This is a genomic window from Desulfuribacillus stibiiarsenatis, from assembly GCF_001742305.1.
In the GTDB taxonomy this organism is placed as follows: Bacteria; Bacillota; Bacilli; order Desulfuribacillales; family Desulfuribacillaceae; genus Desulfuribacillus_A; species Desulfuribacillus_A stibiiarsenatis.
The window spans coordinates 57,672-173,014 of the sequence record NZ_MJAT01000033.1; the positions used below are offsets into that span (position 1 = coordinate 57,672).

Here is a 115,343-nt window from a genome sequence, read left to right on the forward strand (position 1 = left end):
AATGCTCGCAAAAGTGCTCCTTCAAAAGCTCTAGTAGGTCTACCTTCGCCTTTTCAAATCGGGTACCCTTACTACTTTCTAATAACAATACCAAACGATTCGAGAATAACACCTCAACTCCATTAAGCATTTCCATCAATAACGGTCGAAGTTCAAGCGGATTAGCGAAATTCTCCATTGATTGGTTGAAATGATGCATTTGATCGTGATGCTGAAGGAAATATACAAATTGTTGATACTCTTCCGCTACTAATGCTTCAAATAGCTTTTCTTTGTTCTCAAAATAATTGTAAAAGTTGCCTAACGTAGTCCCCGCCATTTTTACAATTTTTCGTAACGATGCATTTTGATAACCATGTACAAAAAACTCTTGTTCCGCTGCATTCATGATAGCGGCCTTTACTTCGTCTTTTTTTACTTGCAATTAAAATCACCTGCTTTTTTTAGTTCAACTATAGAGTAAATTAAATACCTATCAAAGTCAATACGACTTTGATAGGTATTATGGTTACTATTATAACTAACTGATTAAGATATGAACTGCATCTCGCAGAAACGCTGCACACCCGGACTGTTTTTCATCATAGTATGCTGTGAACCGCTCGTCATCTACATACATTTGGGCAACGCCAGCGTGGGCTTCCTTACTGTACTGCCCCCAGGCTAGTGATATCCATCGTTTATGCATCTCTGCAATCTCTTGCCCTTTTTCACTTCCTGGCTCAATCCCTGATTGTACCGCTTCAACAAGTTGTTCGTTAATCTGTGTTCCTAGGGAGGACATTTCATCATACTGTTCTTTACTCAAATTCTTAAAATGTTGATTCGACTGATTTACACGATCCTCTCCATATTTTTCTCTAATTTCCTTCCCATATTTTTGCTCATTATCATCTATCAGCTTTTGCTTAAAGCCTTCAAACTTCTCTTGATCTGACATTTCAGTTCCGCCTTTCTTTGCTTGAATCGTTTTTGATACATTTTCAATTAACGTATCTAATTGTTTTCTTTTCTCTAGGAGTTTCTGATGGTGTTCTAGCAGTGCACTCATCTCATCAAAGGAATCAGCTGTGATAATCGCTTTTATATCTTCTAAACCGATACCCATTTCGCGGTAAAAGAGGATTTGTTGTAATCGATTAATTTCACTATGACCGTATATGCGGTAGCCAGATGAATTGATTCTTGCCGGCTTAAGAATTTCAATTTCATCATAATACCTAAGGGTTCTGCTACTAATCCCTGCTAATTGAGCTAACCTCTGCACTGTATATTCCATTTCCATCACCTCCTTATTTCCAAGAATACACCTTTACGCAACGTCAATGTCAATACCTTTTCAGAAAAGAAAAAAACATCTCAAAAGATGCACATTCGTTCCATCACCTGAAATGTTCTATTGGTTTTAAAGGAATCTTCTTTTATTCAACGAAACTTCGTTTGTTTTAATGAAACTTCATTTCTTTTCTTATGAATAATGTTTTCCTTCCTAATGAACCTTTGTTTGATGCGGTTTCAGGATTACCTTCACACAATCATCTTCTCTTCTACCGAAAATCCGATACCCATCCATAGCATCATCCAACGTCATAACATGAGTAATTATGTCGTCTGCACGCAATTTACCCTCAATCACATATTGCATGAGTTCATCTAAGTAGCTTTGCACGAGTGCTTGTCCTCCCTTAATTGTAATTCCTTTGGCAAAGATATCTCCGATTGGAAAGCTATTCATTTTTGCCCCATACACACCAGCTAAACCCAACGTTCCTCCATGTCGAATCGCTTCTACTTCCCAATTGATGGCAGATACAGATGCAACAGCAGGTTGGTCCTCTGGACGCAAGCCTGGCAATGGAGGGACACCCATGCGCTTCATTAAAATTGTTGCAGAGATTAAAGGATTTGTCGGCTCAGCTTCAAGACCTACTGCATCAATCACAACATCCGCCCCACGGCCCTTTGTCATTTCTTGAATCATTTCTCCTGGGTCGTTCTCCAGGAAATTAATCCCTTCTACCCCAGGGTTTATTTTCTTCGCATATTCTAATCGATACGGCAATTGATCGACTGCGATTACACGCTTAGCCCCTTTGAAAATTGCACAACGTTGTACCATTAACCCCACTGGTCCGCATCCAAACACTGCTACCGTATCACCCGGCTTCACACCACAAACATCAACAATCCAGTATGCTGTTGGCACCACGTCTGTCAATAATATTGCCTGTTCGTCTGTCAATTCATCAGGTACTCGAATCGGGCTCACATCTGCATAAGGTACCCTTACATACTCTGCTTGACCACCAGCAAATCCCCCATAGCTTTCTCCGTGGCCATAAGCAGCACCCATTTCTCCCTTATCGTTCGATCGAATACAGTGTGGCCATAAGCCTGCCTTACACATGTCACATTCACCACAGGAAATTGGAAATGGGACAAGTACCCTATCTCCTCTTTTCCACTTCTTCACGTCTTTTCCGACTTCTTCTACGATTCCCATAAACTCATGTCCAATGATTGTACCTTTTGGAACATGCGCAGTTAGACCATGGACAATATGTAAATCAGACCCACAGATACAAGTAGAGGTTACCTTCACTATTATTTCCCTCGGGTCCGTTAACTCTGGATCAGGTACTTCTGCTAACGTAATTTCATACGGTTTTTCATAAACGACAGCTTTCATCACAATCCCCCTCAATAGTAGATTATTCTAACATCTAAACACAAGTTTTCTTTATATCAACGGCGTGCATAACCGTCTGAATACAAGTCTTTCTTAGTATCTAGCTTTAGAGGATTGTTATTTATGTTTAGTCACAAAAATAAACAGTAAATTATTGGCAATTTGAGATTATAAAAAAACTTATTTTCAGATTGTACTAGAAAAAATTACAATTCCTAATTTTGCGCTTAAATTTAATGCTTGTTTATGGGTTCACAACATTAACTGGGTTGCCTTTTATGAAAGCATCTACGTTAGCTACCGCAATATCCATTAATCGGCTTCGAGCCTCGATTGGCGCCCATGCAATATGAGGTGTGATGATGCAATTTTTCGCTGTCAATAATGGATTGTCTGTTTGAATTGGTTCGACAGAAACAACATCAACGGCAGCCGCTCCCACCTTGCCAGAATTCAAAGCATCTGCTAAATCTTGTTCTTCGACAAGTGGGCCACGGGCAGTGTTAATAATCATGACACGATCTTTCATCTTAGCTATCGACTCTTTGTTAATCATGCCTTGATTTTGTTCTGTAAGAGGGCAATGCAAGCTTATTACGTCTGATTTCGCATAGAGCTCGTCTAAATCAACAAAGCGCAAGTTGTCACTCTCTAGTTCTTTCTTAGGCGTTCGATTATACGCAAGGATATTCATGCCAAACGCTTGAGCCATTTTCGCAGTTGTTTGCCCTATTCTACCGAAACCAACAATCCCTAATGTCTTCCCCTCAAGCTCAATTAATGGATAATCCCAAAAGCAAAAATCCTTACTATTCGCCCACCTGCCTGCTTTTACGGCATCACTATGATGTCCGACATGATGGCACATCTCTAGTAACAGCGCGATTGTCATCTGGGCGACAGACGCGTTGCCATAGCTTGGCACATTTGCGACAACAATGCCTAAGTCCTTGGCAGCTTGTATGTTCACCACATTATAGCCAGTGGCAAGTACTCCTATGTATTTTACTTTTGGCAGCATTTCTAATGTTTCTTTTGTTAAAGGAGTTTTATTCGTAAAAATAATCTCTGCATCCGCTGCCCTTTCGACAATTTCCTCTTGCGAATTGACGGGCGTGCGGTCATAAACCGTTAAATCCCCAAAGTTCTGAAGTCCATCCCAAGACAAATCACCTGGATTTAATGTATACCCATCTAAAACAACTAACTTCATAATTCTCAACCCCCATATGTATTTCTTACTTGTTCTTTGATTGTTTAATTGCTTTTTCATTCTTATTTCTTCTTTTTCCTTCTTAACCTGTTTATTGCTTTATTCATACTTTTATATTACTTGTTTTTACATACTTGTGTTTCTATCATTTCTTCTTATATAACTTCCATATCACTTATCGTTTTCCTTCAAATTACGTATTATTGTAATCGGTCGGTTACTTCTTTATTACCAGACAATCTCCCGTTGGTAGATAAATAATATCAGCGAAGAAACCTCTTGAAATCGATAACGCAATATCCTTGAGTTCAGTTTCATCATTTGCTAGTAAGCAAAGTGGCGCTCCACTTAAATGACGGTTTTTATCTGTCGTGATATACGCGATAATACCTTTGATTTGCCCTGCATCACTTCCCATAACGAACCTCCCCTGGTGTTTTTCCGAGTAATTCTGGGGTCTTTTTTACTGTTTCTAAGATTGGCGTCAATAGAATCGTTTCTTTGAATAGATTGAAATTCTGAATGATTGGTATTAACGCTATGACCACTTTGCCTTCCCCTGGGTTTTGGAAGCTATATCTTCTTTGCCCTAATCTCCTTGTCGTTTCGAACAAGATTGCTTGACGTTGTCCAGGATTCTCTAACGGAATCCGAAAATGTTCCTTCTTGGGATGGATCACAGCAGCTACACCTTCCCCAGCCATCCATTGCTGTGCTTCCTCTTCCCCAAGTACATTGGTAATAAAAATATTATCTACATACATTTCCGAGCCTTTGATTTCAATTTTCCCTTCCGTAACTGTTGCAATATCTTGAATCTTTAAACGTTTCGTAAAATACTTAAGCAAAAAGTAGACAATCAATCCAATCATCGATCCTGCTATCACTTTTATTTGCGGTGTCACATCTGCATAGCTTTCAAGCATTTGAATCGTAAATGCTGTTGTAAAAGCTACCAATAAGGCAACATAATTCCGCGACTCAAAAATCTTCGCAATTCCATCAATGTACGCATCTCCACGTTTCGTATACTCATGCCCCTCCAAATCTAGCAAGCTTTTTCTTTCAATTTTTCGAACCTCGCGAAACTGTTGAATGGCAAGAGCCAAGAAGGTAACGGCTGTGAAGTTTTTAGTCATTAACGTTGGAATTATAAAAGCCCCAAGAGCAGCAGCAACAACACCTGTAACAACATGTATCAAATATCCGTTTGGATAATTCGGATACTGACGATAGTCCATCTTAATCGATAAGACTCTAGCTAGTGTTCCGATTATGGTTGCGGTAACAATTAGTAGTAAGAATTCAGGTGATATGATATCTTTCCCGTTTTCCATGTCATTTCAACCCCCTTACAATTTTAAGAAACAGCACAAAATCTCAACCCGCCTTATTAGTTTCTAATAGATTTTGTTGTTTTGTATTTTGTTATACCAAGGAATCTCCGTAATATGGAATTTTTGCGGAATTGTTTGCCAATACTATAAGAATTAAAAGGAACAAATGAGGTGTTAACCATGGTCCTTCGAGACGAGGAAACTTCCGAAAAAACAATTCAAAAAAGCATCTTCCGGAAAGAAGCGCAACAGAAGGTAACTGGTGTAGCTAAATATACAGATGATTTGCCTACCACAGGGATGCTCCACGTCCATTTAGTGACTAGCCCGTACGCACATGCAAAAATTGTATCGATCGACACAAGCAAGGCTGCACGATCACCCGGCGTTCGTGCAATTGTACTGGGACAGGCATACCCCCTAACTGGGGAAGAAATTCAAGATCGGCCTATCATTGCTTTTGATAGAGTTCGGTATCACGGCGAGCCAGTTGCTGCTATAGTAGCAGACCGCATAGTCAATGCGAAGAAAGCCGCAGTATTGATTGAAGTATCTTATGAACTTCTATCTGTTGTGAATTCACCGCGGGATGGGCTGAAAGGGGATGCCCCACTTATACATCCACAGCTAGATTTATATCAAAAGATTCAACACGTATATCCAGAGCCTTACACGAACATTGCCAATCGTTCGAAGATTCGCAAAGGGGACATGCAGAAAGGGTGGAAAGAGAGCGATGTCGTTATAGAATCGAGATACACATTCTCCCCATCCGATCACATGGCAATTGAAACACGGTGCGTAACTGCTGAGATTCGGCCAGATGGTGTTGTTATGTTGAATTCAGCAACACAAGCGCCCTATATGATAAAAAAACTCATGAGCCAATATTTAAAAATCGATTCTGGAAAAATCATTGTCAATACTCCTTTTGTTGGCGGAGGCTACGGAGGTAAGGTAGCTGTTCAACTTGAATTAATTGCTTATCTAGCTTCAAAAGCAGTTGGCGGTCGACCAGTCAAGCTATGGAATTCCCGTGAGCAAGATATGATTACATCTCCTGTACATATTGGTTTGGATGCAAAAATCAAGTTAGGTGCTACTAGAGAAGGTAAAGTCACTGCTGCAGAAATCGAATATCTTTTTGATGGCGGCGCCTATTCCGACAAAGGAGCAACGATTTCCCGCGCTGCCGCTGTTACAGCTACTGGGCCGTATAACATTGAGAACATCGCTTGCGATTCCCTTTGTATCTATACCAACCACCCTTACGCTACCGCATTTCGTGGGTTTAGCCATTCCGAGTTACTTTGCGCCTTTGAAAGCGCTATGGACCAACTAGCGAAAAAACTGTCACTCGACCCGATTGAACTACGCTCAAGAAATTTAATTTTACCTGGTCACTCGACGCCTACGCAAATGGTGCTAAATAAAAGTACGATTGGAGATCTTCCCGCTTGTGTGGACAAACTAAAGGAACTCATGGCATGGAATGAAGGTCAGCTTGTACAAGTAAACGATCGAAAAGTACGTGCTAAGGGGATTAGCTTAATCTGGAAAACTTCTACGATTGATTCTGACGCAAGTTCTGGCGTGACGCTACTATTTAATCTCGATGGAAGTATCGAGTTAATGTCAGGTCTTGTTGAAATCGGGACTGGAACAAAGACAATTCTTGCACAGATACTCGCAGAAAAACTTAAGATGGACGTCTCACTGATTCATGTGAAAATGGAAGTGGATACACAAGTCATGCCAGAGCATTGGAAGACAGTTGCCAGTAGAGGAACGTTAATGGCAGGAAGGGCTGTTTTAAAAGCTGCCGACGATGTGATCTATCAATTAAAGGATATTGGATCTCGAGTACTGATATGCTCCCCTGACGATTTAGAAGTCGGTGACGGAAAGGTCTACGTACGAGATGAACCAGCAACTTTCGTGTTAGTAAAAGATATATGCCACGGCTACAAGTATCCCAATGGTTTTTCCATTGGAGGGCAAGTTATCGGACGAGGCACGTATATGCTTCGACATTTAACACATCTGGAGCGTGAAACAGGTGCGGGGAAACCAGGTCCAGAATATGCAGTCGGCGCACAAGGGGTAGAAATTGAATTCGACATTAGAGACTACACCTACAAAGTATTAAAAGCTTATTCTGTAGTGGATGCAGGAAAAGTGCTGAATCACGATTCCGCTCGTGGGCAAATTACTGGTGGAATGAGCATGGGCCTGAGCTTTGCTAGTAGTGAGTCTTTCGTTATTAATGATGATGGTCTAATTCTGAACAATCGATTGCGCACTTATGTACCATTTCATTATGGCGATCATCCTGAATATATCGTCCATTTCATCGAACGTGCACATATTGATGGTCCTTATGGTGCCCGCGGTCTTGGTGAACATGGTTTAATAGGCATGCCAGCCGCTCTTGCTAATGCAATCTCAACAGTGACCGGCGTCGAGATGGAACGTCTACCACTCACTCCTGAAACGATTTGGGATACTCTAAAGGCGGTGAAGCAATAATGATATCCTTTGACTTTGAATATTACAAACCTACTTCTACGGATGAAGCTGTAAGCCTGTATCATTCATTAGATGACCTGGGCAAACAACCAATGTACTTCTCCGGAGGAACAGAACTGATTACTTATGGAAGAGTAAACAACATCACTACTGGTGCTGTCATTGACCTTAAGGGCATCCCTGAGTGCCTAGAATTAAAGGCAAGCGGAAACCGTGTAATCATTGGCGCTGCCATTTCACTCACTAAGATTCGCGAGGCACGAGTATTCCCTTTTCTCAGTAAAGCAATTGTAGAAATTGCGGATCACACAGCTAGAAACAAGATAACCCTGGGAGGCAACATCTGTGCAAACATCATTTACAGAGAAACTGTCCTGCCATTACTACTTACAGATAGCCAAGTGGTGATTGCCACGAATAACGGTCTGCTAACGAAACCAATAACACAACTGTTTCAACAAACTCTTCAGCTTCAAAAGGGCGAATTTCTTGTGCAAGTCCAAACGGATCATAGTAATATTGACTTGCGATTTTTGAGTGTAAAAAGACGCCGACAATGGGATGTTGGGTATCCTCTCATAACTACTGCTGCCCTTTGGAATGATGGGAAAATCAAAACAGCCTTCAGTGGTTTATGCGAATATCCTTTTGTAAGCGAAGAAATGAATCAAGCACTAAACGATGATTTATTGCCTGCTACGATTCGAGTCGAACAAGCCATTGAACGTATTCCCGCCCCTGTTCTTGATGACGTCAATGGTTCTGCAGCATACAGGAAATTCGTTTTGAAGAACATTCTTTTAGATGTCTTAGAGTCTAAAAATCCTGTAGATTAAGAATCAAAAATATAGATCCAAATCAAAAAGTCTAGTGGATTAATAAGCAAAAAGCGCTTTTGAAAATTATTAGAAAGAAGGTTTTAGTTTCTATGACTTCTATCAAAACAGAAATTACCCTATCAATCAACGGTGAAGAACATACAGTATACATTCGCTATGCGGACACCCTGCTAACTGTGCTGCGGGAACACCTTGGACTAACTGGTACAAAACCTGGTTGCTTAAACGGTGACTGTGGTGCGTGCACTGTAGATGTTGACGGTGAATCCATGAAGTCCTGCATCATGCTTGCCATTGATGCTGTTGGTAAGAAAATTACTACTATTGAGGGACTTAGAGATACACCCATCCAAAAGGAGTTTATCGAGAATTTCGCATTTCAATGTGGGTATTGTACTTCAGGTTTTATCGTCAATAGTAATACTCTCATTCAAAAGTACCCTGATGCTGATGATTCTCTCATCAAAGATGTCTTAGAATCTAATATCTGCCGATGCACCGGTTACGAAGAGATAGAACGAGCTGTTAAAACAGTATTCCGAAACAGTCGTTGATTTTACTTAGTTGCCGATAGGAAAAGGCTTGCATTATGTGCGTCTTATCGTTGAGTTTATTGTGGTAACTACTCTTTCGATATGTTGGGAGGTACTCCTCCTTTTTCCACGCCTAGAAAACCGCATAGGACAAAGGAAAAAAGTTATGAAATTGATTTAGTTATTTTACAATCAAGCCTCTTAATTGAAAAGAATCTCTATAAAAAAATATAGCAACCAATATATACTAATAAAAACACTTATAATATGTTCTCTCGAAGAATTATCATATTTCCACTCAGCATATTAATACCCTTGTAAACAGTTTCATTATTTTAACTGTCTTCATGCTGCAAACGAACTTTTTCAGTGCCCTCCTACTTAAGCTTTTTGCCGTATTCCTAGCATAAAATGTCGGGAATTTAGGTTATATGCCGCAACGTATGTTCGAGCATTCCTAAGGGCCAACAATCCATCCCCCCCCTAAAGAGGATGTGGGATGAATTGTCGAATTAGGTTAAAACTCTAAAATAAAATCGTGATAAAATCACCAAAGTTAATTTTTTCTTTAGATTCTATCATGAAAATGTTTTTACCCTCTGCTATACTGTCAATTGAAAAAATTTCCATAGGACAATCTTCTATCTTTCTATCTGTAATACCTAAGTAAATACTTGAGGAATGTATCCTACCCGACCTCGAGTATATTTCAAACCCCTCAAAAACTACTCCATTTTGGATGTTTTCATCATCGTTATAATAATAACCATATTTATGAAAAAAACCTTCAACAAAAGTCATATTATTAGGGTCAACTGTATATTTACTTTCTACAGATGGTATATGCGCTAAATTAAAAGGAGCTATAGCTTTACCTTTAACCTTAGAAAAGTTTACAAAAGATTCATCAAGGTATGCAATATATCTTTCATCTTTAGTAGAATCCAAATTACTAAATACACTGAATATTATTTCGTCACTACCTATTATATTTACTAATATTTTCTCATAAAACACATTTATTACAACACATATTAGAATGTATACTATTATTGCAGTTACAATTATCTTTCTTTTTTTCCCCTTTAACATTCAAATACTCCCTTTTACAATAATCAGGACATCCATCGTAAATCTTTAAGAGCATTACAGCAGATAATGGATCTGAGTTTGCAGAACTATCTTCACTAGAAACAGCAAGCACAATTGGTGCAATACACTGCCACGAAAGATACTAGGGTCCTTAACTCTTAATGAAGCCTTTGAAGCAAATCTAAGAGAGCTAGAAATCCAATGCTGTCTGTAAACATAAAGATTTATTCCCTCGCTGGTAAGTAGGTGCCTGCTATGCAGATACTCACAAAAGGGTGAAGATTATGCCATGCAGCACCCTTATATGTTCATGTAATTTTTATAAGAATTGAACCAAACTGTACTTCTCCCCAATTTATGGATAAATATAGTTTCGATACAAAATAAACACATCCTCCTTACTTTCTCAAAAATAGAAGTTTCTCGCATGAAACTATGTGTTTTTTGAATGAAAAGCATTTGTTACTCAAAATAAGTTGCCAAAAATACACAAAAGAAAATGGCCTCCCGCAAAAGAGACCATTTTTAAAAGATTGTATTTTTTATTTTCACGTTACTTCGCTTTTGCACATCGATCCACTAAATATAGTATCGATTGGTAGCTGATGTCACTATGGTGGGACAACCCAATTTCACATGTTCTACTGTTGGAGTATCCCGACTTACAACGCCCCTCAAGCGAGTCGCTCAATGTAGCTAAGGCTGAAGCATTGAGTTCTGGAGTGGTGAAACCCTTATCTCCTGAGAAGCCACAGCATTTAATACCTTCTGGGAATATTGTATCTTTCGCACACGCAGAAGTTACAGCAACAAACTTATCTCTTAAGCCCATCTTAATGGAGCTACATGTGACATGGACAGCCACCGTTTCATTGACTGGTTCAATGTCTAAGTGCTCCAACAGATAGTCATGAATGAACTCTACTGGTTCATATAGCTTTAAGTGGTCACCCATGACACGCTGCATTCTATAGGTACACGGACTCGTATCACATAAGATAGGGATTTTCCCATTATTCGACACTGCTAATAATTCCTTCTCTAACTCTGCGCTCATTCGATCAGCTTCTTCGAAGTATCCTTTACTTTCATAAGGAGTACCACAGCATAACTCATTACGATTTTTCGGAATAATTACCTCATATCCTGCTTTACGTAAGATGGATAGTGTAACCTCAGGAATCGATCTTTGATCTATATCACTTTTCGCAGGCCCCATTGTTCTACTTATACAAGATGGGAAATACACGACTTTACGATTACTTGCTTTATTGCTATGTTTACTTAACGTCGAGTCTAAGCTAGTTGCCTTTTTCGGCATCCATGGACTCCATAGCGGGATTCGATCTCCTGAAATAGTTCTTGTTAGACTTGTGATACTTCTCATTGCCTTCTTACCAATTATCGAATGGACTCCATTGACTGCCGCAAGCCCCATACCAATCATGGAAGTGATTCCAGCGAAATGGTTAGCCGTTAATTCTGATGTCTTATTTCCAATGCGTCCTACCGTGTAGGAACGTAGTACCTTAGTATGCTCCCCGGTGTTTATTGCAACTGGGCAAGTTGTTGAACACATGCCGTCAACAGCACAAGTTTGGTTCCCCATATACGTATAATCGGATTGCAGTCGTTCTAGTAATTGTTTATCTACGGTCGGAAGGTCCTCTGCATGTGCCTTTAGGCTAGAAATCGCTCTTCGAATTACAATCCTATGACGTGGCGTAGTGGTAATGTTGCGTGATGGACAGTTAATCTCGCAGAAACCACACTCAATACATTTATCTATGATGTCGTGTGTTGGTGGCAGAGATTTTAAATCCTCGAGATGGGCGTTCGGATTGTCATTAATAATAACCCCTGGGTTAATGATCGATAGTGGATCAAATGCTTTCTTCAATCGTACCATCATATCATAGGCTTTCTTACCCCATTCCTTCTCAACAAATGGTGCCATATTACGCCCTGTACCATGTTCCGCTTTCAGCGACCCTCCGAAACGGTCTGCAACTAAATCACAAACCTCTTGCATGAAACGGTCATATCGTTCCACCTCTGAGTCATTACTGAAGTCTTGGGTGAATACGAAGTGTACGTTGCCATCCAGCGCATGTCCAAATATAATGGCTTCATCGTACCCATGCTTATCGAACAGATCCTGTAATGCAAGAATAGCTTCTGCCATATGTTCCATAGGAAAGGCTACGTCCTCGATAATAACGGTAGTTCCTATTTTTCGAACCGCCCCAACGGCTGGAAATAGACCTTTGCGTATATTCCATAACTTCATATATTCTTGCTTAATCTCGGTAAATGCAATCGGGAAAACCGTAGGAATCCCTTCTAACGCTTGCTTTACATCCTGAATACGACTGTGCAAGCTCTTCTGATCTTCTCCTGATACCTCAATTAACAAGGCGCTAGCATCCTTGTCTAACTCCTTTAAGTATGGTGGCATACCTTCAATATTCTCCACTGAACGCAAGGAGCGACGGTCCATCAATTCGGCGGCCGATACGAATTCCCGGTCTAACTTCATAACGCCACGACATGCTTGTTCGGTGTTAGGGAAGATGACTAAAGCAGAGGCACGGTTTTCATATTCTTTCACTGTTTTGTAGGAAATCTCAGCAATGAAACCTAATGTTCCTTCCGAGCCAATCATCAGATGTTTAATGATTTCAATGGCATCGAAATAATCGACAAACGCGTTAATGCTATATCCCGTTGTGTTCTTAATCTTGAATTTATGTATGATTTGTTCTTTTAAGGCACTATCTTTGAGAATCTCATCTCGAATCGCTTCAATTTCTTTCACTAGATTGGCATGTTTGACTTTAAACTCATTTATAGATTCTTGATCTGAAGTGTCTAATAGTGTTCCATCCCAAAAGATGATTTTCATATCGACGACTGTTTTATAGCTATTGTCGGCAGTACCACAGCACATACCACTTGCATTATTCGCAGCAATACCACCAATCATAGCATGGTTAATCGATGCTGGATCAGGACCTATTTTTCTCTTATACTTCAAAAGTTTGCGATTCGCTTCCGCCCCAATGACCCCAGGCTCTAACTTAATAAGCTCGCCGTTTTCTTGAACAGAACAATTCGTCCAATTGCCGAACAAATAAATCAGAATTGAATCGGATATTGCTTGACCTGATAAACTTGTACCTGCTGCTTTAAATGTAACGGGTACTTTAAGCCTTGCTGCTACCTCCATTAATTTCGTGATTTCTTTAATTGTTCTAGCTTTAATTACTAGCTTAGGAACTAAACGATAAAATCCGCCATCCGTTCCGTATGCGATTCTTCGAAGTGGGTCAGCAATTACCCGATCATCGGGGATAATCGATGATATTTCATGATAATACTGTCTATACACTGGTGGTAATGCTTGAATATCTTCTTGCCTGAGTGCTAATTTATTCATATAATCGCCCCTCATATTATAAATTTAAGCCTCTATACAATAATCATATGATTTTTTTATTCCTTTACATTAAAGATTTGCAAGAATCTATACATTTATCCACTTTTGCTTAACTTTTTCAATAATTGCTTCTACTGTTATTCCGAATTCCTTATATAATTCTTGATATGGTGCAGAGGTGCCAAATCGATTGATACCAATGGTAGTATCTTGACTATTCGTATAGCGTTCCCAACCAATTGTAGTTCCTGCTTCAATCGAGACTTTTATAGCGACATCTGCTGGAAGCACAAGCTCCTGATATTCTGGACCCTGCTGATCAAATAGCTCCCAGCTAGGCATACTTACGACCCTTGCGTCTATATTCATAGAAGCTAAACGACTAGCTGCCTCTAAGGCAATATGGACTTCTGAGCCTGTTCCAATCAGAATCGCATCAGGCTTATCTTTCTTCTCTTTACGTAAAATGTAAGCGCCAAGTTTCAAGTGACTTGCCGAGGTAGATTCACTCTGATCAAGTATCGGTACATTTTGTCTTGTGAGTGAAAATGCCACTGGTCCCTGCGCTTCACCAATAGCATAACGCCATGCTTCTAGCGTTTCATTCGCATCTGCTGGTCGTATTACCGTCAAACCAGGAATCGCTCGTAAAGATAACAAGTGCTCTATTGGTTGGTGGGTTGGTCCATCTTCCCCTAAACCAATGCTATCATGTGTAAATACGTAAATTACCTTTAACCCCATCAACGCTGCTAAACGAATCGATGGTTTCATATAGTCGCTGAACACAAGGAATGTTGCACCATACGGTAGAGTTCCACCGTGTAGAGCCATCCCATTGAGGATTGCCCCCATTCCATGCTCTCGGACACCAAAACGCAGATTCCTTCCGCTATATAGGTTTGAAGAAAAGTCCGCTGCACCTTCAATCTCAGTTTTTGTCGATGGGGCTAAATCCGCTGAACCGCCGATTAAATTCGGAATATATTTAGCAATCTTATTGAGCACTTGACCTGATGCGTTACGCGTAGCCATCCCTTTCTCGTTCCCTTGGAAGTAGGAGAGCTCACAACCCCATTGCTCCAGTAATTTCCCCTGCTGCAAACGTAACCATTGTTCGCTTAGTTCAGGATACTCTTGCGCATAACGGGTGAACTGTTGCTGCCAAAATTGTTCATGCTTCTGGCCGTTTGCGATGCACGCACGGAAATGATTGAGAATATCCTCGGGAACAGAAAAGCTATCGTCTTGCTCCCATTGTAGATATTCCTTGGTCTTCTGAAGTTCCTTCTCTCCTAGTGGCTCACCATGGGCTGATGCAGAATTTTGTTTATTTGGGCTACCGTAGCCAATTTGCGTTCGAGTAATAATGATAGTCGGTTGATCTGTATTGTTCCTTGCTATTTCAAGTGCTTCCTCAACCATCCCGATGTCGTTGCCATCTTCCACGTTCAGCACCTGCCAACCATATCCCTCAAAACGTTTACTTGTATCCTCGGTGAAGGCTAGAGCCGTTGACCCTTCAATCGATATTCGATTGTCATCATAAAGGCATATCAGTTTTCCTAGTTTCCAATGACCTGCCAATGAAGCAGCTTCGTGGGATATACCCTCCATCAGATCTCCGTCACTCGCTATCACATAGGTGTAATGATCAACAATGGGGTGCCCCGGCCGATTAAAAAGTTCTCCTAAATGCGCCTCCGCCAATGCCATCCCTACAGCATTGGCAAAACCCTGTCCTAATGGCCCTGTTGTGGTTTCCACACCTGAGGTGTGAAGGTATTCAGGGTGCCCAGGCGTCTTACTTCCGAGTTGTCTGAATTGCCTAAGATCATCTAATTCCAATTCATAGCCTGTTAAATACAATAAACTGTAAAGTAGCATCGACCCATGCCCTGCCGATAGTACAAACCGATCCCGATTCGACCATTTCGGGTGTTTCGGATTATGTTTCATAAATTTCGTCCATAGCACATATGCTGGAGCTGCCATTCCCATTGGCATTCCCGGATGCCCCGACTTAGCTTTCTCTACAGCTTCTGCTGAGAGTATACGAATTGCGTTAATACACCTCTGTTCCAACATTACAACCATCCTCCCTTTCTCTTTGTCTGCATGTCCTATGATTTTATGCCCTTTGAATCTATGTTCTCTGAATCATTTTCTTGCAAATCCCCGTGTATCTATTCTGATATACTTTTATTATAAGGGACTTACAATACCATTACGAATTTATAGCAGTAATTATGCAAAAAAAAAGCACTCCTTTCGGAGCGCTTACACCATAATTTTGCATATATCGTTCGTAAATTCTACTGGATCGTTTACTTGTAATCCTTCAATTAGCAATGCTTGATTGTATAGTAGATTCGTGTATAAACTTAACTTGTCTTTATCTTGGGCGAATGCATTTTTCAGTGATTGGAATACCTGATGGTTGGCATTAATTTCTAACACTTTATCTGCTTTTACGTTCTGGCTGTTAGGCATGGACTTGAGAATCTTCTCCATCTCCACAGTCAATTCACCTTCTGTTGCTATACATACAGGGTGACTCTTTAAGCGTTTCGATGCACGTACATCCTTCACCTTATCCGCTAATATTTCCTTCATAAACGAAAACAGTTCCTTATTTTCTTCTTGAACCGTATCTGTGTTGTTGTCCTTATCCTCAGCTTCAATCCCTAAATCGCCACTGGATACAGATTTGAATTCCTTTTCCTTATAATTCGTCAGAATACGAATCGCGAATTCATCAATGTCATCTGTAAAGTAAAGGATTTCAAAGCCTTTCTCTGTTAACAACTCGATTTGCGGTAACTTCTCAATGCGTTCAATACTTTCGCCAGACGCGTAGTAAATAAATTTCTGATCTTCTGGCATTCTGGACACATATTCATCAAGGGTGACTAATTTCTTTTCTTTCGAAGAGTAGAACATGATTAAGTCTTGTAAGTCTTCTTTGTTGCTACCGTAATCACTATATACTCCGTATTTCAGCTGTCTTCCAAACGAGTCATAGAATAGATCGTATTGTTCTCTTTCATCCTTCAATAAGCTTAGAAGCTGACTCTTAATCTTATTCTTAATATTTTTCGCAATAAGCTTCAGTTGACGATCATGCTGTAGCATTTCTCTTGAGATGTTAAGCGAAAGGTCTTCTGAGTCTACCATTCCCTTAACAAAGCTAAAGTAGTCAGGTAACAAGTCCGCGCATTTACTCATAATTAACACGCCATTTGAGTAAAGCTCTAATCCCTTTTCATACTCTTTCGTATAATAATCAAATGGGATGCTCTCCGGGATAAATAAAATCGCATTATATCGAACAGCGCCATCAACGCTGATATGCACGTGTTTGATAGGCTTGTCAAAGCCGTAACGTTTCTCTGTATAGAAGTTCTCGTAATCCTCTGGTGTCAACTCATTCTTGTTCTTTCTCCAAATTGGCACCATGCTATTGACCACTTGTTCTTCTGTGTAATCCTCATATTCATTTTCTTGATCCGCCTTAGGTCTTCTTCCCGTAATATCCATTTTGATTGGATAGCGAATGAAGTCAGAATACTTCTTAATAATTGCTTTTAATCGATATTGGTCTAAGTACTCATCATATTTCTCATCTTCTGTATTCTCTTTGATTTTTAAAATTATATCTGTACCGATTGACTCCTTATCGGACGCCTCCATCGTATATCCGTCAGCACCCTTAGATTCCCACTTGTAAGCTTGCTCACTCCCAAGTGCTTTACTGATTACCGTTACTACATCAGCAACCATGAATGCGGAATAAAAGCCAACACCAAACTGACCTATGATATCATAGCCATCTTTAATTTCATTGTCTTTCTTGAACGCTAAGGAGCCACTCTTCGCAATGACACCAAGATTCTCCTCAAGCTCTTCCTTCGTCATACCAATCCCAGAATCAGAAATAGTTAACGTTCTTTGATCCTTATCAGCTGTGATTCTTATGTAGTAACTATCCTTGCTGAATGTTAAAGAATCATCCGTCAATGCTTTATAATAGATTTTATCAATTGCATCACTTGCATTTGAGATTAACTCTCTTAAGAAAATTTCTCTATGAGTATAAATCGAGTGAATCATCATATCTAATAGTCGTTTTGATTCAGCTTTAAATTGTTTTTTGGCCACGAATAATTTCCCCTTTGCTTAGATCTGTTGATTTCGTTAGTTATGCACAGCTTATTAGCACTCTCTTCAAGCGAGTGCTAATCTATATTTTTATATACCATATATTGTTTTTTCTTGTCAACATTTTATCTTGTTTCATGTGTTTATCTTGTTTCAACCTACTAATCATTATCTTGGTCTTGTTTCAATAGTTCGATAATTTTATAATCACATCGATTTCCTTTACAGGTGCCTGAACCAGCTTTCGTAGAGTGTTTCACCTTTTCAAGAGAATCTGCCCCTTCTTTGATTGTCTTTTTTATGGTTGCTCTTGTAATCCCATTACAAAGGCATGTTTTTGTAAGTTTATCTTTTATTTCCTGACTTAACTCGTCCAACTTTCTTCCTCCATTTGCTTTACTAAGCTACTTTTGTTACATATATTCTATTATAGTCTTAACCCTATGATAAAAAAAGAAAACCTGATCCTAATATAGATCAGATTTTTCTAAGCGTAATATTTCATCTAATTTCATAATCGAGAATATCTCGAGTAAATGTTGACTTTGAATATTGACAATATGAATCTGCCCATTTTGGCATTCTAGTCTTTTGTGGTATGAGAGTATCATTCCTATGGATGTACAATCAATATATTTCACATGACGGAAATCTAGGGAAATATGGTTGCATCCATTGTCAATAAGCTCTTCCAATTTCTGTTTCAGTTTCATATGGTTGTGCAGATGAACTCTATACTCTAGTATTTGTATCGATGCTTCCTTATGCTTCATAACTACAGTATACATATTTACTGCCTCCATACATTTTTACTTATTCTTAGCAGAATTGATTATATTTCTGGTATTTTTTGCAGATCTCATTGAACTTTTCTTCTACTGCAAGGAAAGCATCGACCACCTTAGGGTCAAAATGCGTACCTGAGTCGCCCTTTATGAGCTCAATCGCTTTCTCATGTGCAATTGGATGCTTATATGGTCGCGTAGATGTGATGGCATCATACGCATCTGCTAAAGCAAATATTCTAGCTGCTAAAGGAATCTCTTCGCCTACTAACCCTTGTGGATATCCTTTACCGTCATATCGCTCATGATGACTCAAGACAATCTCAAGCCCTAATAGATAGAATCCCCGTGTTAATTGCTGTCCATGGACGACTTTACTTAGTGTTTGGGCTCCAATAATTGTATGCTCTTTCATTTCCTCGTATTCTTCATCTGTAAGTTTTCCTGGTTTCAGCAATATGCTGTCGCGAATCCCTACTTTGCCGATATCGTGTAGCGGACCTACTTTATATAACAACGTTATAAACTCATCATCTAATCCCATCTGTTCCGCTAGTAATACGGAGTACTCTCTTGTTCTATCTAAATGTTTCCCTGTTGCAGGATCTCTTTGTTCTGCCAAGTTTGCCAACGCAAAAATCGTGTGATCTTTCACTTCAAAGTACGTCTCACCAACAATTGCTATCGTTTCATGGTGGAGCATATCCACAGCACCTATATAGTCAATTAATTGATCTTTTGGCACGTTATCCATTAGAATTTTCGCATAGCTCTCCTCAAAGAAATGAAATACACGAATAAAGGTCTTAAAATCAATGTCATTATAGGCTACTTTCATTGCTACTTCCGCATTTCCTTCGTAATACGCATCTAAATTACTTAAACTAAGATGAGTAATGAAATCTTTAATGAGACGTTCAAAACCTTCTAAAAAATACACCTTCTCATCTTCGTTTGGTAAAATATTTTCTCTCTCTATAATTGCTAACCAATTCTTTAGAATTGTTTCTTGATGTTTTTTAAATAACAGGGCAACATCTTGAATCATTGCAATGTGCTTCTGTTTCATAGAGAAGTCACGCCCTTCCAGTTAATATAGAGTCTCTGTCTTTACTTATGGAACGGTATTCTTTAAAATGGCTTTTCATATTTCTAACGAATATCTCCCAAATTTCGGGGTCATACAGATACTGCCCCTCTAATGAAAGTTCTTTTAAGAATTTGTACTTCTGATATTCTGTTAAAAACGTTTGACCATGGCTTTTGTTATGATAAAAATCTGCAATAGCAAGTATTTTAGCAAACAAGTGAATCTCCGAGCCTTTTAGACCAAAAGGGAAGCCGCTTCCATCATAAAGTTCATGATGAAACAGCACAGCAAGTAGTACACTGCAATCAAACTCGTTTTTACCCGCTAGTACTTCAAACCCTTTTTTCGCGTGATCACTATCACTATGAGACATGATACCAATGTCATGGAGTAATCCCGCACAAGCTAAATGATATATATCTGTCTGTGATAGCTTCAGCCAATTTCCGATGGTTGCACAGAGTATTCCGACATGAGTAGACTTTGTATCGATTAATTCAAAAATGTTCGAAGACTTCTGTAGATGATATATAATTTCTATAGCTTTATGACGTATTTCCATAGTATTCATAAGGCACTCCCTAGAATCAATGACATTCTTTTCACCAATACTGTGAAAATTATAGCATCGGACTCCGCGAATTACTATTTACTAAAGTTAATAAAAATTGAAATGTTACAAAAATGAGCAATTTGTACTGAGTCTAAATAACCTCCTCTTCCTTGGCCTTTACAATTGCTTGAGTTCGATTTTTAAGATTTAACTTTTGGAAAATTGTATTATTGTAGACCTTGATGGTCCCCTCTTTTAATTGCAATTTATCAGCAATTTCTTTATTCGTATAGCCTTTCTCAATCCATTTAAGAATCCTAAATTCTTGCTCAGTTAAGGAATCAATTTCTCCTGAAGCCTTTTGAGTAGGTATGTTCACTTTGGCTTGTGTTCTTCGCAATAGCGCATTAATCTTAGCAATTAATACGTTCGGATCAAACGGTTTCGTCATATAATCGTCCCCACCGATCTCTAGTCCAGAAATAATCGTTTCTGTTTCTTGTAAACAGCTTAAAAAAATCACTGGTATCGCATATTTCTCTCGGATAGTTTTGCAAATATCGAGTCCCGTCATATCAGGTATCATGATATCTAATATAATCACATCAGGTCGATAGCGTTCGACAGCTTGAATCCCTGTTTTCCCACTATCTGCACAAAGTACCTCATACTCATTTTCTATCAAATACAATTCAATCAGTGCTCTAATCTTATACTCATCATCTATTACTAAGACCTTTCCCTTACTCATGATATACCCTCCAGATACTCAACCTGAACGAATTGAAATGGCAACATAAAATAAAAACGACTCCCCTCTCCTAGAACACTTTCTACTCCAATGGTACCCCCGTGATTTTCGATGATCTCTTTCACAATTGCTAACCCAAGACCTGCACCTCGAATCTCTGAATCCTCCTGTGTTTGGACTTTATAAAAGCGATTAAATATATATGGAAGATCTTTCTCGGGTATGCCTGGACCGTTATCAATTACACCGAGTTTCAGATAGTGATTCTCATCGATTGTAACGATGGAAGTTTCAATTGAAATGATTCCACCGGCTTGCGTGTATTTTTTTGCGTTAATCACCAGATTCATAAACACTTGTTCAATTCTTTTAGGGTCAATATTCCCCATAACTTCCGATAAACCATCTTGTCTTGTAACATTCTCATGATAATGAAATACAAGTCCCTTTTTTTCTACAATTGGTTTCTGTTTATCATATAATTGCCTGAAAAATGTTAGCATCTCAATCCTTTGATAGCTAAATTTGACATGCCCAGATTCTAGCTTCGATAACTCTTGCAAATCTTTAATAATATGCGCCATCAATTGAGTATCACTGTATATGGAACGCAAATACTTTGAGTCTTCTTTATCAATTACCCCATCAATCATTGCTTTTATATACCCTTGTATAAAGGTAAGGGGAGTATTGAGTTCATGAGACACACTAGCAAACAATTTTCCACGTGCTTGTTCCATTTTTATTAAATTATCGTTCGCTTTTTGTAATTGCTGCGTTCTTTGATGCACCTTTTGCTCTAGTGAGAAGTTTAGTTCTTGTAAATCAACAGATAATCGCTCGACTTTATCGAAAGATTTTGAAAATCTTCTAGATAAATTGACTGCTTGAACAAAAATATAAAAAAATAATCCTAAAGAAACTAACTCATCCGTTGAAATCCATTGACCGTAGTAAAATATATCGTTTAATACTGCAGCAAACAGTACCAACACACCTAAGAAGTTGAGATATGCTCCTTCCCGACCTCGAAGTAATCGGATAATCGTCACAATGAGGGTAGTACTCATCACCAAGAAAGCTAAAGCAAACATGACATACACCGTAGTAGTAAACACATAGGTTGGTGTAACTAAAACGAATATTCCGTAAACAATTAAGCAACCTACTAAGATCTTTACAATAATTTTCGGAATATCTACCATACATTCTAATTGCTTAAAAAGCAGGAAGAAAATGAGTCCAAAAACACCCGCCAAGTATTCAGTTTTCACTGCAGCATCCCAACCACAATCTCTAATAAAATAAACAAATAAATTGTCACTTAAAAGCGATGCCCGTATACCTATACCAAAACATGCTAAAGCAAAAAATAGCGGTGAAAATTCCTTCCGTCTAAGGAAAAATAATACTACATGGTACATTCCAATGATAAAGATACTACCTATAATAAATGTTTGAAATATTATATTGTGCTCCCGGACCGCCAATATATGTTCACTCGTACCAAAAGTAATTGATTCCCAAAGACCTGATTTTCTTTGATAGAAATCTGACACATGAATCACAATCTCTATCATTTCCGATTGTATTGGGAAGCTAGCTACTTGCGATAATTCCTTCGGCAACATTTCTTCCCTTGTTTTTCCAACAATACCATTGGAAATCAACTCAACGTCATCCACCCAAATCGTGTATGCAGTTGCTACACTTGGGATGTATAAAGAACCCACCTTCCCAATTTCTGAAGCACTTACATACAACTTCAACCGATATGTAGCATATCCTTCGTTCGGTAGGCTCTCTCCATCGATACTATATTTACTCCAATTACTCGGAACAATAACTATATCGGTCCTCTTATCTAATATGTGCTGCTTTCCATCAGCTTGCAAATCTTCTGGAAACAGCAATTGATCCCAGTAAAATTCCCACTCGCCATCCAATGTAAAAGGTCCATCCACACGAATATTCTTTGCACGCAAATCTAATATTCCTTTTTCAGCGACTACTTGTTCTAACAACTGATTTGGGTTGATTGATTGAATGGCATCCCTTGTAGCAGCATTCACAGATGGAAAAATCTTTATGCTAAACAAACTTAAGCTAATAATAGCAAGTACAATGGTTAAAGTCAGTAAGTTTTTCGACGAGAATAACTTTTTAGGTTTCATACAATATGCTCCATGTGATTTGATCCTTCATGTCAATCTATAATCCACGTCAATTTATAATCCACGTCAATTTATAATATATTCCATATTCCATAGGAAACTAGAAAAACCTTTTTCCACATAAACAAAACTTGGCAATCGCCAAGCTTTAGCGAAGAGAATGCTTAGTTGCCGTTACTTATACTCAGAATTTTTATAAATTTGAGTATGAAAAATAAACACTGCCAGTAACTCAGCAGTGTTTATTCCGGTGTATAAGTTGCGTTATTATATTTGCCTCTTTATTTCAATTCTATCAGTAGGTCACCTGTTTGTAGAGAATCACCGTTCTTTACGTTGACGCTCTTGATTTCCCCGTCAAACGGCGCTTGCACTGTGGTTTCCATTTTCATCGCTTCTGTAATGATGAGGTGGTCTCCTTTTTTGACTTTTTCACCTTTTGTTACAAGAATTTTCAACACCGTACCTGGCATGGATGCACCGATGTGATTTGGATTTGACTTATCAGCCTTTTGTTTCGCTGTAGCCGCAACCTTAATTTCTTTATCCTTAATGACGACTTCACGTAACTGCCCATTGAGCTCAAAGTACACTAAACGAGTACCATCATCCAATGGTTTCGAAACCGATACCAACTTGATAATTAGTGTCTTTCCGCGTTCGATCTCGACTTCAATTTCTTCTCCCAAACGTAACCCGTAAAAGAATGTGCCTGAATCGATGACAGAAACATCGCTAAAGCGTTCACGGAACCTTTCGAATTCCTCATACACCTTAGGATACAACGCGTAAGACAATACATCAAAGTTGGTAATTTCTTTATCAAACTTCTTAGAAAGCTCTTCGCGGATTTTATCAAAGTCTACGGGTGCCATTAGCTCCCCTGGACGGACAGTAATCGGCGTTTTTCCTTTTAGGATAATCTTCTGTAGCCTTTCTGGGAATCCTTGATATGGTTGACCTAGCTGCCCTTGGAAAAACTCCACTACAGAATCTGGGAAGTCTAAGCTATCACCGCGGTCGTAAATATCTTGCTCCGTTATATTATTCTGCACCATATAAAGCGCCATATCCCCAACGACTTTAGAGGAAGGTGTAACTTTCACCACATCGCCGAACATATCGTTAACGGTGCGGTACATTTTTTTGATATCGTTCCAACGGCTACCTAAGTCAACTGCTTTAGCCTGCTGTTGAAGGTTACTGTATTGTCCACCTGGCATCTCATGATTATATACTTCTGTATGCGGTGCCATCATGCCACTTTCAAAGGCGCTGTAATATTTACGTGCTTCTTCCCAATACTCGCCGATTTTCTCCAAAGCATCGATATCAATCTTAGGTTGGCGTTCTGCTCCAGCTAACGCATAGTACAAGCTATTAGCACTTGGCTGTGAAGTTAACCCCGCCATCGTATTCACTGCAACATCCACAATATCTACCCCTGCATCGATTGCCTTTGCATAGGCATAAATCCCGTTGCCACTTGTGTCGTGAGTATGCAAGTGAATCGGAATGTCTATTGCTTCTTTTAGCGTTGTAACCAGTCGATACGCAGCTTCTGGTTTTAACAAACCGGCCATATCCTTAATACCTAGGATATGAGCGCCTGTTTTCTCTAATTCAACTGCTAAGTCTTTGTAATATTTTAAGTCATATTTGCTTCTCGTCGGGTCTAGAATATCACCTGTATAGCAGATTGCCGCCTCAGCAATCCCTCCGGATTGGCAAACAGAATCAATTGTAAGTCTCATGCCATCTACCCAGTTCAAGCTATCGAATATGCGAAACACGTCAACACCTGATTCCACAGACTGTTTAACGAATTCACGAATCAGATTATCTGGATAGTTCGTATAACCTACTGCATTCGATGAACGTAGTAGCATCTGCGTTAGGATATTCGGCATTTTCTTGCGTAGAAGCAATAATCTTTCCCAAGGATCTTCATGTAGGAAACGCATGGCCACATCATAGGTAGCTCCACCCCACATTTCCATGGAGAATAAGTTTGGTAACATACGCGCCGTTGGCTCTGCAATCAGCTTTAAGTCCTTGGTACGGACACGAGTTGCCAACAAAGACTGATGCGCATCACGGAATGTTGTATCTGTCAGTAATACTTCCTTCTGTTCCTTAACCCAATCCGCTAACCCCTTTGCACCTTTTGCCTCAAAGATTTGTTTCGTACCATTCGGGAAAGGCTCAGTCATATTCACCTTTGGAATATTCGGTTGGTGAAAAATTGGCTTTTTCGTCTTTTCGATTCCAGGGTATCCATTGACAATAGTTTCCCCGATAAAATTCAACAGCTTACTTCCACGGTCACGAATTAGCGGGAAATTAAATAACTCTGGTGTTGTATCAATAAAAGAAGTCGTGTATTCGCCCGAAATAAACTTCTCATGCTGAACAACATTCTCAAGAAATAGTATATTCGTCTTTAAACCACGGATACGGAATTCTCTTAAATTTCGCACCATTTTGGCAGCTGCCTGTTCAAAGGTAAGCGCCCATGTTGAAACTTTAACAAGTAAAGAGTCGTAGTGTGGTGTAATAACAGCGCCTTGGAATCCATTGCCACCATCTAAACGCACACCAAAACCACCACTCGTACGATACGCAGCTATCTTCCCTGTATCAGGTAAGAAGTTATTGGCAGGATCTTCTGTTGTTACACGAGATTGAATGGCATAACCGTTACAAGCTATATCTTCTTGCTGAGGTATGCCAATCTTAGGACCATGTAATTGTTCCCCATCTGCAATCATTAGCTGCGACTGAACAATATCAATACCCGTTACCATTTCTGTAATTGTATGTTCAACTTGGATGCGCGGATTAACTTCAATGAAGTAGAATGCACCATCTGGCGTTACAAGAAATTCTACCGTACCCGCATTGACATACTTCACATTTTTACATAGTTTTACTGCCGCGTCCCAAATATCCTTACGTAGCTTTTGGTCAAGCGAAACACTTGGTGCAACCTCTACAACCTTTTGGTGACGACGCTGAACAGAGCAGTCGCGTTCATATAAATGCACAATATTTTCGTGTTGATCAGCAAGAATTTGTACTTCAATGTGTTTAGGATTTTCGACAAACTTCTCAACATAGATTTCGTCATTTCCGAAAGCAGATTTCGCTTCTGATTTCGCACGATTATATGCTTCCTCTAATTCTTCTTTCGCACGAACGATACGCATACCACGACCGCCGCCACCTAGAGCCGCTTTGATAATTAGTGGCAAACCGTGTTGATTGGCAAAATCTTGGACTTCCTGTATCGATGAAACAGGACCGTCACTACCAGGAATTACTGGAATTCCAGCTAAAATCGCCTGCTCTCTTGCGCGCACTTTATCTCCAAACATATCCAAATGAACAGGCTTAGGTCCAATAAAAGTAATGCCTTCTTCCTCACATCGTCTCGCAAAGTTAATATTTTCTGATAAAAATCCATAGCCTGGATGGATGGCATCCACACCATGTCTCTTCGCAACTTCAATAATTCCTTCGATATCTAAATATGCTTCAATGGGCTTTTTACCTTCGCCAACTAAATATGCCTCATCCGCCTTATTTCGATGGAGGGAGCCTGCATCTTCTTTAGAATAAATTGCCACTGTGCGAATATGTAACTCAGTACATGCACGAAAGATACGAATTGCAATTTCACCACGGTTTGCTACTAGTAGTTTATTAATATTTTTACAATTCATAGAGCACCTCCATTAAATAATACCATTATATAATATTTAGCTTTTACTGAACATTGTTTTTCATTCGAATCGCTTGTCGAATCATCTCTTTTGAAATTAAGTTTTCTTTGTATTTTCGATGCATTTGTATAGTACTCTTCCATCACTTCAAATGGAACCATATTCCCACCTGTAGCCCAAGGCAAATGAATCGCTTGGTGCATCTTTTCTTGCAGATTATGCTGTGCAATATACTCTTGCCCCATTTTCGATCGTAACAACATTGTTGGACCAGCTAATCCCGTAAGCGCTGAAGGCTCCAACGAAATATTTTCTGTGTCTACTAACTTCTTAAGCAATAGAAAGAGCTTTTCGTCCGTAACCGTGTAAACTCCACTAATCATCTGTTCTAATGTTCTGCCAATAAAGCCCGACGGCCTCCCTACTGCCAAACCGTCTGCCGCAGTAATGTTATCGAGATTGAAATCTTGAACGGATACTTGCTCATGCAAACCGGTCAGTAATCCTAGTAACATACAAGGGGAATGGGTCGGTTCGGCAAAGAAACAATGGACATCGTCCCCGAAAATCAACTTCAAGCCAAAAGCAATTCCACCAGGACCTCCACCGACACCACATGGGAGATATGCGAATAATGGATGGTCATGGTCCACCAAGTAACCCTTATCCTTCAACTGTTCTTGCAAGCGGTATGCTGCAACAGCATATCCTAAGAATAAATCTTTGGAATTTTCGTCGTCTATGAAAAACATCTTCGCGTTAGATTCTGCCTGTTTTCTCCCAGCAGCGACAGCCTGACTGTAATCAGCATCATACTCGATGACAGTAACGCCCTTGTCTCTTAATAAATCTTTCTTCCATTGCTTAGCATCAGCAGACATATGCACGAACACTTGGAAACCTATTTGCGCTCCCATGATTCCAATACTCAAGCCTAGGTTCCCTGTAGATCCGACCGCTATTGAGTATTGCGAGTAAAACTCACGAAACCTATCGCTGTTCATCATAGCATAATCATCTTCTAACGTCAGAAGGTAATTTTCAATTGCTAATGTTTCCGAATGCTTCAAAACCTCGTAAATTCCTCCACGGGCTTTGATTGATCCAGAAATAGCAAGTTGGTTGTCGCATTTAAGTAGTAGCTTTCCTGTCAGCTGAGCCTTATAGGAATTATTAAGGTCAGCATGCATACTCGGAACCTCAATTAAGGGAGACTCGATAACTCCTCGATTCTTTGAAGTCTCAGGGAAAGCTTCCATCAGATAGGGAGCGAATCGTTCTAACCTCGCAGCCGCGTCTCGCACTTCATCTTCAGAGATGCGAATATTCTGTATAGCTTCCTGATAACTAGTATAGCTAGGATTGTTCCAAAAAACCTCTTTAGCATCTATGACTTCCTCTAGCATCGGATACATTGCAAGCCATTCTTCTAAAGTTTTTCCATGAATCATCTTGTTCACAGGTTCTCCCCCTAGCACGCGCTTTTTTTTCTAATATCGTTGTTATATTTCCTAGTTTCCTTAATGTGCGCAGGTAAAATAACTGCATTAAAAATGTTTATTGTAGATACAAATGATAATTCGTTAACGTAATTGGCTCTCCAACTATTATGAATCCAGGTTCGATGTTCATTTCATAATATGACATCGTGAAGTGCAAATGCGAGCCCGTAGAAAAACCCGTCGTCCCCATGGTAGCAATTTGCTGCCCTCGTTCTACAATTTCGCCTACTTCGACCATATTCTGATCATTGTGAAAATAGACGCTAAAGAACCCTTCCCCATGATCAACAATGATGGTATTGCCCGTCAGGATCAAAGGCATTGCTAATACAACTTTCCCGCGGTTTGTTGCCATGATTTCCGTCCCAATTGGCGCTGCAATGTCTAGTCCAGAATGTCTTGATGATGTTGGCGCACCGTTTACATAGCGCGTCTGCCCAAATTCTGTCGTGAGTCGCCCGATGGCAGGTATCATAAATGGCTCAGAATAATACTTTTGCGGGGCTGACTTCTTCCGGACTGGTACGAAATATTGATCCATCTCTTGATATGCCGCTTGATTTCTTGTCGTTTCTTCTATCTTGCGATCAATCGTTAAATGCTGAATTCGATATTCATGTGCTATGATTTCAATCTCCTGGGAAAATTCAGTTCCGGTTTTTCGGTTTCCGTACTTAATTTCATATCGTCCTGGACTCGTACTATAATTCGTAGGTATATACCCTCTAACAATACCATTTCCATTAAACCACCGAAAGTCTTTATATAATGTTTGCTCTATATATAAATCCTCAGGTTGATTCGCAAAGTAAACAGATACCTCTAGAATATCCCCTTGAATGATACGGTCTTTCGAAAATATAAACTGCTCAATTGTCAACATCTGCTCTTCTTGGTAGGCAAAGAGTGCCGTATCTTCCAACGCATCATCATGTTTATTTTCTATAATTGGTACTTGATAATAAGACGTAACCATTGGATAATACAATACAGTGATGATAAGTGTAACGGCAACAAGTAAGAATATCTGAATTTTACCTTTGACCATTTACTTTATAGACCTCCATTTGTAAATTTCCCCAATCAATAGAATGCCCATTTGTTATGAGAATTACTAAATAAGAAAAACAGACTAGCGAACTGAACTGCACCCCAATTATTAGGTCTGTCTAACTTTTAGGGGTCACTTCAAACACTAGTCTGTTTTGTGAAGATTTCTATCTATTCCTTTTATTCTTTTCCTTGATCATTTTTCTAGCCTGCTTCATACCGCTTATCCCTTGAAACATAGTATTTATTTTCTCTCTTTCAATTTGTTTAGAATTGAGACCCCCGTATCGAATCTCTTTCTTAAGTTTATGGTAACTATGCAGTCGTTCGTTTGCTAGAGATCCCTCTAGAATCGCTTGTTGGATCGCACATCCTGGCTCACTATTATGCGTACAATTACGATATTTACATTGTAATGCAAGTTGGTCTATATCAGCGAATGACTTCGATATATCACTACTGACAATACCAAGTTCTCGCATACCCGGAGTATCAATAATCGCACCTCCCCCAGGTACTATAAATAACTCACGTCTTGTAGTAGTATGCCTGCCCTTATCGTCTTTTCTAGTTTCACTAGTAGCTATGCCATCATTTCCAAGCACACGATTAATCAGTGTTGATTTTCCAACGCCTGAAGAACCAATACAAGCAATTGTTTTTCCAGTTCCGATATACTTAAAAACAGACTGAAGTCCATCCTTTGATAAGTTGTTCGTAACTAAAATATCAACCCCAATTGCTATCGGTTGCAACTCTTGGATTTTCGCAGCTAGTTCTTCACATAAGTCTGACTTTGTTAGAATAATTACCGGGGTTGCCCCACTATCCCAAGTAATCGAAAGATACCGCTCCATCCTACGAAGATTCCAATCATTATTCATCGACATACACAGAAATAGGGTATCAATATTTGTAGCTACTACTTGTATGTCGTTTCTTGAGCCAGCTACCTTCCTGGAGAAGATACTTTTTCGAGTGAGGATATGATGAATTACTGTATTTCCGTTTACATCGTTTATGCCGTCAACCATAACAAAGTCACCCACGGCAGGATAATCCACTTGATTATTTATCTGGTAACGAAATTTTCCAGAAATTCTAGCAATGAATTCCCCGCGCTCTGTTACAACCTTATAGGAATCTTTATATTGTGCAGTTACTCTACCTACCAATAAATTGCTATAGTTCATGGCCTCTTGAGAAAGAGATTCTGTAAGGCCAATGCTTTTCATATTCACATTCATTCAATGGAGTCCTCCCAAAGTTAAATTGCCTTTTGGAGGTTACATGTAAGTTATTTTACACATACCTCCTTATTGGAAACAATCTCAGCAACATTTGTTTTATACATAAACATTTCCCCTTTTCGTTATGATACTGGTATTTTATCACGACTTAGATATTTTTACCATTGTGTTGACAATAGCTCGTCCATTAATATATGATAGTAATGTAAGTGATTACTTGCATGATGAAAATATACTTCTGTCGAGGTCCTATTATGAATGAAACTACAGAAAGAATCATCGATGCTGCTATTGAGCTAATTAAAGATAAGGGGTATGCAGGGGCTACCACGAAAGCAATTGCGAAGAAAGCAGGAGTAAATGAAGTAACAATTTTTCGCCATTTCGGAACTAAAAAAGGAATCCTCGAGGCTGCTGCTGAGCGCATTTCTTACGTGCCAGTTCTATCTATTATGATTCGTGATCAAATGACTTGGAATCTCGAACATGATCTTTCTATCATTGCCAGCTCCTACCAACATTTAGTTCAGTCTAAGAAAGACCTGATTCTTATCGCTTTTAAAGACGGGAATCTGAATGAAGATTTGAATGTAACGATTTCGAAAACACCCCTTCAGCTGAAAAAAGATCTGATGGAGTACTTCTCCGTTATGCAGAAAAAAGGCTTACTAATAGAATGTAACTTAGAAGCCCAAGCGATGAACTTCATCTGGCTAAACTTTGGGTATTTCATTCAGAAAGCCCGCTTACAGGATAATGTAACATCTATACCCACAGATGAGTTCATCAAACATAGTATTATGCTATTTGCTAGGGCATTAACGCCCTAGTTTATATGCTAAAGTTAAAGCAAGCAAGTACTTGCTTAAGGAGAGTGGAATTATGGATACGTTAAAAAAGTTTTTCAAATTGCCTTTAACTTACGTTGGTATAGTTTCGGCAATAGCATTTCAGTTAATCTTCTTCTCGGTATGGCTGACCGCATACGATGGAGTATCTGACCGAATGAATCAGCTCTCAATCACTATTATCAACGAAGACAAAACGGGAATTGGCAACGAAATCGAAAATATGCTTAATACACGGTTACCTTTTGAAGTCATTACGAAAGATCAGTTAGATGATGCATTATCTTCTATGAACTTACGAGAAACTCAAATGGTACTTCATATCCCTACTGATTTTAGCCAAATGGTACAATCGACTGGGACAGCAAGATTGAATTATTACATCAACCAAGCAACATCTACAGTGGCAAAACAAGCAATGGAATCTGTAGCACGTCAAGTATCCCAAGATATAAACACTCAGATTCAATGGAAAAAGCATGCAGCCTTTACTACGCAATTAGAAGTACAGCTAAAAAGTACATTGCCTTCTGAGCTACTTGCAATCCAAATAGCCGACTCAATCAAAAACCAATTATCTATCATTTCTGCACCTTCAGTCACCAGTCAAATAGAAAAAACTAACAACGTCGATGGGTTTGGAGCATCCATGGTTCCAATGATGATTGTACTTGCTTCTTTTGTTGGCGCAATGATTATGAGTATGCAAATTCATGAAGCATCATGTAGATTGATTGATAGTAGTAAATGGGCAATATTTTTTAGCCGACAAACTATTAATATCGCTGTTTCTATTGTGTTATCAATTATTACATTAACACTTATGGGCTTGTTCTCATTAGACATCAAGACATCAGTATTAACAGCATGGTCATTACAAACACTTGTATTTTTTGCATTTCTATCCTTATCTCAAATGTGGCTATATTTGTTTGGGAAGGCAGGTATGTTATTGAATATTCTATCCTTATCGATTCAGCTAGTAACTTCGGGGGTTGTAGTGCCTAGGGAGATGCTTTCTGATTTCTACTATCTAATCAGTTCTCTACTACCTGCAACCTATGCTGCTGATAGCTATTTCACAGTAATCTTTGGTGGTGGGCCTTTACAATCGAATATGACTATCTTGCTAGCAATGATACTTGTTACTCAGATTGTAGTCATGATTCGTGTATTTCTCCAAAGTGTATCAGTGATTGCTAACAAAACTGTATGTATTGATAATAACGAACTTAGTTAGCAATACATTAGATATCAATACATTTACATCAAACATTAAATGGGTGGCCTAGGCCACCCATTTTAAGTTTGATGTACTATATGTTAATGTACTATAATGGAGTAATTTGCTTTTTCCATTTCGATTGTTAGATTCTTTTCTGCAATCGTTGCTTTTATCCCTTTATACACTGGTACCTCATATACATCTTGTGGGATGTCGATTTCACCTTTATCCGTGATGATTTTTCCTTTGCCGTGTAGAATTACCTCTTGATTGGCTAAATAATAATCGGGATCAGGTCTTTCTATCGTTCGAGTTGAAATCCTTTCCAGTTCGAAGCGAACTTTATCGATATCCATCGTTTCATGCGTACCAATTTTCGATTCTCTCTTTTGAATTATTAAAGTACTGCCAGTATTCTGCTCTAACCATTTGGTAATATCACTTACTACTTGATTCATATTTTTCCTCTTAATGCTCTAAGAAGTCTAATATGATTACTATTTCTATTTCTCTTAGGAATATACATATCTGAAAAGTAAGTCTCTATCCATTACGCTGTAAATTTTCCATCATAACTTAACATGACTGCAGACTTAATCCCGTTTAGACTTGATATTTCATTTAATAATTGCGTCTCTTCGGATTTCACTCTCACTTCAAAAGTAATTTCATAATCTTGATTCGGCATGATTTCCAAGCCTCTTAGTTAAAAAGAAAAGAATATATCTAAAAACCCTTATAATATTTAATTAGCGCTTGCGTTCCTAAATCTCCTAATCCTTGTTCTTCTAACTCTTTGTACATTTTCAGTACTGTTTCTAGCACATCAAGCTGTATGTTGACAGTGGTTGCCTCTTCGGCTGCCACATCCATATCTTTAATAAAGTGTTTCAGGAAAAATCCTGGATTAAGGTCTCCGTTCAAGATTCGCGGAGCCATATTCGTCATCTGCCAACTACCAGCGGCGCCCTTACTGATACTGTCTAACATTGTTTGGACATCCAACCCGACGTTTCTCGCATAAGCCATTGCCTCGCATACACCAGCCACAGCGCCAGCGATTGCAATTTGGTTTGCCATTTTCGTGTGTTGCCCAGTACCGGCACCACCTTCGTAAATAATGTTTGTTCCAAGGCATGTAAAAATGTCATAACAAGCATCAAATGCCTCTCTGTCACCACCAACCATAATCGATAGTGTCGCGTTCTTCGCACCGATATCTCCGCCCGAAACAGGTGCATCTAATGCAAACAGATTATTCTTCTTCGCTTCTGCATAGATTTGCACAGACTGCTTAGGGCTTGTTGTTGTCATATCTATAATATAGGTTCCAGGATTGGCATTTGCTATAATCCCTGTTGCACTAAAATATACTTCCTCTACGTCTTTTGGATATCCTACAATCGTAATAATAGCATCTTGATTCTTAGAACAACTGGCTACGTCATCACACCAAATCGCGCCTTCCTCAATGACATCAAGGACTTTACTCTTTGTCCGAGTATAAATCGACACCTGATGTCCATGCTTCATTAAATTACGTACCATTGACTTTCCCATTACACCTACACCGATGAACCCGATTTTCTTCATGATATCTCCTCCACCAATATATTTTTTTGTTCATAGACCTCTATTAACTTACTTTTCTATTCCCCTCTTTACTAACTCTTCCATCTTCCTAATTTACTATTTCTTCCGTTTACTGTTCCACTAGATCTACCATTTACTAGACCCTATATTTAATATATATTTCTCCATGGGACATGATTTTCCTTTTATTATTTACTTGTTTTGCTCTATTTGTTCTATGGTGTCGCCTTTTTTCGTTCCATACAATCTGCTTTTCGATCCATACACGGACTGCGATGGCCATAAACCATGATGTCCCGATACAATATAACTGACAAGACACGCAACAAGGAAATATTCTATACCTTTCCCGTCAAACATCTCGATACTAAGAAAAAGAGCTGCAATAGGCGTATTCGCTCCAGCGCAAAAAGCAGCAATTAATCCTAATCCTGCTAAGAAAGACATCGGTAAATCTACAATAGTAGATAAAGTATTGCCTAAGGTCGCACCCATGAAGAATAACGGTATAGCCTCCCCACCGACAAATCCAGTTCCCAATGTAACTGCGGTGAATACTAACTTTGCTATAAACGCATAGGGTGGAACGTCTTCTTTAAATGACTGTTCCAGCATATCTAGACCACGTCCATTATAATCGTAGGAACCAATCAAAACTGTCAATGCAATAATGACCAGTCCTCCGACAAATGCACGTATCATATGATTTTTATTAAATAATTTTTCAGTATATTTCTGAATTCCATGTCGCAATTGGCAATACAGAAGACTTAATAATCCAAATAGGATTGAGACGGCAATTACTTTTGCGAAAGTCACAATGGATAGTTCCGGAATCGCTTGAATAATAAACTTTTCGTGCTCTACTCCCCATGCTTTCTCCGTCGTATAGTGTGCGACGAAACTAGCTACTACACAAGCAATGAACGCATTATACTTCATCTTCCCTAAGGTAACCATCTCCATTCCGAAGATAGCACCTGTAATTGGTGTACCAAAGGCTGCAGCAAAAGCCGCACTAATACCACTCATTAGCAGTATTTTCGTATCAATCGGATTAATCTTGAAAAATTGAATAATACCCTGAGAAACACTTCCGCCCATCTGAATTGCAGCACCTTCCCTACCTGTAGATCCTCCGAATAATACAGTGATGAATGTACCTATATAAACAATTGGACCCATTCTCCGTAATACCCTAGATTTTCCGTGGACGCCTTCTATGACTAAGTTGTTCCCTAATGCTGCATCGTTCCCAGATTCTTTACCATGATACATATACATATACCCAATCAGTATACCGCCAAGCGGTAAGAAATAAATAAGCCATGTGTTGGCTTCACGCGTTTCTCCAAGAAAGTCGTTTGTATTCAGTAGTACTGAAGTTACAGAACCGACAAGAATACCTATAGCAGTCGCCAAAATAACCCATGTTGATAAGATTGCTATGTAGTTTTTATACTTTTCTGTTGCTTTCGCAGTTTTAGCTGCCTCCAAAGAGTTGTCCTCATTTCAAATGATCTGGAATGTCTTTTCTATGAGCTTTTGTTTTAACTTCTTGAAATAGATTGTCTGTATCTTCAGTTTCATTAGTTACTATATTGACCGACTTAAACTCTTTCGCGCCTAGTCCGGTTTCCTGAATCATCGATAAGAGCATTTGAATATCGGCCTTTGTAGCAGGTTGCTTAGCTGGCATTAACATGTAACCAATCTGGCCATTTGACTCTATAGTTGCCCACTGCAAATCACTAATATTGGAAATCCCTTGTTGTCGAATACGAAGCTCTAACATATCGACCGTTAAGCGCATTTTCTTCAAATTTGCTTTGATAATCTTCCCATTTTCCACTACTGCGATTGATTTACCGTACATAAAGCTTTCCAGCTTATCGTATTTCAGAGCCATATACTCAAGAAAAATAAGGGTAAGTACCATCAAGAAAGTAATGATAAGTGTGATCCATATATTCCTATCACCCACTGGCTGTATAATGAGTGAGCCAACGGCAACCATCATAACCGTCTGTGCGACAGTCAGCTGGGAAATGGACTTCCTACCAGCTAAACGTAAAATCAACACACCACCTATGACAATTACGGCAGCTTTCCAAATAAAATTTAAGTCCAACGTTACACCCCCGAATGAAAACGCTATACAATTTATATTTACCAATTTTAGTATGTCAAAAAATACACATAACGATGCTACTACCTGAAATAAAAAAACCACTCACCTTGTTAAAAAGTGAATGGTAAAGCTGAATGAAGATTGTACTATGTAGGGTAGTCTTATGCCCTCTTCCTAATTTTAGTAACCACTAAACTAAGTAATAACAACGTACCACCGTAACCGACTAAAGGATATAAGTATTTCACAAGATTCGAAAATCCGAACTGACTTGCAACAAGTGCAACTATCGTCGTCACTATAACTAACAGTCTCCCCTTATTCGGTGACCTTTGAATATCAGTAATGCGGGACACAAATCCATATAAAGATCCTACAGCCGTCGTGTAAATGGCCGCAATTAATATCACCGCATAGACAATCACAACAATTGGGGATATCCCACTTGCAATATGCATCATAGGTACTTCTAACCCTGCAATCTCTGCCATGTTACCAGAAATGGCGAGGTAAATCATCACAGATCCAAGTCCTAATCCTAGACCTCCTAGAAACGCTCCATTTCTTATCGTATTCCGACTGTTTGCTCTCACCCCTAACGGACCTAACACAGCTATCGCAATAATAATATTATAAGAAACATAGAGAATAGCTGCTAAGAACCAATTCGTTATGAGTCCACTGTCTCCTGAAATTGTTGCAACTGCATGGATATCTGGTGGTGTATATAAAACAGAGTAAATACTTGTGCCTACAACTGTAACAAGTAGAAACGGCACGACAATACTGATGGAATTGATTACACCATTGATTCCTGTCAGTACAGTCACTGCAGTAATCACAGCCATCAAGATATTCCCTAACAAGCTCGAAATTTGAAACTGTTGCGTAAAAAGTGCCCCAGTTCCTGCAATCATCGCAGTTAACGCACCGAACAGGAAGAATATTATAACCCCGTCAATAATCGTTCCCAAAATCCTTCCCCCGGAGAATTGGATGATTTCTAGATGGGAGGTAGCATTTAATTTTCTTCCTATATCCATAATCATGTGTCCAAAGAATATAAACATAATAGTTACTAACACGATGCCTAGTAAACCAGCAATACCGAATCTGGCGAAAAACTGTAATACCTCCTGCCCTGTGGCAAAACCTGCCCCAACAATCGTGCCAATATATGTAGCCGCTACTTTAAACGTAGAAATACCTTTTTTTCTCACCAACTCACATCCTTCTTCTATAGCTTTAGAATTAACATAAAGCTATGTCGTTCACTTTTACACTTGTCTATCTATAGATATTATGGGAAAGAAGAAGGTATTCTATGAATATTAAACAGAACCGTTCTCTAAAGTATTGAGAGCGGTTCTGTAATCACATCATTAGATTGCTTGTTGTAGTGAATTCTTCAAATCTACATCTGCTGTACTAATCGGTTTTATGTTAAACGTGTCAACTAAGAATTGTAATACATTTGGCGATATAAACGCAGGTAAACTTGGTCCTAGGTACATCCCCTTAAATCCTAAGGATAATAATGCTAATAAATCTGCAACAGCTTTCTGTTCATACCATGACAATACAATAGTTAGCGGCAGAGCGTTCACGTTCGTTTCAAACGCATCAGAAAGAGCAGTAGCGATTCTTACCGCTGAGTATGCATCGTTACATTGACCAATATCCAGCAACCTTGGCAGCCCCGCTACAGTACCGAACTCCAGTTTATTGAATCTATACTTTCCACAAGCTAAAGTTAAAATCACACAGTCCTCGGGAACCTTTTCAGCAAATTCTGTATAGTAGTTTCGGCCAGGCCTTGCACCATCACATCCACCAATTACGAAGAAGTGTCGAATCTTACCGTCTTTGACAGCGTTGATAATTGTTTCAGCGTGGGATAAGGTCTCATGGTGACCAAAGCCGACTAGGATTTCTTTAGATTTCTCACTTTCTTCAAATCCACCTAGTTCTAACGCTTTATTGATAATCTCTGTAAAGTCTTTTGTATTGTCTTCTTTTAACTCGATTTTCTTAATACCGTCCCAACCTACAACGTTTGTCACATATATTCTATCTTTATATGTGTCTCTAGGCTTCATTAGACAGTTGGTCGTCATTAATATACAACCTGGGATACCATCAAACTCATGTTGCTGATTTTGCCAAGCAGAACCAAAGTTTCCGACTAAATGCTTAAACTTCTTTAGCTTTGGATATCCATGAGCTGGCAGCATTTCTCCATGAGTATAGATATTTATCCCTTTTCCTTCTGTTTGTTCAAGTAATAATTCAAGATCTCTCAGATCATGTCCCGAAACAATAATAAATGGACCCTTTTGGATGTTTACGTTTACAGCTTGCGGTGATGGATTTTCATATCTCGTAGTGTTTGCTTCATCTAGCACGCTCATGACTTCAACACTCATATCTCCTGCACGCATCGTCATCCGTATTAATTCTTCCATTGTGAGATTCTCATTCGTAATTGCTTCTAGTGCTAGGAAGTAGAACATATCTACTTGATCACTATGATGACCAATATATCGTGCTTGATGTCCATAAGCACTAATCCCTTTTAGTCCATAAAGAATTGTTGAGCGTAAGGAACGGATATCTTCGTCAATTGTCTGATCATACATGATACCAGCTTTGACAGCATCCCTTAACATCTGATCCTTCGTATGACTTAAGTTATATGTCGCCACTTCTGGATAATCGCCCTGCGGTGCTTTATTTCTCAATGCTTCTTTTATTGTTTGTGATTCCTGTAATATTTCCAAATGAAAATCTAAATCGAAGTTAACATTAGTTAAAGTTGTAAAAAGTGCATTTTCTACGAACTTTACGATTTCCTTATCCATGTGTTCGCCCTTCTCGATTAAAGGCTTTGCATAACAGGATATACCCTTTAACTGATGAATTAAAAGGTCTTGTAAATTAGATATTTCTGGTGTTTTTCCGCAAACTCCATGCTTCGTGCACCCTTTGCCGCCCATTGTCTGTTCACATTGATAGCAAAACATTGAATGTTCCAAATGAACCATCCTCCAATATATTTGGTATGTACCCAAATATTATTCCCGATTGAATGGAACATATGTAATGATTTCGTAACTACTAATTCAAGGCCGCACCCCTTAGAAAAACACCCCAATCTTTCTATAGATAATAATTATTTGTAAAGTAGGTGGTCCATTTATTATTAAATGGCTAGTTAACTTGATATTCATTGTTTTATATTTAGGAGTTACATTCTTCGGGTTTGGCCCTATTTTGTTAATAGATGGTTAACTTTTCAATATATTTGCAATCTCTTTGGGCTTTAATACCTTGCCATATGAAACTACTTTTTCATCAATTACTAATGCTGGAGTAGACATTACGCCATACGCCATTATGTCCTTGAAGTCAGTTACTTTTGTAATTTCAGCTTCCATGCCTATTTCTTTTAACGCTATCTCAGTATTTTCTTTTAAAGTCACACAATTTTTACAACCCGTACCTAAAATTTTTATTATCATATCAATTACCTCCAAAGTTATATTAGAAACCTAAGTAAAACATATATAAACCAATCAGCATAACCATAAACCCATTTAACCCTCACCTTCTATCATTAAACTTTCATTATATGAGCCAGTGTGCGATTGCATTAAAAAAGTATCCTACTAATATGATTGCAAAACCTGTAATACTAACAAAAACTACAATGAGTTTTGTTTTAATTACCTTTTTTAATAGAATCATCTCTGGCAGTGATAAAGCAGTAGTCGCCATCATAAAAGAGAGGGCCGTTCCTATCCCAACGCCTTTACTGATTAAAGCTTCTGCAATGGGAATTGTCCCTAACGCATTGGAGTATAATGGAATACCAAAGACTACAGCGATAATTACCGCAAAAGGGTTATCAGGGCCCGCGTATTTAGCCAATAAAGGCGCTGGGGCCCATCCGTGAATCAATGCCCCAATCCCTATACCAATTAATAAGAAAATCCATACTCTTCTAATAATCTCTTTTACGTTATCTAACGCAAATTGTGCTCTATCTTTATGTGTTAATTGTTCGATTTCTATTTCCCCTGATTTAATTTGATACACATATTCTTCAACTTCGTTTTCCAACTTCATCGAACCAATGAATATCCCTCCTAAAACTCCCACAACAATTCCGGTAACGAGATATACCAAAGCGATTTTCCATCCAAAAGACGCAATAAGAATCGCAAACGCTGCTTCATTAACAATCGGAGATGTGATGAGAAAAGAAAATGTCACTCCTAACGGTATTCGAGCTTCCACAAATCCAATAAAAATCGGTACCGATGAACAGGAGCAAAATGGCGTAACAATACCTAATAACGATGCCATAATATTTCCTTTAATACCGCTAAATCTTTCAAGAATCTTTTTAGTCCTTTCTGGTGGAAAATAGCTTCTAATATACGATATAGCAAAAATCATAACACCTAAAAGAATAATGATTTTAATCGTGTCATAGAAGAAAAAGTGAATACTCGAACCCAACCTAGTCTCTGTAGATATCGAAAGTATTTTCTCAACAAATAATGCTACTAGATAATCTAGCCACCCAAACATTGAATTCCTCTCCTAACTACTTTTCTAATAAGTCATTCATATCTATTACATTGATTTCAATAGTTCAACTTTGTCATATTATTATATAATTATATGTTCATGCGTTTATTATATTCTTGTAATTTTTACCTGTCAATCGATAAAAAAATAAAAAAAATGCGACCCAATAAAGAAAAGGTCGCATTTTATATTATGATTATGCCATTGGCTAATTTTAATAGTATTCTAATCCTGTCTCTTCGATTTTTTCTTGCCAAACCAGCTGTAATATCTCTAGTTCAACACTATAGTCAGTTTTTGACTCGTCTTCATCGTACTTTAATGTTTCCAGAATTTCTATTGAAAATCTTGATTCGCCATGTTGCTTCCAAGCATTTTGCAGGTCTTTATTAGGGTAACTTCCCATCTTTAATTGGAACTTCACACGATTGATTCTTGCTTTTAAGTCTTGACTGACTTCAAGCAAGCACTTATTATCAACATCAGATTTGATAATAAATATCCCCATATCTGTCTTCATTTGTTTGTATTGTTCTTTCAGTTCTTTCTTTCTGTCCATATCAATAACCCATTTCCTTTAAGATTCTTGATAGAGTGCTTAAGCGTTCTCCTATGAGCTCTCCATCTTCACTTAATGATTGGCTAAATAACTTAATATCTTCATTTATCTTTTCATTATCTGTGCATACGGCTACGGTCATAGCATCCCCCTGTAAGCCTACTCTGTCTACCACAGAGTTTTCCGTATTATACAGATTTTCAAAGCGATAAGCTTCTTGAAAGTGTTGTTTTGTTCGACAAACAAGTATGGCCAAATCTAATACACGGTGAAGGGGTAGCTCCTCCGATTGCCTTGACCATTTTCCTCCCGTATGTCTCCATACCTTGGCAGATATATCAATCTTCCCTCTGTCGTTCCATTGTGCTAATCCTAGTGAAATTCCCTTAGCTTCGGAATTGTAAGCGTTTCTACCATCAATATTTTCATAGTTCTCTGCAACTATGACAGGCTTGTGTTTCAATGTTGTAGGTATCTTCATTCTATGACCTCCGAAATATAATTTAGTAATTTAGTAATTTAGTAATTTAGTAATTTAGTAATTTAGTAATTTAGTAATTTAGTAATTTAGTAATTTAGTAATTTAGTAATTTGATTTTATGATGAATCGTACGTTTTGTCAAATAAAAAAACCTCTACCTTACGTAGAGGCTACTATTATTTACTGTTATTCGTCTATTTTTGCAATCTCTTGCGAACTATAGATATGCTTGCCCTTTATTTCTTCTATTGCTTTCTTATACATAGCCCGTGCCACTACCCGTCCATTCTTTCCAGACATCTGGCTGATACCCTACTGTTGCAAGCTTTCCATTTCTGACAATTGGCGTCTTATATAGCTTAGGGTTCTTAAAGAGAATTTCTTCCCTAACACTCGCTCCTGAAATGCGATCTAGATTCAACTTATTATAATCACTAGAGCTTTGATTAAATAAAGTGTTTAAGCCAAGGGCTGCCTTAACACTTGCAAATTCGCCTTTACTTAAGCCATATTTATACAAATCAACCAACTGATATGGCAATTTTCTTTCTTTAAAATAACGCTCTGCCTTTTTCGTATCAAAGCATTTTGCCGCTCCAAAAATTTGAATCCCCATTCCCTATTCTCCTCAAACACAGTAATTGAAAACTGATTATCTTGACTCATTTTTTGAAAATTGAAGAGCTTTTTTAATATCTTTTAGTATACTAGTTTTCCCATACATTAGTACTCCACCTCTGTAAACTCTAGCTCCAAAGATAGCCATAATAATAATTGTTGCTAATAAAATCCCTACACCTAGTAATGGCTCCCAAGCAGGAAGATTCAACATACCAACTCTCATGAACATAATCATAGGCGTAAAAAAAGGAATATAAGAAGTAATCGTTATAAATGTTTTGTCAGGTGCACCTAATCCAAACATGGCAATCATGAATCCAGCAACAATCAGTAGTGTCATAGGGGTAATTGTTTGTTGAACATCTTCGATTCTGCTCACTAAAGAACCTAACAATGCTGCTAGAGTGGCATATAAAAAGTAGCCGAGAATAAAGAAAACAAAAGCATAAACAATTGTTAGTACTGGTACATTATGAAAACCGAAAAAATCGAAAAATCCGCCCTCCATAGACGAAAGATTTCTTGTAATTGAATAATAACCTACACTTAGAAGTAGGATCATTTGTGTTAAACTTACGAGTCCTACACCAATTATTTTAGCAAACATATGTTTAATTGGTGATACACTAGATATGAGAATTTCCATAACTCGTGACGATTTTTCTGTAGCTACCTCCATTGCAATCATACTTGCATATAAAATGACCGCAAAATATATAACAAAAAGAAGGACATAGACTAGACCTCTAGCCTGATTTAGTTCTTCTACGGTTTTAGCATTTTCCTCTAAGGCAATCTGTTGGAATGAAACTGGTTCATAGAGAGTTTCCAATTGTTCCTGTGTGAGATTTATCTTAGAAGCTGCAAGCTGTGTCTTCATTTGCTGCAAACTATTTCTAAGTTCATTAGGGAGCATAACATTTGTTATCGTCATAGATGTATATGTTGCTTCTGGTAAGTTCTCAGAGTTGTTCGTTAAAATTAATAAGCCTTTCCACTTGCCTTCTTTTACTTCTTGTACAGCATTCTCCTGACCACCATTATAAGCTACTAAAAGAACATTTTCATTCGTTGTACTGATTACTTGTTTGAGAGAATCAAATAAGAGACCCGTATCGTCAATCACTGCAATCTTGTCCTGCTCTTTATCACTATTCACAAAGTCCATAATATGAGGAATACTTGTTAGACCAAGCATAATTGTCAATGTAATAATCGTAGTTATAATAAATTGCTTTGATTTAATCTTAGTTGAGTACGTATGCAATAAAATAATCCAAAAATTATTCAAAGGAATTACCTACTTTCTCAATAAAAATGTCGTTTAGAGAGGGTTCTTCTAATACGAACTTACGGATGAATCCCTTTCCAACAATATCTTGCAATATCTTTTCTGCTATATGTTCGCTGATGATCTGTAATTCAATACCTTCTGCTGTTACCCTTGCATTTGTAACACCTGAATAACCCTTTAGAAATTCCATTGGGAAATCCCCATGTATAATTAAATTCTTTTTGCCAAAAGAACGTTTGATATCTTTAAGTGCACCTTGTACAACTGGTCTTCCCTGATGCATAATACATAAATGCTCACACATTTCTTCCACATGATACATTTGATGACTAGAAAAAACGATGGTAGTTCCTTTCGCCTTCAAATCTAATACGGCTTCCTTTAGCATTTCCACATTCACTGGATCGAGCCCACTAAATGGTTCATCTAGAATCAGCAGTTTTGGTTTGTGTATGATAGCTGTAACTAGTTGTATTTTCTGTTGATTTCCCTTTGAGAGTTCTTCTACTTTTTTCTCTAAGTAGTCTGGCACCTTGAATCGCTCTAACCAGTATACCAACTCTTTTAAAGCATCTTGTTTTTGCATACCTCGTAATCGCGCTAAATAAATCACTTGTTCTTTCACCTTTAACTTCGGGTATAATCCCCTCTCCTCTGGAAGATATCCAATATAGGGACTCGTAGAATAATTGATTGGCTGATCATTCCAACTTATGGTTCCGCTAGTCGGATATAGCAACCCCAGAATCATTCGGAAAGTTGTTGTCTTTCCTGCACCGTTAGCTCCTAAGAAACCGAACATCTCTTTTTCTGGTATTGATATTGATAGTTGATCCACTGCTGTAAAGTCCTTAAATTTTTTTGTTACTTGTTCTAATTTTAATGTCATTTTTCTACCACCTCATATTTTATACAATTAACTCCGCAGTTTCAGGGTACTCAAAAGGTCAAATGGCAATTGAAATTTCTCATTATTTATAACTAATTCATAGATATCTTCCTCTTCATCAGAATTCTTTATATCTAGCATTTCCTTATGGATGTTTTCCATTTTTCTGTCCAATTGTGCGGCAGTATTTGCTGCCTCTTTTAATTCTTCTACTAAATACTGCGGTACTTCTTTGTTATACTTATAGTAAATTTTATGTTCTAAACTCGCCCAGAAATCCATTGCAATCGTTCGTATTTGGACTTCAACACAGACCATCTCTACACGATCGCTCATAAAGACTGGAACTTGTAATATTAAATGCAAACTTTGGTAACCATTTGGCTTTGGGCTCTTTATATAATCATTGCAATCGATTACGGTAATGTCCTTTTGACTTTGAAGCATGTTACTTAATTCATAAATATCAGAGATAAAGGAACACGTAATCCTGATTCCCGCTATGTCTTGGATGTTCTCTCTGATTGCGCTAAGGGTGAGCGGGTATCCTTTTCGATATATTTTCTGGACTATGCTTTCTGGAGACTTAAGACGCGATTTGACATGTTCAATTGGATTATATTCGTGTATGTAACTGAATTCTTGCTTCAATATATCAATCTTTGTATTTACTTCGTCTAATGCAAACTTGTAGGTCATCATAAATCTAGTTAATTCAGCTTTCAATACTCTCAAGTTTTTCATATCCACGGATTGAATATTCATGTTTATTCACTTTCTCCTCTTAACAAACTATTTATTATGTTCTATAAATAATTATAAGAAGGATATATGTATAGACTATGAATAGGTAATTAAATCTTTATAAACAAAACTTGGCATACACCAAGTCCTTAGGACGCAGGTGTATGCCTTAGTTGCCCGACGCAAATGAGTCTTGCGTCTTAAGTACCACAAAATGTTCGATAAGCTCCATACGATGCGTCTGGAAGTGAAGCGTAATGCTCTTGATCCACTGTATAAGCATATGGCTCTGATAGCACTTCGTTTAACTTCTCCATGACACCATAATCACTCAGCTCCACTGCCGCTTCTATTGCTTCTTCCACCCGATGATTCCGAGGTATGATTGCAGGATTGCTATTCTTCATTAACTGCAGAATCTCATCCTTTGATTGTTCTTGTCTACTTATCCGTGCCAGCCACATTTCATACCACTGCGTGAATTCATCATAACCAAATAAAACAAGTTCATTCACTTGATTCAACGTAAGCGCTCGGAAGGTATTCGTATAATCAGCACCGTACTTTTGCATCATGCTGAGTAGGCCTTCAATCAATTCCTTATCCGCTTCTTCATGATTGACAATCCCCAATTTCGCTTTCATTCCCGTTAGCCAAGCTTGTTCGAATTGTGGCGTAAACTGCGCAATAGCAGCTTTCGCAATTTCAATTGCTTGCTCGTGACTCTGATCGAGTAACGGAAGTAATGTACCCGCAAATCTTGCAAGGTTCCACGTAGCGATATTCGGCTGATTACGATACGCATATCGACCATAGGTGTCAATGGAACTAAATACAGTAGCGGGATCATAGGTATCCATAAAAGCACATGGCCCATAATCGATTGTCTCACCACAAATTGTCATATTATCTGTATTCATAACACCATGTATGAACCCTACTAATTGCCATTTCGCAATTAATTCTGCTTGGTGCTTAATTACTTCTTCGAGTAAATATAAGTACTGATTCTGACGACCTTCGAAATCAGGATAATGTCTCTGTAGTGTGTAATCTGCCAGCGACTGGAGTTCCTCTGATGTTCCAAAGCTAGCCGCGTATTCAAAGGTTCCAACGCGTATATGACTAGCCGCTACTCGCGTAAGAATAGCACCCGGTTGAAAAGTTTCACGTATTACTGTCTCCCCAGTCGTAACTACAGCCAGACTTCTAGTCGTGGGAATACCTAGGGCATGCATCGCCTCACTAATTATGTACTCACGCAGCATTGGTCCAAGACCCGCTCGTCCATCCCCACGGCGAGAATAGGGAGTTCTTCCTGGGCCTTTTAGTTGAATATCAAAACGCTCCCCTTTAGGAGTAATCTGTTCTCCTATCAGTATCGCTCGACCATCTCCAAGCATAGTAAAATGTCCAAACTGATGGCCAGCGTACGCTTGGGCAAGCGGTTCAGCACCTATAGGCATCTGATTCCCCGCCAGCACTTCTACACCTTCCTTACTTTTAAGGAATTCGTTGGCTATGCCCAGAGAATTTGCCAAATCCGAATTTAGAACAAACAGTTGCGGTGATTGGACAGGAGTTGGCCATACATTTGTATAAAATGTTTCTGGCAAACGAAGATAACTGTTGTCCAAACTCCATCCTGCATCTTCTCTAATTATTTGGTCTGTCATAAATAACACCCCTCAGATATGCCATACTTATAATTAAACTATACATTTTTAGTGTCTACTTGGGAAATTATCTTATTCTATTGCCGGATACTTGTTAAGATGCTATTTTATTTCTTTTTCGGAAGTGTTACTTTTAGAAATCCTTTTTCATAGCTAGTCTGAAGGTTATCTCCATCCGCATTGCCGATATAAAAAGTCCTGCTAAACTCGCTGTAATAACGCTCTTGACGAATAAAATTCTTCCTCTTATCTTCCATAAATTCTTCCCTTTTGCCATGAATGATTAAATGATGATTGACATATTCAACCGTAACTGAGTTCTCATCGATTCTTGGATATTGAACATTTACTACATAGGCAGAATCGGTTTCATCCATTTGTACAGACAATTGATTGGGATGACTCATTCGAAAAGGTGTAAGCCCGAACAATTACATCACCTCCTAAAGAACAATAATACGATAACAGTTAAAAATCCCATTATTAATATTATTCAATTCGGAGGATTCTTGTTCTACATTCTTAACGTATGCCAATTGAAATGTAACGACTGGAATATCACAAAACGTTGTTGTGCATATTATTACCGTCGTTAACAAACGATGATTTGCGAGTTCAAGTATAAAGGAGGTGCCTTTGATGGATCTTTTACGCGCGCATGATATAGCATCTTCGCCAAGCATGGTCGATGTTACGTATAATGGTGCACCTATCTACATCGAACAAGTCCATGATGAAAGTAATACAGTTACAGTTCACTTTCTCGACAAACCGGAAGAAAAGCATACTGTTTCTGTGACACATTTATTGGAGATATAAGAACTGGAAAAAGAACTGAAAATAGTACTCAAAAAAGCGACCCTCCATTGGGTCGCTTTTTTAAGTAATGATTATTCTTCAGGATAATTGAACTGCCAACCTATCCCGAATTTATCCGTTACAAAACCGTAGCATTTACTCCAGAAAGTCTCCTGAAGCTCCATAACAACCGTACCATCTGCTTTAAGTTTATCAAACATTGTCTTTATTTCATCTACGTCGTTACTTATTATAGTCAAGCTAATATTATTCCCAACGACAAATGGCATACCTGGCGGAACATCAGAAAACATGACTTTGCTACCTTTTATTTCCAGAAAAGTGTGCATCACGAAATTCTTTGTCTCTTCTGTTAGAGGAAATTCTCCATCTGTATGAACGTCCCCATAAAACATAATCTGCTGCTTCTCCGCTGCAAAAACGTCGGCGTAAAACTCTACAGCTTCGCGGCATTTACCATTAAAATTGACGTATGCTTGTACAGTCATTTGCTTCACTCCTTGAAATTGTTATTTTCCCAAAATCTATAAATTACTAAATCTTACTAACCTTTTTATATTATATACGAAACCCAAACTATAAAAACAGTTATATTCGCAGGGAAAATCCTGCGATTTCATTCAATTTCTCTTTTTTGTTTTCTATTACTAAAACAACAAGTAGTTGACCTGTGCTTAGCAAAAGGAGAAAATGTTTGTTATTAAACATCCTCTCCTTTTTAAGTGTTTCAATTCCCTGCACGGAAATTAGATGTTTGTTACACAGCCTGATATAGTCAAAGACCCAGCGACTACGTTGAAGTTTCAATTCCCTTAACGGAAATTAGATGTTTGTTACGATGGATGAGTTCGTTGCCGCAGTAGAGAAACACGCAGGGTTTCAATTCCCTGTACGGAAATTAGATTATTATTACGCAGAAAGAGTTGTTGATCTTCGAATTCTTCATGGTAAGTTTCAATTCACTAATCGGAAATTAGATTGTTATTACTGACGTTACAAGACAACATCAAAAGGCAGTTAGAATGTTTCAATTCCCTAATCGAAAATTAGATGTTTGTTACATAGCAAGAAGTATCTTTTTGTATCACGCCAACTATGGTTTCAATTCCCTTAACGGAAATTAGATGTTTGTTACGATCCTTTTGCTGGTGGACCAACAATCGATATCAGTGAGTTTCAATTCCCTTAACGGAAATTAGATGTTTGTTACATAAAGCAAAATGTTATCTCTGAGTCTCAATATAAGTTTCAATTCCCTTAACGGAAATTAGATGTTTATTACCAGGTAAGACTACTGCCCATTGTGTGAGACTGGCACTATTGTTTCAATTCCCTTAACGGAAATTAGATGTTTGTTACTTTAATAGATTCTCCCCCTCCTAATGATTACACGATGTTTCAATTCCCTTAACGGAAATTAGATGTTTGTTACATATAATCAAGAATTTCAATTAAATTAGACTGATCCGTGTTTCAATTCCCTTAACGGAAATTAGATGTTTGTTACGCCGACAGAACATATAGAGCAGCCAATAAAGAAAATGTTTCAATTCCCTTAACGGAAATTAGATGTTTGTTACTCAATAGAATATTTAGGAGCTTCACTATGGAATGGCTTAGGTTTCAATTCCCTTAACGGAAATTAGATGTTTGTTACTTTTCTTGTCGAAATCGTCCAGGTTATGTTCTGTTAGCTTGGTTTCAATTCCCTTAACGGAAATTAGATGTTTGTTACTCCAGAAGAAAATATGCACGCGGCAACAAAGCAGTTTGTGTTTCAATTCCCTTAACGGAAATTAGATGTTTGTTACTAAGAGTATCAAATACAAGAAAGGATGTTTAAATTAGTTTCAATTCCCTTAACGGAAATTAGATGTTTGTTACATGATAGAAGTTTTTTATGCCACTGGCTGCAGGCTATCGTTTCAATTCCCTTAACGGAAATTAGATGTTTGTTACGACAGAAAGAGATTTAGCAAATGCTATCGGCGAAACAGAGTTTCAATTCCCTTAACGGAAATTAGATGTTTGTTACTCAACGTGTACAGCTCGTGGATCGATCGATGTCCATGTTTCAATTCCCTTAACGGAAATTAGATGTTTGTTACATATTCAAGAAACTCAAGACACAGATGTTGAAGAAATGTTTCAATTCCCTTAACGGAAATTAGATGTTTGTTACCAAAGTCTGTGGGATTGGCTATTATAGATGTAGAAGTGTTTCAATTCCCTTAACGGAAATTAGATGTTTGTTACACTGCAGGAGATCCATTACGTGGAATCCTTGAAAAGTAGTTTCAATTCCCTTAACGGAAATTAGATGTTTGTTACTAAGAAAATCATTCTTATTATAATCAATACCTACATTTGTTTCAATTCCCTTAACGGAAATTAGATGTTTGTTACGGCGCAAACGGTGAAATAGCCGCCATAGTAGATATGTTTCAATTCCCTTAACGGAAATTAGATGTTTGTTACACGGTCATTCGTTCCGCTGTTAGTCTTAAGATTAAGTTTCAATTCCCTTAACGGAAATTAGATGTTTGTTACAGGATAAGGTTAAGGGCCCCTACATAGTTACAGAAAAGTTGTTTCAATTCCCTTAACGGAAATTAGATGTTTGTTACTTATATACAGTTGACTTGCAAGATATTAAAGTAACGTTTCAATTCCCTTAACGGAAATTAGATGTTTGTTACGAGGGTGGTTTTAGTTAAGATATGGATAATGATTGACCAGTTTCAATTCCCTTAACGGAAATTAGATGTTTGTTACGTTACTGACGGTACAGTGTGGATTCAAGCGCGGCATGTTGCGTTTCAATTCCCTTAACGGAAATTAGATGTTTGTTACCGATAGCTACGCTGGAAGAAATGAAAGCGCAGCGGGAGTTTCAATTCCCTTAACGGAAATTAGATGTTTGTTACGGCAGCAGAGAAACGTGCAAATGAAAAAAAGGAAGCGTTTCAATTCCCTTAACGGAAATTAGATGTTTGTTACTAATAGATAACAAGAGTGGCGCAAGTACATCTGTTACTGTTTCAATTCCCTTAACGGAAATTAGATGTTTGTTACCAAAAGCGATCAAGACACCGTACACAGACAAAAGGGTTTCAATTCCCTTAACGGAAATTAGATGTTTGTTACTGGCTACGGCTACCGCCGTGGTCGTTGGTGGTACTGTTTCAATTCCCTTAACGGAAATTAGATGTTTGTTACTGAAAGAACAAACGTGTGAAGTTGGTATGGATGAGTTTCAATTCCCTTAACGGAAATTAGATGTTTGTTACGGCAAATAAAACTGCACTGATGAGACTTGAATAGTGTTTCAATTCCCTTAACGGAAATTAGATGTTTGTTACTTTACCCTGATAAACCGTCTATGACATACCATATCAGTTTCAATTCCCTTAACGGAAATTAGATGTTTGTTACATGTAGTAACAGCCGTAAAGATTTATTGCTGAAATTGTTTCAATTCCCTTAACGGAAATTAGATGTTTGTTACCGCTTATGGTTTTTACCTTTGATAGCTATATTTTGACTGAATCTAATTCGAGAGCCTCATTAAGTGCTGTTTTCCAACCTCTTTAAGTTTCAAATAGTAACTTTAAATTGCTTGAATATCCAATGTTTCCAATGACCGAGCAACTCTTAGAAATTCCAGCCACCCGAACCTCTCGATATTTTGACTCTTTTAATGTTTTCTATGGTATATAATTCTACATTGATATCGAATCTCCTGTTAATAAACCAAATCAATATCACCAAACACTACAACATTCGTGCCTAGCCGCTCCAAATCACTCTTACAACTAGCGCACTGGGAATAGAATATGATGCTATCTTCCTTCTTCATCAATCGTTTCAGTCTATATTTCAAATTGACATACTCTTCTTTTGTTATGATTGCCTCAAAAACACTATACTGTACAGGTGTCGCATAATCCTTTAATGTCTTGAAGATTTTCGTTCTCCGTTTATCATCGCGAATGTCATATACAATTACTATATGTTTCATTACTAACGCACCTGATATGGAGTATATTCTGGCCACTCATTGGTCAGAACTTTAGCAAGAAAACGCACCTGTAGTTCTAACATTCTTCGATAAGTTACTTTATAATGAAATAGCGGATGGGTCGCCTCTTGGTTCATTCTCGTTTGGTATGCTTTAAAGAAATTTTTCCTTCCAGAATCCTTTAATTCACAACCTCCAATAGTTTCTACAAAATCATCTGGCTTTAGCATCTTCGTGTTTATGGCTGTTATTACGACGGAATCTGCTATTATTGGCCTGAACTCTTCCATAATATCAAGTGCCAATGCAGGTCTTCCGTATTTATCTGAGTGAAAAAAACCCAAATATGGATCAAGTCCTACGCGGATGATTGCCTCAATGACATCCTTGGTTAATAACGTGTAAGCAAAGCTTAATAAACAGTTAACTGGATCTTTCGGTGGTCTTCTATTCCGATTGACGAAGGCGAACCCTAAATCTTCTTTCAGCAACTTGTTGAAAACACTGTAATAATATTTCGCTGCAATCCCTTCAACGCCCATGATACTTGCAACGGAATCACAAGTTTTTAATTTTTTTAGACAAGCGTTCAACTCGTTAGCTACGTTATGAATATCGTTATCTTTAATCGTGCGATTATACCGTAATAGCGTAGTCCTAGAGTTATTGATTTTCCCCGTGACAAATGCTTTAGCAAATTGCAACGTATGTTTACAGTTGAGGTTTGCAGCATATTGAGCTTTTCTCAGAATGACGTTTTTGTTTAATGTTGGCTGTAACCACCCTTTGACCTTCCCTTTATCCAATACATAGCAGGAGACTCCTAAATCGCACATCGTTGCCAATAAAGATCCTGTCATTGCAGCTGGTTGCCCTAACACTACTTGATCAATAGCAGACAAGGGTATATCTTTTGTTTCCTCATTGATCTTCAGTTTAATTCTACCTTGCTCTTTTTTTAAATATGCCCCTGGGGTATCAATGTATAGGATTCTTCCTAAATCCATAGAAGGGGATGGTCTTCTTGGTGTTTTTTTCATATTGTCTTTGCCGTTAGTTTTCTGTATAAGTGCTTCTGTCTCCTCAGGCAGACAGCGGCTAATTAAACTGCAACCGATACAACGACTGTCATTCACTGGTTCAGGTATGATATTCTCATCAATCATTACCCTAGCATCTTCAACAGTTTGAAGTGCCAATTCTCTCAATTCTTCTGTGAAATCTACTGATATTCGTTGATTTGACTCAGAATAATAGATATATCCCCTATCAATACTCGTCCCAATATTTTCTTCAAGTAATAGAGCTTGCAAACAAAGCTGAACTCTATCATTTAACTGATTTTGGGCGATACCTTTTTTAAATTCAATCGGATATACTTCTTGTCCATTCTCTTCAATCGTATCCAAAACTCCTACTAAACCAAGATTATCCGATGTTAAATATACTTTTCGAGTTTGTATCCCAGTCGGTCTTACTTTTCTCTTAATTTCATCTCGTGCCTCTTCCTGCCATTTCCCTTCCAAAACATGATTGTTCCTCTCATCAGCCATCATAACTGTACGATAGTAGAAATTTCTTGGGCAATATAAGATTTCTGCGATGGATGAAATAGATAAATACTCAATCTCAACAGTTTGTTCCATGAAAAACAACCTCCATTCACTACTATATCTAATCCCAGTATTACCAATTTTCATACCGTTCATAAGTAGTTCTAAGGCTTATTAATCAGGCCAATTCTTAATTCTCTGTTCGGAAGTTAGATTTGTTGTTACTATACGGTGGAATGTCAAGAGAAGAAAGATCTGTAAGTTTCAATTCCTTGTTCGGAAATTAGATTGTTGTTACCTTGACCAAGACGAGGTTATCATAGAGTGGACTAAGGTGTTTCAATTCCCTGTACGGAAATTAGATTGTTGTTACTTAATATCAATAATACTATCATACAGTTTCATGAAAACGTTTCAATTCCCTGTACGGAAATTAGATTGTTGTTATGCCATTATTGTAAGGCCTCCTGATACTCATAATGGGTTTCAATTCCCTGTACGGAAATTAGATTGTTGTTACTGTAAATGAAATAAACAAAGGAAACATAACTATTGAGTTTCAATTCCCTGTACGGAAATTAGATTGTTGTTACATTAACAGTTTATCAAATACAGGTGACTTTACCGATGTTTCAATTCCCTGTACGGAAATTAGATTGTTGTTACAGAAACTTCATTCCGTTGAAAAACAAGATTTTATCGATGAAGTTTCAATTCCCTGTACGGAAATTAGATTGTTGTTACTGATCTTCAGACATTACAGGATAAAGCAGCTGAAGGTAAGTTTCAATTCCCTGTACGGAAATTAGATTGTTGTTACAATTTATGACGATAGGTTCACACAAGCGAGTTCACTTTTGTTTCAATTCCCTGTACGGAAATTAGATTGTTGTTACATAAGGAGCTTTACAATGTGAGCGTAGACGTATTATTGTTTCAATTCCCTGTACGGAAATTAGATTGTTGTTACCTGACAATTTGCAAGAGTAAATTCGGACTTCGTGTTTCAATTCCCTGTACGGAAATTAGATTGTTGTTACCCAATTGATTATGAGATTGCCAAAGAAAACGGAATATCGTTTCAATTCCCTGTACGGAAATTAGATTGTTGTTACCCCAACGGGCAGACCTCCCCCTAGCGTTGCATTGTTTATGTTTCAATTCCCTGTACGGAAATTAGATTGTTGTTACGTCGATGTAAATGCTGTAACAGCTGGAGTTCATATGTTTCAATTCCCTGTACGGAAATTAGATTGTTGTTACTTAAAAATCTTAATAACTTACCTGAATGCGAGGATAAGTTTCAATTCCCTGTACGGAAATTAGATTGTTGTTACCAAGAGGTCGAGGTATACAAGTTTAAGTTTGCCGGCGAGTTTCAATTCCCTGTACGGAAATTAGATTGTTGTTACGAAAACTTTAATCCATCTCGTGAAGTTACTGTTTATTCGTTTCAATTCCCTGTACGGAAATTAGATTGTTGTTACCGCATCAGAGTTTTTCCATTATCAGTTATGTGTTGTGTCGCTATAAATCGAGAGGCTCAGTTTTAAAAGTGGATTTGCGTACAAAGAAACTAGTTTGGTAATTCTAAAGCTTATTTTACATAGAATTCTAAACATCGAGCAACTTCTGAAAAAATTAGCCACCCTGAACCTCTCGAAAAAATAATTATTATGTGTAGCCTATCTACTTCTATACTTCTTCTAGACTATTTAGTAAATTTCCTTCTTACGTAAAGATTTGAGTAATAACGGATAATAGCAAACTAGTAAGGATTCCACTACATTGTCTAGAAACTTTTAAGCAAACTACTTCATCAATCGTACTTGTCCCATTCCCATTGTTGTTTTATAGCCTACTCCTGAAAAGGCAGCAAACTGAGACAACGAATTTACTGCCCATTTCATTACTTCTGCTGAATCGCTTGGTAGTGTATAGTTACATATCCCCTTAAAACCAATCAAGTTATAGTTTTTGAATGGAACCATAATCGTTTTCAACTCATACTTTGATACATTTATTTGAGAGAAATCTACAATTGGCAACTGAACTTCACTGAAATATTCCCATTTATCTTGCAAACTACCAAATACTAATTCGGGCTCTGGAAAAAGCAACGTTTTCCCACTACTACGAAAGCAAGTTGGGGCGGTAAATTCAATATTAATTCGCGAGTCCTGATATCCTGCCGCCATAAAATCATAATATGTTTCTTTACTTATCAATTCTTTTGCCTCTACTACTACGAAACCAGCACTTCCAATCACCAATAAATTCTTCTTTAGATATTCAAGCATATCAGGCAGACTATTAGTCAATCTTTCTGTCAAAGTCGCCAAAGTAAATGAGCAAATGCTTCCTTCTTCAATCTGTGCTACACCATCACGCCGCTGAAGCTTTCCAGCTAACGGTCCAATGCTAAATGGTTTGTACTGCATTTGATGAATCTCAGAAGCTAGCTCATTATCAATATTCTCTACCGCCTTAAAAAATAATCCGTGTAATTCTGCCCCTCCATGTCCTTTGATTATTCCTGATTCCTGGCAAAGTAATTGTATTGAGATTTTTTTTAGTTGCATGTAAGGAAATCCTCCAATTGCCAATTAAGTTGATACTATTTTGTTATATCTATTCCATAACTTCTTTTATGTTAACCAATCCATAAGGTAAAAATAGTACTTTATCAATAAATAATGCCCCTGCATTTTCTTCTAAACCTAGGATTGAGTGTTTCAGACCTTTGTATCCACCGATTATGATTAGGTTATTATTAGCTAGCGTATCTTTAAGCTTATTATTTATTCGAGTTAAATCGTTAAATTCTGGATTCATTTCTTGTAATTTATCTAGATATTCTAGCATTTTTTTTACTTTTATCTCGGTAGTATAAGAAATATTTTTAAGAAAAGAATTAATCGAAAAATCACTAGGGATTGATATTGTCAATTGTAGTTCAACATTAGGTTTTAACATTTCTATAGCAACATTTTCAAAAAATGGTTCCCACTTAACTTTTTTACGCTCCGTTTCGTTTTCCGTTTCGTTTTCCGTTTCGTTTTCCGTTTCGTTTTTTTTGGGCGATTTAATGTGGTTTGAAGCCAAAAAATCCCTATTAAGATATTGTACTTTATGTAAATTTCGAAGTTCAATACTAGTATTTTGAAGAGGAACATCATCGACAATAATTTTAGTTTCTCTATTATTTGAAGCATGTACCATAGCTCCCTTCAAAGAAGAACCTGGTATATAATAGTTGGTCTCTTTCGGCGAGTATTCTTCATATTGACCGTATTGATAAAATGGATAGATAATATTAGGAGTCTCATCATCTGGCCATTTATCATCAAGGTCTTGATATTCATAATCAACATTTTTGTAAAAGGCTTGGCTTTCCCTTGGCGATATAATTATATATGATTTTGTTTCTAATTTAATTTTATATTTTTTGTAATTATTCATAAACCAGTGCCCCCCTACTCTGCAATGGATATAAAAAGGAGTTGCCAAACACGATGGAATTCTTGTCAAATTTCGCTTCTATAGATTGAGTCAAATCATTAAGTTTATACTTATTGGTACAAGCTATGATACTACCAGAAGAAATAAAGCTCAGAAAATGATTGTCCTTCTCAATAATGTGCGTATCCCAACTCCCAACCATTTCAAAAGGTCTACGATCAGATGTGTATAGTTGCAAAACGGAATTATTATAGTCAATATGCTCTGGAATCATCATCCCTAGATTAAGATAGTGATTTGAATTATGATTGTTTACTTTTTCTGTTATTGCAGATTTGAAAGTAAATAAATTGAACCCCTGCGATGCCCTTTTTCCTAGTACTACTATTTCTTTTTTCTCTACTAATGAATACAGACAACTTAGAAACTTATCGACCAAATCCGCATAAATATTTTCGTAACATGGAATTCCGACAAAGAACTCATAATCTGTTATTACCTTGTGTTCTTTGCTTTTACTCGAATGAGGAATGAGAACATATTCATTTTTTGGCACTGAATACAGGTCATTCCCTATACCAGCCAACTGATAAACATCTTCTTTTATTCCCAGTCGAATTTGTTGACTTGAAACCTTGGATATATAGTCGAAATTAAAAACGTTGCTATCAATACTGCTGATATCTGACAGAAGGTTCCATTGGCATTTGCTAACAAAGTCTAGTTTCTTAATCTGCTTATAATACTCTTTCTTCCCATCACCTTGATATCGAGAAATCAAATAGTTTTTAGGCGTCGGGATATAATTTTCTGGTAACATATCTGAAATCATTAGAGTTATCTGCTTTTGTTTAACAGCCTTTACAAACATCTGTCCTTTTTCATGCCCATATTGATCAGAAAACAAGTACATTAGACAGCCAAATATTTTTTGTGAATCAGGCAACTGTGTCATTTGTCCATTTAATTTCATTTGTATTTTATGTATCTCCATAAGAGCTTCAGCCCTCCTTATAATTAGCCTTGATCTTGAAAATCTATTATTATTTTCCCATAGCCTCTACTTTTTGAGTTCCCAATTCTATAAATTCCTTCGTTAAATTTAGTTAAACTAGACTTTACAAAATCACGAACTATTTTTAAGCTTTGTTCATTACTAAAATTATAGAAATCGATTTCCCCTGCAAATGTAATACCCTTTATAACAGACTTATATGTTCTCGGGTTTGAACTAACCGTTGATTTCTCTTTATCTTCCGTTATAGAATTCTTACTATCTATAGAAAAGCACTGTTCTGATTGAAGTGAATGGTTCATTACATGAAAGTCAGAAAAAATTAGCTTTGGTGACCGATTGACTCCTTCGATACCAAATAAATATTCTAACGATATTCGCTCTTTTGTATTTAGAAATTGTTGCAATGCTTTGTCTAACTTCACCTTGTCATCCATACGATGTAATAATGTTATCTTTTCTTCTTCTGTTTTAAAATAATCTTCGTATATTTGAACTATATATTTGTTAGAGTTATCCTGTATTGTAATCATGTCTTTAATCATAGCCCTAAAAGCACCTTTGAATGATGATGCTGGTATATATGGTTTGCCCTCATTGTCTAAAACAGTGCACTGATCAATTCCGCCAATCTCAAAAGTCGAGGGTGCACCACCAATAAAAAGATTCGAGTCCGTAGTTATAATTATTTTTAAAGGATTTCGTTTCACTTGATTACCCCGCCTTTTTTATTTTTTTGTTGATGGTTTTTGTTACCTGTTCGTTTATTATCTTTGTCTTTTTCTTTTTCGAAAGCATCTTTGTAAATATTTTTAAAGGCAATTAAGGCATTATCGTAGTTATAAAAGTTTATCAAAGAATCTATGAAATCCTCATCCCAATATTTTTGTTCGGAATTATCTGACGCCTTTTTCTCAAAAACTGTCGAATTAAAATCTTTATAGTAGACAGGTTTTTCTTTACTATCTGTTTTCTGGTCTTCACGCAACTTTGTATGTTTTAGTATGGCAACAGTTCGTTCTATAGATTGTAAATTTTTATATTTCTTTAATTTGAATAACATTGATGAAGTAAGTTTTACTTTGCAGTATATTTCAATCCGTCCACTATGCTTTTTTCTTTCTATAAAAAGTTTTCCGTAGGGGTTTCTATTAATAATATGATCATATAAATAGCGAAGCGGTTTAGTATATACGAGGCTTTTGATCTTTAAAAGCTTCCAATAATCATTATTAAACTCTATCTCCGTTAATTCCTCATTAAAAGTGGCTTTAAATCGCTCATCAGAAAAAAACATTAATAGTCGAAGCTTTTTTTCAAACCAGTATTTAGTGTTCTCGTTAAGAGTAATTTCTAGTGAAGGTCTAGAATTACTTGATACATTTGTTAATAGAAAATCTATCAATAGTTTTTTTAACACCAATTCGGGCTTGGACTTTTGCCTGTCACCGATATACTCAGGAGTTAGATGGTACAATACTGAATTGATATACGCTATATTGTTCCCTTTGATGGTTGTGTCCGTGATTCTGTCTAGCAGCTTATGAAAGTAGCTTGGGGTTCCTAAACTATCACAGCCCTTTAATCGAATATAGTTTAATAGTTTTACTTCGTTATACAGTTTGCTCCAGCCAATTTTTGATCCCTTCCCCTTAAACTCTTCATATGATGCAAAGAACGTATTATTTATGCATATTCCTACTTTAATAATTCCTGGCTCTTTATTCTTTTTCGCTATATTCAACTGATTTTCTACACGTTCATAATAATAACGTATTGGTTGTTTATTATATGATATATCTATCCCTACACTCATTGAGAGCTTTTTATCGCTATCAATCTCTTGTTCAATTTTTATATTCATTTCATTTAGCATTGTCTTCAGTAAGTTGACTGCCGTGAAAATATGATTGACATTAACAGCAAAAAAAATGTCGTCTCCTGCAACATAGAATGGAAACATCTTGAAATTTTTCACTTTCATTTTTTCATAATAATGGTGGAGCTTATCTAGAGATATAAAATCCGATAAAATTTGACTTAGCTTGTCATAGGAGCTTGCATTATCTATCCTTTTAAACAGATCACCTACTCCATCCAAATCCGCCTTAATAACTGCAATTCTGTATTGTTCATTTTTTCTCCCATCTTGCTGATTCTCCTGGTATACGTCTGGCAGCAGATCATCAATATTTTTAGCAAAAATGTATTCATTCACTGTAGAGGCTTCCTTAGCTTCCTCTTTATGAAACCCTATTTTAATGCAGCTTTTAGGAATATATGTTGCTTCTGGAAAGCGGAATAAAATTTCCTTATTCGCTTCTATAATACTGTTCCTACTTTTTGGGTCTTCTAATTTTTGCTTGCAAGTTCGAATATTAGCTAATTTATCAAAAGAATCTTCAATAATCACATATTTCAGTTCAACCTGACCAGCAAATAGATGGTAATAATCACGGTATAGCTCATTTAGTTTTTGAATCACTATCTCTTTTAAGAGTACTGTTTTAAAAATTACTTTTCCAGGTATACTTAGTAAAATCTTACTCTGGTTTTCGTGCTTTCCCTCTATATAAAACTTCTTTTGCACAGCTTCCATAAATAATTGAGAAATCTCTCTAGATGAGTTGCAAATAGTTTTCAGTGTATCTTCTTCTTTTTGTTTCTCTTGCTCGTGTGCTCTTATAGCGTGATAGAGAAAATTTTGAATTTTATCGATTGTAATAGCTACAATTAAACTTCTCATAGCTTTCCTCCTTTAACCTTCTAATTCCAAGTGATCATTGAACATTTTTACGTACGCCTGATGTGGAAATAGCAATGGGTTATTAATCAACATGAGCATTTGATTTAACTGAAAAATGAGCGAAAGAATAGATATCTCTTCTTTCTCGCTTTTCTCATTTTTGCTACTAAAGACTTTATAGTTATTAAATGAAATATCAAGATCTTCATTAGATTTAATAACATTGTCAATTGTGCCATTATGATTTAATCTCTTATATGCTTGTGCTAAAGTGTTAATATCATCATTTATTGAAACTTGTAATCTTAGCTTATTTGTTCCTTGTTCTCCCGTTGTAATAGAAGTTGTGGAAATTGTAAAGTCAAATATTTTTTTTAAATTATGTGTATCTGTCCATTTCTCATTTAAATGACATAAAATTTTTATTGGTCTTGTTGATGTTTGAGTCTGCTTATATTTCTCTTCAATTTTAGTAGTTTCATCACTTTTAATAATGCTTTCAGATTTATTTATAGCGATATAGCTATGCATTCTAGCTATTGAGTTAAAACAAGTTTTAAGTTTGTCAATTCTATAAATCCAATCACTAATTCCTTCTGGGCCAAGACTATTACTCTTGCACTGAATTACTACCGCTACAGCTTCTATCGGAATAAATTTCATTTCTCCATAGTTAAAAATATATGGGGTATATTGTTCATCAAAAATAGCTAAGTCCACTTCCTTCGATACACTACCTTCAGAATCAATAATAAAAACAGATTGTTCTATAGAAAATTTTTTAGGAACAATTTGTTCAAATAATGATTTCCAGATTTTTTCTCGGAAACTGCCAATAACAGTTGGATGTTCACATTGCAAATGCAATTGGTTTGCAATAACGCTCTCTAATTCTTGATAATTTTTTGCTATTAAATTAATCAATTTAATATCGCCCATAATTTACCCCCTAGTTTTAAGAAAGTATCGAGAATAAAAAACAATAACAAACTTCTATTCCTACCACACTTCGACAAATTCCCCATATCTCCTCGTTCGAATATTGTCGCAATTTGTCGAAACAGTAAATATTTACATACCCATGCATTTTCAAATAAAAAAAACAACCTTCTCAAATTACCTTACATTGAGAAAGTTGCCTATTATAATCGACTACTATAATAATTCACATATTCTATCCGCGCTTATTCAAGTGCAGCTAAATCAATTCATTTTCAGAAAAACTTGGACAGGAATCGTATGGAAAGTAATCATGAGACGTAATTAGTCTATCTTTCAGACATTTCCGTATAATTCTTTTCCGTTACGATACTCACATAAGCAGGTCTCATGATTTTGTCGACATTGATTAGTTCCTCTAAACGGTGGGCGCTCCAGCCAACGATTCTTGCCATTGCAAAAATAGGCGTATAGAGCTCCAACGGTATATCTAGCATGCTGTATACAAACCCGCTATAGAAGTCGACGTTTGCACTAACACCTTTATAAATGCGGCGCTCTTTCGCGATTACTTCTGGTGCAAGTCTCTCAATCATCGAATATAATTCGAAGTCTGCTCTTCTGCCTTTTTCATCTGCCAGCTTTTCAACAAATCCTTTAAAGACTGTTGCTCGTGGATCGGATATGGAATAGATGGCGTGTCCCATTCCATAGATTAAACCACGGTTATCAAAGGCTTGCTTGTTAAGGATTTTAACTAAATAGCGTTCTACCTCAGCTTCATCTTTAGTATCAGCAACATTCGCCTCTAAGTCGTTCATCATCTCTACTACCTTAATATTGGCACCACCATGCTTAGGTCCCTTTAAGGAAGATAGGGCAGCAGCGATTGCTGAGTAGGTATCAGAGCCCGACGATGAAACGACTCTTGTAGTAAATGTAGAGTTATTCCCTCCACCATGCTCCATATGAAGTAGCAAAGCAATGTCTAATACACTTGCCTCAAGGTCTGTATATACCTTATCAGGTCTTAACATTCTTAAAATATTCTCGGCTGTTGAAAGGTTCTCTTCTGGTCGATGGATATAGAAGCTATCGTCACGCTCATAATGATTAAATGCGTGATAACCGTATACAGACATCATCGGGAACGTAGCAATCAGGGTTAAGCATTGTTTTAAAACATTATCTAAAGATAAATCTGACACATTATCATCATAGGAAGCTAATGTCAGTACACTTTTTGTCAAAGAATTCATAATATCCTTACTTGGAGCCTTCATAATTACGTCTTTGACAAAGTTTTTCGGAAGATTCCTGCAACTAGCAAGGATAACTTCAAATTCCTTGAGTTGCTCTTCATTAGGCAGGGATCCAAATAATAGTAAATACGTTGCTTCCTCAAACCCTTGACGTTTGTTATTGATTGCACCATTTACTAAATCTATCACATTGTAGCCGCGGTAAAATAGTTTACCCTCACTTGGTACACTTTCCCCATTCACCACATCATGAGAATGGATTGCTGAGATATTGGTAATTCCAGCAAGTACACCCTTCCCATTTTTGTCTCGCAGACCACGCTTTACCCCATATTCGTCATATAAATTAGTGTCAATAAAATTCTTTTCTACACATACTTTACTGTACTGTTCTGTGAAGTTATCAAGATCGTATCTACCATTCTTCATAAAATACCTCCATTAGCTATTCTTAATTTTCAATATCTATTCTTCATTTTCAATTGCCTCATTAATGTTCTTAGAAAGTTTTTTAGCGACAATAGCCATGAGTTTTCTCTCTTCTAATGAAATATCTTTAAATATAATCATTAGTAAATTCTTACGCATCTCTTTAGCTTCTTCTAGTAATGGTTTGGCGTAATCAGATATTTTCAAGTGAACACAACGTCTATCCATAGAATCATGATTTGAATGCAAATATCCCTTTGTGATTAAAGAAGTGATTGCTTTTGATACATGGGATTTCGCAAAAAACTTCAAATCGACAATATCTTTTGCTGTATCATATTGCTTGTTATTTTCTAAGAAAAGTAATATTTCAATTTCAAGCTTTGTTAGACCATACTTCTCTGATATTTGATGGCATTTTTTCTCGTACAATTTTTTGAATTGCTGACCACTAAAGAGAAGCTCTAGCGTATTATTCATCCATTGATACCTCTAGTCTGTATAGTTCATTTGAAAAAGTTCGTTTTTGAATTGTTCGATTTGAAACTGTTCTGTATAGAACTAATTTTGAAGTAAAAAAAAGAATATGTCAAGCTAATTTAACATATTCTTTATTCCCGTTTATATGACTTATACGTTACTATTTTAGGAAATGGTCATTTTGTTCATATGTGACTTTCTACTCTCGTTACTGGTATCCAAATTTCGCTCTTATAGTCAGGCAAGGTCGTGTCTTTGCTCTCATTCCACAAAATCTCAGGTCCTTCTACTATTTCATAACTAGAGGACGGAAACCATTCGGAGTAGATTCGACCCCAGATATTTTGTAACGTTTCTGGAAAAGGACCAACTGCTTCAAACACTGCCCATTTGGAAGCAGCCACTTCTAATTTTTCTAAACCATCAGGACATATATTCGTCGTTGCTACCCCAATATAGTGATCTAACTCGCCTTTTTCCTCCATTCTCCCTTCAGAGAAATTTACGGAAGCACTTATTAGACCCTTTGGCTCAATGTTTGATAGTTCTTTGAGTTTTGTAATCATTTCCATGTTTAAGCTTTGCCACATTGCTGCAATTTCTGGATTCACACCATTAAAGACGATTGGTACTCTTTTTTTCAATCCAACAATTTGAAATGCTTCTTTTTCAACAATTCGGTAATTCATTTCATTCCCACCTTCTATGGTTAGTTGGAAGGTCATTTGGGGATATGCTTTTAATAGATGCTGATTCTTCCTAGCTTCTGATGGTGTTACACCATGCATATTTTGAAAAGCCCTGGTAAACGAATCTGCAGAACCATAACCATATTTCATCGCAACATCAATGACCCGTAACTTGCTCCCTATAAGGTCAAATCCTGCTAATGTTAATCTTCTCCTGCGTATATATTCACTAAGACTGACACCTGCAAGGAAAGAGAACATCCTTTGAAAATGATATTCGGAACAATATGCGATTCTCGCAACCTTCTTGTAATCTATATCCTCCAAGAGATTCTGTTCCAAGTAATATAGTGCTTCATTCATCTTTTTGAGCGTATTCAAAATGACACCTCCTATTACCGTTAAGAATAGCAAACACCAATCGATTGCATCCGACTTTTTCAGCACGTATTATGGCGTTTTGGCACCGCCTAAATTCCTCAGCATATGATATTACCAACCCACGAAAAGGAGTGCTGAACACGAAATGTATCATAATGGTTACCCTTATTGGGGATGTTCACCAAGACCACAAGGGGGATGTATCCCTATAAGAGACTATGGTCCACATCCTTTTGTAGTCAATATCGAAGGTGCTACGAAACAAAATACGACATTCCGTACCGCTTTATGGACAGGAGAATATTTGCAACTTACGTTAATGAGTATTGAGGTCGGAGACGATATAGGTCTAGAAATCCACACGGATCATGACCAATTCATTCGTATTGAAGAAGGCCAAGGTCTTGTCATGATGGGCGATAGTAAAGATCGATTAGATTTCCAGGCGAACGTCTATGAAGACTATGCAATATTTATTCCTGCAGGCAAATGGCACAACCTAATTAATACAGGCTGTACGCCACTCAAATTGTATTCTATTTATGCACCACCAGAGCATCCACACGGTACAGTTCACAATACCAAACAGGATGCTGAGCGGGCACACGGTTATTAGGCAATAGAATTATACAGAAAACTTGGTATTCGCCAAGCCTCTGGCGAAGAGAATGCCTTAGTTGCACTTATGTACATCAGATAAAATTTATAAATTCTGATGTACATAAGGTCTTTTAAAACAGCTCTAATGAATCGATTAGAGCTGTTTTTCCCCTGCCTTCACTAACGTTTTACTCCCTACCAACATGAAGCCTTGCAAAAATAAAAGAATTCCAGAACCAATTAACAACCATTCGATTTTCAAAACATCCGCTAATGGTCCAAACACAAGCATTCCCAAAGGCATCATCGAGGTAGAAATCATTCCTAGAACTCCAAAGACCCTCCCTAGATACTCCTCTTCCACTTTTTCTTGTAAAAGTACTGTTGAAGGGGTGTTAAATAAAGGGATCGCTACCCCTATAATGCTCATGAATAACAAATAGATCCAAAAGTTCGGAATGATCCCCAAAGCAAATGTACATAGACCAAATATCATACAGCCTAATGTCATGGTGTGTATTTTATTCTTAAAGCCTCCCCAAAAAGCCATCACGAATCCACCTAGCATCATCCCAATGGAAAAAGCAATTTCTATAGCCGTTAATCGCCAAACATCACTACCAAAACTGCGTGTAACCTGAAGAGGAGTTAAAAAAGCTGCCGGTGCAATGAGCACAAAGAAGACAGCGAAAAAGACAAAAAACTTCTTCAAAAAAGCATGCTGACGAATATAATTAATCCCTAGTTGTAAATCTTTAAAGTAACTGGTTGTTTGCTCTTGCAGGGCTTTTGCATGCACTGGAATTTTCAGAAGGAATAGTAACGTAAAAATCGCAATTACTGCTGTAATCACATCAATGAAGAAAATAGCCTCTAATGTAGCAATGCTCAGAAGAACGGCACTAGCCATTGGAGCTAGAAGATTGACGATCGCATGAATACTCCCATTGATTCCATTCACTTTTGTAAGATTGTCGGCTGGAACTATCTGTGGAAGTATGGCTCCCACCGCTGGTGTCTGGATGCCAGTCCCGACCGCCCGAATCGATGCCATCAGAAATAAAAGCCACGTAGTTCCATATCCCAAAAGAAAAACAATCGCCAGAATCAGTGTTGCCGTTGCAATCAGCGCATCCGCCATAATGATGAGGTTCTTGCGATTATAACGATCTGCCCATACCCCCGCAATCGGAGATAAAAAAAACGTAGGAAGAAACCCACATATAATATACATCGTCATCATTAATCCCGACTCAGTTGTTAACGTAATATACCATAAGATAGAAAACTGCACTAAAGCAGAGCCAAAAAGCGATATCGTTTGACTTGATAAAAATAGAATAGTATTCTTTTGCCAATTCGAATAACTATCATTTACTTGTTCGTTTGTTTGCATACTGATTTCACGTCCTTACTTATCATCACATAAAGAAGACTTGTGTAGTGTCGAAGATGATTATATCAAAACATAAACTGAGAATAAATGCCACTGTTACGGATACACTAAGAAATATTTTTCAAGTAGATTTCAAAATACATTAAACAGATTTATGGAGGCTATAGTATGGAAACCTTTCAATTAGCAGACAAGATGGTCTTCTCAGACAAATCCTTAACGAAAAAGATTATTTATAGCGATAACAGTATCTTAGTTTTCGTTCTCAACTTTAAGCCTGGACAGGTATTACCTCCTCATACTCATCCAGGGATGGTTACAATTGTTCAAATCCTACAAGGGACTGCAATATTTACAGTAGACGGAAAGGATACTCAACTTACTTCGGGACAGGGACTCATCTGTCAGGAGAAAGAAATGCTGAGTTTACAGAATAGTGGAGATGAAGATCTTTCCCTTTATGTAACTCTTTCACCAGGACCTGAGAATAAGATATTCGCTGAGGAAATCTAGAGCACATCTAAAAGAGCCTAATCAATCAAATGATAGGCTCTTTATTCTATATTTCTTATCTATTTATCCTTCTTCTTATCCGTTGGAACAAAGTTTAGAATTTCCTGTGTCTCAAAACTGTCGATCAGTCTATCTTGCCAATCATAATAGTTAAGCCTTTCTTCTAGCTTTTTAAGATCACCCATGGCACTCTCACGGATTTCTTCTGAAGTATTAGGATCATCAATGAGTTGTTTTAGTTTGGCAATGGATTTCTCCATCGTACTGCTATTCATCATAATAGCTGCTCGCCATTTAATTGTGAAGTAATCAAAAAAGCACTGATACCAATCTTCTTTGATTGTATATAAATCCTTCCTTTCCCCTTTTACCCAAACCTTTTCCACCATATTTAAATCAAGTAAGCTTCTAACCGAAACACTCATACTTGTTTTACTCATACCAAGCTCTTCTTTCATTTCATCAAGCGTAAGCGGCTTATTGGCAAAAAACAGTAGACCATATAACCTTCCAGCAGATTGAGTGATTCCATATAGGTTCATGTTTTGAGCAAGTGCCTCTATAACCATAGCTCTAGACTTTTCTAATATTTTAATATCATTCAATGATTTCACATCCTATAAATTATTAATACTATTTAGTTCTAGCCTACATATTCACGAAAGAAATGTAAAGTGCTCTTTTATAGCATAATCGGGAGTATATAAGAGTATTTATAAGTAATCTTCCTGGATATTACGTACAGTTATAACTGTACGTAATATATAAACGATAAACACGGTATACAAAGTTTGAACTATATCAAACAAACGGACTATAATTAATGAGGTCATAGTGGCCAAATTAAAGAGGTGAAAAAATGATAACAAATATAAAAATTAAAGTCAGTGATGTGACCAAGATTTTTGGTAAATCCTCAAAAAGGGCTTTGCAGTTAATAAAAGAAGGAAAGTCAAAGGATCAAATATTAAAAGAAACGGGATCAACAGTTGGTGTCAATCGTGCATCCTTTGAAGTCAAGTCAGGCGAAATTTTCGTTATTATGGGTTTATCCGGTAGTGGCAAGTCTACCCTAGTCCGATTGCTAAATCGTCTGATTGAACCAACGTTAGGCCAAATCCATATCGATGGTAAAGATGTAGTGAAGATGAGTAAGGAAGAACTTAGGGAAGTAAGAAGAAAGAAAATAAGTATGGTCTTTCAAAAGTTTGCATTGTTCCCTCATAGGACAGTGCTAGAAAACACTGAATATGGTTTAGAAATTCAGTGTATTGAAAAGTCCAATCGACACAAAAAAGCAATGGAAGCCTTACACTTAGTAGGACTTAATGGTTATGAAAACCAGTACCCTAGTCAGCTTAGTGGTGGAATGCAGCAACGTGTAGGACTTGCGAGAGCTCTAGCAAATAATCCAGATATTCTTCTAATGGATGAAGCATTTAGCGCATTAGATCCTTTAATTCGAAAAGATATGCAGAATGAGTTGCTAGAATTACAATCTACTATGGAGAAAACAATCGTCTTTATCACCCATGATTTAGATGAAGCACTTCGTATTGGAGACAGAATTGCACTAATGAAAGATGGTAATATCGTACAAATCGGAACACCTGAAGAAATATTGATGAGTCCTTCGAATGAGTATGTTGAGCGATTCGTAGAGGACGTAGATCTTGCGAAAGTATTAACCGCGCAACACGTTATGAAGCGTGCAGAGACCGTTCAAGTTGATAAAGGTCCTCGCGTCGCACTTAAGTTAATGAAGGATTTAGGAATCTCATCAATTTACGTCGTGGATAAACAGCAAACTCTACTCGGGGCAATTACCGCAAAAGATGCTTCGAAAGCAGCGGAGGAAAACCAATCATTAACAGCCATACTAGATAAAGATATAAATGTAGTTGGAACAGACACAATCTTAATCGATTTATTTGATAAAGTATCATCGTCCAGCATCCCCGTGGCAGTTACGGATGGAAAAGGGCGCTTAAAAGGAATTCTAATCAAAGGGGCTGTTATTGGGGCTCTTGCTGGTAACGAGCAATATATCAATGCGGTTGCTAGTTCCCAGGTAACAGAATCTAAGGAGGTGATGTAAGATGAACGGTATTTTACCGAAGCTTCCTTTAGCAAAATGGATTGATAGTTTAGTAGACTGGATGACCGCTACCTTTGGCGGAATATTTGATAGCATATCTGATGGGGTTGAATTTTTCGTAGAAGGAATTGTCTCAGGTTTAGGCGCGATGCCTGCTATACTCCTAATTATTCTCGTGACGTTGCTATCTTGGAAAGTTTGTAATATACGAATTGGAGTCTTTGCATTACTAGGTTTGCTTCTAATTGATAATCTAGGGTATTGGGAACATATGTTAGAAACACTTGCTCTTGTTTTGACTTCCGTATTGATTTCTATCGTTATTGGAATACCTACTGGTATATGGGCATCACAAAGCGACAGAGTTAGGCAGGTTGTTACACCTATACTAGATTTGATGCAAACAATGCCTGCATTCGTTTATTTACTACCAGCAATTTTCTTCTTTAATATTGGAGTAGTACCAGGGGTTATAGCATCCGTCATCTTTGCAATGCCGCCAACTATTCGTTTAACCGTGCTAGGAATTCAACAAGTTCCAGCAGATTTAATTGAAGCAACAGAAGCATTTGGCTCCACCACCAAACAAAAGCTTTTAAAGGTGCAATTACCACTAGCAATGCCAACAATCATGGCAGGGATAAACCAAAGTATAATGTTATCATTATCCATGGTGGTAATAGCATCTATGGTTGGAGCCCCTGGGTTAGGTACGGAAGTCTATCGTGCTGTAACTCAAATTAAAACCGGTGTTGGGTTTGAAGCTGGTCTGGCAATCGTTGTCATTGCTATTTTGCTAGATCGCATCACTCAAAATATAAGCAAGAAAAAACAAGGGGGAACAGCGTAATGTTTAAAAGAATTATTGGAATTACACTAGCTTTAGTATTAACTATGGGATTAGCAGCCTGTGGAGGAGACCAAACAGGAAGCCCATCTGAAACTACTAAATCTGTAGGGGAACAAGTCGGTTACAAGATTGTAGGAATTGATCCAGGTGCAGGATTAATGAAATTAACAATAGACAAAATCATCCCTGAATACGGACTTGATAACTGGAAAGTAGTGGAGGGTTCTGGTGCTGCTATGACTGCCGCTTTGAAAAAAGCCTATGACAAAGGGGATCCAATCATTATAACAGGTTGGAGCCCACACTGGAAATTTGCAAGCTATGACTTAAAATACCTAGAAGATCCAAAAGGTATTTATGGTGGAGCTGAAGATGTGAATACAATCGTTCGTCTAGGATTAAAAGAAGATCACCCTGAGGCTTATAAGGTTCTTGATCAATTTAACTGGAATCCAGAGCATATCGAAACAGTAATGAATTTGATTCAACAAGGCGCTGAACCAGCTGATGCTGCGGCCCAATTTGTAAGTGAAAATGAAGCTTTAGTTAGTACTTGGACCGAAGGAGTTAACCCAGTTGACGGGAAAGAAATCAAAATGCTTTATGTAGCATGGGACGATGTCATCGCTAGCTCAAACGTAGTGAAAAATGCACTTGAAAGCATCGGTTATAAAGTAACTTTAGTTCAAGTCGATGCTGGTCCAATGTGGGCTGGTATAGCTAGCGGAAGTGGTGATGCAATGGTGGGTGCATGGTTGCCAACAACTCATGCTGACTACTACGCTGAATACGAAGGAAAGTTTGAAGACCTAGGTGCTAACCTTACTGGCACAAAGTTAGGATTAGTTGTACCAGCATACATGGATATTAACTCAATCGAAGATTTAAAAGAATAATATATACAACGCAAAACCCTGAATAATAATTTATTCAGGGTTTTGCGTTGTATATTAATCTGCTGTTGAAATCCAGTTGCCTTATTCTGCTGGTTCCCACTTACAACGAACTGGAGAAACAATCGCATTATCTTTCTTTAACTCTTTAAATGCATTATCAACCTCTTTGCGGTCTAATCCTGATAATTTCTCAACCTCACCAGCACTTACTGGTTTACCTGCTGCCTTCATTACTTCTAATACTTTATCTTTAGCACTCATTCGATCATCTCCTAATATTTAATGTGGTTTTATTCCCTATTTTACCCTAATTAGATAATGTGGTAAATAAAAACGTATTTAATTTTTCAGTAACGCCTTATGGTACGTTTTCTTCCCCTTACGAATTTTGACACCGTTTTGCAATTCGTCTGAAGTAATATTATGATCGATAGATTCAACCTTCGCTTCATCAACATATACCCCACCCTGTTGAATCAGGCGCCTCACTTCACTCTTAGAAGCTGCCATAGAGCATACCAGCATCAAATCTACTATGTTTATAACTCCAGCACTTAGCTGTTCAACAGCTATCTCCGTTGTTGGCATATTGGAATCATCCGCACCCCCTGCAAACAGTGCGTGAGCAGCGCTCTTAGCCTTCTCGGCTTCCTCTTCACCATGGATCATCTTCGTTAGTTCATAAGCCAGGATTTCCTTAGCTTCATTTAATTGACTGCCTTCCCACTTGTCCATTTCATCAATCTGTTCTAGTGGCAAGAATGTAAGCATGCGTATGCACTTAAGTACATCGGCATCACCAATATTACGCCAGTATTGGAAGAATTCAAACGGTGAAGTCTTGTTAGGATCTAGCCATACAGCACCCTTTGCCGTTTTCCCCATCTTATTGCCCTCAGAATTCATTAACAGTGTAATTGTCATTGCATATGCATTTTTGCCTAGCTTACGACGGATTAATTCTGTACCACCCAACATATTCGACCATTGGTCATCCCCACCAAACTGCATATTACAACCGTAGTGCTGAAACAGATGATAGAAGTCGTAAGACTGCATAATCATATAATTTAATTCTAGGAATGAGAGGCCCTTTTCCATTCTCTGCTTATAACATTCAGCACGCAGCATGTTATTGACAGAGAAATGTGGTCCAACTTCACGAAGCATTTCAATATAATTAAGCTTCCCTAGCCAATCTGCATTGTTCACCATAATCGCTTTATCATCTGCAAATTCAATGAATCGTTCCATCTGTTTCTTAAAGCATTCAATATTATGCTGGATTATCTCAGGTGTCATCATCGTACGTAAGTCTGTTCGGCCCGACGGATCACCAATCATACCCGTACCACCTCCTAGAAGGACTACCGGCTTGTTTCCAGCAATTTGCAAACGCTTCATTAGGCATAATGCCATGAAATGCCCAACATGTAAGGAATCGGCAGTTGGATCAAACCCAATGTAAAATGTTGCTTTCCCATTGTTCACTAGTTCTGTAATTTCTTCTTCGTCGGTAACCTGGGCGATCAAACCACGGGCTACTAATTCATCATAAATTTTCATCGTAACAGCTCCTTATTAAAATTTAAACATTAAAGAAAAATTGGCATTCGCCAATCTTATAGTACAAAAAACCCCTGCTCCGAAAGGAACAGAGGGCAGAAATTGCGGTACCACCTCAAATTTGGAAATTCCTCACAGAATTCCCCTCAACAAGTGTATGAACACTCAAACGCTATATTGGGCGTACCCATTACACCCTACTACAAGTTCAGGTGGCGGCTCCAGGATGTATTCGAATCAGTGCGTCTACAGCCTCTCACCAACCAGCTGCTCTCTGAATGACGTGATACTAACCTACTTCTTCCCTTCAAAGCTTGGATTTATTCACTTAACGATTAAACAAATTCTAATCGAATTGACGATAAAAGTAAAGTCACAGCTAAAAGCTTATTTTTTAGCATCAATAATAAACATCGATGCATCTTGACCCATAAATAGTTTGCTTCCAGTGTAAAATGTTTCAGTTTGAACGTCTTTAAACCCTATCTCCAACATTATTGCTTTAAGCTGTTCCTGATCAAACCCATTATGGACCAAATCTGAAACAACATTTTCATTTTTATTAAAGTCAACGAGTAATAAATGACCCTCATGGTTTAAAATATTATATAACTTTGATAAGACAGAAGTATAGTCTCGAATATGTAGCAGAACTTGTGCCATAAAAATATAATCAGCTGAGTTGTCAAGATTGATAGAAGTTTCTAAATCTAGACATAAAGAGCTTGCATTCTGAGCATTAGCATCAGAAATCTTCTTATTAACGATATGAAGCATATTCTGTGAAGTATCTAGAAATAGTATGGATCTAAATTTATCTAACAAGTCCATACCTACCAGACCAGTTCCACATCCAAAGTCAATCGCGTCCTTATCCCTAGTGTTAACTAATAGATTTTTGATAGCATCTGTTGATACCTTAGCAATATGGACTCTTTCAGGAGTGTCATATATATTGGCTATCATCTCAAAAATATCATTATTTCCCATTCTTGTACTCTCCAATCTGTCTCAATCAATTAACACTTGCATATTGTATCAAATTCAGAACTTATGGTACAGTTAATTGACATCCATATGATCTTAAAGCATCGAAAAAACATTCTTCAATCGTTATACTGGAGGAAAGACACTTGAATATCGAAAAAATTGAAAAGGCCCATGCAAAATTAATGGAATTCATTCACAACACACCATTAAAACACTCCCATACATTTTCGCAGATGGTGAATTGCTCTTTATACCTTAAGTACGAGAATCAGCAGAAAACGGGTTCTTTTAAAGTCCGTGGCGCTTACAATAAAATCTCTACATTACTAGAAACATCTTCTCCCCCAGCCGTCATTGCGTCTAGTGCTGGTAATCACGCACAAGGGGTTGCTTTTGCCGCTTCTTCGCTGGGAATCAAATCAACCATCGTAATGCCTAAGAGCACACCTATAGCAAAGGTCGCTGCCACCGAGGAGTACGGCGCTGAAATTGTATTATATGGAGATTGCTATGATGACGCGTACAACAAAGCAATGGAGCTACAGCAAGAGAGTGGGGCTGTCTTCATTCACCCCTTCGACGACGAAGATGTGATTGCAGGCCAAGGAACCATTGGCCTAGAAATATTTCGTGACTTACCTGATGTCGAAGTAGTGATTGTACCAGCAGGTGGTGGCGGATTACTGGCAGGCGTTGCATACTATATGAAACAAGTCAACCCAAAGGTAAAGGTTATTGGGGTCCAATCATCTGGAGCCGATGCCATCGTTCGTAGCTTTTACAATGCCAAGTACACCGAAACAGAAAAGGCAATCACCATTGCCGACGGAATTGCCGTAAAGAAGCCTGGCTTATTAACGATGTCTCTCATCCAAAAGTATGTTGATGAAATAGTGACAATCTCGGATGCCGAGATTGCTGCAGCCATCCTACTCATGTTAGAACGGGACAAGCAAGTTGTTGAGCCCGCAGGGGCTGCTTCCTTAGCTGTTGTCCTCAATAATCGCTCAGACTTCGCTGGGAAGAAGGTTGCTTGTGTTCTTTCAGGAGGAAATATCGATGTAAGCTTTATTCATAAAATCGTAGAAAAGGGCCTTGTGAAGCGTGGAAGGCAGTTAAAATTACGTACCGTTATGCTTGATAAACCCGGGAGTTTAGAAAAATTCGCTTCCATCGCTTCAAAGTGTGGCGCCAATATCATCATGGTACAACACGACCGAACGAACGCCGACTTACATCTGAATGAAGCGATCCTCCATGTAATATTCGAAGTCAGTGGTCCAAAGCATGGAAACGAACTAATCCAAGCCTTAGAACAAAACGGTTACCGAGTAACGATTGAATAAAGAATCTCGTACGTACCGTGTCTTCAAGTAGCTACGCTACTTGGACACGCTTTCGTGGCGCACCAAAAAGATTAATTATGAAATGATTGAAATTAGTTGTAGAAAGTGCTATGCTACCAACGGTAAACTCTAACATGCTTCACTACATAACAATAAATTGCATGGGGATATTATAAATTGAAGAGTATATATTGAAGAGCGTATTCTATAGGCTCTTTTTTATCGATTAGCGAGGTAATAATATGATAAAAGTTGATAACTTATCTTACTCATTTCCACAGAAAGATCTATATACTAAGATTTCATTTACATTAGAAGATGGCCAACATTGTGCTTTTATAGGATCAAGTGGCAGTGGAAAAAGTACACTGGTCGATATCATTATGGATCCAGAAAGATATATGTTCGATGGAAAATTAGAGATTGAACCTAACTGTAGAATTGGATATGTAAGCCAATTTTCACAACTAGACAAAACAAAAGAAACTACAGTTTTCGAATATATAGGGGAAGAATTTATTAAGCTACAACATGAGATAGCATCTATTTGTACTGAAATGGAAACAGCTTCAGATTATGATGTTTTACTAGAAAAGTACAAACAAGCTTTGGACGCATTTGATGCTATCGGTGGAGATAACTTTGAAAGCAATATCGATAAGAAGCTACATCTTGCAAACCTCAACAAGAAGAAAAACCTAATGGTATCTGAACTTAGTGGTGGGGAGTTCAAACTGATTCAGGTCATTAAGGAAATGCTTAAAGATCCAGATTTAATGATTATGGATGAACCCGAAGTGTTTTTAGACTTCGAAAACCTTAATGCTCTTAAAAATCTAATTAATTCACACAAAGGCATATTGTTAGTTATTACGCACAACAGATATCTATTGAATCACTGTTTTAATAAAATCATACACCTTGAAAACATGGAGCTCCAAGAGTTTGATGGTAGATATATTGATTATAACCTTGCCTTACTTCAAAGCAAAATTGAGGCACAAGAATTAGCTATTGGTGATGATAATGAAATTGCGAGAAATGAAATCATAATCGATAAATTAAGATATATAACAACTTATAATTCTGAAGCTTCTAGAGGGAAAGCACTAAAAGCTAGAGTTAAAAATCAAGAAAGATTAGAAGCTCGTAGAATTAAAGCGCCATTTGTAGAAATAAAACAGCCAAATATCCGCTTATTTAATAATCATGAAATTGAAGAAAGCATTGCTTTAAAAGTTACAGATTACAGTGTTTCTTTTGATGAAATACTTCTAGAAAATATTAACTTTGAGATTAAATCTACTGATAAGGTAGCTCTTATTGGTTCAAATGGTACCGGGAAAACGACTTTACTTCGAGAAATCTTTAAAAACAATCAACCTTCTATTGAAGTAAATAAAGACATTAATATGGCTTATCTATCTCAACTTCAAAGCGAAATGCTAAATGAATCTCAAACAATACTTGATGAGTTCTTCGATGTAGGGTTCAAAACTACTGATGAGATAACATCATATATTTCAAACTACGGTTTCGACAATGAAATTATCAATCAAAAGATTGAATCTTTATCAAGTGGAGAAAAAAACATACTTCAATTAGCTAAAATTTCTGCTAGTAAAGCAAACATGTTACTTCTTGATGAACCGACAAGTCATTTAGACACCTATTCACAAATAGCACTGGAAAAAGCCCTAAAAGACTATAAAGGTGCAATTCTAATGGTTTCTCATGATTACTATTTTATAGTAAATTGTATGGATTATGTTTTAATCATTGAAGATAAGACGATTAGAAAAATGACAATGCGAAAATTCAGAAAGATGATTTATGCTAATCATTTTGATAGAGATTATTTAGAAATTGAAGAAAATAAAAAATCAGTTGAAACAAAAATAGAATTAGCTTTAAGGGATACTAATTATGAACTTGCGAAAGTTTTGACTGAAGAGTTAGAAGAGCTAATTAAGTTACTTTAAATTAACAGGAGATACAATTTAAAAAAGTATTTTAAACCTTAACCATTCCTTTGCACTTGCGAATATACACAAAAAGCAGTTCTCTGATGAGAACTGCTTTTTGTGTTATTTATTATCAAACCGTTTCAAAAATAGCTTCGTACGCTCATGCTGAGGATTATTCACTAGGTCTACCGCATTGCCTTGTTCTACGACAACGCCTTTATCCATAAATAGAATGTAATCAGCAACATCTCTAGCAAAGCTCATTTCATGAGTTACAATCACCATAGTCATATGCTTACTAGCTAACTCCCTGATAACAGCCAAAATTTCCCCTGTAAGTTCAGGATCTAGTGCACTCGTTGGCTCATCAAAAAAAAGTATATCAGGATTTTGTGCAAGGGCACGAGCAATGGATACGCGTTGTTGTTGACCACCCGAAAGCTGATATGGGTAGGTATCAGCTTTATCAGCTAGGCCCATCTGCTGCAATAAATGCATAGCAATTTCATTCGCTTGCTCTCTCGTCTGTTTGCCTACATTAATTGGTGCTTCCGTAATGTTACGAAGTACCGTAAAATGCGGAAATAGATTAAAATTCTGAAAAACGAGCCCAAAATATGAACGAATTTTTTTCAGTTGAGAGGAGTTTGCATAAACAGCTTTCCCGTTTGTATCGTTTACAACCATTGGTTCTCCCTTGTAATAGATAGAACCTGTATCAACTGTTTCAAGCATAGTTGCACAACGAAGTAATGTGGATTTCCCTGAGCCAGATGGACCAATTATCCCGACCACCTGTCCCTGGGATACTGTCATTGAAATATCTTTCAATACTTCGTTATCACCAAACGCTTTACCAATATTCTTCATTTCTAGCAAAGTCATAAATTGATAGCCCCTATTTATAAATATTCATCCGTTTTTCGAAACCTTCCATAATCCAAGCTACTACATAGTTCATGATATAGTAGAATGCACCAGCGACAACGAACGGCAGTACTGATGATTTAGCTGATGCGAGTGCCTTTGCGGCAGTAAACATTTCTCCAACAGATATCACCATCGCTAATGACGTGTCCTTAACTAACGTGATTACTTCATTCGTTATTGATGGCAGAATCCGTTTGATAACTTGTGGAAAGATAATCCGGAAGAATGTTTGGACCTTGTTAAAACCCAACACTTGTGCAGCTTCATATTGCCCACTAGGCATAGATTCTATGCCGCCTCGATAAATCTCAGCAAAATACGCTGTATAATTTAACACGAAACCTATAATAACAGCATAGAATCTATATTCGCCACTAATTGACACACCAAAAATATAATATGGTCCAAAATATACCACCATTAACTGTAGCATAAGTGGCGTGCCACGCATAATAGAGATATAAATCTTCATACTCCAGCGCAATATTTTATTTTTAGACATGCGCCCGAATGCTACCAATAAACCAAACGGTAGTGAAAACACAAGTGTAAGAATAAATATTTTGACTGTAGTCATTAGACCTACAGAAAGTTGACTGAATATCACAGCCAAATCATTTGAAATGATACCTTCTAACATAATGTTTCCACTCCTGTAACGCCTAAGCTGCTAATTATTTCCCGATAATTGTTATATCTTTACCAAACCATGATTCTGAGATTTCTGCAAGCTTACCATCAGCAGCCATCTCAAGAAGAGTTGCTTCAACTTTATCACGCAATTCAGTATTTCCTAGCTTAAATCCAACGCCAAATACTTCTGCGCCAACTGACTCATCTAGCACTTTATAGTTAGCACCTTTTTTCTCAATATTAAAACGCGCAACAATCTCATCCATAACAACTGCATCAACTGCACCAGACTCTAGTTCCATCAACGCATTTAAATTCGTTTGCGTTTTTACAAGATTACCAATAGAATCTTTCAATGCAACATTTCCTTCAATCGCAGTAAGTGCACTAGAATCATCTTGTACAGCTACAGATTTGCCTGCGACATCAGCCAGTGTTGTAATATCAGAATTCTTTAGTACTACAACAACTTGGTTATTTTCCATATATGGTTGAGTCCAAGTATATTCGCTTTTACGTGCTTCAGTTATAGTAAATCCATTCCAAACGACATCGACGTTACCAGATTCAAGCTCCATATCCTTAGCTGACCAAGAGATAGGTTGAAGCTTTAATGTATAGCCTAAGCGATCTGCAACTTCTTTCGCAAGGTCTAAATCGAAACCAACAAAAGAACCATCATCAGCAACGTACCCCATTGGAGGAAACTCTTTGTCAAATCCAACTATAAAAGTATCCTTAACTTCATTACCGCTTTTACTGCTATTTCCACCACAAGCTGTTAATACTGTTACTGCTAAGACTAATGATAAAATCAAAATTAAATACTTTTTCATTTTCCATCCCCCATTTTCTATTAAATAAATGTTCTTCTCTAAGTTACCATTTTAATATATTAGCCTACTAAAGTAAACTAGTAAGAGATGCTGTTTTGCAAAAACGTGCCTTTTTTCAAATCGTCAAAAGCTTTATCCAATTCTTCCTTAGTATTCATGACTATAGGACCACCCCAAACTACTGGTTCCGCTAGGAGTTTCGAACTTATATATAACACTTGGGCACTTTTATCCGTAGCCATTATCTCAACATGGTCGCCGGAGGTAAGTTTTACCGCTGTCTTTTCTTTTATCAACTCTCCACCTACATATGCGTCCCCTAATAAGGTAAACACCATGACGGAGCGCTCTCCTTCTGTATTTAAGACCATAGGTGAATGCGGGTTTAGGTGTATGTCGTAATAATCCAGCGGAAGATATTTGCTCACATATCCTTTTCTTCCCTCATATTCGCCAGCGAGCAATCTCAGCTTGCCGTTCTCCAGCTCAATTTCTTCAATTTCAGAGTTCTTGATACTGCGATAAGCCGGCGGAGCCATTTTGTCCTTTGCCGGAAGATTAAGCCAAAACTGCACTCCAAGCAATCTTGTGGATGCCGGTATTTTTTCTTCATGTAAAATACCAGAACCAGCTGTCATCCATTGGACTTCTCCTTCTCCAATTGTATCCTCATTACCCAGGCTATCTCTATGTGTCATATATCCACGATACACATAACTGATAGTTTCGATTCCTCTGTGAGGGTGCATGGGAAATCCCGCAGTGTAATCATCGGGATTGGTACTGTCAAAGGAATCGAGCATTAAAATCGGATCGTATTCCTGAATAGTTCTGTTCCCCAAAACTCTGACTAAATTCACTCCTGCACCATCTTGTGTTCTATAGCCTCTTACCTGTTGCTTAATTTTTCTCTCCATGTTACCCTCCTCCATTCATCTTTAGAATAATCCATAATATAATTATGCTCCAACCATACCTTTATTTTCTTCATGAGTTTTCTCCTAATTTACCAAAGGTTTCATTCAATTGACGGCCAGCTTCTTGAGTAATGGCCTCGAATACAATCGACGACTTCCCTGACCAGGATACTCCAGTAACAATTGTTCTTTTAAGTTCAGTTATCGTCTCAAACACGTCTTATTTGCTTTCTTTATTATACTATTATTTTTTTCAACTACCAATATTTACACCTGGTGTAGCACTATTCTTCGTGTAACCAGTGATCTCATACTTTGATAAGCTTTTTAGCTGTGCATTCTCTCCTTGCTAAAGAAAGAAGAACGCCATGCATAGAATGAAAGACGGGAGAAAAAAAGAATACATCCGCTTAAAATGAAAACCAGACTCTAAAGTGAACTGATGCCTCCAAAGTAGACAGTCTAATTAAAATTAGACCAATATACTTGGAGGCATCATATCAAAGAGCCTGGTTATTTATTAAGACAATCTCATCTTGAAATCTTGATATCCAAATTGTTGGACGATTTGACATTCGCCATCTTTATCTTGAAGTGCGATCGCAGGTAAAGGCATACCATTAAAGGTCGTGTTCTTAACCATTGAGTAAATAGCCATATCTCCAAACACTAATCGATCGCCAGGTTTTAACGGCTCATCAAAGGAATAATCCCCTATGACATCACCTGCTAGGCAGGTTTGACCACCTAGACGATACGTATAAGGTTTCTCACCTGCTTCTCCAGAACCAAAAAGAGGAGGGCGGTAAGGCATCTCTAATACATCTGGCATATGACAAGATGCGGACGTATCAAGGATAGCGATATCGATTCCATTGATATGATTATCAAGAACAGTAGTGACTAAATACCCTGCATTGAGTGCAACCGCTTCACCAGGCTCAAGGTATACGCTTAAGCCATATTTTTCTTGCATTCTTTTAATGCAGCTTTCTAATCGAGGAATATCATAATCTTCTCTAGTAATGTGATGACCACCACCAAAGTTGATCCATTCCATTTGTGATAGCCAAGGGCCGAACTTTTCTTCTACTGCATTTAGTGTTTTTTCTAAGTCGTCTGAGTTTTGCTGACATAATGTGTGAAAATGCAATCCAGAAATGCCTTCTAGCAAATCAGGGCGAAAATGTTCTATTGTTACACCAAAACGTGATCCAGGAGAGCAAGGATTGTATATGGCATGACCAATCTGTGTAGAGCATTCAGGATTAATTCGTAATCCCATTTTCTTACCAGCTTTCATAACCTTATCTTTAAATCTTTCGATTTGAGAAAATGAGTTAAAGATAATATGGTCACAAATGGATATAATCTCATCTATCTCGTCATCACGGTATGCAGGAGCAAAGACATGATTTTCTTTTCCCATTTCCTCATATCCAAGACGAGCTTCATAGAGACCACTAGCAGTTGTACCCGTTAAATACTCTCCAATGAGCGGATACATTTTATACATAGAAAAAGCTTTTTGAGCTAAAACAATTTTGCATCCTGTACGGTCCATGACCCCACGCAGGATTCTTAAATTTTTCTCTAATAGGGCCTCATCTACTACATAGCACGGGGTAGGTAACTCTGTAAATTTCATCTTAGTCTACAAGCTCCGGATCAAAGCTTTCTTTCCATGGTAATCCCCATTTATTCAGTGCTTCCATAAATGGATCTGGATCGAACTCTTCAATATTATAAACACCTTTTTTATCCCATGTTCCTGTCATTAACATCATGGCACCAATCATTGCGGGAACTCCTGTTGTATATGCTACCGCTTGAGAGCCCACCTCTTCGTAGCACTTTTCGTGAACACAAACGTTATATACATAGTAGGTCTTGTCTTGTCCATTCTTTTTACCACGGAAGATACAACCTATATTCGTTTTCCCTTTTGTACGTGGTCCTAATGAAGAAGGATCTGGTAATACTGCTTTTAAGAATTGTAATGGTACAATTTGCTTACCTTCAAATTCAATTGGCTCAATGGAAGTCATTCCAACGTTTTCAAGACATTTTAAGTGCGTAAGATAGCTTTGTCCAAAGGTCATAAAGAAGCGAATACGTTTTAATCCAGGCATATTTACCGCAAGGGATTCAAGCTCTTCATGGTAAAGAAGGTACATATCTTTTTCCCCTACTTCAGGGAAGTTATATGTTCTTTTAATTTCCATTGGCTTCGTTTCAATCCACTCGCCATTTTCCCAGTATCTTCCGTTCGCTGATACTTCACGAATATTAATTTCTGGATTGAAATTGGTTGCAAAAGGATATCCATGATCTCCAGCATTACAATCAAGAATGTCAATATACTCTATTTCATCAAAGTAGTGCTTAAGTGCGTAAGCAGAGAATACTCCTGTTACACCAGGGTCAAAGCCGCTACCAAGAAGAGCAGTAATACCAGCTTCTTCAAAACGCTGACGGTAATCCCATTGCCATTTATATTCAAATTTTGCCGTATCCTCTGGCTCATAATTTGCAGTATCTAAGTAATTTGTTTTTGTTGCTAAACAAGCATCCATTATCGTTAAATCTTGATAAGGTAGAGCTAAATTCATAACAAGATCAGGCTTGACTTGTTCAATTAAAGCAATTAACTCATCTACATTATCTGCATCTACTTGTGCAGTTGTAATTTTAGTTTTTCCGCCGTCTAATTTTTCTTTTAAGGCATCGCATTTTGATTTCGTACGACTAGCAATGCAGATTTCTTCGAATACTTCACTATTTTGAACACACTTGTGAATAGCTACTGATCCTACTCCGCCACAACCAATAATAAGTGCTTTTCCCATTTCACATGTCTCCTAACCATTTAATTTTTTAGCTGAGCAAAACAACCCGAAAAACAACAAAAAAGCAGGTGTAAACGCATAATCGCGCACAACACTTGCTTTTGATATAATCCATTAATATTAATTATAAGCACACTTTAACCGCAGTCATAACTAAACAATACAGTATAGTCCCATGACCTATGTAAATAGCTTTTTAATATTCAGATATATCGTACTATCATCAGAGTCTATATAGCAAATAATTACTTTTACCACTCTTATTGATCGTTTCACAAGTTGATGTGCAATGCACCGGTTATAAAGTAACCAACTTATAAAATTTGAGCTTTTAACTCAATCAATAAAGCAACTAAAGTTGCCGATCGGCATTTGACCCGGCTGTCCGTATGGCCTTAACCTCATGAAGAAGTGGTCATAATTATCTGCGTGGAAAGACTCAAGTAGATATATTGAATAGTAGCTTTCCAATTAACGCTTCTTTATTCTATCAGTATATACATGAATCTACAATAGGCAAATTAAAATTTTTCGCAAATTTCGACATGACATTCTTTCTCATCCAGGATTCTCAGAATATATTTTAAACAAATACATTAAAAAATTAAACGCTATCATTGTAATCGTAAACATTATCATTTATAATTTCATTAAAGATTAAGGAGGTTTTCCATGTCTGTATCTGAACAACTAAAAATTTTATGCGTAAAACTTGACGTCAGCGTTTCAGAGCTTGGTCGCATGGCCGGAAAAAGCCCGCAAGCATTCAGCCAGAAGTTAAAAAGAGAGAGTTTTACAGTTGATGAGCTTAAACACATCGCCGAGGCGACAGGCTGTAAATATGAAGGCTCCTTTGTTATGCTTAATGGCGAAAGGGTAACATACTAAATGGTGAAGTGAGGGTCTACAATGAACATTTATGATAAAATTGACCAGCTAAAGTCATTAATTGATATACATCGGCCGTTTGAGGGTGAGCTCCTGAATGGAATAAAAGCCTATTATCGCATAGGGCTTACATGGTCGAGCAATGCCATAGAGGGGAATACACTTACCGAAAGTGAAACTAAGGTTCTTCTAGAGGATGGATTAACTGTCGGAGGCAAACCGCTCCGCGATACTTTTGAGGCCCTTGGTCATGCCCAAGCATACGACTTCATGTTTACGTTGCTGAATAGCCGCCAGATCACTGAAACCGACACCATGACTATGCACCGGATGTTCTATAAGGACATAGATGCCGAGACAGCTGGGCAGTATCGTACCCGACCTGTTATCATAACTGGTTCTAAATTTGCCGTTACTAAAGTTGAGAAAATTCAAGAGGAGATGGAGAAGTTATTCCAGTGGGTGCTTAAGGAGCGAGACAGACACCACCCTGTAGAGTTTGCAGCTCAACTTCATAAGAAGTTTGTATTTATTCACCCTTTTATTGATGGCAACGGAAGGATATCACGACTGTTAATGAATACGGCACTTATTCAGGATGGATATATGATGGCTGTAATTCCGCCAATCCTGCGACAAGAGTATATCAGTTTACTGGAACGAGCTCACAAGGATGATAGGCCTTTTATGGACTTTATAGCAGAGCGTGTGCTAGAGTCCGAGAAAGAGATAATTCGCTTGCTTCATATTACCCTTCCCTAAAATATACCCACTCAACATATCCCTTTATAAAAAGATATGCTGAGAGGGTTTTATTCTTTCTCATCCATGTTCTTTGCTTTCTCTGCAAATTCTAGTAGAAACTTGTCATAGTCAGACATGAAAATCCTATCTTGAATGATGCGATACTTTTCAAATTCACTTTCGGCATGTAATTTTGCTATTTCTGCTGTTACTTTTCCTGCATCTTTCAGTAAACCATATTGGAACATTTCAATAAAGGCATTCAACCGCGTTTCCCAATCTTGCATGGTTAAGGGAATTTTTCGTTCGGCCATGTTTTCAGCAAAATCTAAGTATGAGCTTACCATACGATGTAATTGATTCAATTCAAATTCGGACAAATAGTTTTTAGCAACCGTAACATCAGTAATTTTAATTTTTCCATCGGGGGCATCTTGCCAAGTAGTTAGTCCCATATGCTCTTTTTCGCTATTTGCTCTGCCAACGATAAGTTCCGCAGCAGTATGCCCGTGAACTGCGAAGTGCATTTTATTCTGTACCGTTGCGTAAAAACGTTTTGTAGATTTTGCGTTTTTATCATAATCAATTGCCGTTGCATATAAGTCAGTTATTTTTTGATAAAACTTTCGCTCACTGGCGCGAATTTCTCTTATCCTTGCTAACTGCTCCTCGAAATATTTGTCAGTTATGTATGATCCACTTTTTAATCGTTCATCATCCATAACCCAACCTTTAATCGTGTAATCCTTTACAATCTGATTCGCCCATTTACGGAATTGGACAGCACGTTCATTATTCACTTTAAAACCCACAGCAATAACCATCTGCAAGTTATAGTGATTAGTATCGTAGGTTTTACCATCAGCAGCAGTTATTCGAAATTTTCGAATAACTGAACTCTCCTCTTGTTCCGAGTCGACAAATATCTTTTTGATATGGTAGTTAATTGTATGTGTTTCCACATCATACAGAGTAGCCATAATTTTTTGTGTCAGCCATATATTTTCATCCTCATATCGCATTTCAAAGTTGTCTTGATTTTCTCCCATTGAAGCGACAAAAGTCAGATACTCTGCGGCTGAACTACGGATTGTAATCTCATTTTTCTTTTTCTTTAGCATATTCTCTAGTCTCCTATAACTCACTTACTCATGGATGGAATTGAGCAATTTCAATACTGTATTTGATATCAGCCGCACATAACGAGTGTTTTTAAAGTGCTTGCTTACTAAAAAAATAACCCGTACAGAAATGGATTTATTATAATAAAACGGCCCACCTTGGGACACGTTGTTAAGAGGTGCAGGCGGGATTTGTTATAATATTATACTAAAAATAATCAGTTATTACTGCTTTTTCATCTGCTGGTATTTCCTCTATATGGAGTATAGTCTTTTTTGAACGGATTAGATATGGTGGTAGAGCAAAATATAAGGACTAAATATCCATGGCCCAATTTGAAAATCTGCTAGCTTAATAGTGCTGGTCAGTAAAAGTGTAGTAAGCCGCAATAGAAAGTAATGTTCTTTGATTCACTTCAAAGTCTTCCCCATAAAAAACAGATAACATAAAGCTATTTTCCAGAGAAGATCTCCATACCTCACCAATACCACTGAATACAGCATTTTCATTTTCTAGCACATATCGCCTTAAATGATTAAACAAACCTAAGTAATTTGGACTGTTTGCCATAAAAGCTTCCTGGAATTTAATACGTATTTCAGAATTATTTTGACTTACAATAATAGTAGCTGTTTTATCATCATGAAGTATTACTTCTTTAACAATACCCATAATTAGTCTGGGTGTGTTTTCATCGGTTTCCTTTAACATATCTACTGTTCTTTTTGGTAGATTTGGACCCCTTAAACCTTTTCGCGCAATTTCAGCTTCTTCGGTACCGCCAGATAACACTAAACTTACTGATGGTTTTTTTCTTTTTGTAACCGTTGTAGGATTATTCTTCTTATTTTTTTTATCCTCCCTAATCCGAGCTTTTTCTTCTTCTGTCATATTATATAATAGGTAAGCCTCTCTTAACGCCCTCTTTTTTCTTTCCTCTGATAATTCAACATTAATAAAATTAGTGGTATCTGTTCCGACTCTTCCTTTAATTCGTTCAAACTGATATATACATTTTTCAATATGGTCATCTTTATTCCACGTTTTGAAATACTTTCTCGAACCTCCACTAAAGATAACCCTTGCCACGCAACTTTCAGTCGGACAAAATAAAAAACCTTTAAGCTTATTATTATACAGCTTTGAATCAACTTGATTAAGAAAATATTCAGCTTTTTCTTCACCGTTAATATATCTCGCTGACTTAATAGACATTTTTTCATCACCTCGAACACCATGAAAGTTTTAAGCTATGTAATACATGTATTATCTTCTCTCTTCTGCCTTTGTTACTCTAATAAGTTTAGGCACACTCCTTTTTACAAATTTTTACTAATATAAATTTATTTCGACGCCATTAGCAGAAACCCTTGTTCGAAAATCGTCATATTTTGTCGATTGAAATAAATATTTTCATAAAAATCCTTTGCATATGGATGTGACCCTAAAAAGTTAGAGTTTTATATTAGGTAGCTAATTGGCTGGTGTAAATTTGGCATTTTACTGGACTCATACCTGCCAATTTTTGCCGCATACGCTTGTTGTTAGAATAATCAATAAATTTAGCTATAAATAAACACCCCAAAAGTCAGTTTTTACTCTAACTTTTGGGGTGCATTACACTACTGGGATGGCAATTCTCCTGCCATACTCCCCAAATCCACTTTATAAATGAAGTATACCTATATCCATTTTTTCACTTGCTAAATAGTACGAGTATATCAATGCTGCGGGCAACTGTCTTATTTGTATATTCTGTAAACCGAGAGCATCTAACATTTCTATATTGACGTATCCTTTATTAATAATGCTATGTTGTTCGGTTGGCATCAAAAAGCAATTTTTAACATCTTGAATTCCATGATCATTAACAAATTTTTTATATGCCAACTGATATAGGTACTGCTTTGTAATATCACCAATTCCAGGTTGTCCACGCAGTTCTTTTCCATGCTCAAGTTGAATATTATAATACTTAGCATCAAATATAATGAACTGATGTGAGTTATTCATCTTATGGATTGACACAAGGTCTGGAACGAGGGTATCCCTAGCGGTCTTTTGAAATTCAGAACTATCTTGCTTATAACCATTCCACTTTGGCTTTTCTATTAATGAAATGAGTAGGTCATAAGGATTATATCCGTCAGTTAAAGAAATAGACAGTGAACCGAGTGGAGTCTGTAATTGATTGTCTAGTACTTCCGCACACACCTTTTCCCATACTAGATTAAAACTGTTTGTACCAAACATAGTGAAACAATCAATTTCTGTAAGAACGCTACAATGTGCAACATAAGCATATAACGTCTTTAGTAATAACTGCTTTCTTGTATTAAACTGCAAATTCAATTCATTTTGTATGCGGTAAAGTATATAGTTTGTTTCTCCAAAGTCATCTAGTTCTTCATCAGACATTCCAACTGGTAGGATATCAAACAAATCCAGCAAATCTGCATCTTGTAGTTCTCTAGAGCAAATACTTACAATTGATTCATGAAGCCTTTTAAAGTAATCAAAATCATCATTAATACATTTTTGTGTAAACAGTTCTGTGTAATATGGTCGATTGTTACAGAGATAAGTAAAAGTCTCATTTATCGTCTTGTCCCACAGTATTTCACCAGAACCATTAGTTTCAATTATATTTTTTATATTCGTATATGCACCATTTTCGTAATAGTCATGTAGCAAGAAAATCATAACAGCAAGTAAGTTGAAAGCACTGCTTTCACTATTATCATTATACATACGAATGATTTGCTCTTTGGCATTATACTTTTCAAGAACCTTTATTATTATTTTTAACTCTGTTAAAGGCTCATTATTAGATAAGATATATTTAGGATAGCATTTTAATACACAACCCCAAACAGTTATTACACCAACGAAAGTAAACACATAAAGGTATTCGTTCTCACCAATCTCTACATCTGCAACTTCAATATCTTCGTCCATAAGATCTGACATATTTTTTTGAGAATCCGTTGCTTTAACAGCCTTTAGAACACCAAACTCTTTCAAGCGCTTAATAATACCTACCGTTTTTTCTTCCGAACATTGAAAGATGCCCTGTAATTCAGCTTGATTGTATCTTTTCTGTTCTCGGACAAACTTCGATATCATTCCGCACCGTCCTCCGTAATGTTAATTGCAGGAGCAGGAGCAGGAAATTTATTACTGATATTTTTGGCAAAGATAAATATACCCTTATCCTCAAACTCTTTACAAATAGAAGAGTATTTCGTCTTATCATTACAACCATCAAAAAGAGTCTGGCGTTTTTGCTTTGCTGCGTCATCAAATAGATACATGATAACTTTGCTCTTAAATGTGGCAATAAACTTTTGTGGGTCAATAGGCTCAGTTTCAGGAACGATTTTCTTTGACAGGAAATAAGGGCCAAGCAACTTATCCTCATTCAACTTATATGAAAGAAGTTCAGTATTTATTGCTTTACGCAATTCATTCCACTCAACGATTCTCTTGTTTACACCTTTACCAAGTTCAACAGTTTTACCTGCTATTTTTTCTTCGCTATCATCAATACCTAAATAAGTGAAGTCCCATCTACGTTTGAATGCAGTATCCATCGGGAATACGCCTTGGTCAGCACTATTCATAGTTGCCCAGATAAACATATTATCTGGGATTTTGATTTCAGAATACTCTTGTGGCTTTCCACCTAATTCTTTAGCAAGATATTTTTTAATGTCCTCAGATGTCTGAATAGCATATTCACTGACATTATCCTCATCACGGTCTAATAACTGGAATATATCACCAAATACAGCTGCAACATTCGATCTGTTGATTTCTTCAACAATTAATAAATATGGCTTAGGATTTTCTGACTTAGCATTTTTAAGTGCTTTAACATACGTCCTCATAAATGGGCCAGGAACGTATTCATATGCAATTTCACTAGCAGGCCTATTATTTGAAATCAGATTTACATATGGCCTAATCGCACGACCATGATTTCGTTCAACGCTATTATCACCACTAGCATCAGAGCCATCTTTTTTCTTAGTTTTAAACTTGTCATCATTATATAGCCCTAGCAAAAGTGGTAAGCGAGTTAAATCGCCATCTTTAAATTTGTCATATAGCAAATTATATTTTTCTTGAGCCGTTTTATCATCCAATAGAACTGTTAAAACATCCCTCTCATCTTCGCTTCCAATCAGATTCTCTACTGCATCCACCACCATCGTAGGCTTGTAAGTTCCCACAAAGTTAGCATACGAATAGTCGGGATGGAAAGTCACACGTTCGTACTCGCCACCATTTTCAAACAAGATATCCTTATCTCGATTTAAAGTATAACTTTTGCCTGTTCCGGGAGCACCAAAGATAATTCTATTATGGTGGAATTTATCAGTTTGATATCCTGTTTTAAATTTTATGGATTCGGCACTAGAAGGATTAGTAAGATAGTTGCCATTGGATTCATGTACCGTATCTGCTCTACCCTGTACTTCTTCATACTCGTCAATTCCTACAATTTTTGTAGTACTTAGAGACAGGAATGTAGAAACACGTTTTTGATAATCGGCAAGTCTTAGATCTGGATCGTTTGAATAAGTAACTGTTCCACGCGAATAATTCAAATATGGATTAGTTCCATCACTTAGCGAGGTTTTCAGAACTCGTAATGAACCCTTGGCTTCTTTATCACCATTAATGTCTACTGGTGCGGTGGTAGTTAAAAGTTTACGATAGATGCTATCTTGATTAAAAATTACATCTTGACCGCTATCATCAAGTTTAAATACTGCTGTTTCTGACATAGCCGTTAATACGGACTTAAGTAATTTATCTTCACGTTCACTTGTGGCAACATTCAATCCTAACCAATTAAGCAAAACTTCCTTATACTTCTCCTCTGTCACAGCCATAGCGACATCAATAATATCCATATTCAAAGTAAAATGTATCTCTTTTGGATATCTCACACCGCCTGTTCTCTCAGAACTAACAGGCTTAGTATTATCCTGAAAAACAATTTCCCCCAATTTCCAATACAGTTCAAACGCTACAATTAGAGCTTCCATTTGCGATTTTAATAGTTGATTGTTATTCACTGTTTGGCGAAATTGATCATCCGAAACGCCATGAGCACTATACACTGGCGAAGAGTATGCAACAAGCTTATTCATGAGTTCATCCGAAATACGAATTGACTCACCATCTTGAACCGAATACTTTACTTCTGCCGGACGTCCTTCACTCTTCCAAATCAAAATAAAAAGGGCAAGTGTCGCTTTAACATTGGGCAAAGACGACTTAATGCCAAGTTTTAAATCTATATCTTTATAAATTAACATGTTTCCTGGCCTTTGCATATGTAGTATCCTCCTTATAGACTTCTATATCCTTCATAATTACCCGAGCAATGGCTTTAGCCAATGAAGGTGGAACAGCATTTCCTACCTGCTTCATTTGAGATCCTTTAGTACCAACAAAGCGAAAAGAGTCTGGGAAAGACTGTATGCGAGCCGCTTCACGAACAGTAATTGCACGATTCAAAAAAGGATGTGTAAACTTTCCTGATGATGGAGTATCAAACCGTGTCGTAATGGTAACAGATATTTCATTTTTTTTCATACGGGTCCAAGTACCACTATAAATAGATTTTGTTAAGTGCTCTTCTGGAAGAACTTCCTTGCCACTATTTGGTGGAATCAATGACAACCTTTCTAAAGCTAAAGCAGAATGATTAGTTGCAACGTGATTATATAAAATAGTTGATTCTTTTCTCAAAGTTTCTTGATAAGAACTTTGTGGCGGGTTTCTGTATTCTTGTTTTTCAGATCCCTCACCAGAATTCAAGTAAGCTAAATCACTTATTGCATCCCATATTGTTACTTTACCTTCTTGTGGTTTTGGAAGTGAAGGAGCAACATCTCCTTGCTTACCAATAATTATCGCACGTTTTCTATTTTGTGGCACTCCATAATCTGAAGCATTCAACATTCCCATGTTTAATTCGTAACCCATGTCATTAAAGATTTGCTCTAGTTCATTCTTAAAATAACCGCGTTCAGCAGTAAGTAAATTAGGGACATTTTCCATTACAAAGTACTTTGGACGTACTTTCTCAACAACTCTCACAAAAGATTTAAAAAGGAAATTACGTTCATCTTGAATTGTTTTTCTCTGACCCTTTTGAGAAAACCCTTGACATGGTGGCCCTCCGATAATGACATCTATTTCCCCTAAATACCTTGAAAATGTTTTTTCAAAATCTACAGTTGTTATATCGGCCACTAGCATATCCGTATTAGGATGGTTTATTTTATAAGCATCTGCTATTGAGAAATCATACTCATTCGCAAATACTACATCAAATCCCATCTGTTCAAATCCCAAAGACATTCCTCCAACACCAGCAAATAAATCGATTACTTTAGGCTTCATTTGGCACCGCCTCAATACGCTTAGATGCTGCATTAAAATAATCTTTATCTAACTCAATTCCTATAAAGTTTCTATTATGTCTTTTCGCAGCTACTCCAGTTGTGCCGCTTCCCATAAATGGGTCTAAGACAGTATCACCCTCAACAGATAAAATTTCCACAAAATGTTCCATTAATTGTTCCGGCTTTTGAGTAGGGTGCTTACCATATTTTTTCTCCCCATTTGGTGTAATTGAGGTTTCTATAAAATCATGTATTAAACGCCCCTCGTTATTAAATGTACCTGTACGTGTCCTATATGTGAAGTATAACCATACTTCAGTTGAATTGACAAAATGGAGGTTCATATTTCGTGGCATTGGATTTAACTTATGCCAAATACCTGTAGTCTTATAATAAAATCCACTTTTTTCTGCAAGCCTAATCAACGTTTCAACTTTAATAATTGCCATGAAAACGATCATGGAACCACCTTTTTTTAATACCCTAGCAGACTCCATAAAAAGGTTGTCCATTGATTTTTGCCAATCATCAAAATCAAGGTCATCCCAACCAGCTGCTCCAAAAAAATTTTCTCTCATTTTCACAAGATTAGTATCTCTATTTTTCATAAAATTCCCTAAATTATATGGGGGATCGGTTATTATCAAATCAACTGATGCATCGTCTAGTTGCTTCATCGTTTCGATACAATCACCGTTGTGTAAACGTATTTCTGCCATAAAGCTCTTCCTTCCAAAACTTATTCTATCGCGCTTTTTCCACTCTTAATCCATTCATCAACTTCTGAAAGTTTAAACTTCCACTGCCGACCAATTTTATGAGCAGGGATATCAGTTTTTTTTATCCAATTTCGGATTGTATCTTTTGTAACCCCTAAATATTCTGAAATTTCCTCAAGGTTTGACCATTTTTCATTCATCTCATTCATTTCATTCACCTCGGACATCAAACTGGTGATAATTATTAACAAACTATTATAACATAAAAGTCTATGAATATAAATCTTTTAATATAAAAGCGCATTATTAAATATAAATAGATGGTAATAGATAATAATAAGCACTGATAGATATTGTTTATATTAAATAATTATTATTTCAATTCCATCTATCATATCGAACCCATATGGTTAGGACATTTGTTATTTATTACATCCATCCTATCTCCGCACCCTACAACCACTCCTTCAGTCGATATGTTTCTCCAATTAATAAAAACAAGGATTTCCAAGGCTAAGAGCACCCACCGCGCGACCGGCAGAATGTTTCCCAATCTCGAAAACCCTTTATTTATCAGTGTTTTGTATAGCCCTATTTCTCTACCCTTGACATCAAGGCAACACACTCAACATGTGTGCTGTGTGTAGTAAAGCTTAATAACTTCTCACATTCTTGCTCATAATTCTTTCGTTATTTTTTGAGCCATTAAACTATTGTTCCATCCTATTCATTCTGTCCCCTTTGACTATTTCTAATAGTTTTAAATCGATAATATCACCAGTCCTTAATCAAATATTAGGAGGTTCCAGCATCAAAGCTGTTGGTATCATAGGATAGGATTATACAACGATATATTAAATTATATATTTTTTCAATAAATTTCCTTATTCGACGAATTATTACAAACATCGACAAAGGGTTTTTAAAGCCATTGTCGAAGAATACAATAAAATTAGTTGTTACTAATATGAAATTGTTCTTTACTTGGATTGGATGGAAATATTAAATATTTAAATATTCTACATTTGAGGAGAGAAGATTATGAATTATGTTAAAAAGAAAGAGTTAATTCAACTATTAGACAGAGTTAGCGAAATAGATAAAATAGTATTCGAAACGGTTAACGGTGAAGAATATGCAGCTAGTAATGAAGATATTTTAGTAGAAGGATTAAGGGAGCCGTTTCAAAAACTTATTCCAAAAACAACTTGGACAAAATATGATTATGCAATTAAGTACGGCCAACTAACACTGTTGGGTATCCAAAAAGATGCCGATGGACAATCTCAGTTAATTATCGGTATAGATGAAGAAGAAACAACATTCATTACAACGACAGAGGCATTATTCCAATTATTCGAACGAATACACATGGGGAACTACTCTTCTTTTCTTATGGAATCTGATGAGAATTTCGATTTGTTAAATTATAACTTTAAATATTGGTTTAAAGGAAAATTAGCGGACACAGATGTGCTACTTAGAACAGTTATTGAAAAAGGGCAACCCATAGCTAGATGTTTTGCTTCCCAGCGATATCAACAAATAGATAATCACATACTAATGTATTGCACTGTTTGGGCACTAGATACATTAAAGTTTAATTTCAAACTTACCTCACAGAAAGTAATGCATTCAAGCATGAAATTAAGTTTTGAATCAGATAAAATATTTGATATAGATGGCATCGGTAAGTTATCATATGGGTTTTCAGTTATTAACTCAGAATCTAAATCGCATTCTGTAGAACTTCTACCAACTTGTAATATCCAAAATGTAGACGGTACTAGAGTCAGTATTATTCTTGATAGAACAATTAAAATTCGCCACTTAGGTAATAGTATAGAGCCAGTCATTAAAAAAATACTTGAGCTAAAACATTTACCCGAGCATGTAGAAAGAGCGATAGAAGTCATTATTTCAGTTAAAAATGAGAAAATAAATCCTTTTTTAGCTTATAAAATTCAACAATCACTGATTGATATAATCGGGAAAAAGGCTTTTAGTACATATATCGATAAATATACACAAGTCTCGTCAGAGAACACATATTCTCTATTAGAGTTTTTCGGCAGACTACACGAGATTCCTGTTCAGAATGAAGACAAGCAGATTCTAATCGAAAGCTTATATTGGTCAACTTTAAATTCTTTTTCAAAAAAATAGATTTTAGACTTACTTTACAAAGTGGATTTAAATAGCCTCTTTGCATTTTGTGTGTATTTTAAACAAAAGTACTATCAACACTAAACACTCCTGCCAAACGAAGAAACCAATCTTATAGTAACTATACAGCCAACAAATTACATAGTTATCTAATCAATTGTTTTTTATTCTACCTTTACTTACATATAGGTAATGTGCTACTTTACGTTATCGTAAAAACTTATCTTTTATCTATTCTAACAAGCGACACAGCACTCATCAGTAAACTGCAGCCAATCATCACTCACCTTCTTGGGCAATCCTAGCATGGGTGGAACATGTGAGGAGATGACAGGGAGTACATTGTTATTGGAATGACATTTGCTCTATATCAATCGGAAGACACAGAATTGTATTATTTTGTAACATTAGTTATCAATAATAATGTGAACAGTTATTTTTAGAAAAAGGTGATAAAATGACTACAACTGTTGATCTTATTGAAAGGGGTTACTTCCCTCAGGAGTTACCACCCCTTTTTCAACTAATTTACAGCCAAAATTACCGATGCTACAGCCTACAAGCAATTGTAGAGTTAAAAGAAGCAGATATATTTCTTATGACATACCTAGACTTAAGCTCCAAAGACGTCATCTATCTATTCCTTATTCCATTACACCACATAAAACTATGTGAAGCAATCGAGGCTAATTGAACAAACATACAGACACATTATGCCAAATCACAAATATCAATAAGCACTCCTGTTGTTTCGACTACACGTGCAGTCACACCAAATAGAGGTTTTGAAGACGTGGTTTTTGAAAGAATTCTTCGCTCGTCTAGTAGCAGGGTATTACTTAGAACTGATATATCTCGTTATTACTCGACAATCTACACCCATAGTATACCCTTGGCGGTTCATACAAAGGCCTTTTGCTAAAAGAAATAGGCAAAATTCGCACTACGGTAATCTGTTAGACGAATGTATGCGTAATTGCCAAAGATGGGCAAACAATAGGAATTCCAATCGACCCTGATACCTTTTTAATAGTATCAGCAATCATAGGCTCAGAAATTAATTTCCTTTTTTCAACAATGTGTAAGGCAAGTAAGGGGTTTAGATTCGTAGATGATTACTATTTATATTTCGAATCAATGTCTGATGCTGAACAAGCTTGCTCAGCCCTGCATAAAACTAAACTAGAGTTGATAACCTTTCTCTTATCAGTATTAATTATGGAGAAATTCAGAATAATAGTATAAATAAGTTAAGACTGCTTTAAAGGGGGCAAACTTTTATGGAGCATGGGAGATATGGATTAACATTAACTAGAACAGTTAATGAAGTATTCGACCCTTGGGAACTTTCTAACTTTATTAATAATTTCGGAAACGAATACTATAAATTAGACCTGTTAAGAACTATCTCGAAAGAGTTACAACATGGAATATCGCCTAGAAACCTTTTAATTTTAAATAATCCTATTAAAAGAAAATACTTCAACTTTGAGTATGTTGATTTGACAAAAGATAATCAGTTTTTTGCGTTTCAATCAATTGGATATCCTATAACTTTATACCCTAATAAGACGATATTAAAAATATCAATACTGATTAGATTGTATAAGAGATTGAATGCAATACTTACACGTAATATCTCTACCAGTATACTATTTCGAGCCTCCAAATTAATAGGTGATTCTTTTACTGATGCTCTTGACGAATTAACATCTGCGGCAATTAGAAATTTACCAAAGACTGCTACTGGAACATTAAAGAATAATATTTCGAATCAAAAGAAGGAATTGGAAAGTGAATTTAACGAATACCTTAAATACGAACATGACATAGATGATTACATTACTATTTTGGATAAAAATAAAAATGACAATGTCACTTCGTTAGAAAAGTTTCCTTTATACTTTAATAGTTTTTTTGAAGCTTTTAATAAAATTCAGAAGCCATTAATTGGAGTTTATTTAGAGGAAGAAAATAAAGTTAAAATTCTCTGCTCCGACCATTTGAAAAAAAGAAAAGAAACGTTACCTGAACTCGACTTTAAGAGCTTCGGACATAACAGCCCTTCTTTCTTTGATGTATTACCTAATGTGGCTCAAGTGGGAAAAACTATTTATGACGCAACCCAAGAGCAAAAAGTAAGGAACGAACAAATTAAAACAGAGCAACTTACTCAAGAATATATAGTTGAAAAAATTGAAACCGAAAAAGTTAAAAGAAAGTTTCTTGAAGAACACATAAAAAATCTGCAACAAAAGAATTCAACTCAAAGCAATAAAATAGGTACAATCGATCAAGAAATTATTAATATTCCTGCTACCCAAATTAAGATTCAAGCTTTTGACGCATACAATCAGCAAGCGAAAAGCCTGAACGACTTACTAAGAAAAAACAAACTTATTGTAAGTAAGTACGAAAATAGAGTTGATCAAAAAGCATAGTTCCAAAAGAATTATAAAGAGAAAAAGAGGGGTTCGCAGCCCCTCTTTGCTATTTCGCCAATACATCTCCGATTTAGTTGTCCTTCCGCACCAACAGTGAGCAACACTCAACATGACTAGTATGCGGGAACATATCAACTGGCTGGACTTCCTTCGCTTCATACCCACCTTGCACTAGAATCTGTAAATCCCTCGCTAGCGTACTCGGATTGCAGGATACATAGACAACCCTTTCTGGTTTCATTGCTATAATCGTATCTAATAGCTCTTGCTCACAGCCTTTTCTTGGTGGGTCGACTACAATTACTTCTGGTAAACTGTTACACTCGTGACCCCGTTCATCTTTATCTGTATCGTTGCTATCACTATTACCTAACTTCTTATACAACTGCGGAATCCATTCCTCTGCCTTAGCGACGGCAAACTCTACATTATCAACCCCGTTAATCTCAGCATTGTACCGCGCATCCTCTATCGCTTCGGGAACAATCTCTACACCATAAACCATCTTTGCCTTTTTCGCTAGAAATAACGTTATCGTCCCAATACCACAATACGCATCGATAACCGTTTCCTCACCCGTCAATTCAGCATACTCTAGTGCCTTTGCGTACAAAACTTCTGTTTGCACAGGATTCACTTGATAGAAAGATCTGGCTGATATACCGAATCGAATATCTCCTATGTAATCAAAAATCTTATCTTCCCCGTATAACACTCTAGTTTCATCACCAAATATGACATTGGTCTTCTCTTTATTCACATTCAAGCAGATACTCTTAATGTTCTGCGACAAGCTCGCAATCTCTTGTACCAATTGCCCTTGATTTGGCAGTGACTTGCCGTTGATTACGAGGACAATCATCACTTCATCTGTCTTAAATGCCGTGCGAATGACCACATGACGCAATAAGCCTTTGTGTGTAGATTCGTCATACGCTGTAATCCCATGCTTTTCGGCAAGCTTTCGTACTTCTACGACCAATTCATCATTATAGGAATGCTGAATATTGCATGCGTCCATTGGAATAATCTCATGACTTCGAATTGCATAGAATCCACTGACAAGTCCTGCTTCATTATCGATTGCCGCTCCAATCGGAACTTGCGCCTTGTTACGATAATTCCATGGGTTGTCCATGCCAATCGTCGGATGCACCGTCACATCGGTTAACTTACCAATCCTTTGCAGGTTATCGATTACAATCTGACGTTTGAATGCAAGTTGCGCCTGGTAGTCCATATGCTGTAACTGACACCCACCACAACGCTTCGCAATCGTACAAGCAGGCGTTACCCTATTTCCTTCACTGGTTGAGATGATATCCATCAGCTTCGCAACGGCAAACGTCTTCTTCACGAAAATAATCTTTGCTTCCACTGTTTCCCCAGGGAGCGCCTCAGGAACAAACACGGTAAAATCATTATATTTGCCAATCCCCTGACCTTCATGTCCAAGGGCATGGATAGTAATTTCAATGATTTGATTCTTAGCAACGGGAATTACTTGGTTCCTCTTATTCATTTCGTTCTCCAATCCATCACAAGCGCAAACCTTTGCTGTGATAGTTTTCCTGTGATAGTTTTCTTTGATACATTATATCGAATCTTCCTTAAGAATGAAAACGAAAGAAACGAAAGACAAAAAAAGTGCCCTATCGGACACTTAGATACTCTTGCAACGCTTCGATTCCCGTTCTCTTAATTAAGTCACCAAAGCGTTCGTGCTTAAGCGAGTACTCTTTGAAGTAGGTAATAATCTGCCTTACGATATCCTCTACTTCTTCTCCCTTAACAAAAGGCACAGCTTCTACTGCTAGCTGAGGGTGGCGACCAAGCTTACCTCCGACTAGAATACGATATCCAGTATCAAGATTCTCAATGGCACTTGTTGGACATACTCGAACACACTCGTCGCATCCAACGCAATGGTCTTGATTGATGACAATTTTCTGATCGATAAAGTCAATAGCATCCTCTTTGCAAACATTCAAACAACGCATACAAGATATACACTGATCTAAATTCACTTCCACAATTGACCTAGCCATAATCGCTAAATCATTAATTTGCGGTTTCGAGCAACCATTCGGACAACCAGAGAAAACGATATCAAACACGTGATGATTCGCAATACGTTCTCCAAACTTGTGACGAATGATTTCATCTAATTTCATTTCCTCTACAACCCTAGCGATTGATTCTGCCACCAGTGATGTATCCACTACAGCCTTTGGACAACCCTGTATGGCTTTACATTGAGAAACTGCAAACCCTATGCGATTGTTAGTAGGATTCTGGCTGTTCATGGTACCGCTCCTTACTCGTATCAATAATTCTCATTTTACCACGGTACTTACTGGGATTTCAGTGGCAAATACCACAATAATTGTTACAATAATGTTAAATTTCTACCACTTCTTATGTTCGTAACGTTCTAGAAATCGCATCAGTTGCTCTCGTAGAGTCTGTACGCGGATTTTCTCCACCGCTAGGTCCTCTATCCCTTGTAAATCCAATGTATCGAATTTAGCAAGTACTTCTGTTTCAAATTGTTCTTCGCGATGCTCTAATTTCTTTATAACATTTCGCAGTCTATGGTAACGGTTTTCTAGGCCTTTTTCCTGCTTAATTATTTTTTCCATTTTTCGATTAACTGAATTAATTCTTGTTGAAATTCTAAGTTCGCTTTTTTCTCCTCCATCAATTTATGTATTTCCTCTAGGTTGTTCTCGTGAAAAAATTCCAGTACTTCATTGGACATCTTATCATTCCGCTCTTTCAGGATTTCTACCCCTGCGGCTACTTGTTTAATTACTTCGGCAAATACTTCATTGACTTCATTGTTGTGGTTCATGTTGTGTTCCCCCTCATAATTCACTATAGTCTCTAGTTCTTGTTTAAGTACATCTTCTTGTCTATTTTCATTTTCATTATTTTCTTCATTATTTTCTTCATTGTTATCAGTATGCTCATTATTATTTTCACTGTTTTCATTATTTACATGCTCATGTAGGACGACCTTGCCATTCTCAAACACTTCAAATCGTAGATCTACCTCAGGAATCCAAAGCTTCTTCGGATGACCCTTCTCCTGAATTTGCGACGCCATGATTTGATAAATATAATTTGAGCTTGTTTCTAACCGCTGTTCTTGAATTAGGTACTGATAAATTTCATCGTTGGCAATTTCCCATTCTGCTAGTAACCAGCGATCCATATCATATATTTGAACAAAACGAACATCCTCGTCCATATGTAATTGACGTTCTATTTGGGCGATTGGTGTCTTTGTTTTTTTGGATACCTGTTTAATAATCTTATCTAGCGATTGCGGCTTCCCTATTTGCAGCAAAAATTCATAGGCAATATTATTCATCTGCAATGAAAACTGTTTCAGTCTTATCACATCTTGTTCCATGATAAATGGTGTACTGCTTTCTAGTAAAACAGCATCTACTAAATCTCTAGCGCCCATATAATATACAGAGTGGAAATAATCATCATATGGTTCGAGCAGTTGATATAATTCCGATTTGCTAACTTCTTTTTCTTGCACCATGAGGAACCTTTTTAAAAAACTCAATGGCGTGTAAACTGGTTGCAAAAGTATCTCCCCCTTGAAGCTTGTTGGCACCTTCTTAACATATTACTTGGATTCAAGTCATTTGACAAGGATAATTCGGTACTAAAAAACGGCTTTTATCAAAGGATTATTCCTTGAACAAAGCCGTTACTTGATTAAACTTCATCTTCTACAACGAGCGCCGTACCATAGACGAGTATTTCTGCTGCCCCTTGCGCAATTTGTGCGTTCATAAAGCGCAGATTCACAATAGCATTCGCACCACGGGCCTCAGCTTCTGCGACCATACGCTGCACAGCACGTTTACGAGCGTCATCCATGAGATTAGTATACTCTTTAATTTCGCCACCTACAATGTTTCTTAAGCCTGCAATGATATCCTGCCCAATGTGTCGCGCTTGAATCGTACTGCCCTTCACATAACCAATTGTACGAACAATTTTCTTCCCTGGAATTGTCTCAGTATTGACTAGAATCATCTGTACCTTCCTTTCGTCGTTCCTTCATTCTCTCAATGAGTAGACTACCTAAAATTACTACAACTCCTACTGCACCAACAATTATGTAAATCCCTGGATTCTTGTAATCACCAAAAAACGTGGCAATACTGCTACCAATCACCCCAAGAAATCCAAATGCAATTAACAACATACCCAGACAATGTATAGGATTCAAAAATCATCACCGCCCATAACATTATTTACTATTATATCATTAATTATGAGCATTTATGAAAATTAAGGAAAATTTAATTTAATCGTGTACAGAAAAACGCGAAAAAAAAAATACAAGCAAAAAATAAGAGAGCAGTCACCTGCTCTCTATCTACATAGCTATTTTACATAACTATTTTGCAAAACTATAGCTTCTTCAATTCTGTTATGATCAGTTCATTGACTAATTGAGGGTTTGCTTTTCCTTTGGTCTCTTTCATGACTTGCCCTACGAAGAATCCAACAGCACGCTCTTTACCATTCTTGAAATCTTCTACCGATTGTGGACTAGACTCGATTGCTTTTTTTACGATAGCAAGGATTGCACCTTCGTCGCTAATTTGCTCTAAGCCCTTTTCTTTTACAATCGTTTGTGGATCTTTGCCTGTTTCCAGAATTTCTTGGAAGACTGTCTTAGCTATCTTTGTGCTGATCGTACCAGCTTCAATTAAGCTCACCATCTTGCCTAGATTCGCTGGATCAAGGGTAAGATTCTTAAATTCAATATTGTTAGCGTTCATATAGCCAAGTAAGTCACCTTGCAGCCAGTTGGCAGCACTCTTGGCATCCTTACAATGCTCCATCGTCTTTTCGAAGAACTCTGCCAGCTCTCTTGATGAAGTGATAACACTTGCATCATAAGCAGATAGCCCATGTTCCGCCATATAACGTTCCTTACGTTTATCTGGAAGCTCAGGGATTGTTGCTTGAATCTGCGCAATCCACTCATCATCGATTTCTAGTTTTACTAGGTCTGGTTCAGGGAAATAGCGATAGTCATGGGCTTGCTCTTTGCTTCTCATCGAGATGGTTTTGCCTGCTGCATCATCCCAGCGGCGAGTCTCTTGAATGACCTTCTCACCTTCACGCAGAACCTGCGCTTGGCGTTTCTCTTCATACTCAAGGCCCTTCTGAACACCTTTAAAGCTATTCATGTTCTTCAGCTCAGCTTTTGTACCGAGTTCCTGTTGGCCTATAGGGCGCAAGCTGATATTCGCATCGCAACGAAGACTGCCCTCTTCCATCTTCACGTCTGATACATCTGTATACTGGATAATTGCCTTTAGCTTCTCCAAGTATAATCGTGCTTCTTCTGGAGAACGAAGATCAGGCTCTGATACGATTTCAATCAACGGTGTTCCTACACGGTTATAGTCTACTAAAGAGCTACTACCATCGGCCGAGTGGATTAGTTTACCTGCGTCTTCTTCTAAGTGAACACGGGTAATTCCAATGCGCTTTTTCTCGCCGTTTGGCAGATCAATATCAATATATCCATGCTCGCCGATTGGCTTATCGTATTGCGAAATCTGATACGCCTTTGGAAGATCTGGATAGAAATAGTTCTTACGGTCAAACTTACTCTGCTGGTTGATTCTGCAATTTAGCGCCAAAGATGCTTTGATTGCATATGTCACTGCTTGTTCATTAAGCACCGGCAGAACCCCTGGTTGTCCCAAACAAACTGGGCAAGTATGTGAATTCGGTGGAGCACCGAAGGCTGTTGAACAACCGCAAAAGATTTTCGTATTGGTGTGCATTTCTACGTGGACTTCTAATCCTATGACTGTTTCAAAGTTCAATTTCTCCACCTCCTAAAGAACTGGTCTTTGCTTATAGAACTGTGTTGCTTGCTCATAAGCATAAGACGCTTGTAATATCGTAGATTCAGCAAACGCTTTACCAATCAATTGTAATCCGACTGGTAGACCGTCAACAAACCCACATGGAATGCTAATCGCAGGTAAGCCTGCTAGGTTAATTGGAATCGTGCAAATATCATTTAAGTACATTGTCAGTGGATCCGCCGTTTTCTCACCAATTTTAAATGCTGTCGTTGGTGCCGTTGGTCCGACAATTAGGTCATACTTCTCAAATACTTTATCGAAGTCTTGCTTAATTAATGTTCTTACTTTCTGTGCTTTTAAATAGTACGCATCGTAGTAACCAGAGCTTAAGGCATATGTACCTACCATGATTCTACGCTTTACCTCTTCACCGAAGCCTTGGCTACGGGTTTTCTTATACATATCTAGTAAATCCTTCGCACCATCAGCACGAATTCCGTATTTCACACCATCATAACGAGCTAGATTAGAAGACGCCTCTGCAGGAGCTATCAGATAATAGCTTGCTAGGGCGTACTCTGTATGCGGAAGGGACACTTCTTCAATTTCCGCACCAAGGGCTGCTAATTGGTCAATTGCCTTCTGAATTACTGCGCGTACCTGAGGGTCAATTCCTTCCCCCATGTATTCTTTAGCAACAGCGATCTTTAGTCCCTTAATATCACCTGTTAATGCGTCTCTATAGTTAGGCACAGTAACATCAGCAGAAGTAGAATCTTGCTCATCATACCCTGCAATCGCTTGTAGTACATCTGCGGTATCCTCTACGTTTCTTGTTAAAGGACCGATTTGGTCTAGAGAAGATGCATAAGCTACGAGTCCAAAGCGTGACACAAGTCCATACGTAGGCTTTAACCCTACTACGCCACAATAAGCTGCTGGTTGACGAATCGATCCACCTGTATCAGATCCTAAAGCGAATACAACCTGTCCTGCAGCAACGCTTGCCGCCGAACCACCGCTAGAACCTCCCGGCACATAATCGAGATTCCATGGATTTCTCGTAATCTGGTAAGCAGAATTCTCTGTTGAGCTGCCCATTGCGAACTCGTCCATATTTAACTTACCCATAGGAACTGCACCTGCTGCATGTAAACGTTTCATTACCGTTGCACTATATGGCGGAATGTATCCTTCTAAGATTCTACTACCACAAGTTGTCGGCATCCCCATTGTGCAGATATTATCTTTAATCCCTGCAGGGATACCTGCCAGAATTGGAAGATCTTCCGCATCTTCTAGTTCCGTAATCTCTTGCTCTATTTGCTGTGCTCTTTTCGGAGCTTTCTCTTGATTTAATGCTAGAAATGCCTGTACTTTATTATCTGTTGCCTCGATGCGCCCAAATGATTCTTGCACAAGTTCTGAAACCTTTATTTCTTTATTTTTAAGTAAACTATGTATCTGACTAATGCTATTTTCTAAAATTGACACAAGCTTGTCCCTCCTACTACTCTATGATTGGCGGTACTTTAAAGTGTCCGTCCTCGTTACTTGGCGCATTACGAAGTGCCTCTTCTCTAGGTAAAGAAGGAACTACTTCATCTTTTCGCATAACATTCTTTATATCTAGTACGTGACTTGTTGGTTCCACATCGTCAGTAGAAAGCTCATTAATCTTCTCTGCTAAATGTAAGATAGAATTCAACTGCCCCGTAAATTTCTCCTGCTCTTGCTCAGAAAGCTGTAATCTTGCCAGATTTGCTACGTGTTCTACCTCTTTGATCGTAATACTCAAAGATTCCACCTCCTAAAGGATACGCTCATATGTATGAAAACTTAAAATCATTGAATTATTATATCATATAGCTGATTTTAAAGACAAATATTAGATTTTGTCGTTGACGATGATTATCAATAATGATATTATAATAACTTTTTAGAAAAATTTTTTTGAAATTTTCTTCACAATGTTCGTGAAGATTTGAATAATCCCCCGTAACCTCTGATATCATAGTAACCATCCAAAATCCGTCTGTGAATCTCGACTAAATTGCTAGCGATTGACAAGACTTTTTTTATCCGTTATATTTTAGACAAGTTTACTACACTTTAGAGAAAAAATTTGAGGAGGAACTTACATATGGCATATTTAATTAGTGAAGATTGCATTAACTGCGGAGCTTGCGTAGATAGCTGCCCTGTAGACGCTATTTCTGAAGGCGCATCAATCCACGAGATCAAAGCTGATGTTTGCATCGATTGCGGAGCTTGCAACGACGTTTGCCCAGTAGACGCTCCAAACCCTGCATAATTGAAATTTGCACAGTAAAGCACTGTTTCTTAGGAAACAGTGCTTTTTTACTTAGTGGATTAAATCTAGAATAAACTTTTTTAAATCTACAATCCGTGGATATTTCGGCTTCTTATCCGTTCCGCCAATAATAATCGGAATTTCAGAATCTTGGCGATGAAGAGATCCATGGCTACCGCCACCATTATGGTTCGCGCTCCCTTGGGATTGGAACTCATAGCCCGGCTTCGCTGTTACGACAAGTACGTCTTGTGTACGTTGTCCGAAAAACGCGGCTTGTAATCTCTTGAGGGCATCAGGGTAGTCGTCGTAGTCGATACGATTATCTTTCACATGTAGGTCTAATACCTGATAATCTCCTGAGATGTTCCACGTTTGATTATACGGATCTGTATAATCTCCTGTTTCACTATACACAAGTTTTAAGTCTTTCTTCTTATTAGAGTCGTGATCTCTTTTCTCTACGGTGATTTGTTGGTTGTTACGATGGGCAACAAAGTCAATGCGCGAATCTGCTAATAGAGCTTCCATGATTTTGTCCTTTTTCATTCGGAAGAAATATAAGTAGGTCAACCGCTCATTATTACAAATCACTACATCCATCGTAGCTGAATCAATGGGCTTGCGCAGGTTATGGATTGTTAAATCGCTAAGGATTTCTGGCAGCGGGATTTGCCCTATTCCCTCTTTCACATCTGTCTGTCCATGATCGCTGAGAATAATCCAAATCGTCTCTTCCATGGCCTTTTCTGGGCCGCCTAAAGCGTCTAACAGCTGCCCAATTTTCTTGTCGATTTTCTGAATCGAATCAATGGCAAATTTCGTCCCTTTTTTATGTACCGCTTGGTCTAAATCCGGGAAGTACATCATCGTGAAGTCTGGCAGTTGCTTCTGTCTTACGATTTCTTGAAATACTTCAATCGTATATTCGTCATTTAAGCCATATCGCTTAAATACTGATGATGGTGCATTAATATCGTATGGTTTGTTGAGTTCTCCCTTGACTAGCTTACCCACCGTTAGTATATTAGGGCCTTTTACCTTTTTATTATTCAATTGAAATTTCGTCATGAGGTTTAATAGAAACGGCATCTTCATTGTGTGTTCTGACTTGCCGCGATATACGCCGAAATTTATGTTACCTGTGGTTAACCCTCTCTTTTCTAAATCTTCATAAATTGTCGTTACTTTCTTGCTTAAATGCTTGCTATGCAAGTCATGAATTACGTCTTGTAAGACCTGCTTGAACCCTAGACGCCAGGTAATGCCAAAGCTACTTCCATAGTCGACAATACGGTTCTCTTTGGGGTTATACCACATAAGGCCTGGCACATGGTGCTCATCGGGGTAACAACCTGTGATGATAGACGAATCAACAACGCACGACATGGTCGGCAATAATGTGACTCCTCGTTTAATAAAAGTTCCCGTTTCTGCAATGGCAGACATATTTGGCACTTCGCCACGTTCCATCGCTTTCTCTAATGGCCCTGGCAATAGTGAGTCTACAAGTAAAAGGATAACTTTTTTCATATGTGCCTCCTTATAAAAGCTAATCTGGCTTTAAAAAAACTTCAGAGATTTGCAATATTACGAATCGTCCAATAAAATCGGAAACATTTTACGGATATCAGTAGAATTATCGGTATATAAGTAGGATAATGACTAGACTTAACAAAGAAAAACAGATGCCTACTACATAGATAAACGTTACGATGTGGGGCTGACTAAGCCCTAGTTTCATCAGACGGTGATGGACATGCCCTTTATCTGCTACATAAATCGGCCGGTTTTCACGCCACCTTCGAAACATAACGTACAGAGTATCAAAAATCGGAACGCCAAAGACGAATAGAGGTACAAATAATGTCAGTATAGTTGCCCCTTTAAAAGCACCTTCTATGGAAACCCCCGCTAGAATGCAACCTAAAAACAGAGCCCCTGCATCCCCCATAAAAATTTTTGCTGGATGAAAATTATACTTTAAAAATCCCAGTGTTGTTCCTAAGAGAGCAATCGAAAGTAATGCTAGGATTTCTTGTTTTTGTATGAGTGCAATTAAGAACAATGTCATGGCAGAGATTGCCGAGATTCCCGCAGCTAAACCATCCATTCCGTCCAAAAAGTTCAACATATTCATGATTGCAACAATCCAAAGAATCGTTAAAAAAAAGCTAATAATAGAGAAAAACTGCCAAGTCACTTGATCATCAAACATGAAGCCTCGTATGCCGAGAATTCGAATACCACCATAATATAAAACTGTGGCAGAAATGACTTGTACAATCAGTTTCGGCCAAGCAGGAAAATCCTTGCCATGGGCTTTATTCCAATCATCAATAATACCTACCATAAGTACAAGGGAACCGGCAAGAAACAGAGTGACAATTTTTTGGTTCATCGGGATAAAGAGCAACGCAGAAACCCCTAAACCTAAAAAGATTGCGAGCCCGCCGAGCAATGGAATCGGATCGGCATGTATCTTCCGTCCATTCGGTTTATCGACAATCCCTAAGCGAATCGCAATTTTCCTAGTTATAGGAACAAAGGCGTATGTAATTAAAAAAGCAGTAAAAAAGGAAAAAACATACGTCACATGAATCCCTCCTAAAGGGTGTGCGTTTATTTTTTCCCAAAATTTATTCAGTATGCTTAATTTTATCTAAAAACTCCGCTTCAGTAAGAATCGGTATGTTCAGACTGGTCGCTTTGTCTAATTTCGACCCCGCTTTTTCCCCGGCGATTACGAAATCCGTTTTCTTGCTGACACTGCCAGTCACTTGTGCTCCAAGCTGTTCTAACATCTCCGTTGCCTCTGTTCTTGACAGTTTCTCCAGCGTTCCAGTTAATACGACAGTCTTACCCGCGAACATGGAATCAGCGGTATTCTGTTCATCACCGAAAGCATTAGCAAATGATGCTCGCTTATCATTATATGCAAAATTTACTCCTGCTTGTTGCAGCTTATCAATGACCTTTAAGAATTGTGGGTTCCTAAAGTACTCTAAGATACTTTCCGCCATTTTATCACCAATCTCAAACACTGCTGTAAGCTCTTCTTCCGATGCTTGTTGTAATGCTTGTAAGGTCTTAAAGTGACTCGCAAGAATTTTACTAGCCTTACTTCCGATAAAGCGAATTCCAAGTCCGAAAAGTAGCCGCTCCAATGAATTGTTCTTACTCTTCTCGATGGCGGCCAATAAATTATCGACGGATTTCTCGCCCATGCGCTCAAGGGGTAGTAGTTGTTCCTTCTGTAAAAAGTATAAATCTGCCGCATCTTCAATGAGCCCTGCTGCAAATAATTGAATGACTACTTTCTCGCCAAGGCCTTCAATATTCATCGCATCTCGTGACACGAAGTGAATAATTGCTTCTTGGTGTAATGCAGGGCAGCTAGGATTGATACAACGGATGGCCACTTCACCTTCCAACTTTACAAGGCCGCTATCACATGCAGGGCATTCCGACGGATACTCTATTTCCTTTTCTTCACCTGTGCGTTTTTCTGCAAGGCTTTTCACGATTTCAGGGATGATATCGCCGGCTTTTTGGACAATCACTTGGTCGCCAATGCGGATATCCTTTTCTTTAATTAGGTCTTGATTATGTAACGTCGCCCTACTTACAACCGTACCAGCTAACGCCACTGGCTGTAATACCGCCGTAGGGGTTACAACCCCTGTACGCCCTACACTAAATATCACATCTTCAATAATACTAAACCCTTGCTCAGCCGGAAACTTAAAGGCAATCGCATAGCGCGGGCTCTTCGCAGTAAATCCTAGCTGCTCTTGCTGTGAGAACTGATTGACTTTAATCACTAATCCATCAATGTCATACGGTAGATCATGACGGTGTTGCTGCCAATACTGTGCAATTTGTATCACATCTTCTATAGAATCAATTGTTTTGTGCTGAGGGTTGATTCTAAGCCCTAAGAATTGAAATACTGGGAAAATATCCTTTTGCTCTCGAAGCTCTACTTGTTCCCTTGCAAAGGTTGGTTCATCGACAAACCCTAAACCGTATAAGAATACGTCTAATGCTCTTTTCTCGACAATTTTCGGATCGAGTTGGCGTAACGAACCTGCGGCAGCATTGCGCGGGTTCGCAAATATCATATCACCGTTTTCTTCGCGCTCTGCATTAATTCTTGCGAACTCTTTTTTCGACAGGTAGGCTTCCCCGCGCACTTCTAGTGTTACTGCTTTTCGTAACCGTAAAGGAATAGACCTTATGCGCTTGATATTCTCCGTAATATCTTCACCAGTCGTTCCGTCTCCTCTGGTAGCACCACGAATTAATTGACCGTTCTCGTAGTAGAGAGATACCGCTAACCCATCGATTTTCAATTCGCACACATAGGATACATCGTCGGTTCCGAGGTCCTTCTTAATTCTCCGATCAAATTCTTTAAGATCTGCTTCATTGAACGCATTTCCAAGGCTATACATCGGAACGATATGATCTACCTTCTCAAACTGAAGAAGCGGAGCTCCTCCCACCTTTTGAGTGGGGGAATCCGCTGTAATTAGTTGTGGATACTGTGTTTCTATCTCTTGCAAACGATTCATCAATTGATCATACTCATAATCTGTAATCGTTGGTGCGTCGAGAACGTAATACTGATAATTATGCTCCTCAATGCTATTGCGAAGCTTTTCTAACTCTATGATTACCGCTTGTTGGTTCACGATGAACCTCCTATTAGCTTAATGCCTTAGTGACTGGAGGAACAATTTGTTTCTTACGAGATAGCACGCCTGGCAGATGGACTTCATGAGCTTCTACCTTCTTACCAAAGGACTTCTCAGCAATTTCTTCATCTCCGACCACTAGGAAATACGTTGCTTCTTCGAGGATATTGGTGCACATAAGTCCTACGAAATCCGCATTATTCTTCTTTAGTGTAGCACGCATTTCCTCTAATAATTCCTCTTTACGCTCGCGGAATTTCGCATTGTCAGTCATCATTACTTGACCAATCATGAGCAATTTATTGCCAAGTTTGAAATCCTTCAAGTCTGTATTGAGTACTTCAGTTGCAGTATTCGAAGTAAGCGGGCTGCTTGAGCCTAAAAGCTGCATCCCATATTCCTGAAGATCTACTCCACAAATCTTCGCTAAATCCTCCGCCACACGCACATCTTCCTTCGTGCAAGTCGGAGAACGGAATAATACAGTATCAGAAATAATTGCCGAAAGCATAAGACCAGCGTAAGATGGTTCTGGTTCTAGTCCATACATACGATATAGGTTTGCTACTACGGTACAAGAACAACCTACTGGCTCCACACGGAAGAAGATTGGGCCTGAAGTCTGAATATCGCCAATGCGGTGGTGATCCACTACTTCGATGACTTCTGCTTCATCTATCCCCGAAACTGCTTGACTGCGCTCGTTATGGTCAACTAGGATGACTTGCTTAGGCTTTGCCGTAATAATTTCTTGGCGTGAAATAGTCCCAATCACCTTATGATCTGCGCTTACCACTGGGAAACTACGGAATCTATGGTTTAATACAATCGACTTAACCTTCTCCATGTCTGCTTCTTCATCAATGGCTACAAGCTCTGTCTTCATTAAATCTGAAACAGGTTGATGCAAGATTGCGTTCACATCTACAGCCGTCGCTGACGCATTTTCTGTTACCTTTTCAAGACAAAACTCACCTAAGTCCCCTAGAGTGACAATCCCCATAGGTTTCCCTTCAGTGCAGCAAACAAAGGCATGGTTATTCTTCGTGGCACGGATTTTCTCCCCCACTTCTAATAACGATGTACCATTGTTCACAACTAGTAGGTCTTGATTCATAATGTCCTTCGCATGTAACTTCACATCTGCTACAAACTCTGGGAATTGCTCTTTCCAGAACTCATACACCCAGCGAGTTTCTGTACTTGGTTCGCCTAAACGACCCGCTACTACTTGCTCTTCACCGATACGATTCTTCAAGCGGGCATACGCAGAAGCTGCGCAGAATGAATCCGTATCTGGATTCTTATGACCTAACACATACACTTTTTTTGACATTGGAGATACCATCCTTCCATTCTATGAAAATTAAAACTACGCTAGCTATTACAGTGAAAATTAAGTTCAATCATAGTGTTCTAGATATGTAAACATATAGCAAGTTGATATGATTATTGCACCTATAAAGAATGACTACTTATAGTATCTATAAATTCTATAGTACTATAATTCGCATATCCGAGTAAACATATATGTTTAATTATAATTAAATATTTTTTCTTTATCTATACTTTCTTCACTGGAGCAAATTTAGCCATCAGCTTCTTAAGTCCGGTGGGCTTATCAAAGGCAATCGATAACTCTAGGCTATCGTCAGATCCTTTGGTAGATACGATTGTACCAATCCCCCAAGCTTTGTGCTCGACCTTATCACCTGGATTCCAAGATTCATTTAAGTCTGCGCCTTGGACTTCGATCTTACGCGCACCCTTCATCACAGTTGCTTGGCTTGTAGCACCTATTCTTTGATTTCCACTGCCATATCCCATATTCGAACTAGCTTGATTGCGAACTCCTCGCACATCTTCAATCAATTCCTTAGGGATTTCTTCAAGAAAACGAGATGGACTATTATATTGTGTTCTACCATATAACATGCGCATACTTGCACAAGTCATGTATAATTCTTTTTCGGCACGTGTGATTCCCACATAGCAAAGACGACGCTCTTCTTCCATTTCACTCTCATCCATTAGAGAACGATTATGCGGGAAGATCCCTTCCTCTAAGCCTGCTAAGAAAACAATTGGGAATTCTAGCCCCTTGGCGCTATGCATCGTCATCAGAATTACCTGTCCACGGTCTGTTTCTGTCCCGTCGTCCACACTATCGATATCGGCAATGAGGGCAAGATCTGTTAGGAATGCTACTAAAGATTTATCTTCGCTGCTACGTTCGAACTCCTGTGTAACAGATAAGAATTCTTGAATATTCTCGATGCGAGCTTGTGCTTCAATCGTGCGTTCATTCTCCAGTTCTTTCTTATAGGCTGTCATTTTCAGAACCTCTTCTACTAGCTCTGTGACTGGTAGGAACTCTTGCATTGCTCGTAGGGAACTGATTAAGCGGAAGAATCCTTGGACACTACTGACGGCCCTTGCAGAAAGTCCAACTTCCGAAAGATCAGCACACGCCTCATACATGGAGATTCCTTTTTTTCTACTATATTCTTCTATTTTATCGACTGTCGTGTCACCAATACCACGCTTTGGAACATTGATAATACGCGTCAAACTAGTATCGTCTTTCGGGTTAGCGAGTAAGCGCAGGTACGCGAGTAAATCTTTAATCTCTTTACGATCATAGAACTTCAATCCACCGACAATGGTATAAGGAATGTTCGACTTCATGAAAAGTTCTTCAAATACACGTGATTGGGCATTGGTTCGATACAATATGGCAATTTCTCCGTATTGGTGATGATCGCGAACTTTATCTAGAATCTTTTGCGTAATAAAATAGGCTTCATCCTGCTCGCTATACGCTTGATAGAATTGAATCCTAGAACCTTCATTATTCTCCGTCCATAGCTTCTTATCTTTACGTTCGCTGTTGTTCTTAATTACTTCATTGGCTGCAAGTAGAATCGTCTGGCTCGATCGGTAATTCTGCTCCAGCTTAATGACGGCAGGATTCTCATAGTCCTTCTCAAAATTAAGAATGTTACGAATATCCGCTCCACGCCATTTATAAATGGATTGATCAGAATCCCCTACCACGCATAGGTTACGGTGCAGCTTTGCCATGAGGTTAATCAAGTAGTACTGGGATTTATTGGTGTCTTGATACTCATCAATATGTATATATACGAACTTACGTTGATAGAACTCAAGAACATCTGGGAATTGGTCGAACAATCGTACCGTTAGCATAATGATATCGTCAAAATCGACAGCGTTATTACTCTTTAGTTTGCGGTTGTATTGCTCAAAAACCTTCGCAACAGTTGCTTCATAGTATCCGCTATTCTGCTGGCTATATTCTTGTGGGGATAGCAGTTCATTCTTGGCGTTGCTAATGGCCGCCAAAATCCCCCGTGGGTCAAATTTCTTAGGATCAATATTCTCAGCTTTTAAAATATTGCGCACTACACTCTGCTGATCAGATGAATCTAAAATCGTAAAGCTAGAATCATAGCCTAGCTTCTCGATGTCTTTGCGTAGAATCCGTACACATAGAGAGTGGAAGGTAGAGACCCAAACATCATGCCCCTTAGGACCGACAATTCTTTGCACGCGTTCTTTCATTTCTTTTGCTGCTTTATTCGTGAATGTCACTGCCAGGATACTCCATGGCGCAACCCCTTGTTCGATGAGATAAGCTATACGATGAGTAAGTACGCGCGTCTTACCACTGCCCGCCCCTGCCATTATTAACACGGGACCGTTTGTAGTTGTGACCGCAAGCCTTTGCTCTGGATTTAAACCTTCTAGTAATTTCAATGCAATCAACCTTTCATTGTTAGGATTAGTCGAAATTCTACTAATCTTCCAATGAATAATAGCATAAACCGAGCATTTCATAAAGTAGTATCTGGAATTCTTATTAGGGTTTTAGAATAAAAAAGCTCCTCTGTAATAAACAGTTTTATTGTTTAAACTGTCTACTACAAGGGAGCGAATCATAAATGCTATTTTCTCAATCTTTACATTTTAGCGCAATCTTGTCGTTCCATCCCACATCAGTTCTGCTTCCGGTAATAATGGTAAATATTGTAGCCATTTATGAGAATTCAAATGCTCTTGGCTTTGTTGAAGCTTACGGCTATGTTCCATAATAGGGGGAACAATCTGCTTAATATCCCCTTCTAATTGTGAGGCAATTCCGTGTTTTGTCGCTTTACTTGCAGTTTCTACAGCCTTAGTACTTGCTTGCTGGGATAGCGCCAGAGTTTCTAAAGCCTTTGCAGGATTGTGGAAGCCTACACTGTTCTCTGCAGATACGAAATCCCAATACAACTGCCCTTCACGAACGAATTCGCGAGCTTCCGCCAACAATTTATCGTAATCGGCATGTTTTTCTCCTGTGTATTCAGCTGCTAATCGAACAGCTTCATGGGCTTTCACT

At 37.7% G+C, this 115,343-nt stretch carries 102 protein-coding genes, 2 CRISPR repeat arrays and 1 other annotated feature (2 of these 105 cut by a window edge); of the genes, 19 read left to right on the forward strand and 83 right to left on the reverse strand.

The window, feature by feature from the left end; translation table 11 throughout:
- The 6 genes from BHU72_RS09630 to BHU72_RS09655 form a co-directional block, all read right to left on the reverse strand.
- On the reverse strand, positions 1-424 hold the 5' portion of the coding sequence (locus BHU72_RS09630; RefSeq protein ID WP_069702422.1) for a TetR/AcrR family transcriptional regulator. 236 nt of this gene lie to the left of the window's left edge; 424 of the gene's 660 nt are visible here — the first part of the coding sequence; it begins with the start codon at positions 422-424; its stop codon lies beyond the left edge, outside the window.
- A gap of 96 nt (positions 425-520) precedes the next feature.
- Positions 521-1,279, reverse strand: a complete 759-nt coding sequence (locus tag BHU72_RS09635) for a MerR family transcriptional regulator (protein WP_069702423.1) — start codon at positions 1,277-1,279, stop codon at positions 521-523.
- 210 nt (positions 1,280-1,489) lie between these two features.
- Complete coding sequence (locus BHU72_RS09640; RefSeq protein WP_069702424.1) at positions 1,490-2,689, reverse strand: zinc-dependent alcohol dehydrogenase; 1,200 nt, start codon at positions 2,687-2,689, stop codon at positions 1,490-1,492.
- Between the two features lie 244 nt (positions 2,690-2,933).
- Positions 2,934-3,902: a D-2-hydroxyacid dehydrogenase gene (locus BHU72_RS09645; RefSeq protein WP_069702425.1), complete on the reverse strand. Its 969-nt coding sequence runs from the start codon at positions 3,900-3,902 to the stop codon at positions 2,934-2,936.
- A gap of 217 nt (positions 3,903-4,119) precedes the next feature.
- A complete protein-coding gene (locus BHU72_RS09650; RefSeq protein ID WP_069702426.1) occupies positions 4,120-4,320 on the reverse strand; it encodes a capping complex subunit for YIEGIA in 201 nt (66 codons plus the stop codon).
- Positions 4,310-5,239: a YIEGIA domain-containing protein gene (locus BHU72_RS09655; protein ID WP_069702427.1), complete on the reverse strand. Its 930-nt coding sequence runs from the start codon at positions 5,237-5,239 to the stop codon at positions 4,310-4,312. The genes BHU72_RS09650 and BHU72_RS09655 overlap by 11 nt, the downstream gene beginning before the upstream one ends.
- 180 nt (positions 5,240-5,419) lie before the next feature.
- On the opposite strand from BHU72_RS09655, the gene BHU72_RS09660 reads away from it, so the two are divergent.
- The 3 genes from BHU72_RS09660 to BHU72_RS09670 all read left to right on the forward strand — a co-directional run bounded on the left by BHU72_RS09660 (position 5,420) and on the right by BHU72_RS09670 (position 9,161).
- Positions 5,420-7,768 (forward strand): xanthine dehydrogenase family protein molybdopterin-binding subunit, encoded by a 2,349-nt coding sequence (locus tag BHU72_RS09660; RefSeq protein ID WP_069702428.1) that lies wholly within the window; start codon positions 5,420-5,422, stop codon positions 7,766-7,768.
- Complete coding sequence (locus BHU72_RS09665) at positions 7,768-8,604, forward strand: FAD binding domain-containing protein (RefSeq protein WP_069702429.1); 837 nt, start codon at positions 7,768-7,770, stop codon at positions 8,602-8,604. Before BHU72_RS09660 ends, BHU72_RS09665 begins: the two co-directional genes overlap by 1 nt.
- A gap of 92 nt (positions 8,605-8,696) precedes the next feature.
- A complete protein-coding gene (locus BHU72_RS09670; protein WP_069702430.1) occupies positions 8,697-9,161 on the forward strand; it encodes a (2Fe-2S)-binding protein in 465 nt (154 codons plus the stop codon).
- Between the two features lie 504 nt (positions 9,162-9,665).
- Here BHU72_RS09670 and BHU72_RS09675 read toward each other — a convergent pair.
- The 14 genes from BHU72_RS09675 to rsgA form a co-directional block, all read right to left on the reverse strand.
- Positions 9,666-10,232, reverse strand: a complete 567-nt coding sequence (locus BHU72_RS09675) for a hypothetical protein (RefSeq protein ID WP_069702431.1) — start codon at positions 10,230-10,232, stop codon at positions 9,666-9,668.
- Positions 10,233-10,785: 553 nt separating this feature from the next.
- Entirely contained in the window at positions 10,786-13,671 is a 2,886-nt protein-coding gene (locus BHU72_RS09680) for an FAD-binding and (Fe-S)-binding domain-containing protein (RefSeq protein WP_069702432.1), read from the reverse strand.
- 87 nt (positions 13,672-13,758) lie between these two features.
- Positions 13,759-15,759, reverse strand: a complete 2,001-nt coding sequence (gene tkt / locus BHU72_RS09685; protein ID WP_254006242.1) for a transketolase — start codon at positions 15,757-15,759, stop codon at positions 13,759-13,761.
- 192 nt (positions 15,760-15,951) lie between these two features.
- Positions 15,952-17,832, reverse strand: coding sequence for a molecular chaperone HtpG (gene htpG / locus BHU72_RS09690; RefSeq protein ID WP_069702434.1), 1,881 nt, complete (start codon positions 17,830-17,832; stop codon positions 15,952-15,954).
- Between the two features lie 161 nt (positions 17,833-17,993).
- Positions 17,994-18,209, reverse strand: coding sequence for a (2Fe-2S)-binding protein (locus BHU72_RS09695; protein ID WP_069702435.1), 216 nt, complete (start codon positions 18,207-18,209; stop codon positions 17,994-17,996).
- A 90-nt stretch (positions 18,210-18,299) separates the two neighbouring features.
- Positions 18,300-18,620: an STAS domain-containing protein gene (locus BHU72_RS09700; protein WP_069702436.1), complete on the reverse strand. Its 321-nt coding sequence runs from the start codon at positions 18,618-18,620 to the stop codon at positions 18,300-18,302.
- 31 nt (positions 18,621-18,651) lie between these two features.
- Positions 18,652-19,686: an HD-GYP domain-containing protein gene (locus BHU72_RS09705; protein WP_069702437.1), complete on the reverse strand. Its 1,035-nt coding sequence runs from the start codon at positions 19,684-19,686 to the stop codon at positions 18,652-18,654.
- A 7-nt stretch (positions 19,687-19,693) separates the two neighbouring features.
- Entirely contained in the window at positions 19,694-20,278 is a 585-nt protein-coding gene (locus tag BHU72_RS09710) for an HD-GYP domain-containing protein (RefSeq protein ID WP_069702438.1), read from the reverse strand.
- A gap of 133 nt (positions 20,279-20,411) precedes the next feature.
- The gene (locus tag BHU72_RS09715) at positions 20,412-21,011 is read right to left on the reverse strand and encodes a response regulator transcription factor (RefSeq protein WP_069702439.1); all 600 of its coding nucleotides are present in this window, start codon (positions 21,009-21,011) and stop codon (positions 20,412-20,414) included.
- Positions 21,008-23,185, reverse strand: a complete 2,178-nt coding sequence (locus tag BHU72_RS09720; RefSeq protein WP_069702440.1) for an ATP-binding protein — start codon at positions 23,183-23,185, stop codon at positions 21,008-21,010. The genes BHU72_RS09715 and BHU72_RS09720 overlap by 4 nt, the downstream gene beginning before the upstream one ends.
- A gap of 281 nt (positions 23,186-23,466) precedes the next feature.
- Positions 23,467-26,910, reverse strand: coding sequence for a pyruvate carboxylase (gene pyc, locus BHU72_RS09725; protein ID WP_069702441.1), 3,444 nt, complete (start codon positions 26,908-26,910; stop codon positions 23,467-23,469).
- The gene (dsdA, locus tag BHU72_RS09730) at positions 26,907-28,361 is read right to left on the reverse strand and encodes a D-serine ammonia-lyase (RefSeq protein ID WP_083248393.1); all 1,455 of its coding nucleotides are present in this window, start codon (positions 28,359-28,361) and stop codon (positions 26,907-26,909) included. Before dsdA ends, pyc begins: the two co-directional genes overlap by 4 nt.
- Before the next feature lie 106 nt (positions 28,362-28,467).
- A complete protein-coding gene (locus tag BHU72_RS09735) occupies positions 28,468-29,460 on the reverse strand; it encodes a M23 family metallopeptidase (protein ID WP_069702443.1) in 993 nt (330 codons plus the stop codon).
- A gap of 169 nt (positions 29,461-29,629) precedes the next feature.
- A complete protein-coding gene (gene rsgA, locus BHU72_RS09740) occupies positions 29,630-30,709 on the reverse strand; it encodes a ribosome small subunit-dependent GTPase A (RefSeq protein WP_069702444.1) in 1,080 nt (359 codons plus the stop codon).
- 257 nt (positions 30,710-30,966) lie between these two features.
- Here rsgA and BHU72_RS09745 point away from each other — a divergent pair, with 257 nt between their 5' ends.
- A complete protein-coding gene (locus BHU72_RS09745) occupies positions 30,967-31,542 on the forward strand; it encodes a TetR/AcrR family transcriptional regulator (RefSeq protein ID WP_069702445.1) in 576 nt (191 codons plus the stop codon).
- A 52-nt stretch (positions 31,543-31,594) separates the two neighbouring features.
- On the forward strand, positions 31,595-32,800 hold the full coding sequence (locus BHU72_RS09750) for a YhgE/Pip domain-containing protein (RefSeq protein WP_069702446.1): 1,206 nt from the start codon (positions 31,595-31,597) through the stop codon (positions 32,798-32,800).
- 83 nt (positions 32,801-32,883) lie between these two features.
- Here BHU72_RS09750 and ymzB read toward each other — a convergent pair whose 3' ends face one another.
- The 7 genes from ymzB to hcp all read right to left on the reverse strand — a co-directional run bounded on the left by ymzB (position 32,884) and on the right by hcp (position 39,544).
- Positions 32,884-33,243 carry a protein YmzB gene (ymzB, locus tag BHU72_RS09755; RefSeq protein ID WP_069702447.1) on the reverse strand — a complete coding sequence of 120 codons (360 nt, stop codon included), beginning with the start codon at positions 33,241-33,243 and terminating at the stop codon, positions 32,884-32,886.
- A gap of 92 nt (positions 33,244-33,335) precedes the next feature.
- Positions 33,336-33,473, reverse strand: coding sequence for a hypothetical protein (locus BHU72_RS15880; RefSeq protein ID WP_176720457.1), 138 nt, complete (start codon positions 33,471-33,473; stop codon positions 33,336-33,338).
- A 38-nt stretch (positions 33,474-33,511) separates the two neighbouring features.
- Positions 33,512-34,378, reverse strand: coding sequence for an NAD(P)-dependent oxidoreductase (locus BHU72_RS09760; RefSeq protein WP_069702448.1), 867 nt, complete (start codon positions 34,376-34,378; stop codon positions 33,512-33,514).
- A gap of 192 nt (positions 34,379-34,570) precedes the next feature.
- Complete coding sequence (locus BHU72_RS09765; RefSeq protein ID WP_069702449.1) at positions 34,571-35,875, reverse strand: voltage-gated chloride channel family protein; 1,305 nt, start codon at positions 35,873-35,875, stop codon at positions 34,571-34,573.
- A 10-nt stretch (positions 35,876-35,885) separates the two neighbouring features.
- Positions 35,886-36,509 (reverse strand): DUF421 domain-containing protein, encoded by a 624-nt coding sequence (locus tag BHU72_RS09770; protein ID WP_069702450.1) that lies wholly within the window; start codon positions 36,507-36,509, stop codon positions 35,886-35,888.
- Positions 36,510-36,670: 161 nt separating this feature from the next.
- A complete protein-coding gene (locus tag BHU72_RS09775; RefSeq protein WP_069702571.1) occupies positions 36,671-37,729 on the reverse strand; it encodes a YkvI family membrane protein in 1,059 nt (352 codons plus the stop codon).
- Positions 37,730-37,891: 162 nt separating this feature from the next.
- Positions 37,892-39,544: a hydroxylamine reductase gene (gene hcp, locus BHU72_RS09780; RefSeq protein WP_069702451.1), complete on the reverse strand. Its 1,653-nt coding sequence runs from the start codon at positions 39,542-39,544 to the stop codon at positions 37,892-37,894.
- A gap of 166 nt (positions 39,545-39,710) precedes the next feature.
- On the opposite strand from hcp, the gene BHU72_RS16645 reads away from it, so the two are divergent.
- Positions 39,711-39,800 (forward strand): DUF6954 family protein, encoded by a 90-nt coding sequence (locus tag BHU72_RS16645; RefSeq protein ID WP_436796457.1) that lies wholly within the window; start codon positions 39,711-39,713, stop codon positions 39,798-39,800.
- On the opposite strand, the gene BHU72_RS09785 is transcribed toward BHU72_RS16645, so the two are convergent.
- The 10 genes from BHU72_RS09785 to BHU72_RS09830 all read right to left on the reverse strand — a co-directional run bounded on the left by BHU72_RS09785 (position 39,797) and on the right by BHU72_RS09830 (position 47,800).
- Positions 39,797-40,030, reverse strand: coding sequence for a thioredoxin family protein (locus BHU72_RS09785; RefSeq protein ID WP_069702452.1), 234 nt, complete (start codon positions 40,028-40,030; stop codon positions 39,797-39,799). The genes BHU72_RS16645 and BHU72_RS09785 overlap by 4 nt on opposite strands.
- Before the next feature lie 106 nt (positions 40,031-40,136).
- Positions 40,137-41,105 carry a permease gene (locus BHU72_RS09790; protein ID WP_069702453.1) on the reverse strand — a complete coding sequence of 323 codons (969 nt, stop codon included), beginning with the start codon at positions 41,103-41,105 and terminating at the stop codon, positions 40,137-40,139.
- Between the two features lie 214 nt (positions 41,106-41,319).
- The gene (locus tag BHU72_RS09795) at positions 41,320-41,664 is read right to left on the reverse strand and encodes a GIY-YIG nuclease family protein (protein ID WP_069702454.1); all 345 of its coding nucleotides are present in this window, start codon (positions 41,662-41,664) and stop codon (positions 41,320-41,322) included.
- 1 nt (position 41,665) lies between these two features.
- The gene (locus tag BHU72_RS09800; RefSeq protein ID WP_069702455.1) at positions 41,666-42,145 is read right to left on the reverse strand and encodes a DUF6530 family protein; all 480 of its coding nucleotides are present in this window, start codon (positions 42,143-42,145) and stop codon (positions 41,666-41,668) included.
- 256 nt (positions 42,146-42,401) lie between these two features.
- Positions 42,402-42,761 carry an arsenate reductase family protein gene (locus BHU72_RS09805; RefSeq protein WP_069702456.1) on the reverse strand — a complete coding sequence of 120 codons (360 nt, stop codon included), beginning with the start codon at positions 42,759-42,761 and terminating at the stop codon, positions 42,402-42,404.
- Positions 42,762-42,797: 36 nt separating this feature from the next.
- Positions 42,798-44,057, reverse strand: a complete 1,260-nt coding sequence (locus BHU72_RS09810) for an ABC transporter permease (RefSeq protein WP_069702457.1) — start codon at positions 44,055-44,057, stop codon at positions 42,798-42,800.
- Entirely contained in the window at positions 44,050-44,949 is a 900-nt protein-coding gene (locus BHU72_RS09815; protein WP_069702458.1) for an ABC transporter ATP-binding protein, read from the reverse strand. Before BHU72_RS09815 ends, BHU72_RS09810 begins: the two co-directional genes overlap by 8 nt.
- Before the next feature lie 27 nt (positions 44,950-44,976).
- Positions 44,977-45,693 (reverse strand): GTP pyrophosphokinase, encoded by a 717-nt coding sequence (locus BHU72_RS09820; RefSeq protein ID WP_245671887.1) that lies wholly within the window; start codon positions 45,691-45,693, stop codon positions 44,977-44,979.
- Between the two features lie 200 nt (positions 45,694-45,893).
- Positions 45,894-47,369 carry a protein adenylyltransferase SelO gene (locus BHU72_RS09825; RefSeq protein WP_069702460.1) on the reverse strand — a complete coding sequence of 492 codons (1,476 nt, stop codon included), beginning with the start codon at positions 47,367-47,369 and terminating at the stop codon, positions 45,894-45,896.
- A gap of 107 nt (positions 47,370-47,476) precedes the next feature.
- Positions 47,477-47,800, reverse strand: a complete 324-nt coding sequence (locus tag BHU72_RS09830) for an Hsp20 family protein (protein ID WP_069702461.1) — start codon at positions 47,798-47,800, stop codon at positions 47,477-47,479.
- Between the two features lie 208 nt (positions 47,801-48,008).
- On the opposite strand from BHU72_RS09830, the gene BHU72_RS09835 reads away from it, so the two are divergent.
- Positions 48,009-48,188 (forward strand): H-type small acid-soluble spore protein, encoded by a 180-nt coding sequence (locus BHU72_RS09835; RefSeq protein ID WP_069702462.1) that lies wholly within the window; start codon positions 48,009-48,011, stop codon positions 48,186-48,188.
- Between the two features lie 71 nt (positions 48,189-48,259).
- Here the strand turns inward: BHU72_RS09835 and BHU72_RS09840 are convergent, their stop codons facing one another.
- From BHU72_RS09840 to BHU72_RS09895, 12 genes are all read right to left on the reverse strand, one after another.
- The gene (locus tag BHU72_RS09840; protein ID WP_069702463.1) at positions 48,260-48,676 is read right to left on the reverse strand and encodes a VOC family protein; all 417 of its coding nucleotides are present in this window, start codon (positions 48,674-48,676) and stop codon (positions 48,260-48,262) included.
- A 236-nt stretch (positions 48,677-48,912) separates the two neighbouring features.
- Positions 48,913-51,696: a CRISPR direct-repeat array (repeat unit 37 nt; unit sequence GTTTCAATTCCCTTAACGGAAATTAGATGTTTGTTAC).
- A 237-nt stretch (positions 51,697-51,933) separates the two neighbouring features.
- Complete coding sequence (gene cas2, locus BHU72_RS09845) at positions 51,934-52,209, reverse strand: CRISPR-associated endonuclease Cas2 (RefSeq protein ID WP_069702464.1); 276 nt, start codon at positions 52,207-52,209, stop codon at positions 51,934-51,936.
- A gap of 2 nt (positions 52,210-52,211) precedes the next feature.
- Positions 52,212-53,855: a CRISPR-associated endonuclease Cas4/Cas1 gene (locus BHU72_RS09850; protein WP_069702465.1), complete on the reverse strand. Its 1,644-nt coding sequence runs from the start codon at positions 53,853-53,855 to the stop codon at positions 52,212-52,214.
- Between the two features lie 168 nt (positions 53,856-54,023).
- Positions 54,024-55,249: a CRISPR direct-repeat array (repeat unit 37 nt; unit sequence GTTTCAATTCCCTGTACGGAAATTAGATTGTTGTTAC).
- A gap of 324 nt (positions 55,250-55,573) precedes the next feature.
- Positions 55,574-56,344 carry a CRISPR-associated endoribonuclease Cas6 gene (gene cas6 / locus BHU72_RS09855; protein ID WP_069702466.1) on the reverse strand — a complete coding sequence of 257 codons (771 nt, stop codon included), beginning with the start codon at positions 56,342-56,344 and terminating at the stop codon, positions 55,574-55,576.
- Between the two features lie 49 nt (positions 56,345-56,393).
- On the reverse strand, positions 56,394-57,224 hold the full coding sequence (locus tag BHU72_RS09860) for a hypothetical protein (protein WP_069702467.1): 831 nt from the start codon (positions 57,222-57,224) through the stop codon (positions 56,394-56,396).
- Positions 57,217-58,218 carry a hypothetical protein gene (locus BHU72_RS09865; RefSeq protein ID WP_069702468.1) on the reverse strand — a complete coding sequence of 334 codons (1,002 nt, stop codon included), beginning with the start codon at positions 58,216-58,218 and terminating at the stop codon, positions 57,217-57,219. The genes BHU72_RS09860 and BHU72_RS09865 overlap by 8 nt, the downstream gene beginning before the upstream one ends.
- 23 nt (positions 58,219-58,241) lie before the next feature.
- A complete protein-coding gene (locus BHU72_RS09870; RefSeq protein WP_069702469.1) occupies positions 58,242-58,949 on the reverse strand; it encodes an RAMP superfamily CRISPR-associated protein in 708 nt (235 codons plus the stop codon).
- Entirely contained in the window at positions 58,946-60,985 is a 2,040-nt protein-coding gene (locus BHU72_RS09875; RefSeq protein ID WP_069702470.1) for a Cas10/Cmr2 second palm domain-containing protein, read from the reverse strand. Before BHU72_RS09875 ends, BHU72_RS09870 begins: the two co-directional genes overlap by 4 nt.
- 12 nt (positions 60,986-60,997) lie before the next feature.
- Positions 60,998-61,924, reverse strand: a complete 927-nt coding sequence (locus tag BHU72_RS09880) for a DUF6602 domain-containing protein (protein ID WP_069702471.1) — start codon at positions 61,922-61,924, stop codon at positions 60,998-61,000.
- Between the two features lie 329 nt (positions 61,925-62,253).
- Positions 62,254-63,615 carry a citrate/2-methylcitrate synthase gene (locus tag BHU72_RS09885; protein ID WP_069702472.1) on the reverse strand — a complete coding sequence of 454 codons (1,362 nt, stop codon included), beginning with the start codon at positions 63,613-63,615 and terminating at the stop codon, positions 62,254-62,256.
- A gap of 36 nt (positions 63,616-63,651) precedes the next feature.
- Positions 63,652-64,095, reverse strand: coding sequence for a MarR family winged helix-turn-helix transcriptional regulator (locus tag BHU72_RS09890; RefSeq protein ID WP_069702473.1), 444 nt, complete (start codon positions 64,093-64,095; stop codon positions 63,652-63,654).
- 185 nt (positions 64,096-64,280) lie between these two features.
- Entirely contained in the window at positions 64,281-65,165 is an 885-nt protein-coding gene (locus BHU72_RS09895) for an AraC family transcriptional regulator (RefSeq protein ID WP_069702474.1), read from the reverse strand.
- A 145-nt stretch (positions 65,166-65,310) separates the two neighbouring features.
- Here BHU72_RS09895 and BHU72_RS09900 point away from each other — a divergent pair, with 145 nt between their 5' ends.
- Positions 65,311-65,781 (forward strand): cupin domain-containing protein, encoded by a 471-nt coding sequence (locus BHU72_RS09900; protein WP_069702475.1) that lies wholly within the window; start codon positions 65,311-65,313, stop codon positions 65,779-65,781.
- Between the two features lie 138 nt (positions 65,782-65,919).
- Here BHU72_RS09900 and BHU72_RS09905 read toward each other — a convergent pair whose 3' ends face one another.
- Positions 65,920-67,161 carry an MFS transporter gene (locus tag BHU72_RS09905; protein WP_069702476.1) on the reverse strand — a complete coding sequence of 414 codons (1,242 nt, stop codon included), beginning with the start codon at positions 67,159-67,161 and terminating at the stop codon, positions 65,920-65,922.
- A gap of 168 nt (positions 67,162-67,329) precedes the next feature.
- Between BHU72_RS09905 and BHU72_RS09910 the strand changes: the two genes are divergently transcribed.
- Positions 67,330-67,674 carry a cupin domain-containing protein gene (locus tag BHU72_RS09910; RefSeq protein WP_069702477.1) on the forward strand — a complete coding sequence of 115 codons (345 nt, stop codon included), beginning with the start codon at positions 67,330-67,332 and terminating at the stop codon, positions 67,672-67,674.
- 59 nt (positions 67,675-67,733) lie between these two features.
- Here the strand turns inward: BHU72_RS09910 and BHU72_RS09915 are convergent, their stop codons facing one another.
- Complete coding sequence (locus BHU72_RS09915) at positions 67,734-68,279, reverse strand: GbsR/MarR family transcriptional regulator (protein ID WP_083248380.1); 546 nt, start codon at positions 68,277-68,279, stop codon at positions 67,734-67,736.
- A 254-nt stretch (positions 68,280-68,533) separates the two neighbouring features.
- Between BHU72_RS09915 and BHU72_RS09920 the strand changes: the two genes are divergently transcribed.
- The 3 genes from BHU72_RS09920 to BHU72_RS09930 are packed head-to-tail and all read left to right on the forward strand — an operon-like array spanning position 68,534 to position 71,518.
- A complete protein-coding gene (locus BHU72_RS09920) occupies positions 68,534-69,772 on the forward strand; it encodes a quaternary amine ABC transporter ATP-binding protein (RefSeq protein ID WP_069702478.1) in 1,239 nt (412 codons plus the stop codon).
- 1 nt (position 69,773) lies between these two features.
- Positions 69,774-70,622, forward strand: coding sequence for an ABC transporter permease (locus BHU72_RS09925; RefSeq protein WP_069702479.1), 849 nt, complete (start codon positions 69,774-69,776; stop codon positions 70,620-70,622).
- Positions 70,622-71,518, forward strand: coding sequence for a glycine betaine ABC transporter substrate-binding protein (locus tag BHU72_RS09930; RefSeq protein WP_069702480.1), 897 nt, complete (start codon positions 70,622-70,624; stop codon positions 71,516-71,518). The genes BHU72_RS09925 and BHU72_RS09930 overlap by 1 nt, the downstream gene beginning before the upstream one ends.
- Positions 71,519-71,599: 81 nt before the next feature.
- Here the strand turns inward: BHU72_RS09930 and BHU72_RS09935 are convergent, their stop codons facing one another.
- The 3 genes from BHU72_RS09935 to BHU72_RS09945 all read right to left on the reverse strand — a co-directional run bounded on the left by BHU72_RS09935 (position 71,600) and on the right by BHU72_RS09945 (position 74,074).
- On the reverse strand, positions 71,600-71,779 hold the full coding sequence (locus BHU72_RS09935) for a transcriptional regulator (protein WP_069702481.1): 180 nt from the start codon (positions 71,777-71,779) through the stop codon (positions 71,600-71,602).
- 78 nt (positions 71,780-71,857) lie between these two features.
- The gene (tyrS, locus tag BHU72_RS09940; RefSeq protein ID WP_069702482.1) at positions 71,858-73,084 is read right to left on the reverse strand and encodes a tyrosine--tRNA ligase; all 1,227 of its coding nucleotides are present in this window, start codon (positions 73,082-73,084) and stop codon (positions 71,858-71,860) included.
- Between the two features lie 88 nt (positions 73,085-73,172).
- Positions 73,173-73,404 (reverse strand) — a binding site (T-box leader).
- A 67-nt stretch (positions 73,405-73,471) separates the two neighbouring features.
- Entirely contained in the window at positions 73,472-74,074 is a 603-nt protein-coding gene (locus BHU72_RS09945; RefSeq protein ID WP_069702483.1) for a class I SAM-dependent methyltransferase, read from the reverse strand.
- Between the two features lie 143 nt (positions 74,075-74,217).
- Here BHU72_RS09945 and ilvA point away from each other — a divergent pair, with 143 nt between their 5' ends.
- Positions 74,218-75,420, forward strand: a complete 1,203-nt coding sequence (gene ilvA, locus BHU72_RS09950) for a threonine ammonia-lyase (RefSeq protein WP_083248381.1) — start codon at positions 74,218-74,220, stop codon at positions 75,418-75,420.
- A 242-nt stretch (positions 75,421-75,662) separates the two neighbouring features.
- Positions 75,663-77,402, forward strand: a complete 1,740-nt coding sequence (locus tag BHU72_RS09955; protein ID WP_069702484.1) for an ABC-F family ATP-binding cassette domain-containing protein — start codon at positions 75,663-75,665, stop codon at positions 77,400-77,402.
- Between the two features lie 105 nt (positions 77,403-77,507).
- Here BHU72_RS09955 and BHU72_RS09960 read toward each other — a convergent pair whose 3' ends face one another.
- From BHU72_RS09960 to BHU72_RS09985, 7 genes are all read right to left on the reverse strand, one after another.
- Entirely contained in the window at positions 77,508-78,272 is a 765-nt protein-coding gene (locus BHU72_RS09960) for an amino acid ABC transporter ATP-binding protein (protein WP_069702485.1), read from the reverse strand.
- Positions 78,273-78,285: 13 nt separating this feature from the next.
- On the reverse strand, positions 78,286-78,957 hold the full coding sequence (locus BHU72_RS09965) for an amino acid ABC transporter permease (protein WP_069702486.1): 672 nt from the start codon (positions 78,955-78,957) through the stop codon (positions 78,286-78,288).
- A gap of 34 nt (positions 78,958-78,991) precedes the next feature.
- A complete protein-coding gene (locus BHU72_RS09970; protein WP_069702487.1) occupies positions 78,992-79,786 on the reverse strand; it encodes an amino acid ABC transporter substrate-binding protein in 795 nt (264 codons plus the stop codon).
- Positions 79,787-79,863: 77 nt separating this feature from the next.
- A complete protein-coding gene (locus BHU72_RS09975) occupies positions 79,864-80,703 on the reverse strand; it encodes a pirin family protein (protein WP_069702488.1) in 840 nt (279 codons plus the stop codon).
- A 70-nt stretch (positions 80,704-80,773) separates the two neighbouring features.
- Positions 80,774-80,920: a hypothetical protein gene (locus tag BHU72_RS15885; protein WP_176720456.1), complete on the reverse strand. Its 147-nt coding sequence runs from the start codon at positions 80,918-80,920 to the stop codon at positions 80,774-80,776.
- 303 nt (positions 80,921-81,223) lie between these two features.
- A complete protein-coding gene (gene nspC / locus BHU72_RS09980) occupies positions 81,224-82,351 on the reverse strand; it encodes a carboxynorspermidine decarboxylase (RefSeq protein ID WP_069702489.1) in 1,128 nt (375 codons plus the stop codon).
- 1 nt (position 82,352) lies between these two features.
- A complete protein-coding gene (locus tag BHU72_RS09985; protein WP_069702490.1) occupies positions 82,353-83,552 on the reverse strand; it encodes a saccharopine dehydrogenase family protein in 1,200 nt (399 codons plus the stop codon).
- Positions 83,553-84,224: 672 nt separating this feature from the next.
- Here BHU72_RS09985 and BHU72_RS09990 point away from each other — a divergent pair.
- A complete protein-coding gene (locus tag BHU72_RS09990) occupies positions 84,225-84,440 on the forward strand; it encodes a helix-turn-helix domain-containing protein (protein ID WP_069702491.1) in 216 nt (71 codons plus the stop codon).
- A 21-nt stretch (positions 84,441-84,461) separates the two neighbouring features.
- Positions 84,462-85,202 carry a Fic family protein gene (locus BHU72_RS09995; protein WP_069702492.1) on the forward strand — a complete coding sequence of 247 codons (741 nt, stop codon included), beginning with the start codon at positions 84,462-84,464 and terminating at the stop codon, positions 85,200-85,202.
- A gap of 50 nt (positions 85,203-85,252) precedes the next feature.
- Here BHU72_RS09995 and BHU72_RS10000 read toward each other — a convergent pair whose 3' ends face one another.
- The 7 genes from BHU72_RS10000 to BHU72_RS10030 form a co-directional block, all read right to left on the reverse strand.
- Entirely contained in the window at positions 85,253-86,305 is a 1,053-nt protein-coding gene (locus tag BHU72_RS10000) for a virulence RhuM family protein (protein ID WP_069702493.1), read from the reverse strand.
- Between the two features lie 352 nt (positions 86,306-86,657).
- Positions 86,658-87,521: a hypothetical protein gene (locus BHU72_RS10005; RefSeq protein ID WP_069702494.1), complete on the reverse strand. Its 864-nt coding sequence runs from the start codon at positions 87,519-87,521 to the stop codon at positions 86,658-86,660.
- 450 nt (positions 87,522-87,971) lie between these two features.
- Positions 87,972-89,432 (reverse strand): LlaJI family restriction endonuclease, encoded by a 1,461-nt coding sequence (locus tag BHU72_RS10010; protein ID WP_069702495.1) that lies wholly within the window; start codon positions 89,430-89,432, stop codon positions 87,972-87,974.
- On the reverse strand, positions 89,429-91,654 hold the full coding sequence (locus BHU72_RS10015; protein WP_069702496.1) for a 5-methylcytosine-specific restriction endonuclease subunit McrB: 2,226 nt from the start codon (positions 91,652-91,654) through the stop codon (positions 89,429-89,431). The genes BHU72_RS10010 and BHU72_RS10015 overlap by 4 nt, the downstream gene beginning before the upstream one ends.
- Positions 91,623-92,729: a DNA cytosine methyltransferase gene (locus BHU72_RS10020; RefSeq protein ID WP_069702497.1), complete on the reverse strand. Its 1,107-nt coding sequence runs from the start codon at positions 92,727-92,729 to the stop codon at positions 91,623-91,625. Before BHU72_RS10020 ends, BHU72_RS10015 begins: the two co-directional genes overlap by 32 nt.
- Positions 92,719-93,450: a DNA-methyltransferase gene (locus tag BHU72_RS10025; protein ID WP_083248382.1), complete on the reverse strand. Its 732-nt coding sequence runs from the start codon at positions 93,448-93,450 to the stop codon at positions 92,719-92,721. The genes BHU72_RS10020 and BHU72_RS10025 overlap by 11 nt, the downstream gene beginning before the upstream one ends.
- A 20-nt stretch (positions 93,451-93,470) precedes the next feature.
- Positions 93,471-93,659, reverse strand: a complete 189-nt coding sequence (locus tag BHU72_RS10030; RefSeq protein WP_069702498.1) for a helix-turn-helix domain-containing protein — start codon at positions 93,657-93,659, stop codon at positions 93,471-93,473.
- Between the two features lie 832 nt (positions 93,660-94,491).
- Here BHU72_RS10030 and BHU72_RS10035 point away from each other — a divergent pair.
- Complete coding sequence (locus BHU72_RS10035; protein ID WP_069702499.1) at positions 94,492-95,616, forward strand: hypothetical protein; 1,125 nt, start codon at positions 94,492-94,494, stop codon at positions 95,614-95,616.
- Between the two features lie 1,280 nt (positions 95,617-96,896).
- Entirely contained in the window at positions 96,897-98,057 is a 1,161-nt protein-coding gene (locus BHU72_RS10045; protein WP_069702501.1) for a hypothetical protein, read from the forward strand.
- Positions 98,058-98,130: 73 nt separating this feature from the next.
- Here the strand turns inward: BHU72_RS10045 and rlmD are convergent, their stop codons facing one another.
- The 9 genes from rlmD to gatC all read right to left on the reverse strand — a co-directional run bounded on the left by rlmD (position 98,131) and on the right by gatC (position 105,722).
- Positions 98,131-99,582 (reverse strand): 23S rRNA (uracil(1939)-C(5))-methyltransferase RlmD, encoded by a 1,452-nt coding sequence (gene rlmD / locus BHU72_RS10050; RefSeq protein WP_069702502.1) that lies wholly within the window; start codon positions 99,580-99,582, stop codon positions 98,131-98,133.
- 130 nt (positions 99,583-99,712) lie between these two features.
- Entirely contained in the window at positions 99,713-100,366 is a 654-nt protein-coding gene (locus BHU72_RS10055) for a 4Fe-4S binding protein (protein ID WP_069702503.1), read from the reverse strand.
- A gap of 102 nt (positions 100,367-100,468) precedes the next feature.
- Entirely contained in the window at positions 100,469-100,702 is a 234-nt protein-coding gene (locus BHU72_RS10060) for a hypothetical protein (protein ID WP_069702504.1), read from the reverse strand.
- A complete protein-coding gene (locus BHU72_RS10065) occupies positions 100,690-101,664 on the reverse strand; it encodes a hypothetical protein (protein WP_069702505.1) in 975 nt (324 codons plus the stop codon). The genes BHU72_RS10060 and BHU72_RS10065 overlap by 13 nt, the downstream gene beginning before the upstream one ends.
- Positions 101,665-101,798: 134 nt before the next feature.
- Positions 101,799-102,122 (reverse strand): YbjQ family protein, encoded by a 324-nt coding sequence (locus BHU72_RS10070; protein ID WP_069702506.1) that lies wholly within the window; start codon positions 102,120-102,122, stop codon positions 101,799-101,801.
- Positions 102,103-102,318 (reverse strand): hypothetical protein, encoded by a 216-nt coding sequence (locus tag BHU72_RS10075; RefSeq protein ID WP_069702507.1) that lies wholly within the window; start codon positions 102,316-102,318, stop codon positions 102,103-102,105. Before BHU72_RS10075 ends, BHU72_RS10070 begins: the two co-directional genes overlap by 20 nt.
- 184 nt (positions 102,319-102,502) lie before the next feature.
- Entirely contained in the window at positions 102,503-103,948 is a 1,446-nt protein-coding gene (gatB, locus tag BHU72_RS10080) for an Asp-tRNA(Asn)/Glu-tRNA(Gln) amidotransferase subunit GatB (RefSeq protein ID WP_436796456.1), read from the reverse strand.
- Positions 103,949-103,951: 3 nt separating this feature from the next.
- Complete coding sequence (gatA, locus tag BHU72_RS10085) at positions 103,952-105,418, reverse strand: Asp-tRNA(Asn)/Glu-tRNA(Gln) amidotransferase subunit GatA (protein ID WP_069702508.1); 1,467 nt, start codon at positions 105,416-105,418, stop codon at positions 103,952-103,954.
- 16 nt (positions 105,419-105,434) lie between these two features.
- Positions 105,435-105,722, reverse strand: a complete 288-nt coding sequence (gene gatC, locus BHU72_RS10090; protein ID WP_069702509.1) for an Asp-tRNA(Asn)/Glu-tRNA(Gln) amidotransferase subunit GatC — start codon at positions 105,720-105,722, stop codon at positions 105,435-105,437.
- Between the two features lie 345 nt (positions 105,723-106,067).
- On the opposite strand from gatC, the gene fdxA reads away from it, so the two are divergent.
- On the forward strand, positions 106,068-106,238 hold the full coding sequence (fdxA, locus tag BHU72_RS10095) for a 4Fe-4S ferredoxin (protein WP_069702510.1): 171 nt from the start codon (positions 106,068-106,070) through the stop codon (positions 106,236-106,238).
- A 51-nt stretch (positions 106,239-106,289) separates the two neighbouring features.
- Here the strand turns inward: fdxA and BHU72_RS10100 are convergent, their stop codons facing one another.
- The 6 genes from BHU72_RS10100 to BHU72_RS10125 all read right to left on the reverse strand — a co-directional run.
- Complete coding sequence (locus BHU72_RS10100; protein WP_069702511.1) at positions 106,290-107,771, reverse strand: alkaline phosphatase family protein; 1,482 nt, start codon at positions 107,769-107,771, stop codon at positions 106,290-106,292.
- 106 nt (positions 107,772-107,877) lie between these two features.
- Positions 107,878-108,834, reverse strand: a complete 957-nt coding sequence (locus BHU72_RS10105; protein WP_141709301.1) for an MraY family glycosyltransferase — start codon at positions 108,832-108,834, stop codon at positions 107,878-107,880.
- A gap of 43 nt (positions 108,835-108,877) precedes the next feature.
- Positions 108,878-110,935: an NAD-dependent DNA ligase LigA gene (gene ligA / locus BHU72_RS10110; RefSeq protein ID WP_069702513.1), complete on the reverse strand. Its 2,058-nt coding sequence runs from the start codon at positions 110,933-110,935 to the stop codon at positions 108,878-108,880.
- Positions 110,936-110,948: 13 nt separating this feature from the next.
- On the reverse strand, positions 110,949-112,274 hold the full coding sequence (locus BHU72_RS10115; RefSeq protein ID WP_069702514.1) for a putative manganese-dependent inorganic diphosphatase: 1,326 nt from the start codon (positions 112,272-112,274) through the stop codon (positions 110,949-110,951).
- Positions 112,275-112,501: 227 nt separating this feature from the next.
- Positions 112,502-114,718 (reverse strand): DNA helicase PcrA, encoded by a 2,217-nt coding sequence (gene pcrA / locus BHU72_RS10120; protein ID WP_301553525.1) that lies wholly within the window; start codon positions 114,716-114,718, stop codon positions 112,502-112,504.
- A 210-nt stretch (positions 114,719-114,928) separates the two neighbouring features.
- Positions 114,929-115,343, reverse strand: partial view of an ammonia-forming cytochrome c nitrite reductase subunit c552 gene (locus BHU72_RS10125; protein WP_069702515.1) — the 3' portion only. 1,133 nt of this gene lie beyond the right edge of the window; the window shows 415 of its 1,548 coding nt (coding positions 1,134-1,548); the start codon falls outside the window, past its right edge; its stop codon occupies positions 114,929-114,931.

Coding starts and splice junctions, on each gene's coding strand:
- BHU72_RS09635 (WP_069702423.1), bottom strand. CDS start 1,279: ATGGAATATACAGTGCAGAGGTTAGCTCAATTAGCAGGGATTAGTAGC.
- BHU72_RS09640 (WP_069702424.1), bottom strand. CDS start 2,689: ATGAAAGCTGTCGTTTATGAAAAACCGTATGAAATTACGTTAGCAGAA.
- BHU72_RS09645 (WP_069702425.1), bottom strand. CDS start 3,902: ATGAAGTTAGTTGTTTTAGATGGGTATACATTAAATCCAGGTGATTTG.
- BHU72_RS09650 (WP_069702426.1), bottom strand. CDS start 4,320: ATGGGAAGTGATGCAGGGCAAATCAAAGGTATTATCGCGTATATCACG.
- BHU72_RS09655 (WP_069702427.1), bottom strand. CDS start 5,239: ATGGAAAACGGGAAAGATATCATATCACCTGAATTCTTACTACTAATT.
- BHU72_RS09660 (WP_069702428.1), top strand. CDS start 5,420: ATGGTCCTTCGAGACGAGGAAACTTCCGAAAAAACAATTCAAAAAAGC.
- BHU72_RS09665 (WP_069702429.1), top strand. CDS start 7,768: ATGATATCCTTTGACTTTGAATATTACAAACCTACTTCTACGGATGAA.
- BHU72_RS09670 (WP_069702430.1), top strand. CDS start 8,697: ATGACTTCTATCAAAACAGAAATTACCCTATCAATCAACGGTGAAGAA.
- BHU72_RS09675 (WP_069702431.1), bottom strand. CDS start 10,232: ATGTTAAAGGGGAAAAAAAGAAAGATAATTGTAACTGCAATAATAGTA.
- BHU72_RS09680 (WP_069702432.1), bottom strand. CDS start 13,671: ATGAATAAATTAGCACTCAGGCAAGAAGATATTCAAGCATTACCACCA.
- tkt (WP_254006242.1), bottom strand. CDS start 15,759: ATGTTGGAACAGAGGTGTATTAACGCAATTCGTATACTCTCAGCAGAA.
- BHU72_RS09700 (WP_069702436.1), bottom strand. CDS start 18,620: ATGTATACTGTAGTTATGAAGCATAAGGAAGCATCGATACAAATACTA.
- BHU72_RS09705 (WP_069702437.1), bottom strand. CDS start 19,686: ATGAAACAGAAGCACATTGCAATGATTCAAGATGTTGCCCTGTTATTT.
- BHU72_RS09710 (WP_069702438.1), bottom strand. CDS start 20,278: ATGAATACTATGGAAATACGTCATAAAGCTATAGAAATTATATATCAT.
- BHU72_RS09715 (WP_069702439.1), bottom strand. CDS start 21,011: ATGAGTAAGGGAAAGGTCTTAGTAATAGATGATGAGTATAAGATTAGA.
- BHU72_RS09720 (WP_069702440.1), bottom strand. CDS start 23,185: ATGAAACCTAAAAAGTTATTCTCGTCGAAAAACTTACTGACTTTAACC.
- pyc (WP_069702441.1), bottom strand. CDS start 26,910: ATGAATTGTAAAAATATTAATAAACTACTAGTAGCAAACCGTGGTGAA.
- dsdA (WP_083248393.1), bottom strand. CDS start 28,361: ATGATTCATGGAAAAACTTTAGAAGAATGGCTTGCAATGTATCCGATG.
- BHU72_RS09735 (WP_069702443.1), bottom strand. CDS start 29,460: ATGGTCAAAGGTAAAATTCAGATATTCTTACTTGTTGCCGTTACACTT.
- rsgA (WP_069702444.1), bottom strand. CDS start 30,709: ATGAATGTGAATATGAAAAGCATTGGCCTTACAGAATCTCTTTCTCAA.
- BHU72_RS09745 (WP_069702445.1), top strand. CDS start 30,967: ATGAATGAAACTACAGAAAGAATCATCGATGCTGCTATTGAGCTAATT.
- BHU72_RS09750 (WP_069702446.1), top strand. CDS start 31,595: ATGGATACGTTAAAAAAGTTTTTCAAATTGCCTTTAACTTACGTTGGT.
- ymzB (WP_069702447.1), bottom strand. CDS start 33,243: ATGAATCAAGTAGTAAGTGATATTACCAAATGGTTAGAGCAGAATACT.
- BHU72_RS15880 (WP_176720457.1), bottom strand. CDS start 33,473: ATGCCGAATCAAGATTATGAAATTACTTTTGAAGTGAGAGTGAAATCC.
- BHU72_RS09760 (WP_069702448.1), bottom strand. CDS start 34,378: ATGAAGAAAATCGGGTTCATCGGTGTAGGTGTAATGGGAAAGTCAATG.
- BHU72_RS09785 (WP_069702452.1), bottom strand. CDS start 40,030: ATGATAATAAAAATTTTAGGTACGGGTTGTAAAAATTGTGTGACTTTA.
- BHU72_RS09790 (WP_069702453.1), bottom strand. CDS start 41,105: ATGTTTGGGTGGCTAGATTATCTAGTAGCATTATTTGTTGAGAAAATA.
- BHU72_RS09795 (WP_069702454.1), bottom strand. CDS start 41,664: ATGGACAGAAAGAAAGAACTGAAAGAACAATACAAACAAATGAAGACA.
- BHU72_RS09800 (WP_069702455.1), bottom strand. CDS start 42,145: ATGAAGATACCTACAACATTGAAACACAAGCCTGTCATAGTTGCAGAG.
- BHU72_RS09805 (WP_069702456.1), bottom strand. CDS start 42,761: ATGGGGATTCAAATTTTTGGAGCGGCAAAATGCTTTGATACGAAAAAG.
- BHU72_RS09815 (WP_069702458.1), bottom strand. CDS start 44,949: ATGACATTAAAATTAGAACAAGTAACAAAAAAATTTAAGGACTTTACA.
- BHU72_RS09820 (WP_245671887.1), bottom strand. CDS start 45,693: ATGAAAAACTTGAGAGTATTGAAAGCTGAATTAACTAGATTTATGATG.
- BHU72_RS09825 (WP_069702460.1), bottom strand. CDS start 47,369: ATGACAGACCAAATAATTAGAGAAGATGCAGGATGGAGTTTGGACAAC.
- BHU72_RS09835 (WP_069702462.1), top strand. CDS start 48,009: ATGGATCTTTTACGCGCGCATGATATAGCATCTTCGCCAAGCATGGTC.
- BHU72_RS09840 (WP_069702463.1), bottom strand. CDS start 48,676: ATGACTGTACAAGCATACGTCAATTTTAATGGTAAATGCCGCGAAGCT.
- cas2 (WP_069702464.1), bottom strand. CDS start 52,209: ATGAAACATATAGTAATTGTATATGACATTCGCGATGATAAACGGAGA.
- BHU72_RS09850 (WP_069702465.1), bottom strand. CDS start 53,855: ATGGAACAAACTGTTGAGATTGAGTATTTATCTATTTCATCCATCGCA.
- cas6 (WP_069702466.1), bottom strand. CDS start 56,344: ATGCAACTAAAAAAAATCTCAATACAATTACTTTGCCAGGAATCAGGA.
- BHU72_RS09860 (WP_069702467.1), bottom strand. CDS start 57,224: ATGAATAATTACAAAAAATATAAAATTAAATTAGAAACAAAATCATAT.
- BHU72_RS09865 (WP_069702468.1), bottom strand. CDS start 58,218: ATGGAGATACATAAAATACAAATGAAATTAAATGGACAAATGACACAG.
- BHU72_RS09875 (WP_069702470.1), bottom strand. CDS start 60,985: ATGAGAAGTTTAATTGTAGCTATTACAATCGATAAAATTCAAAATTTT.
- BHU72_RS09880 (WP_069702471.1), bottom strand. CDS start 61,924: ATGGGCGATATTAAATTGATTAATTTAATAGCAAAAAATTATCAAGAA.
- BHU72_RS09885 (WP_069702472.1), bottom strand. CDS start 63,615: ATGAAGAATGGTAGATACGATCTTGATAACTTCACAGAACAGTACAGT.
- BHU72_RS09890 (WP_069702473.1), bottom strand. CDS start 64,095: ATGAATAATACGCTAGAGCTTCTCTTTAGTGGTCAGCAATTCAAAAAA.
- BHU72_RS09900 (WP_069702475.1), top strand. CDS start 65,311: ATGTATCATAATGGTTACCCTTATTGGGGATGTTCACCAAGACCACAA.
- BHU72_RS09905 (WP_069702476.1), bottom strand. CDS start 67,161: ATGCAAACAAACGAACAAGTAAATGATAGTTATTCGAATTGGCAAAAG.
- BHU72_RS09910 (WP_069702477.1), top strand. CDS start 67,330: ATGGAAACCTTTCAATTAGCAGACAAGATGGTCTTCTCAGACAAATCC.
- BHU72_RS09920 (WP_069702478.1), top strand. CDS start 68,534: ATGATAACAAATATAAAAATTAAAGTCAGTGATGTGACCAAGATTTTT.
- BHU72_RS09925 (WP_069702479.1), top strand. CDS start 69,774: ATGAACGGTATTTTACCGAAGCTTCCTTTAGCAAAATGGATTGATAGT.
- BHU72_RS09930 (WP_069702480.1), top strand. CDS start 70,622: ATGTTTAAAAGAATTATTGGAATTACACTAGCTTTAGTATTAACTATG.
- BHU72_RS09935 (WP_069702481.1), bottom strand. CDS start 71,779: ATGAGTGCTAAAGATAAAGTATTAGAAGTAATGAAGGCAGCAGGTAAA.
- tyrS (WP_069702482.1), bottom strand. CDS start 73,084: ATGAAAATTTATGATGAATTAGTAGCCCGTGGTTTGATCGCCCAGGTT.
- BHU72_RS09945 (WP_069702483.1), bottom strand. CDS start 74,074: ATGGGAAATAATGATATTTTTGAGATGATAGCCAATATATATGACACT.
- BHU72_RS09955 (WP_069702484.1), top strand. CDS start 75,663: ATGATAAAAGTTGATAACTTATCTTACTCATTTCCACAGAAAGATCTA.
- BHU72_RS09960 (WP_069702485.1), bottom strand. CDS start 78,272: ATGACTTTGCTAGAAATGAAGAATATTGGTAAAGCGTTTGGTGATAAC.
- BHU72_RS09965 (WP_069702486.1), bottom strand. CDS start 78,957: ATGTTAGAAGGTATCATTTCAAATGATTTGGCTGTGATATTCAGTCAA.
- BHU72_RS09970 (WP_069702487.1), bottom strand. CDS start 79,786: ATGAAAAAGTATTTAATTTTGATTTTATCATTAGTCTTAGCAGTAACA.
- BHU72_RS09975 (WP_069702488.1), bottom strand. CDS start 80,703: ATGGAGAGAAAAATTAAGCAACAGGTAAGAGGCTATAGAACACAAGAT.
- nspC (WP_069702489.1), bottom strand. CDS start 82,351: ATGAAATTTACAGAGTTACCTACCCCGTGCTATGTAGTAGATGAGGCC.
- BHU72_RS09985 (WP_069702490.1), bottom strand. CDS start 83,552: ATGGGAAAAGCACTTATTATTGGTTGTGGCGGAGTAGGATCAGTAGCT.
- BHU72_RS09990 (WP_069702491.1), top strand. CDS start 84,225: ATGTCTGTATCTGAACAACTAAAAATTTTATGCGTAAAACTTGACGTC.
- BHU72_RS09995 (WP_069702492.1), top strand. CDS start 84,462: ATGAACATTTATGATAAAATTGACCAGCTAAAGTCATTAATTGATATA.
- BHU72_RS10000 (WP_069702493.1), bottom strand. CDS start 86,305: ATGCTAAAGAAAAAGAAAAATGAGATTACAATCCGTAGTTCAGCCGCA.
- BHU72_RS10005 (WP_069702494.1), bottom strand. CDS start 87,521: ATGTCTATTAAGTCAGCGAGATATATTAACGGTGAAGAAAAAGCTGAA.
- BHU72_RS10010 (WP_069702495.1), bottom strand. CDS start 89,432: ATGATATCGAAGTTTGTCCGAGAACAGAAAAGATACAATCAAGCTGAA.
- BHU72_RS10015 (WP_069702496.1), bottom strand. CDS start 91,654: ATGCAAAGGCCAGGAAACATGTTAATTTATAAAGATATAGATTTAAAA.
- BHU72_RS10020 (WP_069702497.1), bottom strand. CDS start 92,729: ATGAAGCCTAAAGTAATCGATTTATTTGCTGGTGTTGGAGGAATGTCT.
- BHU72_RS10025 (WP_083248382.1), bottom strand. CDS start 93,450: ATGGCAGAAATACGTTTACACAACGGTGATTGTATCGAAACGATGAAG.
- BHU72_RS10030 (WP_069702498.1), bottom strand. CDS start 93,659: ATGAATGAGATGAATGAAAAATGGTCAAACCTTGAGGAAATTTCAGAA.
- BHU72_RS10035 (WP_069702499.1), top strand. CDS start 94,492: ATGAATTATGTTAAAAAGAAAGAGTTAATTCAACTATTAGACAGAGTT.
- BHU72_RS10045 (WP_069702501.1), top strand. CDS start 96,897: ATGGAGCATGGGAGATATGGATTAACATTAACTAGAACAGTTAATGAA.
- rlmD (WP_069702502.1), bottom strand. CDS start 99,582: ATGAATAAGAGGAACCAAGTAATTCCCGTTGCTAAGAATCAAATCATT.
- BHU72_RS10055 (WP_069702503.1), bottom strand. CDS start 100,366: ATGAACAGCCAGAATCCTACTAACAATCGCATAGGGTTTGCAGTTTCT.
- BHU72_RS10060 (WP_069702504.1), bottom strand. CDS start 100,702: ATGGAAAAAATAATTAAGCAGGAAAAAGGCCTAGAAAACCGTTACCAT.
- BHU72_RS10070 (WP_069702506.1), bottom strand. CDS start 102,122: ATGATTCTAGTCAATACTGAGACAATTCCAGGGAAGAAAATTGTTCGT.
- fdxA (WP_069702510.1), top strand. CDS start 106,068: ATGGCATATTTAATTAGTGAAGATTGCATTAACTGCGGAGCTTGCGTA.
- BHU72_RS10100 (WP_069702511.1), bottom strand. CDS start 107,771: ATGAAAAAAGTTATCCTTTTACTTGTAGACTCACTATTGCCAGGGCCA.
- BHU72_RS10115 (WP_069702514.1), bottom strand. CDS start 112,274: ATGTCAAAAAAAGTGTATGTGTTAGGTCATAAGAATCCAGATACGGAT.